General features: G+C 70.7%; 100 protein-coding genes, 2 tRNA genes and 1 other RNA gene (2 of these 103 only partly in view). 52 read left to right on the top strand and 51 right to left on the bottom strand.

Going from position 1 to position 112,695, the window contains the following annotated elements:
* A protein-coding gene (gene rnr, locus BUE30_RS08290) for a ribonuclease R (RefSeq protein WP_073328366.1) crosses the window boundary here: on the top strand, positions 1–1,586 show its 3' portion. 670 nt of this gene lie to the left of the window's left edge; the window shows 1,586 of its 2,256 coding nt (coding positions 671–2,256); its start codon lies beyond the left edge, outside the window; its stop codon occupies positions 1,584–1,586.
* Positions 1,587–1,701: 115 nt separating this feature from the next.
* The gene (locus tag BUE30_RS08285) at positions 1,702–2,856 is read left to right on the top strand and encodes a lytic murein transglycosylase (RefSeq protein WP_073330168.1); all 1,155 of its coding nucleotides are present in this window, start codon (positions 1,702–1,704) and stop codon (positions 2,854–2,856) included.
* An 18-nt stretch (positions 2,857–2,874) separates the two neighbouring features.
* Here BUE30_RS08285 and BUE30_RS08280 read toward each other — a convergent pair whose 3' ends face one another.
* From BUE30_RS08280 to BUE30_RS08250, 7 genes are all read right to left on the bottom strand, one after another.
* On the bottom strand, positions 2,875–3,381 hold the full coding sequence (locus BUE30_RS08280) for an RNA pyrophosphohydrolase (RefSeq protein WP_280157193.1): 507 nt from the start codon (positions 3,379–3,381) through the stop codon (positions 2,875–2,877).
* Positions 3,378–4,769, bottom strand: a complete 1,392-nt coding sequence (locus BUE30_RS08275) for a S41 family peptidase (RefSeq protein ID WP_073328362.1) — start codon at positions 4,767–4,769, stop codon at positions 3,378–3,380. Before BUE30_RS08275 ends, BUE30_RS08280 begins: the two co-directional genes overlap by 4 nt.
* A 67-nt stretch (positions 4,770–4,836) precedes the next feature.
* Complete coding sequence (locus BUE30_RS08270) at positions 4,837–5,973, bottom strand: murein hydrolase activator EnvC family protein (protein WP_073328358.1); 1,137 nt, start codon at positions 5,971–5,973, stop codon at positions 4,837–4,839.
* Entirely contained in the window at positions 5,970–7,490 is a 1,521-nt protein-coding gene (gpmI, locus tag BUE30_RS08265) for a 2,3-bisphosphoglycerate-independent phosphoglycerate mutase (RefSeq protein ID WP_073328354.1), read from the bottom strand. Before gpmI ends, BUE30_RS08270 begins: the two co-directional genes overlap by 4 nt.
* Positions 7,491–7,734: 244 nt before the next feature.
* Positions 7,735–8,079 carry a DUF2794 domain-containing protein gene (locus tag BUE30_RS08260; RefSeq protein ID WP_073328350.1) on the bottom strand — a complete coding sequence of 115 codons (345 nt, stop codon included), beginning with the start codon at positions 8,077–8,079 and terminating at the stop codon, positions 7,735–7,737.
* Between the two features lie 540 nt (positions 8,080–8,619).
* Positions 8,620–8,967 carry an I78 family peptidase inhibitor gene (locus tag BUE30_RS08255; RefSeq protein WP_244526310.1) on the bottom strand — a complete coding sequence of 116 codons (348 nt, stop codon included), beginning with the start codon at positions 8,965–8,967 and terminating at the stop codon, positions 8,620–8,622.
* On the bottom strand, positions 8,960–9,235 hold the full coding sequence (locus BUE30_RS08250; RefSeq protein WP_073328346.1) for an I78 family peptidase inhibitor: 276 nt from the start codon (positions 9,233–9,235) through the stop codon (positions 8,960–8,962). Before BUE30_RS08250 ends, BUE30_RS08255 begins: the two co-directional genes overlap by 8 nt.
* Before the next feature lie 128 nt (positions 9,236–9,363).
* On the opposite strand from BUE30_RS08250, the gene BUE30_RS08245 reads away from it, so the two are divergent.
* From BUE30_RS08245 to BUE30_RS08215, 7 genes are all read left to right on the top strand, one after another.
* A complete protein-coding gene (locus BUE30_RS08245; RefSeq protein WP_073328341.1) occupies positions 9,364–10,491 on the top strand; it encodes an S-(hydroxymethyl)glutathione dehydrogenase/class III alcohol dehydrogenase in 1,128 nt (375 codons plus the stop codon).
* Between the two features lie 146 nt (positions 10,492–10,637).
* Positions 10,638–11,372, top strand: a complete 735-nt coding sequence (locus BUE30_RS08240; protein ID WP_073328336.1) for an NYN domain-containing protein — start codon at positions 10,638–10,640, stop codon at positions 11,370–11,372.
* 369 nt (positions 11,373–11,741) lie between these two features.
* Entirely contained in the window at positions 11,742–12,719 is a 978-nt protein-coding gene (mbfA, locus tag BUE30_RS08235) for an iron exporter MbfA (protein WP_073328333.1), read from the top strand.
* Between the two features lie 6 nt (positions 12,720–12,725).
* Positions 12,726–13,418, top strand: a complete 693-nt coding sequence (locus BUE30_RS08230; protein WP_073328329.1) for a nitroreductase family protein — start codon at positions 12,726–12,728, stop codon at positions 13,416–13,418.
* A 153-nt stretch (positions 13,419–13,571) separates the two neighbouring features.
* Complete coding sequence (locus tag BUE30_RS08225) at positions 13,572–14,507, top strand: AEC family transporter (RefSeq protein WP_073328324.1); 936 nt, start codon at positions 13,572–13,574, stop codon at positions 14,505–14,507.
* 22 nt (positions 14,508–14,529) lie between these two features.
* Positions 14,530–15,357 carry an S-formylglutathione hydrolase gene (gene fghA / locus BUE30_RS08220; RefSeq protein ID WP_073328319.1) on the top strand — a complete coding sequence of 276 codons (828 nt, stop codon included), beginning with the start codon at positions 14,530–14,532 and terminating at the stop codon, positions 15,355–15,357.
* Between the two features lie 79 nt (positions 15,358–15,436).
* Positions 15,437–15,886 carry a YaiI/YqxD family protein gene (locus tag BUE30_RS08215; protein ID WP_073328315.1) on the top strand — a complete coding sequence of 150 codons (450 nt, stop codon included), beginning with the start codon at positions 15,437–15,439 and terminating at the stop codon, positions 15,884–15,886.
* A 252-nt stretch (positions 15,887–16,138) separates the two neighbouring features.
* Here BUE30_RS08215 and BUE30_RS08210 read toward each other — a convergent pair whose 3' ends face one another.
* Positions 16,139–17,800: an NAD+ synthase gene (locus BUE30_RS08210; RefSeq protein ID WP_073328310.1), complete on the bottom strand. Its 1,662-nt coding sequence runs from the start codon at positions 17,798–17,800 to the stop codon at positions 16,139–16,141.
* Between the two features lie 369 nt (positions 17,801–18,169).
* Here BUE30_RS08210 and BUE30_RS08205 point away from each other — a divergent pair, with 369 nt between their 5' ends.
* Together BUE30_RS08205 and BUE30_RS08200 are read left to right on the top strand one after the other, a co-directional pair.
* Positions 18,170–19,609 (top strand): MORN repeat-containing protein, encoded by a 1,440-nt coding sequence (locus tag BUE30_RS08205; protein WP_073328305.1) that lies wholly within the window; start codon positions 18,170–18,172, stop codon positions 19,607–19,609.
* Positions 19,606–20,280, top strand: a complete 675-nt coding sequence (locus tag BUE30_RS08200) for a DUF4336 domain-containing protein (RefSeq protein ID WP_073328287.1) — start codon at positions 19,606–19,608, stop codon at positions 20,278–20,280. The genes BUE30_RS08205 and BUE30_RS08200 overlap by 4 nt, the downstream gene beginning before the upstream one ends.
* Before the next feature lie 7 nt (positions 20,281–20,287).
* Here the strand turns inward: BUE30_RS08200 and BUE30_RS08195 are convergent, their stop codons facing one another.
* Positions 20,288–21,814, bottom strand: coding sequence for a cryptochrome/photolyase family protein (locus tag BUE30_RS08195; protein ID WP_073330159.1), 1,527 nt, complete (start codon positions 21,812–21,814; stop codon positions 20,288–20,290).
* Positions 21,808–22,455, bottom strand: a complete 648-nt coding sequence (locus tag BUE30_RS08190) for an SDR family NAD(P)-dependent oxidoreductase (RefSeq protein WP_073328283.1) — start codon at positions 22,453–22,455, stop codon at positions 21,808–21,810. The genes BUE30_RS08195 and BUE30_RS08190 overlap by 7 nt, the downstream gene beginning before the upstream one ends.
* 373 nt (positions 22,456–22,828) lie before the next feature.
* Here BUE30_RS08190 and BUE30_RS08185 point away from each other — a divergent pair, with 373 nt between their 5' ends.
* Positions 22,829–24,391 carry a 2-isopropylmalate synthase gene (locus tag BUE30_RS08185; RefSeq protein WP_073328278.1) on the top strand — a complete coding sequence of 521 codons (1,563 nt, stop codon included), beginning with the start codon at positions 22,829–22,831 and terminating at the stop codon, positions 24,389–24,391.
* Here BUE30_RS08185 and BUE30_RS08180 read toward each other — a convergent pair.
* Positions 24,373–25,398 carry an acyltransferase family protein gene (locus tag BUE30_RS08180; protein WP_073328273.1) on the bottom strand — a complete coding sequence of 342 codons (1,026 nt, stop codon included), beginning with the start codon at positions 25,396–25,398 and terminating at the stop codon, positions 24,373–24,375. The two genes, BUE30_RS08185 and BUE30_RS08180, sit on opposite strands and share 19 nt — an antisense overlap.
* A 197-nt stretch (positions 25,399–25,595) precedes the next feature.
* On the opposite strand from BUE30_RS08180, the gene BUE30_RS08175 reads away from it, so the two are divergent.
* The 8 genes from BUE30_RS08175 (at position 25,596) to BUE30_RS08140 (ending at position 34,109) form a co-directional block, all read left to right on the top strand.
* Positions 25,596–26,099 (top strand): methanogen output domain 1-containing protein, encoded by a 504-nt coding sequence (locus BUE30_RS08175; RefSeq protein ID WP_073328269.1) that lies wholly within the window; start codon positions 25,596–25,598, stop codon positions 26,097–26,099.
* The gene (locus tag BUE30_RS08170) at positions 26,083–27,216 is read left to right on the top strand and encodes a sensor histidine kinase (RefSeq protein ID WP_139300518.1); all 1,134 of its coding nucleotides are present in this window, start codon (positions 26,083–26,085) and stop codon (positions 27,214–27,216) included. Before BUE30_RS08175 ends, BUE30_RS08170 begins: the two co-directional genes overlap by 17 nt.
* A 270-nt stretch (positions 27,217–27,486) precedes the next feature.
* The gene (locus tag BUE30_RS08165; protein ID WP_073328260.1) at positions 27,487–28,527 is read left to right on the top strand and encodes a rod shape-determining protein; all 1,041 of its coding nucleotides are present in this window, start codon (positions 27,487–27,489) and stop codon (positions 28,525–28,527) included.
* Between the two features lie 55 nt (positions 28,528–28,582).
* Positions 28,583–29,542: a rod shape-determining protein MreC gene (gene mreC / locus BUE30_RS08160; protein WP_073328255.1), complete on the top strand. Its 960-nt coding sequence runs from the start codon at positions 28,583–28,585 to the stop codon at positions 29,540–29,542.
* Complete coding sequence (locus tag BUE30_RS08155; RefSeq protein WP_073328250.1) at positions 29,535–30,077, top strand: rod shape-determining protein MreD; 543 nt, start codon at positions 29,535–29,537, stop codon at positions 30,075–30,077. Before mreC ends, BUE30_RS08155 begins: the two co-directional genes overlap by 8 nt.
* Before the next feature lie 10 nt (positions 30,078–30,087).
* On the top strand, positions 30,088–32,028 hold the full coding sequence (gene mrdA / locus BUE30_RS08150; RefSeq protein ID WP_073328247.1) for a penicillin-binding protein 2: 1,941 nt from the start codon (positions 30,088–30,090) through the stop codon (positions 32,026–32,028).
* The gene (gene rodA, locus BUE30_RS08145; protein ID WP_073328242.1) at positions 32,025–33,164 is read left to right on the top strand and encodes a rod shape-determining protein RodA; all 1,140 of its coding nucleotides are present in this window, start codon (positions 32,025–32,027) and stop codon (positions 33,162–33,164) included. The genes mrdA and rodA overlap by 4 nt, the downstream gene beginning before the upstream one ends.
* A gap of 15 nt (positions 33,165–33,179) precedes the next feature.
* Positions 33,180–34,109, top strand: coding sequence for an NAD(P)-dependent oxidoreductase (locus BUE30_RS08140; protein ID WP_073328236.1), 930 nt, complete (start codon positions 33,180–33,182; stop codon positions 34,107–34,109).
* A 160-nt stretch (positions 34,110–34,269) separates the two neighbouring features.
* Here the strand turns inward: BUE30_RS08140 and BUE30_RS08135 are convergent, their stop codons facing one another.
* Positions 34,270–35,043: an SseB family protein gene (locus tag BUE30_RS08135; RefSeq protein ID WP_073328231.1), complete on the bottom strand. Its 774-nt coding sequence runs from the start codon at positions 35,041–35,043 to the stop codon at positions 34,270–34,272.
* Positions 35,040–35,624, bottom strand: coding sequence for a uracil-DNA glycosylase family protein (locus BUE30_RS08130; RefSeq protein ID WP_073328226.1), 585 nt, complete (start codon positions 35,622–35,624; stop codon positions 35,040–35,042). The genes BUE30_RS08135 and BUE30_RS08130 overlap by 4 nt, the downstream gene beginning before the upstream one ends.
* Positions 35,625–35,734: 110 nt before the next feature.
* Between BUE30_RS08130 and BUE30_RS08125 the strand changes: the two genes are divergently transcribed.
* The 5 genes from BUE30_RS08125 (at position 35,735) to BUE30_RS08105 (ending at position 41,146) form a co-directional block, all read left to right on the top strand.
* A complete protein-coding gene (locus BUE30_RS08125; RefSeq protein WP_073328221.1) occupies positions 35,735–37,015 on the top strand; it encodes a Na+/H+ antiporter NhaA in 1,281 nt (426 codons plus the stop codon).
* Positions 37,016–37,211: 196 nt separating this feature from the next.
* Complete coding sequence (locus BUE30_RS08120) at positions 37,212–37,865, top strand: ABC transporter ATP-binding protein (protein WP_073328218.1); 654 nt, start codon at positions 37,212–37,214, stop codon at positions 37,863–37,865.
* A complete protein-coding gene (locus tag BUE30_RS08115; protein WP_073328213.1) occupies positions 37,849–39,537 on the top strand; it encodes a KpsE/RkpR family capsule polysaccharide export protein in 1,689 nt (562 codons plus the stop codon). The genes BUE30_RS08120 and BUE30_RS08115 overlap by 17 nt, the downstream gene beginning before the upstream one ends.
* 79 nt (positions 39,538–39,616) lie before the next feature.
* On the top strand, positions 39,617–41,011 hold the full coding sequence (locus BUE30_RS08110) for a mechanosensitive ion channel family protein (protein WP_073328210.1): 1,395 nt from the start codon (positions 39,617–39,619) through the stop codon (positions 41,009–41,011).
* A 60-nt stretch (positions 41,012–41,071) separates the two neighbouring features.
* Positions 41,072–41,146: transfer RNA gene (locus BUE30_RS08105), tRNA-Gln, on the top strand.
* A 118-nt stretch (positions 41,147–41,264) separates the two neighbouring features.
* Here BUE30_RS08105 and BUE30_RS08100 read toward each other — a convergent pair.
* Entirely contained in the window at positions 41,265–41,486 is a 222-nt protein-coding gene (locus BUE30_RS08100) for a hypothetical protein (RefSeq protein ID WP_073328206.1), read from the bottom strand.
* 113 nt (positions 41,487–41,599) lie between these two features.
* Positions 41,600–43,147 carry a glycerol-3-phosphate dehydrogenase gene (gene glpD / locus BUE30_RS08095; protein WP_139300538.1) on the bottom strand — a complete coding sequence of 516 codons (1,548 nt, stop codon included), beginning with the start codon at positions 43,145–43,147 and terminating at the stop codon, positions 41,600–41,602.
* 123 nt (positions 43,148–43,270) lie between these two features.
* Here glpD and BUE30_RS08090 point away from each other — a divergent pair, with 123 nt between their 5' ends.
* Positions 43,271–44,914: a glycoside hydrolase family 3 protein gene (locus BUE30_RS08090; protein WP_073328196.1), complete on the top strand. Its 1,644-nt coding sequence runs from the start codon at positions 43,271–43,273 to the stop codon at positions 44,912–44,914.
* A gap of 103 nt (positions 44,915–45,017) precedes the next feature.
* On the opposite strand, the gene rhaI is transcribed toward BUE30_RS08090, so the two are convergent.
* Together rhaI and BUE30_RS08080 are read right to left on the bottom strand one after the other, a co-directional pair.
* On the bottom strand, positions 45,018–46,292 hold the full coding sequence (gene rhaI / locus BUE30_RS08085) for an L-rhamnose catabolism isomerase (RefSeq protein WP_073328191.1): 1,275 nt from the start codon (positions 46,290–46,292) through the stop codon (positions 45,018–45,020).
* 111 nt (positions 46,293–46,403) lie between these two features.
* Positions 46,404–48,500, bottom strand: coding sequence for a bifunctional rhamnulose-1-phosphate aldolase/short-chain dehydrogenase (locus tag BUE30_RS08080; RefSeq protein WP_073328185.1), 2,097 nt, complete (start codon positions 48,498–48,500; stop codon positions 46,404–46,406).
* A gap of 191 nt (positions 48,501–48,691) precedes the next feature.
* Here BUE30_RS08080 and BUE30_RS08075 point away from each other — a divergent pair, with 191 nt between their 5' ends.
* From BUE30_RS08075 to BUE30_RS08045, 7 genes are read left to right on the top strand one after another with little or no spacing between them, the layout of a single operon-like run.
* Positions 48,692–49,486 carry a DeoR/GlpR family DNA-binding transcription regulator gene (locus BUE30_RS08075; RefSeq protein WP_073328179.1) on the top strand — a complete coding sequence of 265 codons (795 nt, stop codon included), beginning with the start codon at positions 48,692–48,694 and terminating at the stop codon, positions 49,484–49,486.
* Positions 49,487–49,522: 36 nt separating this feature from the next.
* Positions 49,523–50,524, top strand: a complete 1,002-nt coding sequence (gene rhaS, locus BUE30_RS08070) for a rhamnose ABC transporter substrate-binding protein (protein WP_073328174.1) — start codon at positions 49,523–49,525, stop codon at positions 50,522–50,524.
* Between the two features lie 59 nt (positions 50,525–50,583).
* The gene (locus BUE30_RS08065) at positions 50,584–52,098 is read left to right on the top strand and encodes a sugar ABC transporter ATP-binding protein (protein ID WP_073328169.1); all 1,515 of its coding nucleotides are present in this window, start codon (positions 50,584–50,586) and stop codon (positions 52,096–52,098) included.
* Entirely contained in the window at positions 52,095–53,075 is a 981-nt protein-coding gene (locus BUE30_RS08060) for an ABC transporter permease (protein ID WP_073328165.1), read from the top strand. The genes BUE30_RS08065 and BUE30_RS08060 overlap by 4 nt, the downstream gene beginning before the upstream one ends.
* Positions 53,072–54,079 carry an ABC transporter permease gene (locus BUE30_RS08055; RefSeq protein WP_073328161.1) on the top strand — a complete coding sequence of 336 codons (1,008 nt, stop codon included), beginning with the start codon at positions 53,072–53,074 and terminating at the stop codon, positions 54,077–54,079. Before BUE30_RS08060 ends, BUE30_RS08055 begins: the two co-directional genes overlap by 4 nt.
* A complete protein-coding gene (locus tag BUE30_RS08050; RefSeq protein ID WP_073328157.1) occupies positions 54,076–54,393 on the top strand; it encodes an L-rhamnose mutarotase in 318 nt (105 codons plus the stop codon). The genes BUE30_RS08055 and BUE30_RS08050 overlap by 4 nt, the downstream gene beginning before the upstream one ends.
* Positions 54,390–55,754 (top strand): FGGY-family carbohydrate kinase, encoded by a 1,365-nt coding sequence (locus BUE30_RS08045; protein ID WP_073328152.1) that lies wholly within the window; start codon positions 54,390–54,392, stop codon positions 55,752–55,754. The genes BUE30_RS08050 and BUE30_RS08045 overlap by 4 nt, the downstream gene beginning before the upstream one ends.
* On the opposite strand, the gene BUE30_RS08040 is transcribed toward BUE30_RS08045, so the two are convergent.
* Positions 55,751–56,782, bottom strand: coding sequence for a LacI family DNA-binding transcriptional regulator (locus BUE30_RS08040; RefSeq protein WP_073328148.1), 1,032 nt, complete (start codon positions 56,780–56,782; stop codon positions 55,751–55,753). The two genes, BUE30_RS08045 and BUE30_RS08040, sit on opposite strands and share 4 nt — an antisense overlap.
* 146 nt (positions 56,783–56,928) lie before the next feature.
* On the opposite strand from BUE30_RS08040, the gene BUE30_RS08035 reads away from it, so the two are divergent.
* The 6 genes from BUE30_RS08035 to kce all read left to right on the top strand — a co-directional run bounded on the left by BUE30_RS08035 (position 56,929) and on the right by kce (position 64,352).
* Positions 56,929–59,229, top strand: coding sequence for an alpha-L-rhamnosidase (locus BUE30_RS08035; protein WP_083601270.1), 2,301 nt, complete (start codon positions 56,929–56,931; stop codon positions 59,227–59,229).
* Between the two features lie 53 nt (positions 59,230–59,282).
* Positions 59,283–60,563: an ABC transporter substrate-binding protein gene (locus BUE30_RS08030; protein ID WP_073328143.1), complete on the top strand. Its 1,281-nt coding sequence runs from the start codon at positions 59,283–59,285 to the stop codon at positions 60,561–60,563.
* An 88-nt stretch (positions 60,564–60,651) separates the two neighbouring features.
* A complete protein-coding gene (locus BUE30_RS08025) occupies positions 60,652–61,512 on the top strand; it encodes a carbohydrate ABC transporter permease (protein ID WP_073328136.1) in 861 nt (286 codons plus the stop codon).
* Positions 61,509–62,333: a carbohydrate ABC transporter permease gene (locus tag BUE30_RS08020; RefSeq protein WP_139300517.1), complete on the top strand. Its 825-nt coding sequence runs from the start codon at positions 61,509–61,511 to the stop codon at positions 62,331–62,333. The genes BUE30_RS08025 and BUE30_RS08020 overlap by 4 nt, the downstream gene beginning before the upstream one ends.
* Before the next feature lie 29 nt (positions 62,334–62,362).
* Positions 62,363–63,343, top strand: coding sequence for an ABC transporter ATP-binding protein (locus BUE30_RS08015; protein WP_073328132.1), 981 nt, complete (start codon positions 62,363–62,365; stop codon positions 63,341–63,343).
* Positions 63,344–63,419: 76 nt separating this feature from the next.
* Positions 63,420–64,352 carry a 3,5-dioxohexanoate:acetyl-CoA acetone transferase gene (gene kce / locus BUE30_RS08010; RefSeq protein ID WP_073328127.1) on the top strand — a complete coding sequence of 311 codons (933 nt, stop codon included), beginning with the start codon at positions 63,420–63,422 and terminating at the stop codon, positions 64,350–64,352.
* On the opposite strand, the gene BUE30_RS08005 is transcribed toward kce, so the two are convergent.
* From BUE30_RS08005 to arfA, 5 genes are all read right to left on the bottom strand, one after another.
* Positions 64,349–65,176 carry a carbohydrate ABC transporter permease gene (locus tag BUE30_RS08005; RefSeq protein WP_073328122.1) on the bottom strand — a complete coding sequence of 276 codons (828 nt, stop codon included), beginning with the start codon at positions 65,174–65,176 and terminating at the stop codon, positions 64,349–64,351. The two genes, kce and BUE30_RS08005, sit on opposite strands and share 4 nt — an antisense overlap.
* Complete coding sequence (locus tag BUE30_RS08000; protein WP_073328118.1) at positions 65,173–66,063, bottom strand: carbohydrate ABC transporter permease; 891 nt, start codon at positions 66,061–66,063, stop codon at positions 65,173–65,175. The genes BUE30_RS08005 and BUE30_RS08000 overlap by 4 nt, the downstream gene beginning before the upstream one ends.
* A 70-nt stretch (positions 66,064–66,133) precedes the next feature.
* Entirely contained in the window at positions 66,134–67,414 is a 1,281-nt protein-coding gene (locus BUE30_RS07995; RefSeq protein WP_073328113.1) for an extracellular solute-binding protein, read from the bottom strand.
* Positions 67,415–67,451: 37 nt separating this feature from the next.
* The gene (locus BUE30_RS07990; protein WP_073328109.1) at positions 67,452–68,534 is read right to left on the bottom strand and encodes an ABC transporter ATP-binding protein; all 1,083 of its coding nucleotides are present in this window, start codon (positions 68,532–68,534) and stop codon (positions 67,452–67,454) included.
* Positions 68,535–68,541: 7 nt separating this feature from the next.
* Positions 68,542–70,050, bottom strand: coding sequence for an arabinosylfuranosidase ArfA (gene arfA, locus BUE30_RS07985; protein ID WP_073328104.1), 1,509 nt, complete (start codon positions 70,048–70,050; stop codon positions 68,542–68,544).
* Positions 70,051–70,244: 194 nt separating this feature from the next.
* Here arfA and BUE30_RS07980 point away from each other — a divergent pair, with 194 nt between their 5' ends.
* Entirely contained in the window at positions 70,245–71,195 is a 951-nt protein-coding gene (locus BUE30_RS07980; protein ID WP_073328099.1) for a LysR substrate-binding domain-containing protein, read from the top strand.
* Between the two features lie 213 nt (positions 71,196–71,408).
* Here the strand turns inward: BUE30_RS07980 and BUE30_RS07975 are convergent, their stop codons facing one another.
* From BUE30_RS07975 to BUE30_RS07940, 8 genes are read right to left on the bottom strand one after another with little or no spacing between them, the layout of a single operon-like run.
* Complete coding sequence (locus BUE30_RS07975; protein WP_425303926.1) at positions 71,409–72,524, bottom strand: protein-glutamate methylesterase/protein-glutamine glutaminase; 1,116 nt, start codon at positions 72,522–72,524, stop codon at positions 71,409–71,411.
* Positions 72,521–73,369 (bottom strand): CheR family methyltransferase, encoded by an 849-nt coding sequence (locus BUE30_RS07970; protein WP_073328091.1) that lies wholly within the window; start codon positions 73,367–73,369, stop codon positions 72,521–72,523. Before BUE30_RS07970 ends, BUE30_RS07975 begins: the two co-directional genes overlap by 4 nt.
* Positions 73,357–73,842, bottom strand: coding sequence for a chemotaxis protein CheW (locus BUE30_RS07965; protein WP_073328087.1), 486 nt, complete (start codon positions 73,840–73,842; stop codon positions 73,357–73,359). Before BUE30_RS07965 ends, BUE30_RS07970 begins: the two co-directional genes overlap by 13 nt.
* A 10-nt stretch (positions 73,843–73,852) precedes the next feature.
* On the bottom strand, positions 73,853–75,514 hold the full coding sequence (locus BUE30_RS07960) for a methyl-accepting chemotaxis protein (protein ID WP_073328084.1): 1,662 nt from the start codon (positions 75,512–75,514) through the stop codon (positions 73,853–73,855).
* A 9-nt stretch (positions 75,515–75,523) separates the two neighbouring features.
* Positions 75,524–76,027 carry a chemotaxis protein CheW gene (locus tag BUE30_RS07955; RefSeq protein WP_073328082.1) on the bottom strand — a complete coding sequence of 168 codons (504 nt, stop codon included), beginning with the start codon at positions 76,025–76,027 and terminating at the stop codon, positions 75,524–75,526.
* Positions 76,027–77,913 carry a chemotaxis protein CheA gene (locus BUE30_RS07950; RefSeq protein WP_073328079.1) on the bottom strand — a complete coding sequence of 629 codons (1,887 nt, stop codon included), beginning with the start codon at positions 77,911–77,913 and terminating at the stop codon, positions 76,027–76,029. Before BUE30_RS07950 ends, BUE30_RS07955 begins: the two co-directional genes overlap by 1 nt.
* On the bottom strand, positions 77,913–78,278 hold the full coding sequence (locus tag BUE30_RS07945) for a response regulator (RefSeq protein WP_073328076.1): 366 nt from the start codon (positions 78,276–78,278) through the stop codon (positions 77,913–77,915). Before BUE30_RS07945 ends, BUE30_RS07950 begins: the two co-directional genes overlap by 1 nt.
* Complete coding sequence (locus BUE30_RS07940; RefSeq protein ID WP_073328073.1) at positions 78,275–78,607, bottom strand: hypothetical protein; 333 nt, start codon at positions 78,605–78,607, stop codon at positions 78,275–78,277. The genes BUE30_RS07945 and BUE30_RS07940 overlap by 4 nt, the downstream gene beginning before the upstream one ends.
* 156 nt (positions 78,608–78,763) lie before the next feature.
* On the opposite strand from BUE30_RS07940, the gene BUE30_RS07935 reads away from it, so the two are divergent.
* On the top strand, positions 78,764–80,512 hold the full coding sequence (locus BUE30_RS07935; RefSeq protein WP_073328069.1) for a hypothetical protein: 1,749 nt from the start codon (positions 78,764–78,766) through the stop codon (positions 80,510–80,512).
* 130 nt (positions 80,513–80,642) lie between these two features.
* Here the strand turns inward: BUE30_RS07935 and BUE30_RS07930 are convergent, their stop codons facing one another.
* The 3 genes from BUE30_RS07930 to BUE30_RS07920 all read right to left on the bottom strand — a co-directional run bounded on the left by BUE30_RS07930 (position 80,643) and on the right by BUE30_RS07920 (position 82,443).
* Positions 80,643–81,599, bottom strand: a complete 957-nt coding sequence (locus BUE30_RS07930; protein WP_244526306.1) for a DMT family transporter — start codon at positions 81,597–81,599, stop codon at positions 80,643–80,645.
* Between the two features lie 305 nt (positions 81,600–81,904).
* A tRNA-Met gene (locus BUE30_RS07925) sits at positions 81,905–81,981 on the bottom strand.
* A gap of 66 nt (positions 81,982–82,047) precedes the next feature.
* Positions 82,048–82,443, bottom strand: a complete 396-nt coding sequence (locus tag BUE30_RS07920) for a hypothetical protein (protein ID WP_073328066.1) — start codon at positions 82,441–82,443, stop codon at positions 82,048–82,050.
* Positions 82,444–82,544: 101 nt separating this feature from the next.
* Here BUE30_RS07920 and hemF point away from each other — a divergent pair, with 101 nt between their 5' ends.
* Positions 82,545–83,453: an oxygen-dependent coproporphyrinogen oxidase gene (gene hemF, locus BUE30_RS07915; RefSeq protein ID WP_073328063.1), complete on the top strand. Its 909-nt coding sequence runs from the start codon at positions 82,545–82,547 to the stop codon at positions 83,451–83,453.
* Positions 83,454–83,484: 31 nt separating this feature from the next.
* Here hemF and ggt read toward each other — a convergent pair whose 3' ends face one another.
* The 3 genes from ggt to BUE30_RS07900 are packed head-to-tail and all read right to left on the bottom strand — an operon-like array spanning position 83,485 to position 87,113.
* Positions 83,485–85,272 (bottom strand): gamma-glutamyltransferase, encoded by a 1,788-nt coding sequence (gene ggt, locus BUE30_RS07910; protein ID WP_073328061.1) that lies wholly within the window; start codon positions 85,270–85,272, stop codon positions 83,485–83,487.
* Between the two features lie 53 nt (positions 85,273–85,325).
* Positions 85,326–86,366, bottom strand: a complete 1,041-nt coding sequence (gene hemE / locus BUE30_RS07905) for a uroporphyrinogen decarboxylase (protein ID WP_073328058.1) — start codon at positions 86,364–86,366, stop codon at positions 85,326–85,328.
* Between the two features lie 54 nt (positions 86,367–86,420).
* Positions 86,421–87,113, bottom strand: a complete 693-nt coding sequence (locus BUE30_RS07900) for a helix-turn-helix transcriptional regulator (protein WP_073328055.1) — start codon at positions 87,111–87,113, stop codon at positions 86,421–86,423.
* 255 nt (positions 87,114–87,368) lie between these two features.
* On the opposite strand from BUE30_RS07900, the gene hemC reads away from it, so the two are divergent.
* Positions 87,369–88,310, top strand: coding sequence for a hydroxymethylbilane synthase (hemC, locus tag BUE30_RS07895; RefSeq protein WP_073328053.1), 942 nt, complete (start codon positions 87,369–87,371; stop codon positions 88,308–88,310).
* Positions 88,311–88,372: 62 nt separating this feature from the next.
* On the opposite strand, the gene BUE30_RS07890 is transcribed toward hemC, so the two are convergent.
* From BUE30_RS07890 to clpS, 3 genes are read right to left on the bottom strand one after another with little or no spacing between them, the layout of a single operon-like run.
* Positions 88,373–89,176, bottom strand: a complete 804-nt coding sequence (locus BUE30_RS07890; protein WP_073328050.1) for an SDR family NAD(P)-dependent oxidoreductase — start codon at positions 89,174–89,176, stop codon at positions 88,373–88,375.
* 21 nt (positions 89,177–89,197) lie between these two features.
* The gene (locus BUE30_RS07885; RefSeq protein ID WP_073328047.1) at positions 89,198–90,172 is read right to left on the bottom strand and encodes a class I SAM-dependent methyltransferase; all 975 of its coding nucleotides are present in this window, start codon (positions 90,170–90,172) and stop codon (positions 89,198–89,200) included.
* Positions 90,173–90,181: 9 nt separating this feature from the next.
* Positions 90,182–90,526: an ATP-dependent Clp protease adapter ClpS gene (clpS, locus tag BUE30_RS07880; RefSeq protein WP_073328043.1), complete on the bottom strand. Its 345-nt coding sequence runs from the start codon at positions 90,524–90,526 to the stop codon at positions 90,182–90,184.
* A gap of 110 nt (positions 90,527–90,636) precedes the next feature.
* Between clpS and BUE30_RS07875 the strand changes: the two genes are divergently transcribed.
* Positions 90,637–91,326, top strand: a complete 690-nt coding sequence (locus BUE30_RS07875; protein ID WP_073328040.1) for an HAD family hydrolase — start codon at positions 90,637–90,639, stop codon at positions 91,324–91,326.
* Between the two features lie 257 nt (positions 91,327–91,583).
* On the top strand, positions 91,584–93,137 hold the full coding sequence (locus tag BUE30_RS07870) for a D-alanyl-D-alanine carboxypeptidase family protein (protein ID WP_073330149.1): 1,554 nt from the start codon (positions 91,584–91,586) through the stop codon (positions 93,135–93,137).
* 55 nt (positions 93,138–93,192) lie between these two features.
* On the opposite strand, the gene BUE30_RS07865 is transcribed toward BUE30_RS07870, so the two are convergent.
* From BUE30_RS07865 to BUE30_RS07845, 5 genes are all read right to left on the bottom strand, one after another.
* Positions 93,193–94,788: an ABC transporter ATP-binding protein gene (locus BUE30_RS07865; RefSeq protein WP_073328037.1), complete on the bottom strand. Its 1,596-nt coding sequence runs from the start codon at positions 94,786–94,788 to the stop codon at positions 93,193–93,195.
* Positions 94,785–96,134: an ABC transporter permease gene (locus tag BUE30_RS07860; protein WP_083601268.1), complete on the bottom strand. Its 1,350-nt coding sequence runs from the start codon at positions 96,132–96,134 to the stop codon at positions 94,785–94,787. The genes BUE30_RS07865 and BUE30_RS07860 overlap by 4 nt, the downstream gene beginning before the upstream one ends.
* A 5-nt stretch (positions 96,135–96,139) precedes the next feature.
* Positions 96,140–97,216, bottom strand: coding sequence for a microcin C ABC transporter permease YejB (locus BUE30_RS07855; protein ID WP_073328035.1), 1,077 nt, complete (start codon positions 97,214–97,216; stop codon positions 96,140–96,142).
* A 24-nt stretch (positions 97,217–97,240) separates the two neighbouring features.
* Positions 97,241–99,184: an extracellular solute-binding protein gene (locus BUE30_RS07850; RefSeq protein ID WP_083601267.1), complete on the bottom strand. Its 1,944-nt coding sequence runs from the start codon at positions 99,182–99,184 to the stop codon at positions 97,241–97,243.
* Between the two features lie 201 nt (positions 99,185–99,385).
* Entirely contained in the window at positions 99,386–99,910 is a 525-nt protein-coding gene (locus BUE30_RS07845) for a c-type cytochrome (protein WP_073328032.1), read from the bottom strand.
* A gap of 209 nt (positions 99,911–100,119) precedes the next feature.
* On the opposite strand from BUE30_RS07845, the gene BUE30_RS07840 reads away from it, so the two are divergent.
* Complete coding sequence (locus BUE30_RS07840) at positions 100,120–100,968, top strand: prephenate dehydratase (protein ID WP_073328030.1); 849 nt, start codon at positions 100,120–100,122, stop codon at positions 100,966–100,968.
* A gap of 41 nt (positions 100,969–101,009) precedes the next feature.
* Here BUE30_RS07840 and BUE30_RS07835 read toward each other — a convergent pair whose 3' ends face one another.
* Together BUE30_RS07835 and nudC are read right to left on the bottom strand one after the other, a co-directional pair.
* Positions 101,010–101,480, bottom strand: a complete 471-nt coding sequence (locus BUE30_RS07835; RefSeq protein WP_073328028.1) for an SRPBCC family protein — start codon at positions 101,478–101,480, stop codon at positions 101,010–101,012.
* A gap of 73 nt (positions 101,481–101,553) precedes the next feature.
* Positions 101,554–102,522, bottom strand: a complete 969-nt coding sequence (gene nudC, locus BUE30_RS07830) for an NAD(+) diphosphatase (RefSeq protein WP_073328025.1) — start codon at positions 102,520–102,522, stop codon at positions 101,554–101,556.
* 111 nt (positions 102,523–102,633) lie between these two features.
* Here nudC and BUE30_RS07825 point away from each other — a divergent pair, with 111 nt between their 5' ends.
* Positions 102,634–104,538, top strand: coding sequence for a bifunctional metallophosphatase/5'-nucleotidase (locus BUE30_RS07825; RefSeq protein ID WP_073328022.1), 1,905 nt, complete (start codon positions 102,634–102,636; stop codon positions 104,536–104,538).
* On the opposite strand, the gene BUE30_RS07820 is transcribed toward BUE30_RS07825, so the two are convergent.
* Positions 104,507–105,616, bottom strand: a complete 1,110-nt coding sequence (locus tag BUE30_RS07820) for a THUMP domain-containing class I SAM-dependent RNA methyltransferase (protein WP_073328019.1) — start codon at positions 105,614–105,616, stop codon at positions 104,507–104,509. The genes BUE30_RS07825 and BUE30_RS07820 overlap by 32 nt on opposite strands.
* A gap of 79 nt (positions 105,617–105,695) precedes the next feature.
* A complete protein-coding gene (locus BUE30_RS07815; protein ID WP_073328016.1) occupies positions 105,696–106,478 on the bottom strand; it encodes an SDR family NAD(P)-dependent oxidoreductase in 783 nt (260 codons plus the stop codon).
* A gap of 106 nt (positions 106,479–106,584) precedes the next feature.
* Here BUE30_RS07815 and ffs point away from each other — a divergent pair.
* The 4 genes from ffs to BUE30_RS07795 all read left to right on the top strand — a co-directional run bounded on the left by ffs (position 106,585) and on the right by BUE30_RS07795 (position 110,136).
* Positions 106,585–106,681: signal recognition particle sRNA small type (gene ffs / locus BUE30_RS07810), an RNA gene on the top strand.
* A gap of 163 nt (positions 106,682–106,844) precedes the next feature.
* Complete coding sequence (gene rsgA / locus BUE30_RS07805) at positions 106,845–107,885, top strand: ribosome small subunit-dependent GTPase A (RefSeq protein WP_073328013.1); 1,041 nt, start codon at positions 106,845–106,847, stop codon at positions 107,883–107,885.
* Positions 107,886–107,929: 44 nt separating this feature from the next.
* Entirely contained in the window at positions 107,930–108,322 is a 393-nt protein-coding gene (locus BUE30_RS07800; RefSeq protein ID WP_073328010.1) for a YidH family protein, read from the top strand.
* A 74-nt stretch (positions 108,323–108,396) separates the two neighbouring features.
* A complete protein-coding gene (locus BUE30_RS07795; protein WP_073328007.1) occupies positions 108,397–110,136 on the top strand; it encodes a DNA polymerase III subunit gamma/tau in 1,740 nt (579 codons plus the stop codon).
* A 131-nt stretch (positions 110,137–110,267) separates the two neighbouring features.
* Here the strand turns inward: BUE30_RS07795 and BUE30_RS07790 are convergent, their stop codons facing one another.
* Together BUE30_RS07790 and BUE30_RS07785 are read right to left on the bottom strand one after the other, a co-directional pair.
* Positions 110,268–110,990 carry an SDR family oxidoreductase gene (locus BUE30_RS07790; protein WP_073328004.1) on the bottom strand — a complete coding sequence of 241 codons (723 nt, stop codon included), beginning with the start codon at positions 110,988–110,990 and terminating at the stop codon, positions 110,268–110,270.
* Positions 110,987–111,874 carry an NAD(P)-dependent oxidoreductase gene (locus BUE30_RS07785; RefSeq protein ID WP_073328001.1) on the bottom strand — a complete coding sequence of 296 codons (888 nt, stop codon included), beginning with the start codon at positions 111,872–111,874 and terminating at the stop codon, positions 110,987–110,989. The genes BUE30_RS07790 and BUE30_RS07785 overlap by 4 nt, the downstream gene beginning before the upstream one ends.
* A gap of 134 nt (positions 111,875–112,008) precedes the next feature.
* Here BUE30_RS07785 and BUE30_RS07780 point away from each other — a divergent pair, with 134 nt between their 5' ends.
* A protein-coding gene (locus tag BUE30_RS07780) for a GntR family transcriptional regulator (protein ID WP_073327999.1) crosses the window boundary here: on the top strand, positions 112,009–112,695 show its 5' portion. 72 nt of this gene lie beyond the right edge of the window; 687 of the gene's 759 nt are visible here — the first part of the coding sequence; the start codon lies at positions 112,009–112,011; the stop codon falls past the right edge of the window.

The following is a 112,695-nucleotide window of genomic DNA, read 5'->3' as shown; positions in this document are numbered from 1 at the left end:
ACGGCATCCCCGACCGCTTCCCCGCGGAGGTGATCGACGAGGCCGAGCGGATGAAGCCGGTGGGCCTGAAGGGACGAGAGGATCTGCGGCACCTGCCCCTCGTCACCATCGACCCCACCGATGCGCGCGACCGCGACGACGCGGTGCTGGCGATCCCCGACGACGACCCGGACAATCCGGGCGGCTTCGTGCTGTGGGTCGCGATCGCGGACGTGGCGGCCTATGTCAAACCGCAATCGGATCTGGACCGGGAGGCGCGCAAGCGCGGCAATTCGACATACTTTCCGGACCGCGTCGTGCCGATGCTGCCCGACGCGCTCTCGGGCGATCTCTGCTCGCTCCACGAGGCGGTGCCGCGCGCGGTGATCGCGGTGCGCATGGTGATCGAGGCCGAGGGGCGCAAGCGGACCCACGACTTCCACCGCGGCCTGATGGAGAGCCGGGCCTCGCTGCCCTACGAGGAGGTGCAGCGGGCGATGGACGGCGAAGTGTCGGACCGGCTCGGCCCCCTGATGGAGACGGTGATCCGGCCGCTCTACGCCGCCTACGGCGCCCTCACACGCGCCCGCGAGGCGCGGCAGCCGCTCGAGCTGGACCTGCCCGAGCGTCAGATCGTGCTGGACGAGGCGGGCGAGGTCACCTCGGTCGACTTCAAGGAGCGGCTCGACGCGCACCGGCTGATCGAGGAATTCATGGTTCTCGCCAATGTCTGCGCGGCCGAGACGCTGATCGCGAAAAAGACCCCCCTGCTCTTCCGCGTGCACGAGGAACCCGACCCCGAGAAGCTCGACGCCCTGCGCGAGACGGCGCAGGCCTCGGGGCTGACGCTGGCGAAGGGGCAGGTGCTGCAGACCTCGCACCTGAACCGGCTGCTGAAACAGGCCGAGGGCAAGGACGAGCAGGAGCTCATCAATCTCTCCACCCTCCGCGCCATGACGCAGGCCTATTACAATCCCGAGAATTTCGGGCATTTCGGTCTCGCCCTGCGGAATTACGCGCATTTCACCTCGCCGATCCGGCGCTATTCGGACCTGATCGTGCACCGCGCGCTGATCCGCGCCCACGGATGGGGCGAGGACGGGCTGTCGGAGGTGGATGTCGAGATGCTGGACGCCACGGCCAAGCAGATCTCGGATACCGAGCGGCGCAGCATGGTGGCCGAACGGGACACGACCGACCGCTACCTCGCCGCCTACCTGTCCTCCCATGTCGGGACCGAGATCGGCGGACGGGTCAGCGGGATCAGCCGGGCGGGCGCCTTCGTCAAGCTGGACGGGACGGGGGCGGACGCGCTGGTCCCGATGCGGGCGATCGGGGATGAGTATTTCCACTACGACCGCGACAGCCAGACGCTGATAGGCGGCGACAGCGGACGGGTGATCGGCCTCGGCGCGCGGGTGCTGGTGCGGCTGGACGAGGCGGCGCCGATCTCGGGCGGGCTGATCGCCACCCTGCTGGAGGTGGAGGGCGACGCGATGGCGGGCGCACGGACGCGGCGCCCCGGCAAGCCGCCGAAGCGGGCGAAGGGGCGCGCCGCCCATGCCGGCCGCGCGAAGGAGCGCAAGGTCCGCCGCCGCCGCCAGTGACCGGTCATGACGCGGACGTGATCGGCGGGGCGGCGCCGAGCGGCGCGCGCGTCATTGCGCCGCCCCGCCGGTCCTCTAGCCTGCGGGGCAACCAGATATTCGAGGCTTGCAGGCGATGACATCACCAAGGAAATTCGGCGCGATCGCGGCCCTGGCCGTGCTCGCCGCCTGCGGCGGCGGCTACGGCGCCGGCCAACCCGTCGAGAGGAGCCCTGTCGTGCAGCCCACCGCCGAACAGAGCGCACGCTTCGCCCAGTGGGTCGCCGGCTTCCGTCCCCGCGCCCTGTCCGAGGGGATCTCGCCGGCGGTCTACGATCGCGCCTTCGCCAGCGCGACCTACCGGCCCGACGTGATCGAGCGCGACCGCAACCAGGCCGAGTTCAGCCGGTCGCTGCGACAGTACCTGGGCAGCGCCGTGACGGATACCCGCGTGGCCGAGGGGCGGGCGATGCTGGCGCGCTACGGCTCGGTCCTGGACGAGATCGAGGCGCGCTACGGCGTCGACCGCGAGGTCGTGGTCGCGATCTGGGGCCTGGAGAGCAGCTACGGGTCGAACCGGGGCGACATTCCCACCATCTCGGCCCTCGCCACCCTGGCCGAGGACGGGCGGCGCGGCGAGTTCTTCGCCGGGCAGCTGATCGCGGCGCTGCGCATCCTGCAGAACGGCGACGTCTCGCCCGAGGGCATGGTCGGCAGCTGGGCCGGCGCGATGGGACACACGCAGTTCATTCCGACCAGCTACCAGTCGCTCGCGGTGGATTTCCGCGGCGACGGCCGGCGCGACATCTGGTCCGAGGATCCGACCGACGCGCTCGCCTCGACCGCGCGCTACCTGCAATCGTCGGGCTGGACGCGCGGCGTGCCCTGGGGGGCGGAAGTCGGCGGCACGACCAGCATCCCGGCGGGCGTGTCGACGAACACGGTCACGCCGGAGGCGGGCGGCCCGTCCTTCCGCTTCACCCGCAACGCCGAGGCGATACGCCGCTACAACAATGCGACGACCTACATCATCGCGGTCGGGCATCTCAGCGATCGGCTGCGCGGCGCGGGGCCGCTGGTCACGCTCTGGCCCGCGGGGGAACGGCCGCTGACCGAGGCCGAGCGCATCGAGATGCAGCGCCTGCTGACCGCCGCCGGCTACGACACGAACGGCACGGACGGGCGCGTCGGGACCGGCACGTTCCAGGCGATCCGGGACTGGCAGGCGGCGAACGGGCAGAGCGTCACCGGCGAGCCGTCGCTGGCGCTGCTCGCCGCCCTGCGGCGCTGAGGGGGCCGCAGGAAAGGGTCAGAGCAGGCTGCGGAATTCCCGCACGACCTCTTCGTAGACGGGGCGCTTGAAGGGGACGATGGCCTCGAGCGCCTCGTCCGGCATCGCCCAGCGCCAGGCCGAGAATTCGGGATGGTCGGTGGCGATGTCGATGTCCGCGTCGGCGCCGGTCAGGCGGACGAGCAACCAAGTCTGCTCCTGACCGCGAAAGCGCCCGCCCCAGCGGGCGTCGGCGACGCCCGGCGGGAAATCGTAGGCATGGGGACGCGCCGAGACGGCCTCGATCCGCACCTTGTCCGGGGCAAGCCCGGTCTCCTCTCGCAGCTCGCGAAGGGCAGCCTCCTCGGGCGATTCGCCCGCGTCGATCCCGCCCTGCGGCATCTGCCAGGCCGCCTCGGTCCGGTCCGCGCGCTGGCCGAGGAAGACCTCGCCCCGCGCATTCGCCAGCATCACCCCGACGCAGGGACGATAGGGCCGGGGATCCCCGTCAGCGTCGCCGGAGGGATCGGCCGCCCGGTCGGTCACTGGTCGACGACCGCGGCCTGGTCCTCCGCCTCGGAGCGGACGACGGCAGGCCGCTCGACCTGCGGGCCGAGGGCGGACAGGCCCTTGAGGATGTCGATCGCGTAGGCGAGCTGGTAATCCTCCTCGCGCAGCTGCGCGGCGGCCTCGGCCCGATCGCGCTCTTCCTCGAGGGTCTGCATCTCGTCGTCGGAGAGCGATTCGTTGGTCAGCGCGCCGCGCAGGTCGGCCTCGCTGCGGAACGGCAGCGTCTCTTCCTCCTCCGCATCGGGATCGACGGGATCGGGTCGCGGCTGGTGGACGACAATGTCGGGCGAGATGCCCAGCGCCTGGATCGACCGGCCGGACGGCGTGTAGTAGCGCGCCGTGGTCAGCCGCATCGCGGCATCGCCCTGCAGCGGCATGACGGTCTGGACCGATCCCTTGCCGAAGCTCTGCTCGCCCACGACGATGGCGCGGCGGTGATCCTGCAGCGCGCCGGCCACGATCTCGGAGGCCGAGGCAGAGCCGCCGTTGATCAGCACCACGATCGGCAGTCCGTCGATCAGGTCGCCGTCCTGCGCGTAGTAGCGGTCGCCGTCCGCCGGGTCGCGCCCCCGCGTCGAGACGATCTCGCCCTCGTCGAGGAAGGCGTCCGCGACATAGACCGCCTGGTTCAGCAGCCCGCCCGGATTGTTGCGCAGGTCGAGCACGACGCCGTTGACGTTGTCGATCCCGCCGGCGGCCTCGATCTGCTCGGCCAGGCCCTCCTGCAGGTTGGGGAAGGTCTGGTCGGAGAAGGTCGTGACCCGCAGGACCACCGTCTCGCCCTCGGTGCGCGAGCGGACGGCGGTGAGGCGGATCGTGTCGCGGATGATGGACACGTCGAAGGGCTCGTCCTGCCCCTCGCGCACGAGGGTGATGACGATCTCGGATCCGACGGGGCCGCGCATCAGCTCGACCGCCTCGTCCAGCGTCAGGCCGAGCACGCTCTCGCCGTCGACGGCGGTAATGAAGTCGCCCGCCTCGACGCCCGCCGCGTCGGCCGGGGTGCCGTCCATCGGAGAGACGACCTTCACCCAGCCCTCCTCCTGTGTCACCTCGATGCCGAGGCCGCCGAATTCGCCCCGGGTCTGCACCCGCATCGCGGTCGCATCCTCGGAGGAGAGGTAGCTGGAATGGGGGTCGAGCGAGGTCAGCATGCCGTTGATCGCCGCCTCGATGAGGTCGGTCGGCTCCACCTCCTCGACATATTGCGCGCGGATCCGCTCGAAGATGTCGCCGAAAAGGTCGAGCTGCTCGTAGACGGTGCTCTGCCCGGTCTCCTGCGCGAAGAGCGGGGCGGCAAGCTGGGTGGAGGTCACCAGCCCCAGGGCGATCCCGCCCCCGGCGGCCATCAGGACGTGTCGCATGTGTCTCTCCCCGTCTGTCGCGGCCCCTCGCCCTGGCGGGGGCCGTCGCGGTGCTGCTCGTGAAGGGTCAGGTGGCGCTGCGATCGAACCAGTCCAGCGGGTCAACGGTCTCCTGCCCCTCTCGGACCTCGAGATACAGGGTTTCGCTGCGATTGGCACCGCCCCCGTTCGCCGCCCCGCTCAATATCGCGTCAGCGCTCGGCGTGACACCGCCCATCAATCCGATCGGCGCGCCCTCGGGCACGACCTGCCCGGCCTGCCCGAACGCCTCCGCCAGGCCCGCGACGACGAAGAGCACGTCCGGCGCCGGCTCGAGGATGACGACGTTGCCGTAATCGAGGAGCGGTCCCTGGAAGCGGATCGTCGCGGCGGCGGGACTGGTGACGAGCGCGCGCGGCGCGGCCGCGATCACCAGCCCGGGGCGCTGGGTGCCGGCGGCATCGGCCTCGCCGTAGCCGCGCAGGACGCTGCCCTGCACCGGCAGGCGCAGCGTGCCCTTCCGCTCGGCCGCGTCGGGGATGATGTTCCGCAGCTCCTGGTCGACGACCGAGGCGAGGCCGCTGGCGAAGGCGTCGAGCGTCTCGGTCGAGGCGATCAGCAGCGCCGTCTTCACCGGGTCCTCGGCGAAGCGGCGGGGCAGGTCCTCGCGGTTGGACGCGGCCTCGGCCAGCTCGGCGCGGGCCTGCTGGGCGCCGACCAGCCCCTCCTCCAGCGTGCGGCGGGCGCTGTCCTGCAGGGCGCGCAGTTCTGCCGCCTCCTCGAGCGCGGTGGTCAGTTCGGCCACCTCGGCCTGCAGCGCGGGCGTCACGTCGGCGGCGAGAAGGCCACCCCGCGCAGTGCCGAGCGGCCCGATCGGGTGCAGCAGCAGCATCGGCGCGGGCGCGCGGCTCATCACCTGCAGCGTGCCCAGCAACTCGGCGATGTCCTCGCGCCGGCCGTCGAGCTCGTCCTGCAGGGTCTGCTGGCGGATCGCGACGCGGCGCAGTCCCTCGCGCAGCGCCTCCAGCCCCTCCTCGTAGGCGCGCACCGTCTCGCTCAGCGCGGCGATGCGCTCGGATGCGCCCTCGCCCGTATCGGCGAGGCGCTCGCCGGCCGTGGCGAGCTGCTCGGCCGCGTCGCGGGCGGCGGCGGCGGTATCGACCTGCGCGGGCACGCCGGCCGGCGCCGCGAGCAGCGCGGAGAGGAGAAGGGCCGCGCGCCTCATGCCCCGATCAGGCTCCGCCCGGTCATCTCCTCCGGCTGGTCGAGGCCCATCAGCTCCAGCACGGTCGGGGCCACGTCGGCCAGCTTTCCGTCGCGCAGATGCGCCCCCTCCGGCCCGCCCCAGACGGCGACGGGGACAAGATTGGTGGTGTGGGCGGTATGCGGCTTGCCCGTCTCGGGATCGACCATCGTCTCGCAATTGCCGTGATCGGCGATCATCACCATCGCCCCGCCGGTCCCCTCCAGCGCCTCCAGCGCGGCGGCGAGGCCCTTGTCCACGGCTTCGCAGGCGGCGATCGCCGCGTCCAGATCGCCGGTATGGCCGACCATGTCGGGATTGGCGAAGTTGACCACGATCAGGTCGTATCCGCCCCGGATCGCCCCGACGAGCTTCTCGGTCACCTCGGGCGCGCTCATCTCGGGCTGCAGGTCGTAGGTGGCGACGTCCGGGCTCTTCGGCATGGCGCGGTCCTCGCCGGCGAAGACCTCCTCGCGGCCGCCGTTGAGGAAGAAGGTGACGTGCGGGTATTTCTCGGTCTCGGCCAGCCGGAACTGGCGCAGCCCCCTGGCCGCGACCCATTCGCCCAGGGTGTTGACGATCTTCTGCTTGGGGAAGACCGTGGTCATGTAGCGGTCGTGCTCGGTCGAGTAGTCGACCATGCCGAGCCGGGCCGCCAGATCGGGCCGCGCGCCCCGGTCGAAGCCGTCGAAGTCCGGATCGCCCATCGCGGCGAGGATCTCGCGCGCCCGGTCGGCGCGGAAGTTCAGCATGAAGATCCCGTCACCGGCCTTCATCCCGGCATAATCGCCGATCACCGTCGGCTCGACGAACTCGTCGCTCTGGTCGCGCGCATAGGCGGCGGCGAGCGCGGCCTTCGCGTCCGGCGCGGCGTGGTCGCCCTGGCCCAGCGCCATTGCCCGGTAGGCGCGTTCCACCCGGTTCCAGCGATTGTCCCGGTCCATCGCGTAGTAGCGGCCCGAGACCGTCGCGACCGGCACGTCCGGCAGCCCTTCGGCGAGCGTGTCGAGATATTCCTCGGCCGAGCGGGGGGCCACGTCGCGTCCGTCGGTGATCGCGTGGATCGCGACCGGCACGCCGGCGGCGGCGATGGTCCTTGCCGCCGCGATCATGTGGTGCAGCTGCGAATGGACGCCCCCGTCCGAGACGAGGCCCATCAGATGCGCGGTGCCGCCGGTGCCCTTCAGCGTGTCGACGAACCCGGCCAGCGCCGCCTGGTCGCCGAGAGCGTCGTCACGGACGACCTTGTCGATCTGCAGCAGGTCCATCAGCACGACGCGGCCCGCGCCGATATTGGTGTGACCGACCTCGGAATTGCCCATCTGCCCCTCCGGCAGGCCGACATCGGGGCCGTAGGTCACCAGCGTGGCATGCGGGCAGCTCGCCATGATCCGGTCGTAGGCGGGCGTCTTCGCCAATGCCGGGGCATTGTTCGCCGTGTCATCGCGCAGGCCCCAACCGTCGAGGATGCAGAGGATGACGGGTCCGGATCGGCTCATGGCGGCTCTCCTGGGCTTCAAGCGCTCGGGCGGGTTCTAGCGCAGCCGGGCGGGCGATGGAACGCGGGGCGGACCGGAGGGTCCGCGCCGGGGCCGGCCATTCGGTCGGTCGCGGGCGAGGCCGCGACGGCCAGGCGCCGTGCGGGTCGGCTGCGCTCGGCAGGGCGAAGGCGGTCATGGCGGCGTGCGGCACAGGCGCCCCGGATCCTCGCGCGGCCTTCACCGGGGGCGGGTCGACAGCGCCTCACTCCACCGCGCGGATCAGCTTGCGTTCGAGCACCCGCAGGACGGCGGCGAGGTCGTTGCCGCGCTTGAGCACCTGCCCCTCCATCCCGAAGACCGCGTATTGTCCCTGCCGCAGGCGCAGGGCGGGGCGCTTCTCGATCCGGTAGAGCGGATTCTCGGCCGTGCGGCGGAAGATCGAGAAGACGGCCACGTCGCGCAGGCACGAGATCCCGTAATCCCGCCATTCCCCGGCCGCGACCATGCGACCGTAGAGGCCGAGGATCGGCCCCAGTTCGGTGCGATGGAAGGCGACCCGGTCGGGCGGGGCGGCGGGGCGGGGGGCGAGGGGTGTCGGCACCGTCATCCTGTGAAGAGTGGCGCTGCCCGGCCCTGCGATCAAGGGGGCGGTCGGATCCGGACGATCCTGTCCGGTCCGGCGGACGGATCGACCCCGTCGCGGCAACGGCGGAACCGTTCCATGCGCGGAAGGGGAGGCAGGGCGATGGCCCGCTCCGTGGAAGGGCGTTCGTCAACCACGTCCCGGAATGGCCCCGAAATGGCCGGAAGGCGGGCGCGCCCGCTCCGCATCCGTGCCGTGGGCGGCAGGTAGACCTCTCTCCATCGGACAGGCCCCGCGCCGCCCCCGCGATCATCAGCCCCCACCCAGCGGGGGCGGCGCGGGGTCTGATCCGAGCCCTTCCCCGGATCGCGCCCGCCGGGCCGGTCCCGGACCACCGGGTCGCGGACCCGGCACGCGCATTCCCGCGCGATTTCGGCCCAGGATGACCGGGTGGCTGCCCGCCGGGGAGACCCTGGCCCCCCTCACTCGTGCTTCGCGCCGATCCGGACGGGCCCGGTCTCGGCCGACGACGATCCTCCGCCCAGTACGGTCCCGCGACGCGGTTCAGCCGCAGGTGATCCGGGCGATGCGCTCGGCGCCGTCGATGTGGAAATTGATTCGGGTCGGCCGGAACTCCTCGGTCACCGCCTGGCCCGGGCGGATCAGCCGCACGGGGGCGAGGATCAGCTCGCGTTCCAGCGCCGTGGCGGGCTGGCCGACAAGGCGGGCCCGGGGGCCGGCGCCGCAGCTATCCTCGGCCGCGGCGGGCAGCGACGGCCCGAGGCTGGCGGCGGGCGGCACCGGGCCGACCCGCCCGCAGGCCGCCAGCACGGCCAGCGCGAGCACCGCGCCCCGTGCCGCGCCCCGTGCCGCGACCGGTGCCGACAGGCTCGCACGGGACGGCTCAGCCACAGGCGACGCGCTGGATGATCCCGCCCTCGGAGACGTAGAAATTGATCCGGTCCGGCCGGTAATCCATCGTCGCCATGCTGTCGGGATAGAGGATCCGGTCGTCCAGGTCCGCCGGCAGCGTCACCGCGGCGATGTTCGACCCGATGAGGGACTGGTAGCCGTCGGCCCCGCAGGTTCCCGGATCGGCGTCCGGGGCGGCGGGATCGGCGGGCATCTCGCAGGCGGCGAGGAGGGCGATGAGCGGGAGGGGGAACAATGTGCGTGTCATGCCCCTGATGATGCGCCGCGCGGCGGATTCGTCCAGCCCCGCCGCGCCGGCCCGGCGCGTGCCGCAGGTTGAAATCCGCCGATCTTTCGCAGACGGTCCGGCCGCAGAGATCTGCCAGGAGAAAGCCCATGCGCACCCGTGCCGCCGTCGCCCTCGAAGCGGGCAAACCGCTCGAGATCATGGAGGTCAACCTCGACGGGCCGAAGGCCGGCGAGGTGCTGGTCGAGATCAAGGCCACCGGCATCTGCCATACCGACGAGTTCACCCTGTCGGGCGCCGATCCCGAGGGGATCTTTCCGTCGATCCTGGGCCACGAGGGCGCGGGCGTGGTGGTCGAGGTCGGCGAGGGCGTGACGACGCTGAAGCCGGGCGACCACGTCATCCCGCTCTACACGCCCGAATGCCGGCAATGCCCGTCCTGCCTGTCGGGCAAGACCAACCTCTGCACCGCGATCCGCAACACGCAGGGCCAGGGCCTGATGCCGGACGGCACGACGCGGTTCTCGATGCTCGATGGCACGCCGATCCATCACTACATGGGCTGCTCGACCTTCGCGAACCACACGGTCCTGCCCGAGATCGCGCTGGCGAAGGTCCGCGAGGACGCGCCCTTCGACAAGATCTGCTACATCGGCTGCGGCGTGACCACGGGCATCGGCGCGGTGATCAACACCGCCGGGGTCGAGATCGGCTCGACCGCCGCGGTCTTCGGCCTCGGCGGGATCGGTCTGAACGTGATCCAGGGCCTGCGGATGGCGGGCGCCGACATGATCATCGGCGTCGACCTCAACGACGACAAGGCGGAGATGGCCCGCAAGTTCGGCATGACGCATTTCGTGAACCCGACGAAGGTCGAGAACACGGTGCAGGAGATCGTGAACCTGACCAAGCGGGGCGCCGACCAGATCGGCGGCGTGGACTATTCCTTCGACGCCACCGGCAACGTGAAGGTCATGCGCGACGCGCTGGAATGCTCGCATCGCGGCTGGGGCGTGTCGGTCATCATCGGCGTCGCGCCCGCGGGGGCCGAGATCTCCACCCGGCCGTTCCAGCTGGTCACGGGCCGCGTCTGGAAGGGCACGGCCTTCGGCGGGGCGAAGGGGCGCACCGACGTGCCGAAATTCGTCGACTGGTACATGGACGGCAAGGTCGAGATCGACCCGATGATCACGCACACGCTGTCGCTGGACGAGATCAACAAGGGCTTCGACCTAATGCATGCGGGCGAGAGCATCCGCAGCGTGGTGGTGTACTGACACGCCCGCCTCCGGGCCCGGCCCGGCCGGACCCGGAGGCCCCGGCCGCGGCCGGGTCCGCCGACGCGTACGTCGCAGTCGCCTGACGGGTTCCATTCGCCGCGCCGCCGCATTAGCGTCCCGCCACCTTTCAGCGGGAGCTACCCATGGCCGACGACCGCCCCCTCCTCGCCGTCCTGATCGACGCCGACAACACCTCGCCCAAGCACGCCGCCGCGATCTTCGAGGAGATCGCCTCGCTCGGCGAGGCTAGCGTGCGGCGCTGCTACGGCGACTTCTCCAGCCAGCAGATGGCCGGGTGGAACCGGGTGCAGGCCGAGCACGGGATCGTGCCGCACCATTCGCCGGCGAACACGGTCGGCAAGAACTCGTCCGACATCAGCCTCGTCATCGACGCGATGGACCTGCTGCATACCGGGCGGTTCTCGGGCTTCGTGCTCGTCTCGTCCGACAGCGACTTCACCCGTCTCGCCAGCCGGATCCGCGAGCAGGGGCTCGACGTCTACGGCATCGGCCAGAAGAAGACGCCCGACGCCTTCCGCAAGGCGTGCCGGCGGTTCATCTTCCTCGAGAACCTCGGCGGCGGCGCGGCGGGAGCCGCCTCTCCCGCGCCCGCCGCGAAGGGCGAGGAGCGGGTCGCGCCCGCCGAGACCCCCCTGCCCGAGGCGCGCGACCTGATCCTGCGGGCGCTCGACGCGCTCGACCAGGAGGAGGACTGGGTGGCGCTCGGGGCGATCGGCCAGCACATCGCCTCGGCCAATCCCGATTTCGACGTCCGCTCCTACGGCAAGAAGAAGCTGAGCGACCTCGTCGCGGAGGTGAAGGTGCTGGAGACGCGCAAGGGCCCGGGCAACCAGCTGCAGGTGCGGCGTCTGGACTAGACCGGCCCGCGCGGTGGACGAGCGGACCTCTGGATGAAAATGGAGCCGAGGTGGGGGAACGGCCACCTCGGCTCCTTGTGGCGCGTCCATCGGGTCGGGGAGGGACCGGACGCAGCCCGCGCAGCACGGGAAGTTGCTTGCACGGGCGTAACACTCCGGCCGCCGGGGGGTTCCCCGGCGACGACGATTTTTTCGGATCCGACAAATTTTTTTTCCCGAAGCCGGTCGAGGCGACCCGTCCGGCCCCGCCGCCACTCCCGGGCGACACGCCCCGGGACCGCGATCACGAACCGCGCCGGCGGCCCCCTTCCGGACCGGCGGGGGCCGCCCTAGGGTGCGGGCGCTACCCATCCGTACGGGAGGAACGCCATGATCCCGGGCCTCGCCCTGCGCCGCCGCTTCTCGGACCTGACCGACCGCGAGATCCTCGCCCTCGCCATCTCGTCCGAAGAGGACGACGCGCGGATCTATCGCGACTACGCCGCGCGCCTCCGGGCGGAATTCCCCGCCTCGGCCCGCATCTTCGACGGGATGGCGGAGGAGGAGGACGGCCACCGGCAGCGGCTGATCGACCTCTTCGTCGCGCGGTTCGGAGAGGCGATCCCGCTGATCCGGCGCGAGCATGTCTCGGGCTACTATGCCCGCCGCCCCGTCTGGTTGGTAGAGAACCTCGGGATCGAGCGGATCCGGGCCGAGGCCGCCCAGATGGAGCGGGACGCGCAGCGATTCTACACGGCGGCCGCGAAGCGGACGGGCGACGCCGCCACGCGCAGGCTTCTGGGCGATCTCGCCATGGCCGAGGCGGGCCACGAGGCGAGCGCGCAGGCCCTGGAGGAGGGGCACCTGACCGAGGATTCGCGGGGCAGCGAGGCGGACGCGGCGCATCGCCAGTTCGTCCTGACCTGGGTTCAGCCGGGCCTTGCCGGTCTGATGGACGGGTCGGTCTCGACCCTCGCGCCGATCTTCGCGACCGCCTTCGCGACGCAGGATCCACAGACGACCTTCCTCGTCGGCCTTGCCGCCAGCGTCGGGGCCGGCATCTCGATGGGGTTCACCGAGGCGGCCTCGGATGACGGGCAGATCTCGGGCCGCGGCGCGCCGTGGAAGCGGGGCGTGGCCTCGGGCGTGATGACGACCCTCGGCGGGCTGGGGCACGCCCTGCCCTACCTGATCCCGCATTTCTGGACCGCGACCGTGATCGCGATGATCGTCGTCTTCGTCGAGCTCTGGGCCATCGCCTGGATCCAGAACCGCTACATGGACACGCCCTTCCTGCGCGCGGCGTTCCAGGTGGTCGTGGGCGGGGCGCTGGTCTTCGCCGCCGGCGCGCTGATCGGGGCGGGGTAAACACGGATGACGGAGAGGCCCGAGGCACCGACCTACCGCCCGCTGCCGCTGCCCGACCGGGTGCAGCTGCCGCCCGACGAGAGCCGCGCCGCCGCCGAGGGATTCCGCGATTACATGGCGCGGCGCCACTCGGTGCGGCAGTTCAGCGCCGCGCCGGTGGACGAGGCGGTGATCGCCGCCTGCATCGCCGCCGCCGGAACCGCGCCGTCGGGCGCGAACCAGCAGCCCTGGCACTTCGTCGCCATCCGCTCGCCCGAGCTCAAGGCCCGGATCCGCGCCGCGGCGGAGGAGGAGGAGCGGCGATTCTACGGCGGGGGCGCGCCCGATGCCTGGATCCGGGCGCTCGAGCCGATCGGGACCGGGATCGAGAAGCCCCACCTGACCGACGCGCCCTGGCTGATCGTCGTCTTCGCCCAGCGCCACGGGCAGAACCCGGACGGCACGCCGCGCAAGCATTACTACGTGCCGGAAAGCGTCGGCATCGCCTGCGGGCTGCTGATCGCGGCGATCCACCATGCGGGGCTGGTCTGCCTGACCCACACGCCGAACCCGATGAAGGCGCTGCCCGGCCTCTGCGGACGGCCGGACAACGAGAAGGCGGCGATGATCCTGCCGGTGGGCTACCCGGCGCCGGACGCGACCGTGCCGGAGGTGGCCAAGCGCAAGAAGCCGCTGAGCGAGATCATGTCCGTCCTGTGATCCCCGGGGCGCGATGCCGGCGACCAGGCACCGGCCCGCCCGCGTTCCGGGCCTGGGGACGGTCCGCGTGCCGCCCCTGCGCCCCGGGATGCGTCACGTCTTCCGCGCGCGGCCCGTTCCCCTCGCCGGTCCCGGATGCTAGCCCTTCCGCCGATGCTGCCGATCCTGTTCCTGACGCTGCCGTTCTTCGCCATCATCGGTCTCGGCTACGGGGCCGGGAGGGCCGGGTTCTTCGGGGCGGAGGCGACGGCGGCGCTGACGCGCTTCGTCTTCTACTTCGCGCTCTCGGCGATGATCCTGCGCTTCTCGGCGACGCTGTCGCTGGGCGACGTGCTCGACTGGTCGTTCCTCGCCGCCTACGTCCTCGCCACGCTGGCCGTCTATCTGGTGGCGATGGGCGTCGCGGGCCTGCGCCGGCGCGGCCTCGCCGAGGCGGCGATGGAGGCGCAATGCGCGGGGATCGGCAATGTCGGCTTCCTCGGCCTGCCGCTGCTGGCGATGCTGCTGGGCGAGGCGGCGATCGGGTTCAACATGATGGTGCTGGCGGCGGACCTCATCGTCTTCTCCTCGCTGCTGGTGATCCTCGTCGCGATCGCGCGGGACGGGCGGATCCGTCCGCAGGTGCTGGGCGCGATCGCCCTCGGCCTCGTCAGGAACCCGATGATCGTCTCGCTCGCCGCGGGCCTCGCCTGGGCGGCGACCGGCTGGCCGGTGCCGGGACCGGTCGAGGGGTTCCTCGTCACGCTGGGCGCGGCGGCGACGCCCGGCGCGCTGTTCGCCATCGGCGCCTCGCTCGCCGGTCGCTCGGCCGAGCGGCCGGCCGTGGCGGGATGGCTGTCCTTCGCCAAGCTGGTCCTGCACCCGGCGGCCTGCGCCGTGACCGCGCTTCTCCTCTTCGACGTGCCACCCTATGCGGCGGCGGTGATGATCGCCTGCGCCGCGTTGCCGGTGGCGGGCAACGTCTACATGCTGGCCGCCCATTACGGCATCGCGCCGCAGCGGGTCTCGGCCTCGATCCTCGTCTCCACGGCGGCGAGCCTGGCCACGGTCACGGCCGTGATCGCGCTGCTCGCCCCCCTTCTTCCATGACCTTCCGAAAGGAGTCCCCCCGATGCGTACCCTCTCCGAGAACAAGTCCCATGGCGGTATCCAGGGCGTCCACGCCCATGCCTCCGAAGCCTGCAAGTGCGACATGACCTTCGGCCTCTTCCTGCCCGAGGAGGCCAAGGAGGGGCCGGTCCCTGTCCTGTGGGTGCTGTCGGGCCTGACCTGCACGCACGAGAACGCGATGACCAAGGCGGGCGCGCAGGCCTGGGCGGCCGAGCAGGGGATCGCGCTGGTCTTTCCCGACACCTCGCCGCGTGGCGAGGACGTGGCCGATGACGACGCCTTCGACATGGGACAGGGCGCGGGCTTCTACGTCGACGCCGATCAGGACCCCTGGGCACCGCATTTCCGGATGTGGACCTACATCACCGAGGAGCTGCCGGCCCTGCTGGCCGAGCACTTCCCGCTCGACATGGACCGGCAGGCGATCACCGGCCACTCGATGGGCGGGCACGGGGCGCTGACCCTGGCGATGAAGCTGCCGGGGCGATTCCGGTCGGTCAGCGCCTTTGCCCCGATCTGCAACCCGACCGAGAGCGCCTGGGGCCGCAGGCAGTTCGAGGGCTATCTCGGCAGCGTGGAGGCGGGGCGCGCGCATGACGCTACGCTGCTCATGCAGGAGCACGGCTTCGACGGGCCGGTCCTGATCGACACGGGCACCAAGGACCAGTTCACCGAGCATCTCGGCACCGCCGCCTTCGCCCGCGCGATGGTCGGCCGGGGCCAGCGCGGCGTGCTGCGGATGCAGCCGGGCTACGATCATTCCTACTTCTTCGTCGCCAGCTTCATGGAAGAGCATGTGAGCTTCCACGGAGAGGCGCTGTGGGGATGAGGCGCGCAGCCGTCCCGCGGCGGTCCGGCGCCCCGGCTTCGGGCCGCTGCCCCGCCGCCCGGCCTCGGAGGGGGGCGGCATGATCTACGTCGATGCCGATGCCTGCCCGGTGAAGGCCGAGGTGGAGGCGGTCGCCACACGGCTGAAGGTCCGTGTGGCGATGGTCTCGAACGGCGGGCTGCGCCCCTCGCCCAACCCGCTGGTCGAGATGGTCTACGTCCCCGAGGGGCCGGATGCCGCCGACATCTGGATCGCCGAGCGCGCCCGGCCGGGCGACGTGGTGATCACGGGCGACATCCCCCTCGCCGCCCGCGCGGTCGAGGCGGGGGCGAAGGTGTTGAAGCCCAATGGCGAGGCGCTGACCGGCGCGAACGTGCGCGAGGCGCTGGCGATGCGCGACCTGATGGCCGACCTGCGCGCCGCCGATCCGTTCCGTCAGGGCGGCGGGCGGCCCTTCGGCAAGGCGGACCGCGCCCGCTTCCGCGACGCGCTCGACCGGGCCCTGCGCGCGGCGGCGAAGGAGGGGTAGGGACCGGCGTCCCGGCCGCCCGCGCCGGCGACGATCGCCGCCGAGGCAGGATTCCGGATCGGTCGATCCGGACGATGGAGCCGTGGGCGCGGGAGACTGCGCCGTGACGCGCGGCCCCCGGGCGGTCCGTCTGCGGACCGGGCCCCGCCATGCATCGCGTCATGACGTGCGGGCGCCCCCCGCCCGGGAGGGGCGGCACCCGGTCCTGCCCTGACTGCGCCCGCCGGGGACGGCCCCGCGGGGCCGGCCGCCTCAGGTCGGGTCGCGGAAGCGGTTCACGATGGGATAGCGGCGGTCGAGCCAGAACGCCTTCTGCGTCAGCCGCGCGCCGGGCGCGGACTGGAAGCGCTTGTACTCGCTGACATAGAGCAGTCCCTCGACCTTCTTGACGGTCTCGCGGTCGTGGCCGCGCGCGACGATGTCGGCGACGCTCTCCTCGCGGTCGACCAGCCCCTCCAGGATGTCGTCGAGCACGTCGTAGGGCGGCAGGCTGTCCTCGTCCTTCTGGTCGGCGCGCAGCTCGGCCGAAGGGGGCTTGTCGATGATCCGCTGCGGGATCACCTCGCCGGCCGGCCCCATCATCCAGTCCCGGTGGTTGGCGTTGCGCCAGCGGCAGGTCTCGAAGACGCGGGTCTTGTAGAGATCCTTGATCGGATTGTAGCCGCCCGCCATGTCGCCGTAGATCGTGGCGTAGCCCACGGCGACCTCGGACTTGTTGCCGGTGGTCAGCAGCATCTCGCCGAACTTGTTCGACAGCGCCATCAGCATCACGCCCCGCAGGCGGGACTGGATGTTTTCTTCCGTCAGGCCGGGATCGGTGCCCGCGAAGAGGGGCGCGAGCGTCTCCTCCACCGCACTCTTTGCGGCGCCGATGGAAACCGTGTCCAGCCGCGTGCCCAGCGCCCGGGCGCAGGCGGCGGCGTCCTCCAGCGAGTGCGCGGAAGTGAATTCCGAGGGCAGCATCACGCAGCGCACGTTGTCGGGCCCCAGCGCGTCGGCGGCGATGGTCGCGACCAGCGCGCTGTCGATCCCGCCCGACAGCCCCAGCAGCACCTGCCGGAAGCCCGTCTTGCGGCAGTAGTCGCGCAGGGACAGGACCATCGCGTGGTAATCCTGCTCCCACGCATCCGGATGCGCCGCGATCGCGCCCGGCACCGCCCGCCAGCCCCCGTCCCCCTGCTCGAGGTCGAGATGGGCGATCGCCTCCTCCATCACCGGCAGCTTCAGCGCCATCTCGCCGCCCGGGTTCAGCACGAAGGACCCGCCGTCGAAGACCTGATCGTCCTGCGCGCCGACCATGTTGAGGTAGATCGCCGGCAGCCCCGTCTCGACCACCCGCGCGACCATGACGTTGAGCCGCACCTCGGACTTGTCCCGGAAATAGGGCGACCCGTTCGGCACCAGCAGCGCCTCGGCCCCGCTCTCGGCCATCGCCTCGGGCACGTCGGGATACCACGCATCCTCGCAGACCGGCATGCCGATCCGGATCGGGCCGAGCGCGACCGGCCCCTGCATCCGGTCCCGGCTGAACAGGCGCACCTCGTCGAAGACGTTGTAGTTGGGCAGGAAGAACTTGTGCGTCATCGCGTCGATCCGACCGTCCGACAGCACGAAGTAGGTGTTGTGCAGCTTGCCGTCCGGCGTGGCGAAGGGGCCCCCGATGGACAGGGCCGGCCCGTCCGCGCAGTCCCGCGCGAGCGCCTCGACCGTCCTCAGTGCCTCCGCCACGAAGACGGGTTTGTGGACGAGATCCTGCGTCTGGTACCCCGTCACGAACATCTCCGGCAGCGCGACGAGATCGGCGCCGGCGTCGCGTCCCTGCCGCCAGGCGTCCCGCGCCTTGCCGGCATTGCCGGACAGGTCCCCCAGTGTCGGGTTCAGCTGCGCCAGCGTGATGCGGAAGGTCTGCGGCATGGGACGGGTCCAGTCGGCGTGGGGAACGCATGGCGTCTTAGCAGAGAGAGGCGCGAGGGAAAGGCTGCGGAGGCCGGAGGCCGGGGCCCGGGCCGCCCGGCGGTGCGGTCCGTCCTCGTCCGTGGCGCGGGGGCCGTAGCGGATCGCCGTGCCGGCCGGCCGGGCGGCCGCGCCTTGCCGCCCGGCCTTCCTCGCGTCCGGCGACACCCCGCCCCGGGGGTCCGGGCCCGCGGATCCGGACCGGGACCGCGCCGCTCGCCGGGGCGTGAGGGGCGCGCAGGTTGCCCTGCGCCCCGGGCGCGGATACTCCTGTGGGACAAGGCCCGCGCGACAGGGGCGAAGAGGTTGGGAGGGCGAGGCGTGAGCGGCATGAGGACGACACTGGCGGTCGCGGCACTGGCGCTCGTGGCGGGCGCGGCCCAGGCGCAGACGCCCACGATCAAGCAGTACGACGACGGCGGCGTCTACGAGGGCACCTTCCTCAACGGCCGGCAGCACGGCCAGGGCACCTATACGCTGCCGAACGGCTACGAATATTCCGGCGAATGGTTCGAGGGCGAGATCCGGGGCACGGGCCGCGCGGTCTATCCCAACGGATCGGTCTACGAGGGCGAGTTCGCGCAGGGTCGCCCCGAGGGGATCGGCACGATCACCTTCGCCGATGGCGGCACCTACGAGGGCGAGTGGACCGAGGGCCGCATCACCGGCCAGGGCATCGCCACCTATGCCAACGGCTCGGTCTACGAGGGCGCGTTCCGCAACGCGATGCATCACGGCCAAGGGCGGCTGACGGCCGCGGACGGCTATGTCTACGATGGCCCCTGGGTGAACGGCGTCAAGGAGGGCGAGGGCACCATCACCTATGCCGACGGCTCGACCTACGAGGGCACGCTGGTCGACGGCACGCGCGAGGGCACCGGCACGCTGACCATGCCAGACGGCCTCGTCTATACCGGCGAATGGTCGGGCGGCGAGATCGAGGGGACGGGCCGCCTGATCCAGCCCAACGGCGACATCTACGAAGGCGACCTCGTCGCCGGCCGTCGCGAGGGGCAGGGCACCGTGACCTACGCCAACGGAGACGTCTATCGCGGCGGTTTCGTCGCCGACCTCCGCCAGGGGGAGGGCACCTTCGTCGGCGTCGACGGCTACCGCTATGTCGGCGAGTGGAACGAGGGCCAGATCGAGGGCACGGGCGAGGTCACCTATCCCGACGGGTCGGTCTATGTCGGCGAGTTCCAGGACGATCTCGCGCACGGGACCGGCACGATCACCTATGCCGACGGCTCGACCTACGAGGGCGAGTGGGCGAACGGCGTGATCGAGGGGACCGGCACCGCCACCTATCCGAGCGGGCTGACCTATGTCGGCGAGTTCCGCGCCGGCCAGAACCACGGCACCGGCCGGATGACCTATGCCGACGGCTACACCTATGACGGCGAATGGGCCGACGGTCAGCGCAACGGCCAGGGCACGGCCACCTATGCCGACGGCACGGTCTATACCGGCCAGTTCGTCGACGGTCAGCGCCACGGCGAGGGCACGATCACGATGCCCGACGGCTTCTCCTACGAGGGCGAATGGGTGAACGGCGAGATCTCGGGCCAGGGGATCGCGACCTATGCCAACGGCGACGTCTACGAGGGCGAGTTCGAGTCCGGCCGCCGCCAGGGCACCGGCACGATGACCTACGCCACCGGCGAGGTCGAGGACGGCGAGTGGCAGGACGGCGCGTTCGAGAGCGCGGCCGGCGTCGCGGCCGAGACCGGCGATACCCCCGAACCCGAGGCGCAGACGGCGACGGAATGACCGGGCTCCGCCCTGTCGGCCCCGGGATCTGGGCCGCCGACGGGCCCGTGGTCATCGGCGCGATGGGCTTCGTCTTTCCCACGCGGATGGCGTTGCTGCGCGGCCCCGGGGGCGGACTCTGGCTCTGGCCCCCGGTCCCGCCGGAGACCGGGCTCGTCGCCGCGATCCGCGCGCTCGGCCCCGTGGAGGCATTGCTGTCGCCCTCCTCCCTCCATCACATGGCATTGTCGGACTGGCGCGCCCTCTGCCCGGGGGCGAGGCTCGCCGCGCCGCCCGGCCTCGCCCCCCGCCGGCCCGATCTGCGGATCGACATCCCCCTGGCGGAAGGGAGCGACGCGGTTCCCGGATGCGACATAAGGCGGGTCCGGTCGCGCCTCGCCGACGAGATCGTCCTGCACCACCGCGCGAGCCGGACCGTCCTGGTCGCGGACCTGATCCAGCAGATCCCCCCGGACACCTACCGGGGCTGGCGCGCGCTGGTGGCGAGGGCCGACCGGATGACCGCGCCCGCGCCCCGCATGCCCCGCAAGTTCGCGCTGGCGGTCCCGCGCGAGGCGCGGCGCGCCCTCCGCGGGACCATTGTGGACTGGGCGCCGCGCCGTCTGCTGCTCGCTCATGGACCCGTTCACGAGACCGGCGCCGCCGCACTGCTGGACAGGGCCCTGCGCTGACCGCGGATCAGACCCGCTCCCCATTCTCCATCCGGCCGAGGAAATCCTCCGCCTCCGACAGGATCTGCGACCGCTTGTCCTCGTCCATCCGGTCCCAGGTCCGGTAGAGCTGCCCCATCCGGCCGTTCCCCTCGAAACGCCGGCGGTGCCGGTCGAGGAAGGACCAGAAGAGCAGGTTGTAGGGGCAGGCCCCCTCCCCGACCTTCGTCTTGGCCGAATAGGCGCAGCCGCTGCAGTAATCGCTCATCCTGTCGATGTAGTTGGCGCTGGCCACGTAGGGCTTGGACGCCACGATCCCGCCATCGGCGAACTGGCTCATCCCGATCACGTTCGCCGACATGACCCATTCGTAGGCATCCGCGTAGGAGCCCATGAACCAGTCCTGCACCTGCTGCGGCTCGATCCCCGCCATCAGGGTGAAATTGCCCAGCACCATCAGCCGCTGGATGTGGTGCGCATAGGCCTCGTCCCGGGTCTGCCCGATGCTGGCGGCGAGGCAGGCCATGTCGGTCTCGCCATCCCAGAAGAAGTCCGGCAGGTCCCGCCCGTGGCGCAGGATGTTGCGGGTCGCGTAGTCGGGCCCCTGCAGGAAGTAGATGCCCCGGATGTATTCGCGCCAGCCGATGACCTGCCGGATGAATCCCTCGGCGCAGTTCAGCGGCGCATCCCCCGCCTTCCACGCGTCCTCCACCGCCCGGCACACCTCCATCGGGGAAAGCAGCCCGGCATTCATGTAGAGCGCGACGAAGCCGTGCCAGAGATAGGGCTCGCCCTGTTTCATGGCGTCCTGGTAGTCGCCGAATTTCGGCAGCCCGTACTTCACCCAATGCGCCAGCGCCCGCCGCGCCTGGCCCGGATCGGTCGCGAACCAGAACGGGCGAAGGGTGCCGAAATGGTCCCCGAACCTGTCCTCGACGAGGGTCAGCACGGCCTCGACCGTCTCGTCCGGGGTGAACTGCATCGGGGCGGAGGGATCGGCGTTCGAAGGGGGCGGCTCGCGGTTGTCGTGGTCGTAGTTCCACGCGCCGCCAGCCGGGTCGTCCCCCTCCATCAGCAGGCCCGTCGCGCGCCGCATCTCGCGGTAGAAATACTCCATCCGAAGGGTCTTGCGGCCCTCGGCCCAGTCCTCGAACCGCTTGTGCGAGGCGAGGAAGCGGTCGTCGGGCAGGATCGTGACGTCGAGCGGTCCGTCCTCCAGCGCGCCGATCAGGCGGAACTCCCCCGGCTCGGTCGCGAGGACGCCCTCCGCGCCGCGCGCCTCGGTCCGGCGCAGCAGCTCGCCCATGATGGTGTTCGAATTGTCCGGATCGTCCAGCTCGGTATAGTCGACCTCCCAGCCGTCCGCCCGCAGGGCGGCCGCGAACTTGCGCATCGCGGCGAAGAGGAAGGCGATCTTCTTGGGGTGGTGCCGGACATAGGTGGCCTCTTCCGCCACCTCGGCCATCACGACGACATCCGTTCCCTTCTCGGCCTCGCGCAGCGCGCTCAGCCCCGGCGACAGCTGGTCACCCAGCACCAGGACCAGTCTCACCAGGGGATCTCCTTTCCGGCATAGTCGTAGAAGCCGCCCGACCGCTCGGGGCCGAGCCCCTTGAGGACGTCCAGGAGATTGCCCGCCGCCTCCGCCGCGCTGACCTTCCGGTGGCCCGGATACCCGGCGGTGAAGGGCGTCTCCACCGTGCCCGGATGCAGGGCGACGCAGGTCGCGCCCTTGTGGCTCCGCGCCAGCTCGATCGCCGCGCCCCGCACCAGCATGTTCGCCGCCGCCTTGGCCGCGCGGTAGGAATGCCAGCCGCCGATCCGGTTGTCGCCGATCGAGCCGACCCGCGCGGTCAGCACGCCGACCTTCCCCGCCCCGTCCCGGTCCAGCAGGTCCGGCACATGCGACAGGACCGTCCCGACCCCGACGGCGTCCACCGCCATCACCCGCGCCATCTCGCCCGCGTCGATCTGCGCCAGCGCCTTTTCCGGCGCCGCGCCGAGGATGCCGAAGGCCAGCAGGACGAGGTCGAATGTCCCTCTCCCCTCCAGCCCCCGCGCCGCCGCGTCCGGATCCGTCACGTCGAACCCGTCCCGCGACCGCGACAGCCCCGTCACCTCCGCCCCCCGCCCCTGAAGCGCCGCGACCAGCGCCGCCCCGATCCCGCCCGAGGCGCCGAGCACCAATGCCCTCATCCGCGGCCCTCCCGCTCTTATCTTGCCGCAAATACTCTTGGGGGGGCTCGCGCAGCGAGCGGGGGGCGGACAGCCCCCCTCCCCCGTCGGCACCGGCACCGACCTCGACCTTCGGCGCCGACCTAGCCTTCCGCCGGGCCAAATCGACTCTTCCCATTCACGATCGCGCCGCTATGATCCCGCCCCATGACGCAGCGGACCCATATCATCGTCCCGCACGCCTCCGGCGCCGGCTTCGGCCTGCGCGCCTCCGGCGAGACGCGTCCGCTCGGCCTGCTCCTTCTCCTTACCCGCCTCTGAGCGTGCCTTTCGGCGCGACCGCTCAGAGGAGGGACCCGCGCCGAGACACACCTCAAGGCCAGGGAGACAGCACATGACCGATACCAGCCGCGTCCTCATCTTCGACACCACCCTGCGCGACGGCGAACAATCGCCCGGCGCCACCATGACCCATGCCGAGAAGCTCGAGATCGCCGCGATGCTCGACGAGATGGGCGTCGACATCATCGAGGCGGGCTTTCCCATCGCCTCCGAGGGCGATTTCCGCGCCGTGTCCGAGATCGCCAGGGCTGCGCGGAATGCCTCGATCTGCGGCCTCTCCCGCGCCAATCCCAAGGACATCGACCGCTGCTGGGAGGCGGTGAAGCATGCCCGCCGCCCCCGCATCCACACCTTCATCGGCACGTCCCGATTCCACCGCGACATGCATTCGCTCGACATGGATGCGATGGCCGAACGGGTGCACGAGGCGGTGACGCGGGCGCGCAACCTGTGCGAGGACGTGCAATGGTCCTCGATGGACGCGACCCGGACCGAGTGGGACTTCCTCAAGCGCACGGTCGAGATCGCGATCAGGGCCGGCGCCACGACGATCAACATCCCCGACACGGTCGGCTACACCGCGCCCGTGGAATCCGCCGACCTGATCCGCCGGCTGATCGCCGAGGTGGAGGATGCGGAGACAATCGTCTTCTCGACCCATTGCCACAACGATCTCGGCATGGCGACCGCGAACTCCCTCGCCGCCGTCGAGGGCGGGGCGCGGCAGATCGAATGCACGATCAACGGCCTCGGCGAGCGGGCGGGCAACACCGCGCTCGAGGAGGTGGTCATGGCGATGAAGGTCCGTGGCGACATCATGCCCTTCGCCACCGGCATCGACACCACCAAGATCATGAACATCTCGCGCCGGGTCTCGGCCGTGTCGGGCTTCCCTGTCCAGTTCAACAAGGCGATCGTCGGCAAGAACGCCTTCGCGCATGAAAGCGGCATCCACCAGGACGGGATGCTCAAGAACCGCGAGACCTTCGAGGTGATGCGCCCCGAGGATGTCGGCCTCGCCGCCACCTCCCTGGTGATGGGCAAGCATTCCGGCCGCGCCGCCCTGCGCTCGAAGCTCAAGGAACTGGGCTTCGAGATGGCGGACAACCAGCTCAACGACGTGTTCGTGCGCTTCAAGGAGCTCGCCGACCGCAAGAAGGAGGTCTACGACGAGGATCTCGTCGCGCTGGTCCGCCAGAACGAGGGCGAGAGCGACCACCTCAAGCTGAAGTCGCTGCGCGTCGTCTGCGGCACGGGCGGCCCGGCCGAGGCGACGATGACGCTTGAGGTCGGCGGCGCCGATACCGAGGTGACCGAGACCGGCGACGGCCCCGTCGACAGCGCCTTCAACGCGGTCAAGGCGCTGTTCCCGCACGGCGCGACGCTGCAGCTCTACCAGGTCCATGCCGTGACCGAGGGGACGGACGCGCAGGCCACGGTCAGCGTCCGTCTCGAGGAGGAGGGGCGCATCGCCACCGGCCAGTCGGCCGATACCGACACGGTGGTGGCGAGCGTGCGGGCCTATCTCGGCGCGCTGAACCGGCTGATCGTCCGGCGCGAGAAGGTCGCGCCGGGCGCCGACACGCGCGAGATCAGCTACAAGGACGCGGGCTGAGAGCCGCCGTTCCCGGGCCGGCCCTCGCGCCGGCCCGGACGACGCACGAGCCCGACGATGCGGTTGGCCTGCACCAGCAGTAGCGCCGAGACCAGCGACAGCGCGACCGAGATCAGCGCCACCGCGGTTCCGCCCAGCGCGGTGACCTCCCACAGGCCGAAGACGAAGATCGGGTGGACGAAGTAGATCGCCGCGGCGATCCCGGGCAGGCGGCGCGGCGCGCGGGCCAGCGGCAGCTTCAGCACCGCGATGAAGACGAGCGGGGCGAGCGGCGCAACGCAGAGCCAGATGTCGGTGATGCCGGACAGGCCCAGCGCCCGCCAGTTGGCCCATTGCTCCAGCCCGAAGAGGGGCAGCAGCGCCAGGATCGCCGCCGCCACCCAGCGGCCGTCGGCCCGCCCGGCCCAGCCCTCGCGCGCGGCGACGTAGCCGGCCGCGAGGAAGGGGAATCCCATGAACAGGAAGTTGCGCGGCACCACCGTCCAGGCATTGCGATGCGGCAGGGATTCGGTGCCGACGATGTGGTTCAGGGCGAACTGCGCCGCGGCCCCCGCGAGGTAGAGGCCGAGGGCGAGGCGCAGGATCCGGCCGGGCGGCCAGGCGCGCACGAGCCACAGCACCAGGCCGCCCCCGGCCAGCGCCGGCAGGTACCACAGATGCGCGAAGCCGAAGATCAGGTAGAACCCGAGCTTGGGCACCGACATCTCCTCTATGAGGAAGACCAGCGGCAGGTAGATCGCGGACCAGAAGAGGTAGAGCTTCGCGACGTTGGCGAACCAGGCCCCGATCCCGTTCCGCGTCCCGGCGAGGAAGAAGTATCCCGAGACCATCAGGAAGAACGGGACGACGAGGCGTCCCAGGGTGGTGACGAGGCCGTAGAAGAGCGCCGGATCGATGTCCTCGAGGAAACGTCCGTGACCGAGCACGACGACCAGCGCGAGGCAGAGCCGGGCCACGTCGATCGGGGCGTGGCGCACGATGGGGGCCGATGCCTGCGTCACTGTCATACCGACTGCCCGACTGGGTACCCCTACCGGGCGTGAGCCTAGCATCCGCCCCCACGGCGCTCCACCCGGTGGATCGCGCGAGGGGGGCGGCGGCGTTGCAGTGAAGCCGCTCTCCCCCTCGGCGGCCGGACGCGTGTGTTTACCGGATCTCAACCGTTGGGGCCGATTCTGGGCCGGTCGCATCGAGGGAGTCGCACATGCTCGACCAGCCTGACCCGCGCGCCGCCACCGGCGACGACGACCGCACCGGCTTCCTACACGACCTGATCACCGACCTCGCCACGGTGCTGGAGGAGAACCTGGGCATCGAGGAGGCGGAGGGGCTGATCGCGCTGGTCGGCGCCCGGACCGGCCGCGCCTTCGATGCGGAGTATCGCGACGCGGCCGGCACGCCGCGCCTCGACCCGGACGCGGTCGCGGGGGCCCTCGTCGACCTCAAGCGGCGGATCGGGGCCGGGTTCCGCGTCGTCGACATCGACGAGACAGCGATCGTCCTGACCAACGATCGCTGTCCCTTCCATCGTGGCTCGGAAGCGCTGTGCATGATGACCTCCAACGTCTTCGGTCGGATCGCGGCCGACAATCTCGGCTATGCGCGGGTCGACCTGCAGGAGACGATCCTGCGCGGGGCCGGGGCCTGCCGGGTGGTGATCGACCTGGTCCCCGGACAGGCGGGACGGGGACGTGAATATTTCGGCTGACCTGCGCCCCGCGCAATCGAGGGACCGGCCCGAGGCAGGAGGCGGGAACGGACGGGACGAGATGCTGGACCTCGTTCCCGTCCCGCTCCTTCGGCTCGGGCGGGACCTGTGCCTGCGCCATCTCAACAGGGCGGCAGAACGGCTTCTCGTCCGGCAGACCGGGCGGTCGCCCCCTTCCGGCGCGGCGCTCGGCGACCTGCTCGCCGGGCCGCGCCCGGGCCTCGCGGTGGATATGGCCGCCGCCGCGACGGGCGGGCAGCTCGGCCTCCGCCTCGCGCCGGGCCGGCCGCCGGTCGGGGCACAGGTCGCCTACGATCCCGGCGCCGGCGAATACGTCGTCGCGCTGAGCGACAGCTCCGGCATGCAGACCACGTTGCGCAGGCTGCGTCTGGAGCAGGAGGCCCTGTCCCGGTCCGCGCATCTCGACCGCGAGGCGCGGCGCGCGGCCGAGGCCCGCAACCGCGCGCTCGAGGGTTTCTCGGCCATGGCGGCGCACGATCTGCGGCAGCCGCTGCGGAACATCCGCCATCTCCTCGATTTCCTGCAGGAGGATCACGGGCACGCCCTCGCCCCGGAAGCGACGGACCTGGTCGGCCAGGCCCGCGACTGCGCGATCGGACTGGCCGGCCTGGTCGACGACCTGCTGACCTATGCCCGGCTCGGCTGGCAGGAGATCGAGATGGAGCCGGTCGATCTCGACGCCCTTGCCGGGCAGCTCCACCTCGATTTCGGCGAGGAATTGCGGCAGCAGGGCGGCGCCCTGACGATTCCCTCGCCGCTCGGATACGTGACGGGGGCGGGCGGTCTGGTGCGGGTCCTGCTCTCGAACCTCGTCGGCAACGCCGTCAAGTACCGCCACCCGGACCGCGCGCCATGCGTGACCCTCGCCCGGACCGGCGGAATCCTGACGGTCGCGGATAACGGTCGCGGCTTCCCGCCCGAAGAGGCGGAGCACATCTTCGATCCCTTCGTCCGGCTTCACAGGGGCAGCGGCGCGGGCGGCACGGGATTCGGCCTCGCCGTCTGCCGCGCCGTCGCGGAGCGGCACGGCTGGACCCTGACCGCCCACGGCCTGCCGGGGGAGGGCGCGACCTTCACGCTGTCGGGCCTGTCCTGACCCCGGCGGAGGCGCCGGAGCGCGACCGGCCGGGGGAAAGGTCCCGCGCGGGGAACGGGCCCCGGCGATCCGCCCCCGGCCCCGGCCCCCGCACCGCCCGGCCAGGGGGCCGAAACCGGGGGCGGAAAGATGCCGCCGTCCGGTGCGGCCCTTTCCCCTGCGCCGCCCCGGGCCTATAAGCCCGCATTGCCGCGTCGGGAACGCATCCCGAGTCGCGGCCCGCGTCGTCGGGGCACGCGGAACCGGTTCAGGGACAAGGCGGGGCAACGGATGTCGATCTTTTCATGGCTGTTCTCGTCCGACATGGCAATTGACCTGGGGACGGCGAACACGCTCGTCTACGTCAAGGGCCGCGGCATCGTCCTCAGCGAGCCGAGCGTCGTCGCCTACCACGTCAAGGACGGCCAGAAGAAGGTGCTCGCCGTGGGCGAGGACGCCAAGCTGATGCTGGGCCGGACCCCCGGCAGCATCGAGGCGATCCGACCGATGCGCGAGGGGGTGATCGCCGATTTCGACGTCGCCGAGGAGATGATCAAGTACTTCATCCGCAAGGCGCATCGCCGCACGGCGTTCACCCCGCGGCCGAAGATCATCGTCTGCGTCCCGCACGGCGCCACCCCGGTGGAGAAGCGCGCGATCCGGCAATCGGTGCTCAGCGCCGGCGCCAAGCGCGCGGGCCTGATCGCCGAGCCGATCGCGGCGGCCATCGGCTCGGGCATGCCGATCACCGATCCCACCGGCAACATGGTCGTCGATATCGGCGGCGGCACGACCGAGGTGGCGGTGCTGTCCCTCGGCGACATCGTCTATGCCCGGTCCGTCCGCGTCGGCGGCGACCGCATGGACGAGGCGATCGTCAGCTACCTGCGCCGCCAGCACAACCTGCTGGTCGGCGAGGCCACGGCCGAGCGGGTCAAGACCTCGATCGGCACCGCCCGCATGCCCGATGACGGGCGCGGGCAGTCGATGCATATCCGCGGCCGCGACCTGCTGAACGGCGTCCCGAAGGAGACCGAAATCTCCCAGGCACAGGTGGCCGAGGCTCTGGCCGAGCCGGTGCAGCAGATCTGCGAGGCGGTGATGACCGCGCTCGAGGCGACTCCGCCGGACCTCGCCGCCGACATCGTCGACCGGGGCGTCATGCTGACGGGGGGCGGCGCGCTGCTGGGCCAGCTCGACCTCGCGCTGCGCGAGCAGACGGGGCTGGCCATTTCCGTGGCGGACGAGAGCCTGAACTGCGTGGCGATCGGCACCGGCAAGGCGCTCGAGTATGAAAAGCAGCTGCGGCACGTTATAGACTACGAAAGCTGAGGGCGTCCCGCCGCTCGGCGGGGACCGGGGTGTCGCGCAGGGGATTCGCGGACCGATGGCACAGGACAGGGGACAGGAAGACTATGTCCGCCCGATCCGGCGTCTGCTGGTCGGCGTCCTCGTCCTCGTGCTCGCCGCGATCTTCGTCGTCTGGCGGATCGACAGCCCGCGGGTGGAGCGGTTCCGCGCCGCAGCGATCGACCGGATCGTGCCGTCGATGGACTGGGCGATGACGCCGGTCACGGGACTGGTCCATCTGGTCGGGGATTTCCGGTCCTACCAGCGCATCCACGAACAGAACCAGCAGCTGCGGCGCGAGCTGCAGCAGATGCGCGCCTGGCGCGAGGCGGCGCTGCAGCTGGAGCAGGAGAACGCCCGCCTGCTCGACCTCAACAACGTGCGGCTGGACCCGCAGCTGACCTATATCACCGGCGTCGTGATGGCCGACAGCGGCTCGCCCTTCCGGCAATCGGTGCTGCTGAACGTCGGCGGGCGCGACGGCGTGACCGACGGCTGGCCGGCGATGGACGGGATCGGGCTCGTCGGACGGATCTCGGGCGTGGGCGAGACGACGAGCCGGGTGATCCTGCTGACCGACACGTCGAGCCGGATCCCGGTCATCATCCAGCCCTCGGGCCAGCACGCGATCCTCGCCGGCGACAACTCGATCTACCCGGTGCTCGACTTCGTCGAGGACCCGGCGCAGATCCGGCCCGGCGACCGGGTCGTCAGCACCGGCGACGGCGGCGTCTTCCCGGCCGACCTGCTGGTCGGGCAGGTCGCGCTCGGCACCGACGGGCGCCAGCGGGTGCGGCTCGCCGCCGATTACGGGCGGCTCGAATTCCTGCGGGTCCTGCGCAGCCAGCCGCGCGAGCGGATCGAGGATCCCGGCGCGCTGGTCCTGCCCGGCCCGATGCCGGCGGAGGAGGCGCCGGCCGCGGCGGAGGGCGACGAGGAGGAGGCGACGAGCGCGGGCGACCCACCGGACGAGATCGCGGGGCGCAGCGATGGCTGACGGTCCCGCCCATCCCCGCCGCTGGATCGGCCGCACGGCCTTTGCCGCGCTCGCCCTGGTGCTGATCTTCCTGCGGCTGCTGCCGCTGCAGCTGGTGCCGGTGGGCTGGGCCGGGCCGAACCTGCTGCTCGCGGTGACCCTGGTCTGGGCGGTGCGGCGGCCGGACTACCTGCCCGTGTCGATGGTGGCGGCCGTCTTCCTGCTGGCTGACCTGTTGTTCCAGCGGCCGCCGGGGCTGATGGCCGCCGCGGTCGTGATGGGGACCGAGTTCCTGCGCCGGCGGCACGGCCAGCTGCGGACCATGCCCTTCGCGCTGGAATGGGGCAGCGTCGCGCTGGTGGTGATCGGCATCGCCTTCGGTCAGCGGCTGGTCCTGGCGGCGGCGATGCTGCCGCAGGCGCCGATGGCGCCGACGATGGTCGAGATGGCGCTCACGATCCTGTGCTACCCGCTGGTCACCGGCCTCGCCTACATGCTCTTCGGGGTGGCACGGCGCGCCCCGGGAGAGGTCGACGCGCTGGGACACCGGTTGTGAGGGGGCGCCTGTGAGAAGACCCGAACGCCATACCGAGGCCGCGGGCCGCACGGTCACCCGCCGTGCGCTCGTCGTGGGGGCCAGCCAGCTCGCCATGATCGGCGCGCTGGGCTGGCGGATGCAGTCGATGCAGGTCGAGCAGGCCGAGGATTACCGCCTGCTGGCCGAGGAGAACCGGGTCAACATCCGCCTGTTGCCCCCTGCCCGCGGAAACATCTTCGACGTGAACGGCGTCCCGCTGGCGGTGAACGAGCAGAACTACCGCATCGTCATGGTGCGCGAGGATGCCGGCGACGTCGACGCCACGCTCGCCCGGCTGCAGCAGATCGTCGACATCGACGACGAGACGATCGCCAGCGCGCGCGAGGAGGTGATGCGCCTGTCGCCCTTCGTGCCGGTGACGATCGCCGACCGCGTCAGCTGGGAGGATATCTCCCGCGTCACCGTCAACGCGCCCGCCCTGCCCGGCATCACCGCCGAAGTCGGGCTGTCGCGCTTCTACCCCCGCGGGTCCGACACGGCGCATGTGGTGGGCTATGTCGGCCCGGTCTCGGATTACGATCTGGCGCAGATCGACGACCAGGATCCGCTGCTGCAGATCCCCAAGTTCCAGATCGGCAAGACCGGCGTCGAGAACAAGCTCGAGCAGCAGCTGCGCGGCAGCGCCGGCAACCGCCGGATCGAGGTCAACGCGCTCGGCCGCGTGATGCGCGAGCTCGACCGGCACGAAGGCGAGCCGGGCGCCGACATCCAGCTGACCATCGACAGCGCGCTGCAATCCTACACCGAGGCCCGGCTCGAGGGGGAAAGCGCGTCGGTCGTGGTGATCGACCTCGCGAACGGCGACCTGCGGGCCATCGCCTCGGCGCCGACCTTCGATCCCAACCTCTTCGTGCGGGGGATCAGCGTCGCCGACTGGACCGGCCTCAACGAGAACATCTACCGGCCCCTCTCGGCCAAGACCGTCCAGGGCGCCTATCCGCCCGGCTCGACCTTCAAGATGATGACCGCGCTCGCCGCGCTCGAGGCCGGGGTCATCGACGCCGAGGAGACGGTCTACTGCCCCGGCTATCACGACGTGGGCGGCACGCGGTTTCATTGCTGGCGGCGCGGCGGGCACGGCAACATCAACCTGCACGAGAGCCTCAAGCAGTCCTGCGACGTCTACTACTACGACGTCGCGCAGCGCGTCGGGATCGAGGCGATGGCCGCGATGGCCCGGAAGTTCGGCCTGGGCGAGCGGCACGACGTGCCGATGTCGGCCGTCAGCGCCGGCATCGTGCCCGACCGCGCCTGGAAGGCCGAGAGCCGGGGCGAGGACTGGCGGATCGGCGATACGGTCAACGCCTCGATCGGGCAGGGCTACGTGCTCACCTCGCCGATCCAGCTGGCGATCATGACCGCGCGGATCGCGACCGGCCGGATTGTCACGCCGCGGCTGATCCACACGATCGACGGGGTCGAGCAGCCCTCGGGACTGGGCGAGAGCCTCGGTCTGAACGAGAACCTCATGCGCCGCATCCGCGCCTCGATGTCCGACGTGGTGAACCACCAGCGCGGCACCGGCTACGGCGCCCGCATCGTGATGGACGGCTACCGGATGGCCGGCAAGTCCGGCACCAGCCAGGTCCGCCGGATCACCGCCGAGGAGCGGGCGCGCGGCGTCATCAGCAATGCCGACCTGCCGTGGGAGCGGCGGGACCACGCGCTGTGGGTGAACTTCGCCCCGGTCGAGGCGCCGCGCTACGCGGTGTCGGTCGTGGTCGAGCATGGCGGCGGTGGCTCTTCGGCCGCCGCGCCGATCGGGCGCGACGTGACCCTGCAGGCGATGTTCGGGGGCGAGCCGCCGCTCGAGGCCTATCCGTCGAACGTGCGCGGCACGATCGAGGCGCAGCAGGCGCGGATCCGCGACTTCGTCCCGCCCGGCATGCGGACGGGGGAGCGGGCGTGAGCTATCTCACCTACCACGCGAAATACGTCCCCACCGGCCCGCGCAAGATCCTCTATCTGAACTGGCCGGTGATCCTGCTGCTGATAGCGGTCGCCAGTTTCGGCTTCCTGATGCTCTACTCGGTGGCCGGCGGCTCGGCCGAGCCCTGGATGACGCCGCAGATCGAGCGCTTCGCGCTCGGCCTCGCGCTGATGTTCGTCGTGGCGATGGTGCCGATCTGGTTCTGGCGCAACCTCGCGCCGCTGGCCTACCTCGTCTCGCTCGCCCTGCTGGTCGGGGTGGAACTGGTGGGCGAGACGCGGATGGGGGCGCAGCGCTGGATCGACCTCGGCTTCATGCGGCTGCAGCCGTCCGAGCTGATGAAGGTCGCGCTCGTGATGTTCCTCGCCGCCTATTACGACTGGCTGCCGACGCGGCGGGTCAGCCATCCGGTCTGGGTCGCACTGCCGCTGCTGGTCATCGCCATGCCGGTCGTGCTGACGCTGATCCAGCCGGATCTCGGAACGGCGATCCTGCTCTTCGTCGGCGGCATGACGGTGATGTTCCTCGCCGGGGTCCACTGGGCCTATTGGGCGACCGCCATCGCCGGGGCCGGCGGCGCGATCTTCGCCGTGTTCGAGAGCCGCGGCACGCCCTGGCAGCTGCTGAAGGACTACCAGTACCGCCGGATCGACACGCTGCTCGATCCCTCGACCGATCCGCTCGGAGCGGGCTACCACATCACCCAGGCCAAGATCGCCCTCGGCTCGGGCGGCTGGACCGGCCGCGGCTTCATGCAAGGCACGCAGAGCCGGCTGAACTTCCTGCCCGAGAAGCATACCGACTTCATCTTCACGACGCTGGCCGAGGAATTCGGCTTCGTCGGGGGGTTCGCCCTGCTGATGCTCTATGTCGGGATCATCGTGTTCTGCGTGATCTCGGCCATGACCAACCGCGACCGGTTCTCGGCGCTGCTGACCTACGGGGTGGCGATGACGCTGTTCCTCTATTTCAGCGTCAACATGGCGATGGTCATGGGCCTCGCCCCCGTGGTCGGGGTGCCGCTGCCGCTCGTCTCCTACGGCGGGTCGGCGATGCTGGTTCTGCTGCTCGCCTTCGGGCTGGTGCAGAGCGCGCATGTCCACAAGCCCCGATAAGCCCGAGGTCGCCCCGTGCCCGAGATCCTCTTCTGGTCCGCCCCGCGCGTGTGGGACAGCTATGCCGAACTGCTGCCCCGCGCGCTGGACGAGGCGGGCGTGGCCGCCCGGGTCGCGCCGGACCTGCCGCCGGAGCGGGCGGATTACGTCGTCTACGCCCCCGCGAAGGCGCGGCTCGACCTGCAATCCGCGCCGAAGGTGAAGGCGGTCCTCAGCCTCTGGGCGGGGATCGAGAGCGTGATCGACGACGTGCCGCCGGACGTGCCGCTGACCCGGATGGTCGATGACGGGCTGACCGAGGGCATGATCGAATACGTGACCGGCCACGTGCTGCGCCACCACCTCGGCATGGACGCGCATATCGTCAACCCGGGGCGCGAGTGGCGCCCCGATGCCCCGCCGCTGGCCCGGCAGCGCAAGGTCGCGATCCTCGGCCTCGGCGCGCTGGGGGCGGCCTGCGGGCAGGCTCTGGCCGCGCTGAACTTCGACGTGGCGGGGTGGAGCCGCACGCCGAAACGGGTCGCGGGCGTGAGCTGCCACCACGGGACCGAGGGGTTCGCCGCGGCGCTGGACGGGGCCGGGATCGTGGTGCTGCTGCTGCCCGCCACGCCGGCGACCGAGCGGGTCCTCGACGCGGCCGCGCTGGCCCGGTTGGCGCCGGGCGCGGCCGTGATCAATCCCGGGCGCGGCGCGCTGGTCGACGACGCCGCGCTGCTGGCGGCGCTGGACAGCGGACAGGTCCGACATGCGACGCTCGACGCCTTCCGGACAGAGCCGCTGCCGCCGGGCGATCCCTACTGGGCCCATCCGAAGGTGACGGTCACGCCGCATATCGCCTCCGAGACACGGGCCGTGACCGCCGCCCGCGTCATCGCCGAGAACGTGCGCCGGGCCGAGGCGGGAGAGCCGCTCCTGCACGTGGTGGAGCGGGGGCGCGGCTACTAGCCGGGCGCCGGCCCATTCGCGCGCGGTGCCCCCGGGGGGCGGCACGATGGGGCCGGCCGCCGGACCAGGACACTGCGATCCAGGCGAGGGGGGGGCCGGCCGCCTCGACCCGACCGGCTCGCAGCCGTGGGCCGGCGATGACCCGCGACCGTCAAGCGCCTCAGCGCAGGCGGGGCGGAGTCCCGGGATCGCGGCCCGGCGGGCGGGGCCGCGGCGGATCGGGGATGTCGAAGCGCAGGCCGACCCGGTCCAGCCGCGCCAGCATGGGATCGCTCTCGGGCAGGAAGACGACGTCGAGCGCCCCCGCCTCCAGCCCCGAGAAGGTCAGCGCCTCGTTCACCGCCGCGGCGAGGGCGGGCTCCGCCCCCGGCCGCGCGCCGGTCACCGCGAGGAGATGGCCCCGCCCGCCGCCGTCCCATTCCACCCCGGCGAGCCAGGCGGCCCGCGCCAGCCCCGCCGCGCCGGCGAGGCGGCGTCCCAGCGCCTCGGTCAGCGCGTCCGGCACCTGCCCGGGCGGGTGCAGCGCGACGGGGCGCGCCTCGGCCTCTGCCGGCCCCTGTCCGAGCGTGGCGGCGAGCCATGTCAGCGCGTCAGGCGGCACGAGCATCTGCGACGGTGCCCCGGGATTGAGGGCGACCCCGACCCCCTGCCCGGCCAGCATCTCGGCCAGGCCGCGGCCGGAGAGGCCGGCGGTCGGGGCGGGGGCGCCTGCGAACTCGGCCAGCCGGTCCTCGCGGTCGAAGGCGAGGAGGTAGGGCACGCCCTCCTCCTCGATCAGGCGGGGGGCGATGTCGTCGCCCGTCGCCTCGGCCTCGAGCAGCAGGGACAGCGGCGTCTCGGCGAAGCGTTCCCAGTAGCGCAGGCGCAGCGCATCGTCCTCGGGCGCTGCCTGCATCGCGGCATGGGCCTCGTCGAGCGGGGTCGTCTCGGTCATTCCAGCACCTCGCGCACCCGGGCACGGAGCGGGGGCAGCACCTCCGCCTCGAACCAGGGGTTCTTCTTCAGCCAGCCGGTATTGCGCCAGGACGGGTGCGGCAAGGGGATCACGTCCGGCCAATGGTCCCGCCAGTTCCGGACCACCTGCGTCACCGGTGCCTTCGTGCCCAGATGCCACCGCAGGGCGGCGGCCCCGATCACCACCGTGAGGCGGATGTCCGGCAGGAAGCCGAGCGCCCGGTCGCGCCAGGTCTCGGCGCAGATCGCGGGCGGGGGCAGGTCGCCGCCGTTCCGGTCGTAGCCGGGGAAGCAGAAGCCCATCGGCACGATGGCGGTGCGGGACCGGTCGTAGAACTCGGCCTCCGTCACGCCGAGCCAGTCGCGCAGACGGGTGCCGGAGCGGTCCCAGAACGGCGTTCCCGCCTCGTGCACGCGCAGCCCCGGCGCCTGGCTCGCGATCAGCAGCCGCGCGCCGGGGGCGAACCACACGACCGGGCGGGGGGTGTGCGCGGTCGCGGTCGCGGCGAAGCGGTCGCGGCAGAGCCGGCAGGCGGCGATCTCGTCCCGGACATCACTCATGCGCGGACCAGCTAGCGGCCGGGCCGCCGGGGAAAAGGGGCGCGGCTTGCGGGCCCCCGGCCCATCCCCTATCCCCGCCGGACACGCGACGCGGCGAACGGGGGCACGCGATGTACCGGGTCTGGGACTTCCTTACCAGATATTCGCTGCTTCTGATCATCGGGGCGCTGATCGCCCTGGCCTGGGCGAATATCGACGCCGAAAGCTACCGCCGGTTCGTCGAGTTCGAGCTGCTGCGCGACGTTCCGATCGGCCACCCGCACCACGCCCCGGACGGCAGCGTCGAGACCCGGACGCTGACCCTGCACTACCTCGTCAACGACGTGCTCATGGCCTTCTTCTTCGCCATCGCGGCGAAGGAGGTCTGGGAGGCGGTGATCCTCGAGAACGGAAGCCTGCGCGGCAGGAAGGCGGCGACCCCGCTGATCGCGACGGCGGGCGGCATGCTGGGACCGATCTGCGTCTATCTCGGCCTTGCCCTGTTCCTCGGCTCGGACACGGTCGAGGCGGTGTCGAGCGGCTGGGCGATCCCCACCGCGACGGACATCGCCTTCTCCTACCTGGTCGGGCGCCTGGTCTTCGGCGCGGGGCACCCCGCGGTGCGGTTCCTGCTGCTGCTCGCCATCGCGGACGACGCGGCCGGGCTGCTCATCCTCGCCGTGTTCTATCCCTCGGGCGCGCTGGCGCCGGAATGGCTGCTGCTCTCGCTCGGCGCGGCGGTCGCGGTCTTCGTGCTGTTCAACTGGCTGCCGCGCCGGATGGACCGCCACAGGGAGCTGCGCCCCAACTCGACCTGGATGCGCGAGAAGCTGAGCTTCTGGCCCTACCTCGTCGCCGGCTGCCTGTCCTGGTACGGCTTCCAGCAGGCGGGAATCCACCCGGCCCTCGGCCTGCTGCCGATCGTGCCGGCGATCCCGCATGCCGACCGCGCCTTCGGCATCTTTTCGGAGGCGGAGCAGTACCTGACCGACCTGCTGAACGCGATCGAGCATGCGCTGAAGCGCCCGGTGGAGGTGATCCTGTTCTTCTTCGGCCTGCTCAATGCCGGGGTGGAGTTCGGCTCGATCGGCGCGCCGACATGGCTCGTCCTGGCGGGCCTGCTGGTCGGCAAGCCGCTCGGCATCTTCGTCATGGGCTGGATCGCGGCGCGTCCGCTGGGGCTGGGCCTGCCGAAGGGGATGCGCGTCGTCGACCTCGCCGTCGTCGGTCTGGTCGCCGCGATCGGCTTCACCGTCTCGCTCTTCATCGCGGCGGTGGCCTTCCCCCCGGGGCTGATGCTGGGCGACGTGCCGGTGCAGGACGCGGCCAAGATGGGGGCGGTGTTCTCGTTCGCGGCGGCGCTGCTGTCCTACGTCGCCGGCAAGCTGGCACGGGTGCAGAAGGTGGGATGATCGCGCCCGGGCCCCTGCGGACCGGGCATTGGTCCCGACCGCGCGACAATCCCGGGAGCGAAGCATTTCTGGCCACATCCGGTCACATTCCACGGTTACGCCTTCGTCAAGGCCCGGCGGGCCAGGATAGGCTAGACCGGGACCAACGGGCGGGCGCCGGATGCGGCGCGCCGGGAAACGAGGGGCGGAGCGCGGGATGCTCGAGTTCATCGGTGTCAGCAAGTCCTTCGCGACGGGCGCGGGCCGGAAGGTGATTCTCGAGGGCGCCACCTTCCAGGTGGAGCTCGGCCGCTCGCTCGGCATCCTCGCCCCCAACGGGACCGGCAAGACCACCCTCATCAACCTGATGGCGGGGCTGGAGAAGCCGGACGAGGGGCAGATCCTGCGGCGGGGGCGGATCAGCTTTCCGCTCGGCTTCATGGGCGGGGTGAACAAGCGACACACGGCGCGGGAGAACGCGCGCTACATCGCGCGGCTCTACGGGCTCGACCCCGACTACGTGGAAAGCTTCTGCCGCTGGCTCACCGACATCCGCGAATATTTCGACATGCCGCTGGGCACCTACAGCCAGGGGATGCGGGCGCGGTTCACCTTCTCGCTGATGCTGGCGCTCGACTTCGACATGTATCTCATCGACGAGGGGATGCCGCAGACGACGGATGCCGAGTTCAACCGCAAGGCGGGCGAGATCCTGCGCGAGCGGCTGGAGACGACCACGGTCGTGATCGTCTCGCACCAACCGAAGGTGCTCGAACGCTTCGCCAGCTCGGCCGCGGTGCTGCGGGACGGGCGGCTGCACATGTTCGAGACGCTGGAAGAGGCGAAAGAGCTCTATGACTACCAGGCCTAGGCTTCTGAAGTATCGCATCCGGCGCAGCACGCCGCTGCTGGAACCGGCGCGGGACTCCGCCGGGGTTCCCCGCCCGCCGCTTCAGGCGCCGGGCGCCGGGGCCGGCCCGGCCGACCGCCCGAGCGCGCCCGCGGGATCGGCCCCGCCGGCGGAATCGGTCGCCGCGCGGGAGGGGGAGCCCCGCGGCCTCACGGCCGGCCCGGGCGAAGCGGCCGCCCCCGCCACGCCCCCCGAGGAGATGGGCCCGACCGATCCGCTGGAGACGATCCGGCAGGAGGGACTGACCCCGCGCCAGCTGCGGATGGCGCGCCGCACCGCGCAGAAGCACGGGATCGAGGTCGCGTCGGATTTCGACGCGGTGCGCCAGCTGCGCCGGCGCGGGATCGACCCCTTTGCCCGGTCCACGCTGCTGCAGATCGTGCCGAACGACGCCGCCCCGGCCGGACCCGGGGCGAACCTGCCCCAGACCGTGCCGGCGGGAACGCCGAACCTGCCCTCGACCGAGCGGCTGTCCCCCGCGGAGCGGCGCGCGGGCGAGATCATGCGCATCCAGAAGGACCTCGCCCGCAGGCGGCGGCGGCGCAGCGCCCTCCTCGGCCTGCGGCTGTCGCTGTTCGTCGCGCTGCCCACGGCGCTGGCGGGCTTCTACTTCTACGAGGTCGCGACGCCGATGTACGCGACCGAGAGCGAATTCGTCATACAGCAGGCCGAGGCGACGGGCGCGGCCGGTCTCGGCGGGCTGTTCCAGGGCACGTCCATGGCGACCCAGCAGGATTCGATGACCGTCCAGTCCTACCTGACCTCGCGCGCCGCGCTGGGCCGGCTGGACGACGAGTTCGGCTTCCGCGACGCCTTCTCGGACGAGAGCGTCGATCCGATCCAGCGCCTGCCCGCCGACGCGTCGGCCGAAGAGACCTACGAGGTCTACCAGGACCATGTCCGGATCAGCTACGATCCGACCGAGGGCATCATCAAGATGGAGGTGGTCGCCCCCGACCCCGCGCAGAGCCAGCTCTGGTCCGAGGCGCTGATCGGCTATGCCGAGGAGCAGGTCGACCAGCTGACGCAGCGCCTGCGCGCCAGCCAGATGGAGGATGCGCTCGCCAGCTACGAGGCGGCCGAGGCGCGCCGGGCCGAGGCGCTGTCGGACTGGCTGGCGATCCAGCAGAGCGTGCAGCAGATCGACCCCGCGGGCGAGACCGCCGCCCGCACCCAGCAGATCAGCGCGCTCGAGACCGAGCGCCAGCAGCTCCAGCTGTCCCTGCAGGAGCGGCTGAGCGTGCCGCGCCCGAACGAGGCGCAGGTCGCCAACCTGCAGACCCAGATCGACAATATCGGCACCCTGATCGCCAACCTGCGCGACCAGATGACCGCCGGGACCGGGGCCGACACCTCGCTCGCCGCCAGCAATACCGAGCTGCGCCTCGCGGAGGAGGATTACACCTTCCAGACGCTGCTGGTGCAGCAGGCCCTGCAGCAGATGGAGACGGCCCGGATCGAGGCGAACCGGCAGGTCCGCTACCTCTCGCTCGGGGTCGAGCCCGTCGCCCCGGACGAGCCGACCTATCCCCGCGCCTTCGAGAACACGCTGCTCGCCTTCTGCGTCTTCGCCGGGCTCTACCTGATGCTGTCGCTCACCGCCTCGATCCTGCGCGAGCAGGTCTCGGCCTGAGCGTTCGCCGCGCCCCCCCTTGGCGGGGGGGGCGCGGCCGCCTAGGCTCGCCGCGATTTCGACGATCCCGGACCCATTGATGCAACCCGTTTTCCTACGCCGCTGGGCCGCGCTTGCGCTGCTGGTCCTGTCCGCCGCGCTCGCCACCCCTGTCCCCGCGCAGGAGAACGGCCCCACCGCCCCGATCGCGGCCGAGACGGACGCCGCGCAGGACGCCGCCATCGCCACCCGCATCCGCGAGATCCTGGACGAGCTGGGCGGCTACGAGGACGTGAGCGTCCGGGTCTCGGACGGGATCGTGCGGCTGCGCGGCACCGTCACCTCGGCCGAGGCGCAGGTCGAGCTGGCCCGGCTCGTCAGCCGGGTCGAGGGCGTCGTCGCGATCCGCGACGAGGTGACCGAGACGGCCGAGCTGTCGCGCCGGCTCAACCCCGCGATCGAACGGTTCCGGACCCGGGCCTGGCAGTTCGTCACCTTCCTGCCGCTGCTGCTGATCTCTCTCGCCGTCTTCGCCGCGATCGCGGCGCTCGGCTGGTGGGTCGCGCGGCGCACGCGTCTGTGGTCGCGCCTCGCCCCCAACGCCTTCGTCGCCTCCCTCTATTCCCAGCTCGTGATGATCGCCTTCGTCATCGCGGGAATCGTGGTCGCGCTCGACATCCTGAACGCGACCGCGCTGATCGGCACGATCCTCGGCGCGGCCGGGATCGTCGGCCTCGCCGTCGGCTTCGCGGTCAAGGACACGGTGGAGAACTACATCGCCTCGATCATGCTCTCGATCCGCCAGCCCTTCCGGCCGAACGACCTGGTCGAGATCGAGGGCGATCAGGGCAAGGTGATCCGCCTGACGAGCCGGGCGACGATCCTGCTCAGCCTCGACGGGAATCACATCCGCATTCCCAATGCCACGGTCTTCAAGTCGCGGATCGTGAACTACACGCTGAACGCCGAGCGGCGGTTCATGTTCGAGATCGGCGTCGCCTCGGATGCCGACCTCGCCGCGATCCGCGCGCTCGCCATCGAGGTGATGACCGGCCTGCCCTTCGTGCTGGACACGCCCGGGCCGAACGCCTGGATCGACCGGATCGGCGACGGCGCGATCTTCTTCACCGTGCTGGGCTGGGTGAGCCAGCGCGAGACCGACCTGATGGCCGCCCGGTCCGAGGCGCTGCGCCGCGTGAAGGAGGCGATCGAGGCGGCGGGGGTCGAGGTGCCCGACACCACCTACCGGATCCAGGTCCTGGGCGGCGGCGCCGCCACGGTCGAGGCCGATACCGACCGCCGCCCCGCCCCCCCGCGCGGGGCGGTCCCGCCCGCCCGAGACCCGGCGGCCCGAGACCCGGCGCCGCGTCCCCCGCCCGGGCCGGGCGATGTCAGCGCCGGCCCGGAACAGGATCTCGAGCGCCTGGTCGAGAGCGAACGCCGCCAGCCCGAGACGCGCGACCTCCTGAAGGAGGATGCCGACAGGATGGAGTGATTTTCTGGCCCGCCGCCTCTTGCCCCGCCCGCGGCCCCGGCGTAGAAGGCGCCCCGCTGCTGGGGTGTAGCCAAGCGGTAAGGCAGCGGTTTTTGGTACCGTGTACCGTAGGTTCGAATCCTACCACCCCAGCCAGCAGCAATCCGATCATCAGGACGTGTGGCCCATCCCCGAGGCGAGGCTGGGCCCCGGGCCCCGGCCTCCTGGGCGCGCGGCTCGGTGATCGTGCCGCCGGCGCCCGCCCGCGGCAGGGTCAGCCGTCGCGATCCGGCGATTCCCCGCGGGCGCGGCGACGCGCCGCGGGGGAGAGGAAGAACTCGTAGAGGCACCAGAGGCCGAGCGCCCCCGTCAGGATCGCCCAGCCGGTCGAGCCCGCCAGGATCTCCACGAGGGACCAGCCGAGGCACAGCGCGACGACCGCGACGCGGCGCCAGACGGGCGCGTAGAACGGGTGTTCGGGGTCGAGGATCTTCATGATGTGTCCGGTCCGTCCATCGGGATCGTGGCGTGCGGGGCGCGCGCCCCCGGTATGACCGGAACGGGCGCGCGGCGACAGCCCGGGAACGCGGGCCCCGCCCCCGGCGGGGACTAGCCCCGCCCCGCCATCCACTCGTCCAGCGCCGCGGCTTCCTCGGCACTCAGTCGAAGGCCCAGCTTGCTGCGGCGCCAGAGCACGTCCTCGGCCGTTCGGGCGAATTCCTTCTCGATCAGCCAGCGCAGCTCGGCCTCGGTCAGGTCGCCGCCGAAATCGCGGCCGAGATCGCCGGGGCCGGAGGCGCCGCGCAGGATCTCGGCCGCTTCGGTCCCGTAGGCCCGGACGAGGCGGCGGGCCTGCCTCTCCTCCAGCCAGGGGTGATCGGCGCGCAGCCCCGCGATCAGGCGCGGCACGCCGTCCACCGGGAAATCCCCGCCGGGAAGCGGGGCGCCCGCCGTCCAGGGGCCCTCGTCCACCTGCAGATGCGCCCCGATCCGCTCCAGCGCGCTCTCGGCCAGCCGGCGATAGGTCGTGATCTTGCCGCCGAAGACGTTGAGCAGCGGCGCGCCGCCGGCCGTCTCGACCTTCAGCGTGTAGTCGCGGGTCGCCGCCGTCGCCGAGCGCGACCCGTCGTCGTGGAGCGGGCGCACCCCCGAATAGGTCCAGACCACGTCCTCGGGGCCGAGCTGCCGCGCGAAATACCGGTTGGCGAAGGCGATCAGGTAGTCCCGCTCCTCCGGCGTGCAGACCGGCGGGACGGACGGGTCCGGGTGGTCGGCATCGGTTGTGCCGATCAGGGTGAAGTCGGTCTCGTAGGGGATCGCGAAGATGATCCGCCCGTCCTCTCCCTGGAAGAAGTAGCACTTGTCGTGCGCGTAGAGGCGCGGCGTCACGATATGGCTGCCCCGGACGAGCCGCACCCGGTCGGTGGAGTTCGACCGCACCTTGTGCGCGATCACGTCGCCGACCCAGGGTCCGGCGGCGTTCACCAGCATGCGGGCGCGAAAGGCGCCGTTCTCCGTCTCGACGCGCCAGTGCCCGTCCTCGCGCCGGGCCGCGGTCACCGCGCACCGCGTCATGATCCGGGCACCCCGCTCCGCCGCGTCGCGGGCATTGAGCGCGACGAGGCGCGAATCCTCGATCCAGCAATCGGAATACTCGTAGGCCGTCTCGAACCTGTCCTGCAGCGGGGCGCCTTCGGGGGCGGTGCGCAGGTCGAGCTTCGTCGTGCCCGGCAGCACCTGCCGCCCGCCGAGCCCGTCGTAGAGCGCGAGGCCCGCCCGGATCAGCCAGGCCGGCCGCCGCCCCCTGAGCCAAGGCATCACCGTCCCCAGCAGCCGCGAGACCGGCGTCTCCCCCTCGAAGCGCATGTCCGGGTGATAGGGCAGGACGAATCGCATGGGCCAGGAGATGTGGGGCATCGCGCGCAGCAGCACCTCGCGCTCCTGCAGCGCCTCGCGCACCAGCCGCACCTCGAAATATTCGAGGTAGCGCAGGCCGCCGTGGAACAGCTTGGTCGAGGCCGAGGAGGTCGCGGAGGCGAGGTCCCCCTTCTCGGCCAGCGCGACGCTCAGCCCCCGCCCGGCCGCGTCGCGCGCGATACCGCAGCCGTTGATGCCGCCCCCGATCACGAAGATGTCGTAGGTCCGATCCACGTCGATGCTCCCGCCGCCTGCCGTCACGCCCCCGAAGACATGGCAGATCGGGCCGGCGGGTCAAACCTCCGCTGGACGTCGTAGAACGGTCGACGCACTCTGCGCGGGCCAGCAGGAGAGGACCCGGCCATGACCTTCGATCCGGCGCGCGCGCCGTTCCACCTCGATCCCGAGGCGGCGGACTGGGTCCGCGCCACCCTGGCCGGCATGAACCGCCGGCAGAAGCTGGCGCAGCTGCTGAACGTGCTGGTCCGGACCGACGACGACGCCGAGCTGGCCCGGCTGCAGGAACTCGGACTGGGCTCGATCACCCGCAACCCGACCCGGGACCCCGAGGGAGAGGCGGAGATCCGCGCCGCGTTCGACGCCGCCGCGCCCGCCCCCCTGCTCGTCAGCGCCGATCTCGAGGGCAGCCGGATGACCCAGCCGGGCGGCACGACGCTGCCGAACCCTCTCGGCCTCGCCGCCATCGACGACCTCGCCGCGACCGAGGCGGCGACCGCGATCCTCGCCCGGGACGGGCGCGCGAACGGGGTGAACTGGTCCTTCACGCCGCTGCTCGACGTCAACGCCGCCTTCCGCAGCGCGATCGTCGGCACCCGCTCCTTCGGGTCCGATCCGGACCGGGTGCGCCGCCACGCGCTGCAGCAGATCGCGACCTTCCAGTCGAACGGCGTCGCGGCCACGGCGAAGCACTGGCCGAGCGAGGGCTACGACGACCGCGACCAGCACCTCGTCACCACGGTGAACCCGCTCTCGGTCGAGGCGTGGGAGGCGACGTTCGGGCGGCTCTACCGCGACGCGATCGCGGCGGGCGTGCTCGGCGTGATGGTCGGCCACATCGCCTTCCCCGCCTTCGTCCGCGCCGAGGGCGACGAGGCCGGGGCCTTCCTGCCCGCGACGATCAGTCGCCACCTGATCCAGACGCTCCTGCGCGAGCGGCTGGGATTCGAGGGGCTGATCGTGTCCGATGCGACCAGCATGGGCGGCCTCGGCCAGGTCATGCCCCGCCGGGACTTCCTGCACCGCCTGCTGACGGCCGGGAACGACGTCATCCTGTTCTCGCCGGACCCGGCGCAGGACATCGCCTGGCTGGAAGAGGCGGTGGAGGACGGCCGGCTCGGCATGGACAGGGTCGAGGACGCGGTCTCGCGGCAGCTGGCCCTGAAAGCGCGGCTCGGCCTCCATCGCGGCCCCCTGCCCCCCCTGCCCCGCGACAGCGAGGCCGATGCCGCCACCGCGCGGGAGCTGCATGCCCGCGTGCCGACCCTCGTGAAGGACCGGGACGGGCTCTTCCCGGTCTCTCCCGCCTCCCATCGCCGGGTGCTGATCGTCACCGGCGGCATCGTCTTTCCCTTCGTGCAGGACCCGATCCCCTTCGCCCTGCCCGAGATGATGCGCGCCCGCGGCTTCGAGGTGACACTGCACGAGAAGGGAACGCCTTTCCGCCCGGCCGATCACGACCTCGTCCTCTACCTGATGGGCGAGGAATCGCTGCTCACCCGCGGGCATATCCATGTCGACTGGTGGCGGATGCTGGGCGATTTCGGCGCGGCGATGGTCCGGCCCTGGCACGACGTGCCGACGGCGATGATCTCCTTCGGGCACCCCTACTACCTCTACGACGCCGCCCGGATGCCCGCCTACGTCAATGCCTACGCCACCAGCGAGGCGATGCAGCAGGCGGTCTTGGACGCGATCACCGGGGTGACCCCCTTCACCGGCACCTCGCCGGTCGATCCGTTCTGCGGCCGCGAGGATACCCGGCTCTAGGACGCGAAAGGGGCGCCGGTCCGGGCGCCCCCTCCCCTGTCTTCGCAGGGTTCCAAATACCTCGGCGGGCGCCCCCCCGGGACCGCGACGCCGGGGGAAGGGGTCAGACGATGCCGCCGCCCGCGCCGCTGACGGCCGGGCGCTCCTGCGCGACCTTCGCGCGGTAGCCGCTGGCCCGGAACGCCGCGATCGGGTCGATCGCCCCGCCCGCCTGCATCCGAGCCATGGCGAGGATCGGCTCGACATCGGTGCGGAAGGCGCGCTTGAGCTCGCCCGCCGCCATCAGGGCATCGTTCTCCTCCTGGTACCCGTGCAGCGCCTCGCGGTCGACCAGCAGCGCCTGGGCATAGGCCCGCCGCACCTCCATCGCCGAGGACAGCAGGCTCTCGATCGGGTCGGTCACGTTGTGGCTCTGGTCGAGCATGTGGGCGGGGTCGAAGCCCGGGGCCCCTTCCGCCGCGACGAGCTCGTTGAAGACGAGGAACAGCCGGAACGGGTCGATCGCCCCGGTGTCGAGGTCGTCGTCGCCGTACTTGCTGTCGTTGAAGTGGAAGCCGCCCAGCTTGCCGAAGCGGATGAGGCGGCTGACGATCATCTCGATGTTCACGTTCGGCGCGTGATGCCCCAGATCGACGAGGCAGAAGGCCTGCTCGCCCAGCTCCTGCGCGATGAGGTAGTTGGTCCCCCAGTCCTGCACGACGGTCGAATAGAAGGCCGGCTCGAACATCTTGTGCTCGGTGAAGAGCCGCCAGTCCCCGGGCAGGCCGGCATAGACCTGCTTCACCGCGTCGAGATAGCGGTCGAACTGCCGGCCCATATCCGTCTGGCCGGGAAAGTTGGACCCGTCGCCCACCCAGATCGTCAGCGCCTTCGACCCGATGGCCTGCCCGATCTCGATGCATTCGAGATTGTGCTCGACCGCCTGGGCGCGCGTGGCGGCGTCGGTATGCGACAGCGAGCCGAACTTGTAGCTGTGCGCCTGCCCCTCGCTGTCCTGGAACGTGTTCGAGTTCATCGCGTCGAAGGCCAGCCCCACCTCCTCGGCCTTGGCCTTGAGGTCGGCGGCGGGCGCCTTGTCCCAGGGGATGTGCAGCGACACGGTCGGCGTCGCCCGGCCGAGCTGCTGGATCACTCCGCAATCGTCGAGCTTGTCGAACACGCCGCGCGGCTCGCCCGCGCCGGGGAACCGGGCGAAGCGGGTGCCGCCGGTCCCGACGCCCCAGGACGGGACGGCGACGCCGTAGGCGGCGACCTTGTCGCGGATGGCGTCGATTGAGATGCCGCGCCGGTCCAGCTGCGCGCCGAGCGCGTCGTAATCGCTGCGCAGGTCGGCCTCCCGCGCCTCGTTCTGCTGCGCGATCAGGGTGTCTTCGATCATCTGTCGTCCTCCCGTCCGGGGAGGGCCGATCGCCGCTGCCCCTGTCTGTTCCGATGCGCGGTCCCGCTCGGGCCCCGTGGGGCGGCAATCACCGCCCCGCGGTCTGCCCCTTCAGCGCGGGAACGCTTCCTTGTTGCCGGCATCCACGTTGATGATGTTGCCGGTCGATTTCGCGCTGGCATCGGAGGCGAGGAAATACGCCGCCTCCGCGATGTCCTCGGGCAGCACCGACCGCTTGAGCATCGAACGGTTGCGGTACATCTCCTCCAGCCCCTCCTTGTCGGTGCCGTAGGTCGAGGCGCGCTGGTCCAGCCACTCGCCCTCCCAGATCTTGCTGCCCTTCAGCACCGCGTCGGGGTTCACCACGTTCACCCGGATCCCCGCCTCGGCCCCTTCGAGCGCAAGGCAGCGGGCCAGATGGATCTCGCTCGCCTTGGCCGTGCAATAGGCGCTGGCATTGGGCGAGGCAGCGAGGCCGTTCTTGGACGCGACGAAGACGATCGCCCCGCCGATCCCCTGCCCGCGCATCAGGCGGAACGCCTCGCGGCTGACGAGGAAGTAGCCGGTGGAGAGGATCTCCATGTTCCGGTTCCACAGCGCCAGCGTCGTCTCCTCGACCGGGGCGGACGAGGCGATGCCGGCATTGCTGACGAGGATGTCCATCCCGCCGAATTCCACGCAGGCCTCGGCGAACGACCGCGCCACCGCGCCCTCGTCCGTCACGTTCATCACCACGGTGCGCACCACGTCCTTGCCGAAGTCCTGCGCCAGCCGGTCCTTCGTCGCGGTGAGCGCGTCCTCGGCGATGTCGGCCAGCACCACGCAGGCACCTTCCTTGAGGTAGCGCGCGGCCGTGGCCGACCCGATGCCGCCCGCGCCGCCGGTGACCAGCGCCACGCGCCCGGCCAGCGATTTGGGCTTCGGCATCCGCTGGAGCTTCGCCTCCTCCAGCAGCCAGTACTCGATGTCGAAGGCCTCCTGCTCCGGCAGGCCGACATATTCGGACACCGAGGAGGCGCCGCGCATCACGTTGATCGCGTTGACGTAGAACTCGCCGCTGATCCGGGCCGTCGCCTTGTCCTTGGCGAAGGTGATCATCCCAACGCCGGGGACGAGGTAGACCACCGCGTTGGGGTCGCGCATGGCCGGTGAGTCGGGGCGCTTGCAGCGCGCGTAATAGGCCGCGTAGTCGTCGCGGTAGGCGGCGATCTGGGCCCCGAGGCCGGCGATCACCGCATCCGTGTCGGGATTCGCCGGGTCGAAATCGACGACGAGCGGCCGGATCTTCGTGCGCAGGAAGTGGTCCGGGCAGGACGTGCCCAGCGCGGCGAGCGCGGGCATGTCGGCGGCATTCACGAAGTCGAGCACCGCGTCCTGGTCGTCGAAATGGCCGACCATGTGCTGGTTGCCCGAGACGTAGCCGCGGATCGCGGGCATCAGCTTCGCCGCGACGGCGCGCCGCTCCTCGGCCTTCAGCGATTTGTGGACCGCGCCGCCGAAGGGCTTTTTTGCCTCGTTCTTCTCGAAATAGGCGATGCCTTCGTTGATGATCTCGAGCGTCAGCTCGTAGCACTCCCTGGCATCGTCGGCCCAGGTGAAGAGGCCGTGGCTTTCCAGCACGACGCCGTCCGCATCGGGGTTCTCGAGGCAGAACTTCTCGAGCCAGAGGCCCAGCTCGTAGCCCGGGCGCTTCCACGGCAGCCAGCCGATGCGGTCCCCGTAGATCTCCTGCGTCAGCTTCCGGCTGTCCTTCGACGCCGCGATGGCGATGATCGCGTCGGGATGCATGTGATCGACATGGGCCTTGGGCACGTAGGCGTGCAGCGGCGTGTCGATCGAGGCGGCGCGCGGATTGAGGTTGAAGGTGGCGTGCGGCAGGTAGCCGACCATCTCGTCCTCGTGGTCCGGCCCGCGATACTTGCCCTTCAGCGCCCGCAGCTTGTCCATGTAGAGCGTGGCGAAGCCGTCCATCGTGATCGAGCCGACATCGCCGCCCGATCCCTTGACCCAGAGCACCTCGGCCCGCTCGCCGGTGAGGGGGTCGACCTCCATCACCTTGGCGGAGGTGTTGCCGCCGCCGTAATTGGTGATCCGCTTGTCCGAGCCGAGCAGGTTCGAGCGGTAGAGCAGCTTCTCGGGCTCGCTCATGCCGGCGGCCTTGCCGTCGTCCCACAGGTTTTCCAGGCGGCTCTTGGCGCGCGTCAGCATCTGGCGATCTCCTCCCTCGGGGGCAGCGGCGCGGCCTGCGCCGCCCGGCCGCAGAGTGGGCCAGCGCCGCGCGCAAAGTCAATCACAAACGATCAAAGACGTCATCTCGCACCTGCAGCATGATCGGCTTTGACAGAAAATGATTGACCGGCTGCGGGAATCGCGTCCAGATGCGGCAGGGGAGGACGTCGATGCACGAAAAGGAACGCCACAGGATCATCCTTTCGGCCGTGCAGGACCGCCCTGTCGCGACCGTGGGTGAGCTCGTGTCGCTCACCGGTTCGTCCGAGGCCACGATCCGCCGCGACATCGCCACCCTGCATGTCCAGAAGAAGCTGCGCCGGGTCCGTGGCGGCGCCGAGGCGATCACGCCGCCCGCCTTTCCCGGCCTAGCCGGGCGGCCCTTCGAGGTCAGCCGCACGCTGAACGCGGCCGCCAAGCAGGCCATCGCCAAGGCGGCGGTCGACCTGTGCGAGGACGGCGAGCCGATCATCGTCAATGGCGGGTCCACGACCTTCCAGATGGTGCATCCGCTGGCGAACCGCCGGCTGCAGGTCTTCACCAACAGCTTTCCGATCGCCGAGCACCTGCTGAAGCATTCCAAGAACACGGTGCTGGTGCCGGGCGGCGCGCTCTACCGCGAGCAGCAGATCATCCTTTCCCCCTTCGAGGGGGACATCACCCGCAATTACTACGCGTCGAAGATGTTCATGGGGGCGCAGGGCCTCGGCCCGCTGGGGCTGATGGAGGCCGACCCCCTGCTGATCCAGGCCGAGCAGAAGCTTCTGGGACAGGCCGACGAGCTGATCGTCATGGTCGATTCCTCGAAATTCGCGAACCGCTCCTCGCTCATCCTCTGCCCGCTCGAGCAGATCGACATCGTCATCACCGACGATGGCGTGCCCGACGCGGCGGCGGCGATGCTGGAGGCGGCGGATATCCGGGTCATCACGGTGCCGAGACGCGCCGCGACGAAGGCGGGGTAGCCACCCCGCATCACGCTCATCTCAGGGAGGAGACACATGAGCATCACACGCAGATTGTTCGGGGGCGCCGCGCTGGCCGCGCTCGCGCTCACCGGCGGCGCCGCCACGGCGCAGGACGATCCGGTGCGCATCGCGCTGGTCGCGAAAGCGCTGGGCATCGGCTTCTTCGAAGCCGCCGCCGAGGGCGCGCAGGAAGCGGCGGACGAGCTCGGCAATGTCGAGCTGATCTACACGGGGCCGACCGACACCACCGCCGAGGGCCAGATCGAGGTGATCAACTCGCTCATCGCCCAGCAGGTCGACGCCATCGCCATCAGCGCGAACGACACCGACGCGCTGGTGCCGGCGCTGCAGCGCGCGATGGATCGCGGGATCACGGTCATCAGCTGGGATTCGGGCGTCGCGCCCGAGGGCCGCGAGATGCACCTCAACCCGTCCTCGAACCCGCTGATCGGCAACATGATCCTCAGGCTCGCCGCGGACGAGCTGCCCGAGGGCGGCCAGGTCGCCGTGCTGTCGGCCAGCGCCACCGCCACGAACCAGAACATCTGGATCGAGGAGATGATGAACGTCCTTCCCGATTATCCGGGGATCGAGGTGGTCGCGACGGTCTATGGCGACGACCTCGCCGACAAGTCCTACCGCGAGGCACAGGGCCTGATGCAGACCTATCCCGACCTCGACGCGATCATCGCGCCGACGAGCGTGGGCATCGTCGCCGCGGCGCAGGCCGTGGTCGATGCCGGCAAGGTGGGCGAGGTGAACGTGACCGGCCTCGGCCTGCCCTCCGAGATGGCGGGCGCGATCGAGAGCGGGGCCTCGCAGAGCTTCGCGATCTGGAACCCGATCGACCTCGGCTACTCGGCCACCTGGCTCGCCTATCAGCTCGCGACGGATGCCGCGACCGCGGAGCCGGGCGCCGAGATCGAGATGGGCCGGATGGGCACGCTCACCCTCGACGAGAACAACGAGGGCGCGATGGCCGACCCCTTCGTCTACGACGAGAGCAACATCGCCGACTTCGTCGACGTGTTCTGATCACCTGGCGCGCGGGACCGATGTCCCGCGCGCCACCCCGCCCCGACAGGATCCCGACCATGGCCGATGCCGGCACCCCCGTGCTGTCCCTGAAGGACGTGACCAAGACCTTTCCCGGCGTGACCGCGCTGGATGCGGTCTCGCTCGACCTGTACCCCGGTCAGGTCACCGCGCTGGTCGGCGAGAACGGCGCGGGCAAGTCCACCATCGTCAAGGTGCTGACCGGCATCTACCGCCCCGACGGGGGCGAGATCCTGCTGGACGGCGCGCCGGTGCGCTTCGCCTCCGCGCAGGACGCGACCGCCGCCGGGATCACCGCGATCCACCAGGAGACCGTGCTCTTCGACGAGCTGACGGTCGCCGAGAACATCTTCATCGGTCACGCGCCCCGGACCCGACTCGGCCTGATCGACTGGCCCGCGATCCGCGCCAGGGCCGCTGAGATCCTCGACCGCATCGACGCCCCGCTCGACCCGATGACCCCGCTGAGAGAGCTGGGCATCGCGTCCAAGCACCTCGTCGCCATCGCCCGCGCCCTGTCCGTCGACGCCCGCGTCGTCGTGATGGACGAGCCCACCGCCGCCCTCTCCCGCAAGGAAATCGAGGAGCTCTACGAGCTGGTGGAACGGCTGCGCGGCGAGGGGCGCGCGATCCTCTTCATCTCGCACAAGTTCGACGAGATCTTCCGCATCGCGGACCGTTACACCGTGTTCCGCGACGGGCAGTTCGTCGGCGCGGGTCGGATCGCTGACGTGACCGAGGACCAGCTGGTGACGATGATGGTCGGCCGGTCGGTCGACCAGATCTTTCCGGACCGCGACAAGGCGCCGGGCGCGGCCGTGCTGCGCGTCACGGGCTATTCCCACCCGACCGAGTTCGACGACATCTCGTTCACCCTGCGCCGGGGCGAGATCCTGAGCTTCTACGGCCTCGTCGGGGCCGGACGGTCCGAGGTGATGCAGGCGCTGTTCGGGATCACGAAACCCTCCGCCGGGACGGTCGAGATCGAGGGGCGCGCGCGCACCATCCGCTCCCCCTCCGACGCCATCTCGGCCGGGGTCGTCTACGTGCCCGAGGACCGGGGCAGGCAGGGCGCGATCATCGGCCTGCCGATCTTCCAGAACGTCTCGCTGCCCTCGCTGGGCCGGACGTCGCGGTCGGGCTTCCTGCGGCTGGCCGAGGAATTCGCGCTGGCCCGCGACTACACGAAGCGGCTCGACCTGCGGGCGGCCTCGCTCGACCAGGATGTCGGTACGCTGTCGGGCGGCAACCAGCAGAAGGTGGTGATCGCCAAGTGGCTGGCGACGAAACCCGCCGTCATCATCCTCGACGAGCCGACCAAGGGCATCGACATCGGGTCCAAGGCCGCGGTCCACGCCTTCATGGCCGACCTCGCAGCCGAAGGGCTGGCCGTGATCATGGTCAGCTCCGAGATCCCGGAGGTGCTGGGCATGTCCGACCGGGTGATCGTCATGCGCGAGGGACGGCAGGTGGCGGAGCTGGAGGGCGCGGCGCTGACGCCCGAGGCGCTGGTGCGGCACGCGGCCGGCATCGGGGCGGAGAAAGCGGCATGAGCGGATTCCTCAGATCGCGCGAGGCGCTGCTGACACTGGTCGTCCTCGCCCTGCTGGGCCTGATCGCCGGCCGGTTTCCGGCCTTCGTCGCGCCCGGCAACCTCGCGGGGGTGTTCAACGACACCGCGCCGCTGCTGATCCTCGCGCTCGGCCAGACGGTAGTGATCCTGACGCGCTGCATCGACCTGTCGGTCGCGGCGAACCTCGCCCTGACGGGGATGGTCTGCGCGATGCTGAACGCCGCCGCGCCGGACGTGCCGCTGGCCGCGATCCTGGCGCTGGCGGTGGCGATGGGTGCCGTGATGGGCGCGATCAACGGACTGCTCGTCTGGACACTGGCGATCCCGCCCATCGTCGTGACGCTGGGCACGATGACGATCTACCGCGGGCTCATCTTCGTCATCTCGGGCGGCGAATGGGTGAACTCGCACCAGATGGGCGCGTCCTTCACCGGGTTTCCCCGCGCCGTCCTGCTGGGCCTGCCGGTGATGAGCTGGATCGCGCTGGCGATCCTCGCGGGGTTCTTCCTGTTCGTGGCGCGCACCCCCCTCGGCCGGGCGTTCTACGCGGTGGGCGGCAATCCCCATGCGGCGGTCTATGCCGGGCTGAACGTGGGCCGCACGCAGTTCTGGGCCTTCGTCGTCTCGGGGGCGCTGGCGGGGCTGACCGGCTATCTCTGGGTCGCGCGCTACGCGGTCGCCTATGTCGACATCGCCGCGGGATTCGAGCTGGAGGTGGTGGCGGCCTGCGTGATCGGCGGCATCGCCATCGCGGGCGGGGCGGGCACGATCCTCGGCACGCTGCTGGGGGCGCTGTTCCTCGGCATCCTCAAGAACGCGCTGCCGGTGATCGGCGTCTCGCCCTTCTGGCAGATGGCGATCTCGGGCGCGGCCATCGTCGTCGCCATCGCGTTCAATTCGCGCAGCGCGCTCGGCCGGGGGCGGATCATCCTCAAGCGGGCGGAGGGCGCGGCATGAGCGAGACCGGATTGCGGGACAGCAGCCTCCACCGGCACCTGCCCGACCGGCTGGAAGGGCGCGGCGCGCGGCTGGTCAAAAGCTGGGAATCGCTGCTGCTGGCGGTGGCCATCGCGATCTTCGTCGCGAACAGCTTCGCCTCGCCCTACTTCCTGAACGCGTGGAGCCTCTCGGACGCGACCTTCAACTTCACCGAGAAGGCGATGATCGCCTTCGCCATGGCGATGCTGATCATCGCTGGCGAGATCGACCTCTCCGTCGCGGGGATCGTCGCGCTCGCCTCCACCGCGATGGGGGCGGCGGCGCAATTCGAGGTCGGCGTGCCGGTGCTGATCCTGGTGGGGCTGGGGACGGGCCTGCTCTGCGGGGCATTCAACGGGATCCTCGTCACCGGGATGGGCCTGCCGTCCATCGTCGTGACGATCGGCACGATGAGCCTGTTCCGGGGGATCAGCTACATCGTGCTCGGCGATCAGGCCTATCGCGGCTACCCCGCGGGCTTCAGCTGGTTCGGGCAGGGCTACGTCTTCTGGGTGATCTCGTTCGAGCTGGTGCTCTTCGCGATCCTCGCCCTGATCTACTACGTCGTCCTGCACCGCACCAGTTTCGGCCGCACGGTCTACGCCATCGGCAACAACCCGACGGGCGCGCTCTTCTCGGGGATCCGGGTGGCCCGGGTGAAGTTCGTGCTCTTCCTGCTGACCGGCCTGATGTCCGGGGTCGCGGCGATCTGCCTGACCTCGCGCCTCGGCTCCACCCGCCCCTCCATCGCCACGGCATGGGAGCTGGAGGTGGTGACCATGGTCGTGCTGGGCGGGATCAACATCCTCGGCGGATCGGGGACGATCCCCGGCGTGGTGATCGCCGCCTTCGTCATGGGCCTCGTCACCTTCGGGCTGGGCCTGCTGAACGTGCCGGGCATCGTTATGAGCATCTTCATCGGGGCGCTGCTGATCGGCGTGATCGCCCTGCCCCGGCTCTGGACCCTGTGGAGACAACGATGAGCGAGAGATACGCCTTCCGGATGCGGCTCAATCCCGGGATGGAGGCCGAGTACGAGCGGCGCCACGACGAGATCCTTCCCGAGCTGGTGGAGCTGCTGCGCGGCGCCGGGGTGTCGGACTACTCGATCTGGCTCGACCCGGAGACGCACCTGCTCTTCGGCGTCCTCACGCGAACCGAGGATCACGGGATGGACGAGCTGCCGTCGCATCCGGTCATGCAACGGTGGTGGGCCCACATGGCCGACCTGATGGAGGTGGCGCCGGACAACGAGCCCGTTTCCGTCCCGCTCCGCCGCATGTTCCACATGCCATGAGCGATGCGCCGCGCCAGCCGCTCCGGCATGTCGCCGTCATCGACATCGGCAAGACCAACGCCAAGCTGGCGCTGGTCGATACGGACCGGATGGAGGAGATCGCGGTCGCCACCCGGCCGAACACGTCCCTCACCGGCGGGGCCTGGCGCAGCTTCGACCTGGACGGGATCTGGGACTTCCTGCTGGGCGCGCTGGCGGACATGCAGGCGGCGCACGGAATCGACGCGATCAGCGTGACCACGCACGGCGCCTCGGCCGTCCTGCTGGACGACAGCGGCGCACTCGCCTGCCCGATGCTGGACTACGAGGAGACCGGGCCGGACGACGTCGCCGACGAATACGACGCGCTGCGTCCCGGTTTCGAGATCACGGGTTCGCCCCGGCTGCCGATGGGACTCAATCTCGGCGCGCAGCTGCACTGGCTGCTGGAGGGCCGCGTCGAGCGGGACCGGATCGCGCAGATCGTGACCTACCCGCAATTCTGGTCGGGTCGGCTGACCGGCCGCTACGGCTGCGAGCTGACCTCGCTCGGCTGCCATACCGATCTTTGGGATCCGCGCGCCGGCACCTTCAGCCCGTTGGTGGACCGGCTCGGCCTGTCGGGCCGCATGGCCCCGGTCGTCCGGGCCGGCGACCCGGCGGGCGCCGTCCTGCCGGACCTCGCGGCGCGCATCGGGCTGCCCGAGGGGATCCTGGTCTTCTCCGGCATCCACGATTCGAACGCCTCGCTGCTGCCGCATCTGCGCAATGCGGGGCCGTTCTCGGTCGTGTCCACGGGGACCTGGGTGATCGCGATGAGCATGGGGGCCGAGGTCCCCGCCCTCGACCCCGCGCGGGACACGCTGATCAACGTCAACGCTCTGGGCCAGCCGGTGCCGTCGGCGCGGTTCATGGGCGGGCGGGAATACGAACGGGAGAAGGGCGCGGCAGCCGCCCCCTCCGCGTCGGACCGGGACGCGGTGCTGGCGGGCGGCGCGCTGCTGCGCCCGTCGGTCGAGCCCGCCTCGGGGCCCTTCCCCGGCCGGTCCGGGGGCTGGACGGCAGAGCCCGCGACCGAGGGCGAGCGGAGCGTCGCGCTCGGCTACTACCTCGCGCTGATGACGGCGGAATGCCTGGCCCTGACCCACGGGGCGGGCCCGATCATCGTCGAGGGGCCCTTCGCGCGAAACGCCGACTACCTCGCCATGCTGGGTGCGGCGACGGGGCGCGAGGTGCGGATCTCGGCCTCGGCCACGGGCACCAGCATCGGCGCCGCGCTGCTGGCCCGGCCGGAGGCGGACCTGCCGGTCCCCGTTCCGGTGGGCGGGGCGGCCGATCCGCGCCTCGCCGCCTATGCCGCGCGGTGGAGGGAGACGCCCTAATGCGAACTGCGGGGCACGAAGGCCGGGGGGACGAAGTCGTGGCTCGGCGCGCGCCGCCCCTCGATCCGCTCGAGCAGGCGGTTCACCGCCATCTCGCCGATCCGGGCCGGATCCTGATCCACACTGCTCAGCCCGATCAGCGGCAGCGCGGCGACCGGCGTGTTGTCGTAGCCCGTGATCGCCAGCTCGCCCGGCACGTCGATGCCACGCATCCGCGCGCGGTTGAGCAGCGGCACCGCGTGCATGTCGGACCAGACGACCATGGCGCGCGGGCGGTCCGGCAGGTCGAGCAGGGCATCGAACCCCTCGTCCCGGGGCGCGATGTTGCCGCCCCCCTCGACGCGCAGCACCCGCGCCCGGTCGGACAGGCCCGCCTCGGCCATCGCGGCCAGGTAGCCCTCCTTGCGCTGGGTGGCGACGGCCGTCCGCTCGTCCCCGGAATGGGTGTAGAAGACGAAGGCGATGTCGCGGTGCCCGCGCTCGAGCATGCCGCGCACGGCGAGCCGCGCCCCGACCCGGTCGTCGGAATTGACCGTGTCGAACCGGGCCGCGTCCGGCTGGTGATGGGCGATCGTCACGACCGGGATCTGTTCGCCGATCGCCTCGAGCGTGGGGCCGTCGGAGCGCGGCGCCACCAGCAGGATCCCGTCCATCCGGTAGTCGATCATCGATTCGATGAGCCCCGTCTCGATCTCGCTGGCGGAATGTCCGACCCCGATCAGCGCCTTGTAGCGCGATGCCTGCAGCCGGCTGTTCGCCCCCTCGACCACGAGCGACAGGAAGGGGTTGGCGATGTCGATCAGCAGGACGCCCACGGTCCAGGTCCGGCCCCTCATGCCGCGCGCGGCGACCGAGGGGCGGTAGCCCAGCCGGCCGATGCTGGCCTCCACCTTCTCGCGCAGACCGTCGCTGACGCCATAGGCGCCGCGCAGGACCTTCGACACGGCCGCGACGGACACTCCGGCATCCTCGGCCACGGTGCGGATCGTCGCCCGCGCGGGCGGGCCGGAAACGGTGATCTTCGACATGCTGCCCCTTCGCGATCTGTGCCGGTGATAGCGCGGAAGGGTCTTGATCGGCAATCTCGAGTGTGTAACGGTCTCCGTAGAACGGTGCACATCGACGGTCCGGAGGAGGATCGACGGCAGACGACGCACCGCAAGGGAGGACGACCATGAGCCCCGACGCTTCCAGCGGCGGCCACGCCGATACGCGCGCGCAGGCCTTCACCACCGGCAGACTGATCGCCCCGGCGACCCCGCCCGAGCGGCGCGAGGATGCCGCCGCGCTGTCGAAGACCTTCACCCTCGACAGCGTGCCGCAGGGCGCCCTGCTGCGGATCTCGGCCCTCGGGCTCTACCGCGCGCATCTCAACGGGCAGCGGGTCGGCGACGATCACCTGACGCCCGGCTGGACCTGCTACGACGACCGGATCGCCTACCAGGAGTACGACGTTACCGACCTGCTGAAGGAGGGTGAGAACACCCTCGAGATCTGGCTGGGCGACGGCTGGTATCGCGGCCTGCTGATGTGGCCGCCCTCCCCCGCGACGGACACCTGGGGCGACCGCGTCGCCGCCATCGCCGAGCTCCGGGCCGGGGACGAGACGCTGCTGGCGACCGACGACAGCTGGTCCAGCGGCCTGTCCCCGGTCACCGCGCAGGGCATCTACCACGGCGAGGACGTCGATGGCGGCCGCGCCACGACGAAGGACGGCGGCGTCGAGACGCTGGATCTCGCCCCGACCTTCGTGCCGCACGAGACCGGCGCGGTGAAGGCGCTGGAGGCGATCGTGCCGGTCGAGAGCTGGGCGGACGGCGCCGCGACGGTGCACGATTTCGGCCAGAACTGCGGCGCCATCGTCCGGATCACCGCCCGGGGCGACAAGGGCGCGAAGGTCCGTGTCAGCTTCTCGGAGGTGCTGGGCCCCGACCGCGCCTGGGACAACCGCAACTACCGCGCGGCGCGCGCGCAGTTCCACTACACGCTCGGCGGCAACGGCGACGAAAGCTGGGAGCCGGTCTTCACCTTCTACGGCTTCCGCTACGCGAAGGTGGAGATCGAGGGGAATGCCGAGGTCGCGCGGATCGAGATGCTGCCGCTGACCTCCGTCCCCGAGATCGCGGGCGGCTTCGAATGCGGCGTGCCGGAGGTGAACCGGCTGGTGCTGAACACGATCTGGTCGCAGCGCTCGAACTTCATCGAGATCCCGACCGACTGCCCGCAGCGGGACGAGCGTCTCGGCTGGACCGGCGACGCGCAGGTCTTTGCCGGGACGGCCTGCTGGCTCGCCGATTGCGAGACCTTCCTCAAGAAGTACATGCGCGACGTGCGCCACGACCAGCGCGAGGACGGCGCGGTGCCGCATTTCTCGCCCGACCCGACCCGGCTCAAGCCGGTCCGGACCCGCAAGAACTGGAGCGGCGACAAGGAACAGGTCTGGGCCGGCTCCACCGGCTGGGGCGACGTGATCACGGTCATGCCGTGGCAGCTCTACCTGCATTACGGCGACAAGGGCGTGCTGGAGGAGAACTTCCCCGCCATGCTCAAGTGGCTGGATTACCTGTGGTCGATCTCGAACGGCCCGATCATCCATCCGCACTCGCACTGGGGGTCCAAGGGCTTCACCTTCGGCGACTGGCTCCAGCCCGTGGGCGACAACCGCAAGCCGCGGCCGACGATCGCGGACGATTGCGCGGCCACGCTCTACTTCTACATCTCGACCGACCTCGCCGCCCGCATCGCGGGGATCCTCGGGGAAAGCGAGCAGCAGGCCCGGCTCGAGAAGATGGCCGCCGAGATCAAGGCCGCCTTCGCGCACGAATTCTTCGCCCCCTCGGGCCGGATCGCGCATAACGACCAGACCTCGTGGGCGCTGGCGTTCCTCTACGACCTCGTCCCGGCCGAGCATGACGCGGCCGGCCGCGCCTATTTCCGCCGCGTGGTGGAGGAGGCCGATTATCTGATCGGCACCGGCTTCATCGGCACCCCCGCCCTGCTGCCCGCGCTGACCAAGCTCGGCATGATGGACGTGGCCGAGAAGGTGTTCCTCAACCGCAAGGTGCCTGGCTGGCTCTACCAGGTGGAGCGCGGGGCCACGACGATCTGGGAGCGGTGGGACGCGCTCGGCGAGGACGGCACGATCTACGACCCCGACATGAACAGCTACAACCACTACGCCTACGGCGCGGTCTGCCAGTGGCTGTTCGAGGAGGTGGCGGGCATTGCGCCCAGCGCCGACGGCCCCGGCTTCGACAAGGTGACGATCGCGCCGAAGGTCCTGCCGGAGCTCGGCCATGTCGAGATGTGGCACGCCTGCCGGCACGGCCGGATCGAGGCCGCCTGGCGCATCGAGGACGGCAAGGTCCGCTACACCGTCACGCTGCCCGAGGGATGCGAGGGCGTCGCCTCCGACGAGATCGGCGGCGGCACCTATGGCGCGGGCAGCCACGAGTTCACGTTCCCCGCGCCCTAAGCGCGGGGCGGATGGAAACCCCGAAGAGGACGGGGGCAACTGGGAGGAAGACCATGACACACCGACTGACCCGCACGACGGCTCTGGCCAGCGTGCTCGCATTTTCGGCCGGCGCCCTTTCGGCGCAGCAGTTGACGTTCCTCGTCGACAGCAGCGCCGACAGCGTCGCCGTGACCGAGGCGCTGACGGCCGCCTATACCGAGATGAATCCCGACGTGACCTTCTCGATCGAGACGCGTCCCGGCGGCGGCGAGGGCGACAACATCATCAAGACCCGCCTCGCCACCGGCGAGATGCCGGACCTCTTCATCTACAATTCCGGCTCGCTGCTGCAGGCCCTGCGGCCCGACCGGACGCTGCTGCCGGTCGACGAGATCGAGAATTTCGGCCTCATCAACGAGGCCTATGTCTCGACCGTGCAGGGCGAGAGCGGCGCGACCTACGGCGTGCCCTACGAGACGGCGCAGGGCGGCGGCATCTACTACCACAAGCCGACCTACGAGGAGCTCGGCCTCGAGATCCCGACGACCTGGGACGAGTTCATGGCGAACAACGCCCGCATCGCCGAGGAGACGGATGTCGCGCCGATCGCGCAGACCTATCGTGACACTTGGACCAGCCAGCTCTTCGTGCTGGCCGATTTCTACAACGTCCTCCAGGCGGAGCCCGATTTCCCCGCGCAGTACACCGCCAACGAGGCGCATTACTCGGACACGCCGGCGGCCGCGAACGGCTTTTCCCGGCTGCAGGAAGCCTACGAGGCGGGCTACTTCAACGAGGATTTCGGCGCCGCGACCTACAATGACGGCGTGGCCATGGTCGCCACCGGCGAGGCGGCGCATTACCCGATGCTCACCTTCGCGGTCGGCGTGTTCCAGCAGAACCATCCCGACCTGATGGAGGATGTCGGCTTCTTCGCGCAGCCCGGCGACGATCCGGAGGCGAACGGCCTGACGGTCTGGATGCCGACCTCGCTCTACGCGCCGGCCGACACGGAGTACCCCGAGATCGTCAACGACTTCCGGAACTTCGTCGCCTCGCCCGAGGCTTGCGACATCATCACCGACACGATCGGCGTGACCGGCCCCTACCTCATCTCCGGCTGCGACCTGCCGGACGAGGTGCCGGGCATGGTGGCCGACCTGCTGCCCTATTTCGAGGAAGAGGGCCGCACGGCCCCCGCGCTCGAATTCCTGTCGCCGGTCAAGGGCCCGGCGCTGGAGCAGCTGACGGTCGAGGTGGGCAGCGGCATCCGCGACGCGGCCTCGGCCGCCGAGCTCTACGATCAGGACGTGGCCAAGCAGGCCCGTCAGCTCGGTCTCGAAGGCTGGTGATCCTCCCCACCCGCTGACGACCGGGAGCCCGCCCGCCTTCGGTGGGCGGGCTCCACTTTCCCTGCTCCACCAGCCGCGGACCTGCGCCATGCAACGCCGATCCCCCTACCCGTACTGGTTCCTGCTGCCGGCCGGCACGATCTTCTTCGTGCTGTTCCTGGTGCCAACGATCGCGAGCTTCTACTTCTCGCTGACCTACTGGGATCCGTTCGAGGCCCGCTTCGCCGGCTTCGAGAACTACGTGCAGTTCTTCTCCGAGCCGTATCTGGCGCGGGGGGTGATGAACACGCTGATCTTCGCGCTGCTCACCTCGGGGCTGAAGACGGTGCTGGGACTGCTGCTGGCGGTGCTGCTCACCTCCGGGATGCTCGGCCAGGGGCTGATGCGCTCGGTGGTCTTCTTTCCGGTGCTGGTCTCGACCATCGGCGTCGGCCTGCTGTTCCAGGAGCTGATGCACCCGACCGAGGGCGCAATCAACGTCGCCCTGTCCTGGGTGGGGATCGACGGCCCCGGCTGGCTGACGAACCCGTCGCTCGCGCTGTTCTCGGTCGCCCTGGTGGACGTCTGGCGGGGCGTGGGCCTCGCCACGCTGATCTACATCGCCGGGCTCGCCACGATCAGCCCCGACTACTACGAGGCCGCCCGCATCGACGGCGCGACCCGGATCCAGCAGTTCTGGCGCGTGACCGTGCCGCTGGTGCGCCCGGCGACGACGACCGTCGTCATCCTGTCGCTGATCGGGGGACTGCGCCTCTTCGACCTGATCTGGGCGATGACCCGCGGCGGCCCCGGCTTCAGCTCGGACGTGCTCGCCAGCACGATCTACAAGCAGTACCAGGCGGGGTTCTGGGGCCTGTCCACCGCCGGCAACGTGATCCTCTTCCTCGTGATCGCGGTGGTGATCCTTCCGCTCTCGCTCTGGTTCAACCGCAAGGAGGTGGACCTGTGAAGACGCGCCAGATCGTCATCGGCCTCATATCGATGGCCGTGTTCTTCGTGATCTTCGTGATCCCGTTCATCCTCGTGCTGCTGACCGCGTCGAAGACGCCGGCGGAGGCGGCGAGCGTCGACTTCACCCTGCCCGAGCGCTGGGTCTTCTGGGAGAACCTGGTCGAGACCGTCCAGACCCGCGACTACCAGCTGCTGCTGGCCTACTGGAACTCGTCGGTCATCACCGTCGGGGCGATCGTCGGGCTCGTCATCTTCGGCGCGATGGTGGGCTACGTGCTGCAGCGGCGGGACACGAAACTGACCCGCGGCCTGTTCTTCATGGTGCTGGCCGGGCTGATGATCCCGCCCGCCGTCGTTCCGACGATCTGGCTGCTGCAGGGGATCAACCTGTTCAAGACGCTTCACGGGATGGTCCTGATCCAGATCGCCTACGGCCTCGGCTTCACCGTCCTGCTCTACCGGTCCTTCATCGCGACGATCCCGCGCGATCTGGACGAGGCGGCGATCATCGACGGCGGCACGCCGCTGCAGATCTTCTTCCGCGTGATCCTGCCCCTGCTGAAGCCGGTGACGGTCACGATCATCGTCGTGCAGGCCATCGGCATCTTCAACGACTTCACCCACCCCCTCTACTACCTGCCGGGGGCCGAGAACGTGACGGTGCAGCTGACGCTCTACAACTTCCAGAGCCAGTTCGTGAGCCAGATCAACCTGCTGTTCATGAACATCCTGCTGATCACGATCCCGCCGCTTCTCGTCTTCATCTTCTTCAATCGCCAGATCGTCGCCGGCATGACCTCCGGCGCGGTGAAGGGTTGAGCGCCCCCGGCGCCACGAAAGGAAAAGCCATGGCCGATGTCGTCCTCACCGACCTGCGCAAGAGCTTCGGCGGTCTCGAAGTCATCAAGGGCGTCGACCTGCACATCGAGAGCGGGGAGTTCTGCGTCTTCGTCGGCCCCTCGGGCTGCGGCAAGTCCACCCTGCTGCGGATGATCTCGGGGCTGGAGGACGTCTCCTCCGGCCGGATCGAGATCGGCGGCAAGGACGTCACGCGGGCGGAGCCCAAGGATCGCGGCATCGCGATGGTGTTCCAGTCCTACGCGCTCTACCCCCACCTGACCGTGCGCGAGAACATCGGCTTCGGCCTCTCGCTCGCCCGCCGCCCCAAGGCGGAGATCAAGGAGAAGGTCGACGCGGTGGCGCGCACGCTGCAGCTCGAGGACTATCTCGACCGCAAGCCCAAGGCCCTGTCGGGCGGCCAGCGCCAGCGGGTCGCGATCGGACGGTCGATCGTGCGCGATCCCAGCGTGTTCCTGTTCGACGAGCCGCTGTCGAACCTCGACGCCGCGCTGCGCGCCCAGATGCGGATCGAGCTGACCGACCTGCACGCCAAGCTCGGCACCACGATGATCTACGTCACCCACGACCAGGTCGAGGCGATGACGATGGCCGACAAGATCGTCGTGCTGAACGGCGGCCGGATCGAGCAGGTCGGCGCCCCGATGGAGCTCTACGACCGGCCGGCCACGCCCTTCGTGGCCGGGTTCATCGGCTCGCCCAAGATGAACCTGCTGGAGGGAGAGGCCGCGCGGAAGATGGGCGCGCGCGAGGTCTACGGCATCCGGCCCGAGCATCTCGTCCTGTCGGAGGGCGATGGCCGCTGGGCCGGCACCGTCCGCCATGTCGAACGGCTGGGCGCGGACACGATCGTCCATCTCGAATCCCGCGAGGTCGGCCCCCTGCTCGCCCGGGTCGAGGGGCACCGCGAGTTCCGCCTCGGCCAGGAGGTCACCGCCAGTCCGGCCGAGGGCCGCGCCGTCCTGTTCTGATCCCTCCGCCGGGGGGCGACGGCGGCGCGCCGCCGCGCTAGCCTGTCCGGATCGGGACCGACAGGGGGAGGGGCGGATGAAACGCACGGACAAGGTCATCGTGAGCTGCGCGGTGACGGGGTCGATCCATACCCCGTCGATGTCGCCGCACCTGCCCGTCACCGCGGCCGGGATCGCCGGGCAGGCCGTCGCGGCGGCCGAGGCGGGGGCCGCGATCCTGCACCTGCATGCCCGCGAGGAAGAGACGGGCCGACCGACGCAGGACGTCGCCGCCTATGCCCGGTTCCTGCCCCGCATCGCCGAGCGGACGGACGCGATCCTCAACATCACGACGGGGGCGGGCCTCGGCATGGGGATGGACGAGCGCCTCGCCGCCGCGCGGCACTTCCGGCCAGAGCTCGCCTCGATGAACATGGGCTCGTTCAACTTCAACATCTCGGGCGCAGCCGCGCGAGGGCAGTTCCGCCACGACTGGGAACGGCCCTATCTCGAGATGACGAAGGACTTCATCCTGTCGAACACCTTCGCCCAGATCGAGCGCGGCATGACCGAGCTCGGCGCGCTCGGGACACGGTTCGAGTTCGAGTGCTACGATGTCGGCCACCTGCACAACCTCGCCCATTTCGTCGACCGGGGCCTCGTCCAGCCGCCCTTCTTCGTGCAGGCGATCTTCGGCGTCCTGGGCGGGATCGGGCCCGATCCCGAGAACCTGATGCACATGAAGGCGACGGCCGACCGCCTCTTCGGGGGCGATTACGTGCTGTCGATCCTGGCGGCCGGGCGGCACCAGTTCCCGCTGACCACGATGGGCGCGGTCTGCGGGGCGAGCGTGCGGGTCGGGCTGGAGGACAACCTCTACCTCGCGCGCGGCACGCTCGCCCGGTCGAACGCCGAACTGGTCGCCAAGGCGGTCCGCATCCTCTCCGAGCTGTCGCTGGAGCCGGCCACCCCGGACGAGGCGCGCGCGATCCTCGCCACGAAGGGGGCGGCCGGGACGGCGATCGGCTAGCCCTTCACCCCCGACGAGATCATCACCGCCTCGGTCACGCGGCGCTGGAAGATGAGATAGGCCAGCGCCACCGGCATCGCGCCGAGCAGGGCCACCGACATCAGCCGGGCGTAGAACACGCCGAAGGCGTCGTTGACCTGCGTGATGCCGACCGGGATCGTCATCCGGCTTTCGGAGGTGACGATGAGGAACGGCCAGAAGAAGGCGTTCCACGCGCCGATGAAGGTGATGATCGCCAGCGCGGTCGTGATGCCCCAGTTCAGCGGCAGGTAGACCTTCCACAGCAGCGTGTATTCCCCGCCGCCATCCAGCAGCACGGCCTCGCGCAGCTCCTTCGGGACGGCGTCGAAGAACTGCTTGTAGACGATGATGACCACCGGCACGACGAGCTGCGGCAGGATGATCCCCGCCCAGGTGTTCACCAGCCCGAGGTCGTTCATCAGGATGAACTGCGACACGACCAGCGCCTGCGACGGGATCATGAAGCTGGCCAGCACGATCCCGTAGAGCAGCCGCCGCCCCGGAAAGCGCATCTGGCTGAGCGCGTAGGCGCACATCATGCCCGAGACGATGACGACCACCGTGATGATCAGCGACGTGCCGATCGAGTTCCAGTACCAGGTCGGGATCCGCGTGTTGAACAGCGCGTCGATGTAGCTGACCGGGTTGAACTCGTCCGGGATCACGCCCGCATCGGCGGAGACGACGTTGTTCTCGCTCCGCAGCGAGGTGACCCCCGCCCAGTAGAGAGGGAAGAACCAGATCGCCGCGGCGATCAGCGTGACGAGGGTCAGGGCCCAGTTCTCGATCCGGCGGCGGGTCATCGGCGGCCTCCGGCGAGGCGCAGGAGCTGGAACTGCAGCACCGACACCACCGCGATCAGGACGAAGAGAACCAGCGCCACGGCCGAGGCATAGCCCCCGTGGTTCAGCTGGAACGCCTCGCGGTAGACGAGCATCAGGAGGACGTAGGACTGGTTGAACGGCCCCCCGCCCGAAAGAAGGTAGATCTGGTCGAAGATCTTGAGCTGCAGGATCAGCTGCAGCGTCAGGACCAGCGCCGTGACCGGCCAGAGCAGCGGCCAGGTCACCCGGCGGAACTGCTGCCGCCGCTTCGCCCCGTCGAGGGCGGCCGCCTCGTAGAGCTCGGTCGGGATGTTCCGCAGCCCGGCGATGAAGAGCAGCACGTTGAAGCCGTTGGTCCACCAGATCGTCACCACGGCGATCATCGGCATCACCCAGTAGGGATTGCCGAAGACGGCGACGGGCTCGCCGGTCGTGAACTCGAGCACGGGTTGCAGGATGCCGAACTGAAGGTCGAGCATCCATTGCCAGATCAGCGTCACGACCGAGACCGGCAGGATGTAGGGCAGGAAGAAGATGGCGAGGACGAAGGCCTGCATCCGCCCCGACAGCCGGTTGACCATCAGCGCGATCCCCAGCGCGATCAGCGTCGTCGGAATGACGGTCAGCAGAAGGAAATAGCCGTTGTTCTTGAGCGAGAGGAAGAACATCCGGTCGCCGAACAGCCGTTCGAAATTGGCGAGGCCGACGAATTCCCCGTCGCCGATCAGCGGCGCGTTGGTGAAGGAGAGACGGATCACCTCCCAGGTCGGATACCCGAAGGCGAGCAGGAAGATCGCCAGGAACGGCGCGATCAGGCTGTAGGCGATCAGCCAGTGTTTGCGCCTGTTCGTGCTGACCATCGCCATCGGCAGACCCAGTCCCTTGTCGTTGTCTCGGAGGGCGCCGGCCCCGGATGGGGGGCCGGCACCGGGATCGTTACTGCATCATGCCGGAGAGATCGGCCTGCATCTGGGCCACCGCATCCTCGGGCGTGAGGAAACCGGCCAGCGTCGGCACCATGATGTTCAGCGCCGCGTCGTAGACCGGCGAGGCGACGCCCGCGATCGGGTTGCGCGGGTCGAAGCTGGCCGTGTCGGCGAGCGAGGCGTAGGTCGAGTTCGGCTCCATCGAGGCGTATTCCTCGCTCTCGACGGTGGCGACATAGGCGGGGATGTGGCCCGCGCTCGCCCAGCCGATGGAGTTGCGCTCCATCCAGCCGATCACTTCCATGACCGCGGCGCGCTTCTCGGGGGTCATCTCCTCGTCGCCCTGGACGGGGATGGCGAAGGCGTGGCTGTCGGCCCAGGTCGCCGCCTCGTCCAGCAGCACCGGCACCTGCACCGCGCCCCATTCGAAGCCGAGCGTTCCGTCGGCGGCCATGTCGGTCATCGTGGGCACTTCCCAGACGCCGTTCATGTGGAAGGCCGAAGTGCCCGAGGTGAAGAGCGCGACCGACGCCTCGTACTCGGCCTGCGCCGGGGTGATGCCCTCGTTGCTCCAGTCGGTCATGATCTGCAGCGCGCGGACCGCCTTGTCTGCGTTGTCGCCGGGCAGCACCTCGCCGTCGACGATGAACTCGCCGCCCTGCTGGCTGAGCAGGGTGTAGAACACACGCCACACGCCGCCGTCGCCGCCGGTCTGGTAGGAAAGCGGCGTCTCGGAGCCGTTCTCGCGGGCCGCGGCGAGGGCCGCGTTGAAGTCCTCGAGGCTCTCGATGCCGGTCAGGTTGCCATCGGCGTCGAGATAGTCGGTGCCCTCGAGGAAGCTCTTGTTGTAGTAGAGCACGATCGAGTGGATGTCGAAGGGCAGCGCGTAGAGCGTGCCGTCATCGCCGCTCGCCGCCTCGACCGAGGCCTCGAAGAAATCGTCGCGGCTGAGGCCGGCCATCTCGAGGTCTTCGTCGGTGATCGGGGTGAGGATGCCCTCCTCCAGCGCCAGCGGCAGCCGCGACAGGTGGTAGGTCATCACGTCCGGGCCCTCGCCCACGGCGGCGGAGGTGCGGACCTTGGTGTAGTAGGGCACGCCCCATTCGAGCGTCGTCGCGTCGATGACGATCTCGCCCTCGTGCTCGGCGTTGAAGCCGTCGATCAGCGCCTTCATCCGGACGCCGTCGCCGCCGGCGAGGAAGTCCCACCAGACCACGGTTTCCTGCGCGACGGCAGGCAGCGCGATCAGCGACACCGCGGTCGCGCCCATCAGGTTTCTCAGGGTTCTCATCTTCTCGGTTCCTCCCGTTGATGAAGTCGTTCGATGCTCAGCGCAGCCGCGCGCCGTCCGTGTCGAAGACGAGGACGTCGCCCGGATCGGCGGAGAGATGGACGGGCCGGCCCTCCAGCGCCTCGCGCAGCTGGTGGCGCTCGACCACGATCTGACGGTCGTCGGCGGTGCGCGTGTGCAGGTAGGTGACCCCGCCCAGCGCCTCGCTCATCTCGACCGTCGCCGGCAGGCCACCCTCCGGGACGAGGCGGACATGCTCGGGCCGGATGCCCAGCTCGACCGGGGTGCCCTCGGCCGGGGCGGCGTCGGCGAGGGCCACCTCCATCGGCGGGGCGCCCTCGACGTCGAGCGCGACGCGGATCGTCCCGGCGCCGTGGCCGGTCACCTTGCCGGGCAGGAAGTTCATCGCGGGCGAGCCGATGAAACCGCCGACGAAGCGGTTGTCGGGATCGTCGTAGAGATGCAGCGGCTTGCCCGATTGCTGCACGTGCCCGCCCTTCAGGACGAAGATCTCGTCGGCCAGCGTCATCGCCTCGACCTGGTCGTGCGTGACGTAGATCATCGTCGCGCCGATCTGCCGGTGCAGCCGGGCCAGTTCGAGCCGCATCTGCACGCGCAGCTCGGCATCGAGGTTCGAGAGCGGCTCGTCGAAGAGGAAGACCTTCGGCTGGCGCACGATGGCGCGGCCGATGGCGACCCGCTGGCGCTGCCCGCCCGACAGCTCGGAGGGGCGCTTCTTCAGCTGGTCGGTCAGCTGCAGGATGCGCGCGGCCTCCTGGACCTTCTCCTCGACCTCGGCCTTCTTCGCCTTGGCCAGACGCAGCGAGAAGGCCATGTTCTCGTAGACCGTCAGGTGGGGATAGAGCGCGTAGTTCTGGAACACCATCGCCACGCCGCGATCCGCGGGCTCGACCTGGGTGACGTCCCGGCCCTCGATCTCGATCCGGCCGCCCGACGTTTCCTCCAGCCCCGCGATCATCCGCAGCAAGGTGGACTTGCCGCAGCCCGACGGGCCGACGAAGACCGCGAAGGCGCCCTTCGTGATCTCCATCGAGACGTCGTGGATGACCTCGGCGTCGCCGAACTTCTTCTTGACGTTCGTCAGTCGGACCCCGCTCATCCCGCCGTCACACCTTCAGCCGGACGACGTGGTAGGACAGCGGGGCCAGTTTCCCCTTCAGCCGCCCGTCCTCGACGCCCACGCCGCTGCCGTCCTGCGGGGCGATCGCGTCGGGCTGGTCGGGACTGTTCGTGGCCCGAAGGTCGTGCCCCTCCATCACCTTGTGCATCGCGAGGCTCGCTCCGTCGAAGCCGGTCAGCCGCATGTCGAGCTCGGCCGTCTCGGTCAGGTGGCGGTTGACGATGAACAGCGTCACCATCCCCTCGCCCGTGTTGTGCACGGCCGAGATGTCCATGTAGCGCACATCGGAGGAGACCTCGCAATCGTAGGTCGGACCGTCCACCGCGACGTTCAGCGCATCGCCGCGCCCGTAGAGCGAAGCCATCTGGTAGGGCCAGTAGATCGTCGTGCGCCAGGCCGGCCCGCCGTTCAGCGTGCGGATCGGCGCGATCACGTTGACCAGCTGCGCGATGGCCGCGATGCGGACCCGGTCGGAGCGCCGGATGAACTCGTTCAGCAGCCCCGCGACGAAGAGGGCGTCCTCGAAGTTGTAATCCTCCTCCAGCAGGGCCGGCGCCTCGGGCCAGTCCCAGCTCTTCCAGTTCTTCTCGTCCTGGCCGCGGATGTGGTACCAGACGTTCCACTCGTCGAAGCAGATGCCGACCTGCCGCTTCGACCGCTTCTTGGCCTGCACGTAGTCGATCACCCCGGCGATCGCCTGGATGTAGCGGCCCGTCTCCTCGATCTTGCCGAAGAAGTTCAGCGTGTCGTGCGAGGAATTGCCGAAATACTTGTGGAGCGAGATGTAGTCGACGTTGTCGTAGCACTCCTCAAGCACCTCGCGCTCCCATTCGGGATAGGTCGGCATCTGGTCGTTGGAGCTGCCGCAGACGATCAGTTCGGCGTTCCGGTCGAGGCCGCGCAGCGCCTTGGCCGTCTCGTCGGCGAGGCGGCCGTACTCCTTGGCCTCCTTGTGGCCGACCTGCCAGGGGCCGTCCATCTCGTTGCCGAGGCACCACATGTTCACGTCCCAGGGCTTCTCCTGGCCGTGCGACTTGCGCAGGTCGGACCAGTAGGTGCCGCCGGGATAGGTGACGTATTCGACGTATTCGCGCGCCTTCTGCAGCGTGCCGGTGCCGAGGTTCACGGCCAGCATCATGTCGATGCCCGCCTTCTCGGCCCAGCGGCCGAATTCGTTGATGCCGACCTGGTTCGTCTCCTTGCTCCGCCAGGCGAGGTCGAGCCGGACCGGACGCTTGTCCTTCGGGCCGACGCCGTCCTCCCAGTCGTAGGCCGAGACGAAGTTGCCGCCCGGGTAGCGGATGGCCGGAATCCTCAGGTCCTTGACGAACTGCATGACGTCGCCGCGGAACCCGTCCTCGTCCGCCGTCGCGTGGCCGGGTTCGTAGATGCCGCCGTAGATCGCGCGCCCCATATGCTCGATGAAGGCCGAGTAGAGCCGGTCGTCGATCGTGCTGATCTTGAATTCGCGGTGCAGATCGGCGGCGATTTTCATGGATGGTCTTCCCTCGTTCGCACCCTTGCGGCGGGCGGACGACATCGGCGACAAGCCGCAATATTGCGGTGCCGGGTCACGCGCCGTTCGAAATGTGCCTGTTGTTCCGCCACGAGCGTAGCAAGCGGCGCAAAGAACGGGCAAGCGTTGAAATCGCAGCGTGATATAGCAGTTTCGTCATATCCCGGGATGCCATGGCCCTGACCCCTTCCAACACCGAGGACCGGCTCGTCCGACGCGGGCTCAAGACCGCGCATCTGCGCATCCTCGCCGCCCTGGGCGAGACCGGGCAGATCAGCGCCGCCGCCGCGCGGCTGCCGATCACCCAGTCCGCCGCCTCGCGCCTGCTGCGCGAGGTCGAGGCGCTGGCGGGCAGCAAGCTCTACGAGCGGACCGCGCGGGGCGTGACGCTGACCCAGGCGGGCGAGATCCTGACCCAGAGCGCGGCACGCACGCTGCGTGAGCTGGACCGGGCCGACCGCGAGATCGGCCGGATCGAGAACGGCCTTCCGGGACTGGTCCGCGTCGGCGCGATCTCGGGCCCCGCGATGGAAAGCGTGCTGCCCGCGGTCGGTCGGTTCCGCGCCATCGCCCCCCGGACCGAGGTCCAGGTCATCGTCGAGACCAGCGACACCATGGTCGAGAGCCTGCTCGCCGACCGGCTGGACTTCTATGTCGGGCGGGTCCCGAACACCGCGCAGATGCACCTGCTGCAGTTCCAGCCGCTGAAGGCCGAGGCCTTCTGCCTGGTCGTGCGCGAGGGCCACCCGCTCTGCGCGCGGGAGGCCCCGAGCCTCGCCGACTGCCTCGACTACGACTGGGTGCTGCAGCCCACCGGCGGGCTCGTCCGGCGCGCGATCGAACACCTCTTCATGCGGGCGGGCCTGCCGCTGCCCGAGCGGATCGTCAGCACGCCCTCCCTCCTCCTCAGCCTCGGCCTCGTGCGCGGATCGGACGCCATCGCACCCTTCGCCCGGTCGGTGCTGCAGTTCGACCAGGCCGGGCGTCCCGAACCCACGCTACGGATCCTGTCCCTCGCCCCGGACCTGGAACTCAGCCAGTTCGGTCTCGTCCGCCGCAACGAGCGTCCCCTGACGGGCGCCGCGAAGATGTTCTACGACATGGTCTTCGACGAGAACCGCTGAGCGATCCGCTTCCGCCGCCCCGGCCTGCGGACGGGACCCGGTCCCCCGGCGCCCCGGGATCGTGGCGGCGCGGCGGGACCGGCGAGCCGGACCTTCGCCGGCCTGCCCTGCCGCCCATCCGCCCTCCCCAGGACGGGTGGATCGGCATCCGCGATCTTCCCGAAGCGCGCGACGACCCGGGCGGAGGGGGGTGACGGTCCGTGCCCACCGTCCTCATGCGCCGGCACGGGTCTGGATCTCGGCGCTCCACTGGAGAACGAGATCCGGCAGGCGCGTCAGGGGATAGGCCGTGGTCGCGCCGCCCATGGCGAGTGCCTCTCGCGGCATGCCGAAGACGACCGAGGAGGCCTCGTCCTGGACGGCCGTGGCGGCGCCCGCATTGCGCATCTCCAGCAAGCCCCGCGCCCCGTCATCGCCCATTCCGGTCAGGACCAGCCCCAGGGCCTGCCGTCCGGCGGCCTGCGCCACCGAGCGGAACAGCACGTCGACAGAGGGACGATGGCGGGCGACCGGCTGGCCGTCCACGATATCGACGATGTAGCCGGCCCCGTTGCGCCGCAGCATCATGTGCTTTCCGCCCGGCGCCAGGTGCACCGTCCCGCGGATCGGCCTGTCCCCCGACGCCGCCTCGGTCACGGCCGGCTTGCAGAGGCGGTCCAGACGCTGGGCGAAGGTCCGGGTGAAATGTTCCGGCATGTGCTGCACGATCAGGATCGGCGGCAGGCCGGCCGGCAGCGCCGAGAGAAGCCTGACCAGCGCCTCGGTCCCGCCGGTCGAGGCGCCGATGGCGATGACCTGCCCGTTCGGCGGACCGGCCCCGGGACGGGGCGGAAGCTCGGGCAGGATCGCGTCCGCGGTCAGCTTCGGCCCCGGCCGAAGGGCCTTCGGCGCAACGTCCGCCTTGCGCTGGGGATGGGTCGAGGCGGCGGCACGGACCGCGTCGCAAAGCGTCACTTCCGCCTCCGCCACCTCTGCCGGGCTGCCGAGGCGGGGTTTGGCGACGACCTCCGCCGCCCCGGATTCCAGCGCCTTCATCGCGTTCTCCGACCCCCTTGCCGTGAAGCTGGAGCAGACGATGACGGGCATGGGGCGTTGCGCCATGATCCGCCGCAAGAAGGTCAGCCCGTCCATCCTCGGCAGGGCGAGATCGAGGATCAGCACGTCCGGCAACGCGCTGCGCATCTGTTCCGCCGCGTCGAACGGATCGCAGGCCGTCGCGGTGACGGCGATCCCCGGATCGGCGGAGAGAAGCCGCGTCAGTCCGGCCCGGGCCGCGGCGGAATCGTCGACGATCATCACGCGGATCGGGGCCTGCGACCGCGGCATCAGCGCCCCTCCCCCTTGCGGAACACGGCCGGCGCGACCTGCGACAGGCGGCCATCCTGCACGACCATCGATTCGGAGTGACCGACGAGCAGCCAGCCCCCGTCCCGAAGGTGACCGGCGACATTCGCGATCACCTCGGCCTGTTGCCGATCGTCGAAATAGATCAGGACGTTGCGCAGCAGGATCACGTCGAGTCCCTGGGCGACCTGGTAGGGTGGCGCGATCAGGTTCAGCTCGGCGAACCGGGTGCGGCGGCGCAGTTCGGGAACGATCCGGCCCTGCCCGGCCCCCTGCACGCCACGCCCCCGCATGATGTAGCGAGACGCGATGTCGGCCGGAACCGGGCCAAGCTGTTCGACGGTGTAGATGGCCCGGTCGGCCTGGTCGAGCACCGCGCTCGAGATGTCCGTCCCCAGGATCGCCCAATCGAGTTGGGGCGCCTCCTGCGCCGCATCGGCGAGTATCATGGCCGCGGTATAGGCCTCTGCCCCGGTCGAGGCCGCGGCGCTCCACAGCCGGAACCGCACCCGGGCGCCCGGCCGCGCGCGGGCAAGCGCCTCGGGCACGATCCGGTTCGCGAGCAGGTCGAAATGCCTGGGTTCCCGAAAGAAATCCGTCTTGTTGGTGGTCACGAGATCCACGATCCGCGGCCATTCGTCCGACAGTCCCCCGCCCTCGAAGAGATGGACGAGGTAGCCGTCGAGGTCCCGGAATCCGCCGTCGATCAGGCGTCGCCGCAGCCGCGAGGCGAGGAGATGGTCCTTGTCGGGCGGCATCCGGATGCCGGTCTCGCGGAAGATGTGGCTCCGCAGCCGCCCGCGAAGGTCGGGTGCCGTCAGCTGGGACATGGCACCGGCGTCCGACCGGGGGCGAGGATCGAGGGATCGAAGATCCGCCGCACGTCGAGGAGTGTGGCGATCGTCCCGTTGCGCCGCCCGATTCCCAGCACCATCCGTGGATCCCATTGCAGCATCTGCGCTTCGCCCAGCGGGGCGATCGCACCGTCATCGTCCAGCTTCGCGACCTCGATCACCCTGTCGACGCGAAGGGCGACCCGATGGACCGTCTCGCCGTTCGCGAGACTGAGAAGGAGAACCCGTGTCTCGTCGTCCTCTTCCCGGCCCGGCTCGCCCAGGATCCGGCGCAGGTCGACCAGCGGGACGGAAGTACCCCGCACGTCGATCAGGCCGAGAAGATGCGCCGGTGCGTTCGGCAGGCGGGCCGGCTTCTGCGGCGACAGGATTTCCTGGACCGTCCCCACCTCGACCCCGAAGAGCGACTCCGCGACCGAGAAGGTGACGACCGTGTCGGAGCTGATCATGCCGGCCGCCCTACGCCGCCTTGCCGCTGCCGGCCTGGCGCATGAAGTCGGCATCGAGGTCGTCCTCCGCCCCGCTCATGTCGAAGTCGAACCCCCCGCCCTGGAGCTTGCGCACGACCTTCGACTTGCCGTTGCCGGTCGCGGCCCTGGGGCGACTCGCGGGGACCGCGGGCTGGCCCCGGTCATCGGTGCGGAAGTAGGAGATCGAGGCGCGCAGGGTCTCCGACTGGGCCGACAGCTGCTCGGCGGTCGCGGACATCTCCTCCGAGGCGGAGGTGTTCTCCTGCGTGACCTTGTCGAGCTGCTGGATCGCCAGGTTCACCTGGGTCGCGCCGGAGGCCAGCTCGCGGCTCGCCGAGCTGATCTGGCTGACCAGTTCCGACGTGCGTTCGATGTCGGGGACCAGACCCTCCAGCATCTTGCCGGCCTCTTCCGCCGCCCGGACCGTGTTCCCGGAGAGCGCGGAGATCTCGCCCGCCGCGGTCTGGCTGCGCTCCGCCAACTTGCGGACCTCGGAGGCGACGACGGCGAAGCCGCGTCCGTGCTCGCCGGCCCGGGCGGCCTCCACGGCGGCGTTCAGTGCCAGAAGGTCGGTCTGGCGCGCGATCTCCTGCACGACCAGGATCCGCTCGGCGATGGTCTTCATCGCCTGCACCGCCTCGGCCACGGCGCGACCCGACTCGCGGGCATCGGAGGCGGATTTCCGGGCCATCTCCTCGGTCTGGGTGGCGTTGTCGGCCGTCTGCTTGATATTGGCGGTCATCTGCTCGACCGAGCTCGACGCCTCCTCGGTGGAGGAGGCCTGTTCCGTCGCGCCCTGACTGAGCTGCTCGGCCGTGGAGGCCATCTCCGACGATCCGGCGGCGACCTGTCCGGCGCCGCTGGTCACCTCGCCCACCACGCGGCGCAGGTTCCCGGTCATCTCGTTCATCGAGCCGAGCAGGTCCGAGATCTCGTCGTTGCTGGTGATCGCCACCGTCTCCGTCAGATCGCCGGTCGCCACCTTGCGGCTGAGGGCGATCGCCCGGGCGAGCCCCCGGGAAATGGTGACGACGATCCAGAAGCCGGCGATCACGCTGCCGATGGCGATGGCCGCCATGATCGTGAGCGTCAGGGTGCGCGCGGCGGCGTAATTGGAGGCCGCCGTCGCGGCCGCGTCGGCCAGCCCCTCCCGGTTGCGCTCGATGATGGACCCGATCTCGGCCTCCATGTCGCGCCAGGCCGCCTTTCCCTCGCCGTCCAGGAGGCGGAACGCCGCGAGCGTCTCGCCGGAATCGTCGAGTTCCATGGCCTGCGTATTGGCGTCCCGGATGCGGGCGAGGATCGCCTCGTAATTGTCCAGCGAACGCCGCCCCTCCTCCGAGGCGATCTCGCGCATCTGGCGCAGGGTCTCGTCATGGAGGAGCCGGGCCTCGTCCATGGCCGCGCCGACCTGCCGCTTCGCGGCCGGCGTCTCTGCCAGGAGGTAGTCGCGGACGTCGCGCTGGATGCGCAGCTGCTTGATGCTCAGTTCCTCGGCGAGGCGCACGCGTTCCACCTGGACGTTCACCACCTCGTCCATGCGGGATTGCATGCCCGACAGCCTGTCCAGCGCCAGCAGGCTGGCCCCGATCGAGGCCGCGACCAGCAGGATCAGGGTCAGGGAGAGCTTCAGTTTCAGGGTCAGTCGCATGTCGGCACCTCAGAGGTTTGGCCTGGACGGGTCGGCGCCGACGAGATGTTCGGCAAAGATCGCGTCGAGATCGGGAATGATGAAGAACCGGGGCCCCTTGCGTCCCACGGCCTGGACGAAACGACGCGGCCAGCGGGCGCCGACGCTCGGCACCTCGTCCAGCGCGGCACCCGCCACCTCGGTCACCTCGTGCACCTGTTCGGCCATGATGCCGACGATCGCGGGGATCCCCTCGAGCGGGAGGTCGAGGACGAGGATCCGCGTATCCGCGTCGGGCGGACGGATCGGCATCCTCAGGGGGATGCGCAGGTCGGTCAGCGGCACCACCATGCCGCGGACATTGATGAGGCCGGTGGCGAAGCCGGGCGCGTTCGGGACCCGGGTGATCGGCCCGGGCTCGATCACCTCCCGCAGGATGGCGGTGGGCACCGCGACCAGTTCGTCGCCGAGGCTGAGCGTGACCATGGTCGCGTCGGCCCGGCCCCGCGCGGCGGGATGGGTCGGCACCGACATCACGCGGCCTCCATGCTGTCGCGGGCCTGGCCGAAGGCGACGAGCTGCGGCACGTCGAGGATCAGCGCCACGGACCCGTCGCCGAGGACGGTCGCCCCGGAGAAGGTCTTGAGCGCGCTGTGGAGCGGCGAGAGCTGCTTGATGACGGTCTGGCTGGAGCCGATGATCCGGTCCACGGTCAGGCCGACCCGCAATTCCCCCGCGGTCACCACGACGACCTTCTGGAACGGACCCGGATCGCCGGTGCTGGCCAGCAGGTCCCGCATCCGAAGGAAGGGCACGAGCTGGCCGCGGACGTTCAGGAACCGCATGCCGTTCGAATTCCGGGCCTGTTCCCGGGGCAGCTCGATGATGTGCTCGACCGCGGCGAGGGGGATCGAGTAGCGCTCTCCCCCGATCTCCACCAGCAGGCCGTCGATGATCGCCAGCGTGAGGGGCAGTCGCATCCGGATGCGGGTCCCGTGGCCCGGCTCGCTGTCGACCTCGACGCTGCCGCGCAGCTGATCCACGGTCCGCCGCACCACGTCCATCCCGACGCCGCGGCCCGACAGTTCGGTCACCGATTCCGCGGTGGAGAAGCCCGGTTGCAGGATCAGCGCCCGGATGGCGGCCTCGTCGAGATCGGCGTCGACGGGGATCAGGCCGCGGGCGACCGCCTTCGCGCGGATCCGCGCGAGATCCAGTCCCCGTCCGTCATCGGCCAGCGTGATCGCGACCTCGGCCCCCGAATACCGGGCCGAGAGGCGGATCGTGCCGGTCGCGGGCTTGCCCATGGCCAGGCGGGAGGCGGCATCCTCCAGCCCGTGATCGGCGGAATTGCGGATCATGTGCAGCAGCGGATCCGCGAGGAGTTCGATCACCGTCTTGTCGAGTTCGGTCTCCTCGCCCTCCACCACCAGGGCGATGGTCTTGCCGAGCTGATCGTTCAGGTCGTGGACGAGGCGCCGGAAGCGACCGGTGATCGTCTCGATCGGCGTCATGCGGATCGACATCGTGGTCTCACGCATCCCGCTGGCGAGACGCTTGATCTCCTCCGAGACGGCGACGAGGTTCGGGTTGCCGTCCGCGGCCACGAGTTCCGCGAGCCGGGCCTCGGCGATGACGAGTTCCCCGACCCTGTCCATCAGCTCGTCCAGCCGTTCGGCGGGGACGCGCATCATCGCCCGGTCGCGTGCGCCGCCGCCCGCCGGCGCCACGGGCCCGGCCTCCTCTCCCGGCGGCCTCGTGTCCGGCGAGGCCCCCTCGCGCGCGAGGTCCAGGGCCAGGCCCTCGTCGTTGAAGACGAAGACCTCCCGGATGGCCTCCTCCGTCAGGTCCGGGGGCAGGGTCATGCGCCATCCGATGTACAGCCGGTCCGCGATCAGGTCCGCCAGCTCCGGCAGGTCGTCCAGGATCGGTTCGATCTCGTCCGCACCGAGCTGGCGCAACTCGTCCAGCAGGGCCTGCGGCCGGGCGCCGAGGACGAGGCAATCGGGGGCGAGACGGAAGCTCAGCCGCCAGGGCCGCCCGGCCCCCTGCGGCAGCTCGCCGCTGACGAGGGCGCGAAGCTCGTCGAGCAGGGCGGCGCCCGGCCCGGGCGGGCCGCCGTCCAGCAGCGACACGGCGTGGTCGCAGGCCCGCAGACCCAGCTTCACCAGGGGCGGACTCACCGACAGCTTCCCTTCCCGGACGGTCTCGAACGCCGTTTCGAAGTCGTGGAGGAAATGGGCGAGCTCGGCATGACCGAACATCGCGCCGGAGCCCTTCAGCGTGTGCAGGTCGCGGAAAACGCTGTCGATCAGTCCCTTGTCCCCGGGGCGCTCCTGCATGTCCAGCAGCCCGGCCTCGAGGCTCTCGGTCAGCAACCGCGCCTCGATCAGGAACATCTCGTCGGCACTCGCCGCCATCAGCCCACCACCTTTCTCACGACGCCCAGCAGCTTCTGGTCGTCGAAGGGTTTGGTCATCCAGCCGATCGCCCCCGCGGCGCGCGCCTTCTGCTTCAGGGCGTCGGCATTCTCGGTCGACAGGAAGATGACCGGCACGCCCGCGCTGCCCGGCATCCGGCGGAAGGCCTGGATGAAGCCGATGCTGTCGAGCCGGGGCATGTTCTGGTCGGTGATGACGGCGGCGGGCATGGCCGAGCGGACCCTGTCCAGCGCCTCCTGGCCGTCCGTCGCCTCCACCGGGGCATAGCCCGCCATGCGGAGGGTCGAGGAGATCAGCCGGCGGACCGAGTCGGAATCGTCCACGACGAGGATCTGCCGGCTCATTCCGCGCCCCCCGCCCGGCCGGCGGCCGCATCGTCCGCGACCGGAGCCGCGCCCGCCGGCCGCCCGGGGCCCGGCAGCGGAACGGGCTGGTACAGCCTGTCGAGGGCGAGGGCCGACCACGTCCTGCCCGCCGGACTGCCTTCCGCCATGCGCAGCATCAGCGGCCGACCCTCCGTCTCGGCCCGGCGCAGCGCGGCGACGATGAGCTGGGCCCCGGCAGCGTCGAGCTCGTCCTCGGCGGACAGGTCCATCCTCCGGTCGGGCCCGTCGAGCACGGCCAGGAGATGCGCCCTGGCCGTCGCGACCGCCGGGATCGTGTACTGTGTCATGGATGGTCCTGTTCCGGTCCGGTCGCCGTCGGCATAGACGGCAAAGTCCTAAGACAAGCTGAAGCCGCGACCTTCCCGGTCCGCCGCCCCCCTAACCCGTCGTTAAGGTCGTGTCCCTACGGTCCGCCCCGGCGAGACAGGCGGGCGAACGCGCAGATGGGAACGATCACGAGCATTCGGGGGGGCGACCCGGGGCCTTCGGGCTGCGCCGGATCCGACCTGCCGGACGGGGTGATCGGCACGGTCGAGGAGGCGATCGGCGGCGTGGAGGGGGCCTTCACCGACGCGGCCGAGGCGCTGGTATCCGGGGCGGACCGGCTCCGGGCCGTCACCTCGGTGCTGGAGACCTATCGCACGGGCCTTCTGGCGCTCGACGCCGCGGGACTGGAGGCGGGGATCCAGCAGATCGTCGCCGACCTTGCCGCCGCGCGCCTTGGTTTCGCGGAGGAGAGCGCCGCGACGGGGCGGATCCATGCCGCGCTCCGTTCGGCCGGACCGGCCCTCGCCGACCTGTCCTCCGGGGTCCGCACCCTCGAATGCTTCACCAGCACCGCCCGGGTGGTGGAGACCGAGCTGGGCGGCGACGGGTCGCAGACCTTCTCGGAACAGATCCGCCTGTTGTCCGAGCGGAGCCGGGCCGGCTACCGGCAGCTCGGGTCGAGCCATGCCGAGCTGGCCGGACAATGCGACGCGATCCGCGCGCGGCAGATGGCCTTCCGCGACGAGGCGATGCGAGAACTGGAGGGGCTCGGCGCCGAACTGGATCGCCTGGCCGAGCGCATCCGCCCCTGCCTCGAGGCCGCCGCGGCGGAGACGGAGGGGCTGAACGGCGCGCTAGCCCGGCTGACGCGCGCCATGACCACGTCCATGGCCGCGCTGCAGGTGGGCGACAGCTTCCGGCAGAGGCTGGAGCATGTCCGCGATGCCCTGCGGGACCATGCCGGCCCCGGGGACGCCGCCCGCCGCGTGGTGGCCCGCATCGCCGCCGCCCAGATCGTCGCGGCGGCCGAGGCGCTGGACCGCGACCTCGATCGGCTCGGCGCCTCGATCCGGGCGATCGCCGCGGATACGGCCGCCCTTCTCGACTGGTCCGGAACGCTGTTGCGGGAGTCGCAGATCACCCACCTGCTGGAGCCGCTGGAACGGGCGGGCGGTTCGGGCCTTGCCCGGCTCTATTCGCTGCAGGAGGATCGCCGCCAGCTCGACCTGCAGCTGTCGGGGATGAGGGCATCGCTGAAGGTGATGGACGGCGTGATGGCGGACCAGTCCGTCGTCGACGAGGAGATGCGCCTCGGCAGCTACAACGTCGCCCTCAGGAGCCTTCGGTCGAAGGACAAGGGCGCGGTGATGAGCTGCGTCGCCCGACAGACGGGCGAGCTCATCGACGCCTGCCTGTCGGCCCGGCGCCGGATCGTTTCGCAGATCGGAGAGGTTCGACGGACCATCACCGAGGCGATCGGGCGGGGCGATGCCAGGGTCGCGGCCCGACTCGACGACATCGCGGGCGGCCTGTCCGACCTCGGGCGGCTCCTGCAACTCTGGCGGGATCTGGGGGACAGCCTCGCGGCTCTGGCCGAGGCGGGACCGGCGGCCATCGCGTCCTTCCGGCGCTGCGCGGACGCCATGGGAGGACAGGCCCAGAGGCTGGAGGCGCTGCGCCGGGCCGCGGCCGAGTTGCAGGACCTGTCCGCCGGCGCGCTCGATCCGGAGGCGCCGGAGGCACGGCAGGCGGCCGCGGCCCTGCGCGCCCTCTACTCGGTCCCCCAGGAGCGCGAGATCCACGATCTGATCTGTCCGCCCGAGGGGCAGATCCCGGCGACGGCGGACGGAGCCCCGGCTTTCACCCCACGGGACGCGTCAGGGCCCGGGGCGCCTGCCGAAGCGGAGGAGTTCGACTGGTTCTGACCGCGCGCCCTCGATCCCGGCGCCCAGATTCGCCGGGGGTGCCGCCGCGCGATGGCACGGAATCAGCTGGGCGCGCCCCCATATTGGCGTTCCGGCGCCGGCTCGCCTCCGTCCTTGCGGGGTCGCGGGGTCAACGCGGCTTGATCCGGCGGCTCGGGTGGCCGGCAGGCTCGATCGAGGCGGGGCGGACCCGCTCGCGGTGGACGATGTAGAGGCCGGAAGCCAGGATGATCGCGATGCCGGTCCAGGTCGCCCCGTCGGGGAAGTGCCCGAAGACGAGGTAGCCGGCGGCGGTGGCGCCGATGATCTCCAGATACTGGAACGGCGCGAGGAACCCCGCCTCGGCATGGCGGAACGCCTCGGCGATCAGGACATAGCTCGCCGCCGCCAGCGCGCCGCTGCCGAGGAGGAAGGCCCAGCCCTCGCCGGAGAGCGTAGCCACGCGGGGCTCCAGAAGACCGGCCCAGTGCAGCAGCGCCGACAGGACGGCCATCCCGAGGCAGGCATAGACCGTGGCGCCGACCTGGATCGTCAGCGCCGACCGGCGGCGCGAGGCGATCCGCAGCACGATCATGTTCACCGCGTAGGCGAGTGCCGCGAGGAGCGGCAGCAGCATCGCCGCGTCGAAACCAGCCCCCGGCCGCATCACGATCACCGCCCCCAGGAGGCCCACGCCGACGGCCGCCAGCCGCCGCCATCCCACGGCCTCGCCGAGAAGCGGGCCCGCCAGCACCGTGAGCAGAAGCGGCTCGACGAAGAAGATGGCGATGGCGGTGGCGATCGGCATGACCGCGAAGGCGGCGATCAGGCTGGTGAGGGTCGTCATCACCAGGAGCCCCGACAGCGCGACGATCGGCGAGAACATCGGCCCGCGCAGCCGCGCGCGCAGCAGCAGCGCCGCCGGCATGAGGAACCCCGCCTGCGCGATCACCCGTCCCGTCGCGATCTCGACCGGGTGCAGCGCCTCGGTGAGAAGCTTGGCGAGCGTGTCGCCGAGCGGCAGCAGCATCATCGCCGCCACCATGCAGGCCATCCCGGTGAAGGGGCTGGTCCCCGCCGGTGTCGGAATCATCGTCGTCTGGGCCATCGTGGCACCTCGTCACTCCGGACCCCGCCCCCCGGAGGGGAGGGGTGGACGTCCGGGCGTGCAGGACCGTCGATTCGAGAGAGACCGCAGCGGGAGTCGCGACGCCATCGCGCGCTGCGGAACCGAGAGCAGGAAACACGATCCGGCGCCGCGTGTCCAACAGCTGCGGATCCTGCCCCCCCTTCCGGCGGGTGCGGATCGCGGGGGGCAGGCTGTCGGGCACCCGGCCATCCCGGCGCCGTGCCGGACGACCCTCCGCACGGCGTGCCGCGCAGGGTCGAAACCACAACGGATATCGGGGATGATGGTAGCGGAGGAGGGACTTGAACCCCCGACACGCGGATTATGATTCCGCTGCTCTAACCAACTGAGCTACTCCGCCGAGCCGCCGGTCAGATAGGCCCGGCGCGAGAATGCGTCAACCGCTAAATCGCGGGGGCGCGCGGCGTCACTCGGGGTAGCGCAGCGTGCAGGAGCGGACCGCCTCCTCGACCGCGCGGCGCTGCGCTGCCTGCCGCTCGAGCAGGGAATCGAGCTTGGCGCGCTCGGCGTTGAGGTCGATCGCCACGGGTTCGTCGCGGGTGCGGGTGACCGTCCGGTCGCAGCTGCTGTAGCCGCTGAGCTGGCCGTTCAGGTCGTAGACCGGGCAGCGATCGTCGACGACCCGCACCTCCTCGACCTCGCGCAGCGCGTAGCCCCGCCCGATGTTCGCCCGCGTCTCGGCCACGAGACGATCGATCACGCGCAGCTCGCGGTTGGCGCTGGAGATGCAGGCCTCGCGCGGGGTGGCGCAGGCGGCGAGCGCGAGAAGCGCGGCGAGGAGGGGCAGGACGGGACGGAACATGGGACGGGACCCTCTTTGGGCGGCGGGCCGCGCCCCTGCCGCGTTGGCGATGGGCCGCATCCGATGCTAGGAGGCGGCTGTTAGGCAATAGCAGGCCCCCGATGACCGAGACCACCCCCCGCCCCGACCCGCGGCACGACGAACGGACCCGCGCCGCCGCCTGGTTCCGCACCCTGCGCGACGAGATCGTCGCCGCCTTCGAGCGGGTCGAGGCGACGCATGATGCCGGCCCGGGATCGGACCTGCCCGCCGGCCGGTTCGAGGTGACCGAGACGCGCCGCGCCTCGGAGGACGGATCGGATGCCGGCGGCGGGCTGATGAGCGTGATGCGGGGCGGCCGGGTGTTCGAGAAGGTGGGGGTCAACGTCTCGACCGTCTACGGCCGGCTGGGCGCGGCCGCGCAGCGGTCGATGGCGGCGCGCGGCGTGCCGGGCATGGAGGAGGATCCCAGCTTCTGGGCCTCAGGCATCAGCCTCGTCGCCCATATGCGCAACCCGCACGTCCCGGCTGTCCACATGAACACGCGGATGTTCTGGACGCCGCATGCCTGGTGGTTCGGCGGCGGGGCGGACCTGAACCCGGCGCTCGAATACGACGAGGACACGGCCGATTTCCACGCCGTGCTGAAGGCGCATCTCGATCCGCACGGGGCCGGGGAATATCCGCGGCTGAAGGCCTGGGCCGACGAGTACTTCTTCATCCCGCACCGGAACCGCGCCCGGGGCGTCGGCGGCATCTTCATGGACGACCGCAATACCGGCGACTGGGAGGCGGATTTCGCGCTGACGCAGGATATCGGCCGCGCCTTCCTTCCCGCCTTCCTGCCGCTGGTCGACCGGCGGCGCGGCATGGACTGGGGCGAGGCCGAGAAGGAGGCCCAGCTGATCCATCGCGGTCTCTACGCCGAATACAACCTCGTCTACGACCGGGGCACCAAGTTCGGCCTCGCCACCGGGCACGACGCGAACGCCGTGCTGATGTCCCTGCCGCCGATGGCGAAGTGGGTCTGAGGGCCGGCCCGGATGTCCGGCCCCCCGGGCGTCACTCGCCCAGCGCGATGCCCTCGCGCCGGGGATCGGCGCCGCCTTCCAGCCGCTCGCCGATCTCGATCGCGTGCAGACCGGAATTGAGCCCGGTCACGCCGACCTCGAATCCCATCGCCTCGAGCTCGGCCTGAAGGCCGGCCAGCTCGGTCCCCTCCTCGAGGTCGAACGTGCCGAACCGGTTGACGCCGTGCGCCATCGCGACGGCCTCCTGCACGTTCATGTCCCAGTCGACGACGCCGATGATCGCCTGCGCGACATAGCCGATGATCCGGCTGCCGCCCGGAGAGCCGATGACCAGCATCGGCGCGCCATCCTGCATCACGATGGTCGGCGCCATCGAGGAGCGGGGCCGCTTGCCCGGCTCCACCCGGTTGGCAATGGGAACGCCGTTCTCGTGGCTGGCGAAGGAGAAATCCGTCAGCTCGTTGTTGAGCAGGAAGCCGCCCGGCGCCATCAGCCGCGAGCCGAAGCCGTTCTCGATCGTCGTCGTCATCGACAGGGCGTTGCCGTAGCTGTCGACGATCGAGATGTGCGAGGTGGAGGGCAGTTCGATCGACCGGTCGTCCGCCCAGAGCAGCGCGTGATCGAAGGCGGGCATCCCGGGCTCGACGCTCTGCAGCGCCGTCTCGCCCGCCAGCAGCGCGGCGCGGGTCGAGAGGTAGTCCGGGTCGACCAGCCCCTCGGTCGGGACGGGTACGAAGTCGCTGTCGGCCATGTAGCGGCCGCGATCAGCGAAGGCGAGGCGCGAGGCGTCGCCGATCAGGCGCCAGACCCCGGCATCCCCGGGCCCCGCGCTCAGGTCGTGGCTGTCCAGCATGCCGAGGATCTGGCCCACGGTCAGCGCGCCCGAGGAGGGCGGGCCCATGCCGCAGACATCGAGCCCGCGATACGCCGCGCAGACCGCCGGACGTTCCACCACCTCGTAGGCGTCGAGGTCGATCTGTGCCAGGACGCCCGGATTGCCGGCCGCGTCCTGCACGGTGGAGAGGATGCCCTCGGCGATGGCGCCCTCGTAGAACACGTCCGACCCGTTCTCGGCGATGGCGCGCAGCGTCTCGGCATAGGCCGGGTTGGTCAGCGTGTCGCCCGCTTCGATGGCGGAGCCGCCGGGCAGGAAATAGGCCGCCGTCGCCTCGAACCTGCCGAGCCGCTCGGCATCCTCGGCCACCAGCTCGGCGAGGCGGGGCGAGACGGTGAACCCGTCCTCGGCCAGCGCGATCGCCTCGTCGAAGAGGCCGGCCCATTCCGCCTCGCCCCAGGCCTCGTGCGCGGCCTCCATCAGGGCGGGGGTGCCCGGCGTGCCGACGGAAAGGCCACCGACCACCGCGTCGAAGAAGCCCATCGGCTCCCCGTCCGGGGTCTGGAACAGCAGCGGCGTCGCGGCGAGGGGCGCCGTCTCGCGCCCGTCGAGCGTGGTCAGCTCGCCGGTTTCCGCGTCGTACCAGACGAGGAACGCGCCACCGCCCAGGCCGGAGGATTGCGGCTCGACCAGCCCCAGCACCGCCTGGACCGCGACCATCGCGTCGGCGGCCGTGCCCCCCTCGCCGAGGATGCGGGCCCCGGCCTCGACGGCGAGCGGGTTGGCGGCAGCGACCATCCAGTCCTCCGCGATGACCGGCTCGCCGGACTCCTTCGTCGCCAGCGCCGCCGCCGCGGCGTCGGACAGGCCCTCGAAGGCCCCCGTCGCCGCGTCCGCCTCGGGTTCGACCGCGTCGGCCGCCTGCTGCGCGATGGCGCCACCGGCCAACAGGCAGAATGCGGTTGTCGTCAGGAAACGTGTCATCGGGGGCCCTCCCACGGCCGGTTCGGATCGCGGCCGGCTCGGGACGGGCGGGCCTAGGAGGTCAGCCTGTCCCGAATCGTGTCGATCATCAACCTCACGTTGTCCGGGTCCGCATCGGGGGTGATCCCGTGCCCGAGGTTGAAGATGTGCGGCCCGCCCGAGAAGGCCTCGACGATCGCCCGCGTCTCCGCCACGAGCGCGTCGCCCCCCGTCACCATGTGCGAGGAGGCGAGATTGCCCTGCACGCAGCCGCCGGGCTGGACCTCGCGCGCGGCCCAGTCCGGGGCGACGCCGTCGTCGAGCGCGATGCAGTCGGCGCCGATGGCCGCGTGCAGACCGGCATAGCGCTCTCCCGCGCCGCGGGGGAAGGCGATGACCGGCAGCCCGGGATGGCGCGCCTTAAGCGCGGCCGTGATCTCGGCCATCGGGGCGACCGAGAACCGGGCGAAATCCTCGCCCTGCAGCGAGCCGGCCCAGCTGTCGAACAGCTTGACCACCTCGGCACCCGCCTCGACCTGGGCGGAGAGGTACTCGATCGTGCCCTCGACGAGGCGGTCGATGATGGCGCGGAAGAGGGCCGGGTTCGCCTCCTTCATCGCGTGGGCGGGCCCCTGGTCCGGGGTGCCGCGCCCGGCGATCATGTAGGTGGCGACGGTCCAGGGCGCCCCGGCGAAGCCGATCAGCGTCGTCTCGGCGGGCAGGCCCTTCGAGAGGATCCGCACCGTCTCGTAGATCGGGGAGAGCGTGTCGTGCACCGCGCTCGCCGGTCTCAGCGCGGCAAAATCGGCCTCGGACGCGATCGGCGTCAGCTTCGGCCCCTCCCCCGTCTCGAACCACAGCTCCATCCCCAGCGCCTGCGGCAGCAGAAGGATGTCGGCGAACAGGATCGCGGCATCGAAGCCGTAGCGGCGGATCGGCTGGAACGTGACCTCCGCCGCCAGCTCGGGCGTGTAGCACAGCGACAGGAAGTCCCCCGCCTCGGCCCGCGTCGCCTTGTATTCCGGCAGGTAGCGCCCCGCCTGCCGCATCATCCAGACGGGCGGCACCGGCAGCGTCTCGCCCCGCAGGGCCCGCAGGATCGTCTTGTCGGTCATCGCGGTGCCTTCCTTGCTCTCCGGGGAGGGAGGTCGTCGCCCGCCCCCCGGAAGTCAAGCGGCGCCGCCCGCGACCTTCTCCGCGCCCTCCCGCTCGGCCCAGAGGGACCGCAGCAGGTCCCCCTGTCCGGCGAAGCTCTCCTCCAGCGTCTCGCAGCCCCAGATGCGGTCGATGCGGAAGTGCCGGAAGTCGGCCCGCAGGTCGCACCAGGCGGCGAGCATCTTCACCTCGACATGGTAGATCAGGACGAGGGGGCGGATCACCCGCTCGGTCTCGCCCTCCGGGGCGCGATAGTCGATCCGCAGCTTGCGCTCCTCCCGGATCGCCTGACGCAGCTGCGCGACGGGCACGCAGCCGAGGCCGGGATCGTCCATCGGCGCGCCGAACGGGGCGACATGCAGCCAGGTCGCGGGGCCGTGCAGCGCGTCGATCTTGTCGCGCACCCGCCGGCCCGCCCGGACCAGCGCGCCGTCGCCGGTGCGCATCAGCATGGCCAGGCCGACGCGCAGCGCCTCCGCCTCCTCGGTATCGAAGTTGAGCGGGGGGAGGTCGTAGCCCCGCCGCAGCACGTAGCCGATCCCCGCCGCCCCCTCGACCGGCACCCGCATCGCCTGCAGCGCGGAGATGTCGCGGTAGATGGTCCGCGGGCTCACCTCGAGCGCCGTCGCCAGATCCTGCGCCGTGCGCGGACCCGGGGCGGCGCGCAGGGTCTGGATCAGCTCGAACAGGCGGTCGGGGCGGGACATGGGGGCAGGATAGCCGTCTTGCCCCTGACAGCACAGGGCGGGCTGCTGACACCAGCATGGCAGGAGCGATGTGATCTGCGATGCGGCGCCGCTCCCATGCCGGACCCCGCCCAATGACCTTCTACGACCATGCCGTTCTCCAGCACCTCAAGCTCGGACCGTGGGCCGAAAGCCCGCCCCGGGCGCCCCGCCGCAGACGGCGCGGGTGGCGCCGCCGCTTGAAAGCCCTCTTCGGGGTGCCGTAAGCCCCTCCCCATGACAGACGACGCCCCCACCCCCGACGCCCCCCTCCGCATCGGCACCCGCGGCTCGCCGCTGGCGCTGGCCCAGGCGCACGAGACGCGGGACCGCCTGATGGCCGCGCACGGCCTGCCGGAGGCCGCGTTCGAGATCGTGGTGATCAAGGTCACCGGCGACCGGGTGCAGGACCGCGCCCTGCGCGAGATCGGCGGCAAGGGCCTGTTCACCCGCGAGATCGAGGAGGCGCTGATCGCCGGCGAGATCGACCTCGCCGTCCATTCGATGAAGGACATGCCGACGCTCCAGCCCGAGGGGCTGATCCTGGACACCTACCTGCCGCGCGAGGATCCGCGCGACGCCTTCGTCACGCTGGGGCACGGCGGCCTCGCCGATCTGCCGCGGGGGGCCGTGGTCGGCACCTCATCGCTGCGGCGGCGGGCGCAGGTGATGGCGCGGCGCCCGGACCTGTACGTGGTCGAGTTCCGGGGCAACGTGCAGACGCGCCTGCAGAAGCTGCGGGACGGCGTGGCGCAGGCGACCTTCCTCGCCATGGCGGGGCTGAACCGGCTCGGCTATGCCGATGTCGCGCAGAGCCCGGTCGCGCCCGAGGACATGCTGCCCGCCATCGCGCAGGGCGCCATCGGGATCGAGCGCCGGACGAGCGACGACCGGGTCGCGGCGCTGCTGGCCCGGATCCACCACCGCGCGACCGGCCTGCGGCTCGCCGCGGAACGGGCGCTGCTGGAGGGGCTGGACGGGTCGTGCGAGACGCCGATCGCCGGCCTCGCCGAGCTGACGGGCGACAGCCTGCGCCTGCGGGGCGAGATCCTGTCCGAGGACGGGGCGCGCGTGCTGTCCGACGACGTCACCGGCCCGGCGACCGACGGGCCGGAGATCGGCCGGGCCATGGCCGCCCAGCTACTGGAGCGCGCCGGCCCGGATTTCTGGACCGACTGACTCTTTCTTCGCAGGGAAGACAGATATCTCGGCCGTCCATCGGCCGCGGGCGGAACGCGGCCCTAATGCGCCGCCACCCCGGCCGCGTCGAGCAGCGTGCGCCCGCCATCGACCGTGATCACCTGCCCGGTCACGAAATCCGCCGAATCGCTGGCGAGGAACTGCACCGCCTCGGACACCTCGCCCGGACCCGCGATCCGCGCCAGCGGCGTGTGCGAGACGATCTCGCCCCGCATCCCGTTGTCCTCCTTGAGAGAGCCCTTGAGCGAAGCGCTCATCACGGAGCCGAAGGCGACCGCGTTCACCCGGATCCGGTGCGGCGCCAGCGCCACGGCGAGCGAGCGTGTCAGCTGGTCGAGCGCGGCGGTCGAGACGGAATAGGCCAGCAGGTCCGGATGCGCCCGGCGGGCGGCGATGGAGGACAGGTTGATGATCGATCCCAGCGTCCCCTCCTCCTGGTCGGCGCCGATCTTGATCATCTTCTTCGCCGTCGCCTGGCAGAGCCGCATCGCGATCATCAGGTTCTGCTCGAGCATCTCGTGCATCGAGCTGTCGTCGGGGTCGAGCGGGTCGGTCGGCACGACCTGGCGCGCCGCGTTCACCAGGATGTCGACCCGGTCATAGGCGTCGATGGCGAGGCTGAGCAGGTTGGCGATGGTCAGCTTCTCGCGCAGGTCGCCGGTGAAGCAGCGGGCCGCGCCCTCGTCCTTCACCATGTCGCCGATCTCGCGCATCAGCGTCTCCTCGTCGCGGTCGACGAAGACGACGTTCGCCCCGGCCTCGACGAAGCGGCGTCCGATGGCGAGGCCGACACCGTTGGCGGCACCGGTCACGATGGCGGTCTTGCCCGCGATGGAAAACGACATGTCGGGGGGCTCCGCTGAGGATCAGGCCCCGCTGCGGGGCCGCGACGCGTGAAGGACCTTGAACCCCGCCGTCTCGCGCAGGGTTTGCGTTCGCGCAAAGGCGCCGTCCAGGGCCTCTTCATACGGAAGCTGCCGATTCGCGACAAGCCAGAGCTGACCGTCCCGCGTCAGCCCCCGGGCCGCCGCGGCGATGAAGGCACGGCCGAGGCCGGGATCGGCGGCGCGCCCGGCATGGAAGGGCGGGTTGGTCACGACACCGTCCCAGGGCCCGCCCGGATGGGTCGTCGCATCCGCCCGGACGAAGCGGGCACGGGGATCGGTCACGTTCAGCCGCGCACAATCGAGGGCCAGCCCCTCCCCTTCCACGAGGTCGAGGGCGGTCACCCCCTCCCGCGTCAGGATCGCCCGCGAGAGGTAACCCCAGCCGGCGCCGAGATCGGCCATCCGGGGGGGCAGCTGCGGCGGCAGCGTCTCGGCCAGCAGGATCGAGGCCGGGTCCGGCCCGTCCTGGCTGAACACGCCGGGCCTGGTGACGAACCCGTCGGCCACCTCGCGGGGGCCGGGATCGTCCCAGGCGGCGAGGTCGGCGCCCGGCGGCACGACGAAGAGCCGGCCATGCGCGGCGCTCAGCGAGGGCACGTCGCCGCCAGTCAGCTTCCGCAGGTCGCGCCAGTGGCTGTCGATGCCGTCGGTCTTCTGCCCGTCCACCGCCACGACATCGGCCCGCCGGGTCGCCGCCGCGATCAGGGCCCGGGCATGGGCCTTGCCGCGGGGCACATGGACCAGCGCCAGCGCCGCGGCCCCGCCCTCGTCGAGGGCGAAGCCCCGGCCCGCCCAGTGATCGGCTTTGGGCGCGAAGGTGGTGAGGACGCGCACCCGCTCGCGCGGCAGGGCCGAGAGGTCGGCCCCCGCGGGCGGCTCGACCGCCAGCACCTCGCCGTCCGGCAGGTCGAGCAGCCGCGCCTCCAGCGCGGCGGAAAGCCGGTCACGCGCCAAGGCCGGGACCTATTCCTTTTCCATCGTGCATTGCAGCGGGTGCTGGTGCCGCTGCGCGAAGTCCATCACGAGGGCGACCTTCGTCTCGGCGATCTCGTGGGTGAACACGCCGACCACGGCGACGCCCTTCTTGTGCACCGTCAGCATCAGGTCGAAGGCCTGCGCATGGGTCATCCCGAAGAACCGCTCCAGCACGTGGACCACGAATTCCATCGGGGTGTAATCGTCGTTCAGGATCAGCACCTTGTAGAGCGGAGGCTTGCGCGTCTTCGTCCGCGTCTCGAGCTTGACGCCGGCCCCGCCGTCGCGGTCGTCGTCATCGTCGTCCTGCATCGTCCAGATGTCCGTCGTCATCGGCGCCCCATCCCGGGTCGGGCCCGGTTCGTCTGTCTCGGCTGGTAGGCCCGTGTATATATGCGCCCGGACCGCGCTGAAAAGGCCGCGGCCGGGCAGAGGAGGGGCCGATGACCGATCTCGCGGAATGGACCGTCGGCTTCGATGCCGACGACACGCTCTGGCACAACGAGCGGTACTTCCAGATGACCCAGGCCAGCTTCGCGCGGCTGCTGGCGGACCATGCCGATCCCGCCGATCTCGGCCCCCGGCTCGACGCGGTGGAGCGGCGCAATCTCGGCCGCTACGGCTTCGGCATCAAGGGCTTCACCCTCTCGATGATCGAGACGGCGGTCGAGGTGACGGAGGGGCGGGTGCCGGGCGCCGTGATCGGCGAGATCCTCGCCGCCGGACGCGACATGCTGGCGCATCCGGTCGAGCTGCTGCCCGGCGCGCGGGACGCGGTCGAGAGCCTCGCGGGAGAGGCGCGGCTGCTGCTGGTGACCAAGGGCGATCTGCTGGACCAGGAACGCAAGCTCGCGGCCTCGGGCCTCGGCGAGCTCTTCGACGGGGTCGAGATCGTCAGCGACAAGACGGCGCGAACCTATGCCCGTCTCTTCGACCGGCCCGACCGCTCCGCGATGGTCGGCAATTCGCTGCGGTCCGACATCCTGCCGGCGATCGAGGCCGGGGCCTGGGGCATCCATGTCCCGTACGAGACAACCTGGTCCTACGAGCGCGCGGAAACGCCGCGGGGGGCCGAACGGTTCCGCCGGATCGAGTCGCTGCGGGACCTGCGCGCCGTTCTGGGCACGCTCTGATCCTCAGGCCGCCTGACGAATCCCGCATGTAGCGGCAATCCGCCCCCCGCTCGGCAGGTTTAGGTTGCAGATGAGCTTCGCCGCACAATCCTTGGAAAGTCGGGCCTTCCGGGACTCACGGGGTCGTGCTAGCGTCCTTCTCAATCAAGGGATCCGCCACGATGCGGACCCGCCCGAGGCAGACAGTTTCAAAGGTGACCATCGTGTCCATCCGACAGCTCCGTCTGGCGGCCCGTATGGGCCTGCTGTTCCTGTTCATGCTCGCCGCAGCGGCGCTGGCGCCGCAGACCGGCCGCGCCGCGCCTTACGCGGCGATGGTGATGGATGCCCGGACGGGCGAGATCATCCATTCGCGCAACGCCGAGACCCGGCTGCACCCGGCCTCGCTGACGAAGATGATGACGCTCTACATCGCGTTCCAGGCGATCGAGCGGGGCGAACTCGGGCTCGATACCGAGGTACGGATCACCTCGCTCGCCGCGAACGAGCCGCCCTCGCGGCTCGGCCTTCAGACCGGGCAGACGATCCGGATGCGCTACCTGATCCGCGCCGCCGCGATCCGCTCGGCCAACGATGCGGCCACGGCGATCGGCATCGCGATCTCGGGCTCGGAGGACGCCTTCGCCCGCCGGATGAACGCGACCGCCCAGGCGATGGGCATGACGAGCACGACGTTCCGCAACGCCAACGGCCTGACGCAGGAGGGGCACATGTCGACGGCGCACGACATGACCATCCTCGGCCGCCACATGATCTACGACTTCCCGCAATACTATAACCTGTTCTCGCGCCGCACGGCCGATGCCGGCATCGCGCAGGTGACGAACACCAACCGCCGCTTCCTCGACGCCTACGAGGGCGCCGACGGGATCAAGACCGGGTTCACCAATGCCGCCGGCTTCAACCTCGTCGCCAGCGCGCAGCGGGGCGACCGGCGCATCATCGCCACCGTCTTCGGCGGCACCTCCACCGCCGACCGCAACGCACGCGTGGCCGAGCTGCTGGACATGGGCTTCGCCCATGCCCCGTCGCTCGCGCCGCTCTCGACCCCCGAGGCGGTCGCGGCGCAGGACCCGGGCGGGGCGACGGACCCGATGCTCCTCTCGTCGTCGACCATCAACGCCCCGCCGGCCGCACGGACGATCCGCACGAGCGGCCTCGTCACCCGGGCGGTCCGTCCCGAATCCCGGCCCGGTTCGGCCCCGAGCAGCGCCGACCGCGTCACCGACGAGCTGATCGCCGAAACGCTGGACGACATCCTGGGCGAGACCGCCGAAGCGCCCCCGCCGACAGCGGAGAGCCCGTTCGACGCGGTGACCGAGGACGGGACCGTCCTGACCTTCGTCGAGGGCGCGCCGCCCGCCGGCGAGGCGACGACCGGCTCGACCGCCGCGATCCTCGAAGGGGCGGAGCTGTCGCTGAACGACGCCGTCTCGGTCTCGTCCGACGGCATGGCCCTGCCGGCGGGCGAGACCCCGCGCGAGATCATCATGAGCGCGGCGGACATCGCCCTGCCCGAAGGCGTCGAGGAAGAGGCCGAGCCGGTCATGGTGTCGCGCCTGTCGACCAGCGGCGGCCATCACTGGGGCATCAATGTCGGCCGCTTCAACTCGCAATACGACGCCGAGCGTCACCTCGTGCAGGTCACCCTCAACGAGGCCGCGGTCCTGTCCGAGGGGCTGCGCCGGGTGATCCGTCAGCCGACCGGCTTCGACGCGAACGTTCTGGGCCTGACGCGCGAGGATGCCGACCTCGCCTGCCGGCGCCTCCAGGCGCGCGGCACCACCTGCTTCATGCTCGGCACCGACTGATCGAGGTCCCGGCCGCACGGGTCAAGGGATCGCCCGCTGGCGACCCGACCCCGGCTCAGGCGGCCCGCCCCTCGAAGGCGGCGGCCATGAGCTGGCGGGTATAGTCGGTCCGCGGCGCGTCGAAGATCTCCTCGGCGCTGCCCGCCTCGACCACGTCGCCGTTCTTCATCACGATGACCTTGTGGCTGAGGGCGCGCACGACCTTCAGGTCGTGCGAGATGAAGAGGTAGGCGAGCCCGTATTTCGCCTGCAAGTCGCGCAGCAGCTCGACGATCTGCACCTGCACCGTCATGTCGAGCGCGCTGGTCGGCTCGTCCAGGACGATCAGCTTCGGCCGCAGGATCAGGGCGCGGGCGATGGCGATCCGCTGGCGCTGCCCGCCCGAGAATTCGTGCGGGTAGCGGTCCATCGCGGCGGGATCGAGCCCGACCTCGGCCATGATCTCGGCCACCATCTGCCGCCTGTCGCGCCCCTTCTCGACCCCGTGCACGCCGAGCCCCTCGGCGATGATCTGCTCCACCGTCATGCGCGGCGAGAGCGAGCCGTAGGGATCCTGGAAGACGATCTGCATCTCGGACCGCAGCGGCCGCATGGCGCGCGGCGACAGCCCGTCGATGGCCCGCCCCCGGAACGAGATGCCCCCCTCCGACCGGATCAGCCGCATCAGGGCGAGGGCCAGCGTCGTCTTGCCCGACCCGCTCTCGCCCACCACGCCCACGGTCTCCCCGGCGCGGACGGTCAGCGTCGCGTCGTTGACCGCCTTCACGTAGCCCGCGGTCCGTTTCAGCAGGCCGCGATGGATGGGGAACCAGATCTTCAGATGCTCGGTCCCCGCGACGACGGGCGCGTCCTGCGGCACCGGGTTCGGGCGGCCCGCGCTCTCGGCGCCCAGCAGCATCCGCGTATAGGGATGGCGCGGCGCGTCGAATATCTCGGCCGTGGGCCCGTGTTCCACGATCTCGCCGTCCTTCATCACGCAGACCCGGTCGGCGATCCGGCGCACGATGGTCAGGTCGTGGGTGATGAAGAGCATCGACAGCTTCTCGCGCGATTTCAGGTCCGCGAGCAGGTCGAGGATCTGCGCCTGGATCGTCACGTCGAGCGCGGTCGTCGGCTCGTCCGCGATCAGCAGCTGCGGCCGGTTCGCCAGCGCCATGGCGATCATGACCCGCTGGCGCTGTCCGCCCGAGAGCTGGTGGGGATAGGCGTTGAGCCGCGTCTCGGCATCGCGGATGCCGACCTCGGTCAGCAACTCCACGATCCGGGTCCGCACCGCGTCGCCGCGCAGGCCCTGATGCAGCTCGATCGATTCGCTCAACTGCTTCTGGATCGTGTGGAGCGGATTGAGCGAGGTCATCGGCTCCTGGAAGATGAAGCTGATGTCGTTGCCGCGCACGTCCCGCAGCCGCTGGTCGGACGCGCCGATCATCTCGGTCCCCCGGTAGCGGACATGGCCCGACACCTCGGCCGTCTCGCCCAGCAGCTGCACGGTCGACAGCGCGGTGACGGACTTGCCGGACCCCGATTCGCCGACCAGCGCGACCGTCTCCCCCTCCGCCACGGTGAAGCTGACGCCCCGCACCGCGCGGATCAGCGCGCCGTCCTGGCGGAAGCGGACGTTCAGGTTCTCGACTTCCAGCAGCGCGCTCATGCCGTCCTTCCTTCCGCCTCGATCTCGCGCTCCCCGGCCTCTGCCTCCGCCGCCGAGGGGCCGCCGCTGAACGTCTTGCGCGGATCGAAGGCGTCGCGGATCCCCTCGAAGACGAAGACGAGCAGCGACAGCATGATCGCGAAGGTGAAGAAGGCGGTGAAGCCGAGCCAGGGCGCCTGCAGGTTCTGCTTCGCCTGCAACGTCATCTCGCCCAGCGACGGCGCCGAGGAGGGCAGCCCGAAACCGAGGAAGTCGAGCGAGGCGAGCGTCCCGATCGCGCCGGTCACGAGGAAGGGCAGCATCGTCACCGTCGCCACCATCGCGTTCGGCAGCATGTGCCGGAACATGATGGTCCGGTCGCTGACCCCCAGCGCCTTGGCCGCGCGGACATATTCGAAGTTGCGGGCGCGCAGGAACTCCGCCCGCACCACGCCGACCAGCGCGGGCCAGCCGAAGAGCACGGTCAGGAAGACCAGCAGCCAGAAACTTCGCCCCAGGATCGCGAAGAGGATGATGATGACGTAGAGGCTGGGCGTGCCGGTCCAGATCTCGATGAAGCGCTGGAAGATCAGGTCGGTCCAGCCGCCGAAATAGCCCTGCACCGCGCCCGCCACGACGCCGATCACCGACGAGGCGACGGTGACCATCAGCGCGAAGAGGATCGACAGGCGGAAGCCGTAGATCACCCGCGCCAGCACGTCCCGCTTGGTGTCGTCGGTACCCAGAAGGTTCGACCCCCGCTGCCCGGGCGGCAGCAGGCCGAACGACGTCTCTCCGTCCTCGCCCTCGTAATAGCCGATGACGTTGGGCGGGGCGGGGGCGACGCCGGGCCGGTCGACGATCGTGTCGTAGGAATAGGGGATCGGCGGCCAGAGCATCCAGCCCCTCTCGAACCCCTCCATCTGCAGATCGAAGCCGTTGTTGACCCGGGCCAGGATCTCGCCCGGCGTGTCGAAGCAATCCTCCACCCCGCCGGTCACGATCAGGCATTGCACCTCGGGGTCGCCATAGGCCGCCTCGGTCGGGAAGTCGCCGCCGAAGTCGCGCTCGGAATAGAAGCTGAAGATCGGCATCCGCAGCTCGCCCCGGTAGCTGACGAGGATCGGCTTGTCGTTGGCGAGGAATTCCGAGAACAGCGACAGCCCGAAGAGCAGGCCGAAGATCACGGCGGACCACAGGGCGCGGCGGTTGCGCTTGAAGTTGCGCCAGCGGCGCTGATTGAGCGGCGAGAGCCGCGCCTTGCGGCCGGCGGGGGCGCCGACCGGCGTCAACGTGGTCGAGGGATCGGCCGCGGCGCCCGGATGCGGGGCCGAGGAGGCGCCCTCGTTGATGCGGGGATCGGACATCGGCGCTATCCCCTGCTCTCGAAGTCGATCCGCGGATCGATGAAGACGTAGGTCAGATCAGTGATGATCCCGATGACCAACCCGATCAGCGAGAAGGCGAAGAGCGTGCCGAACACTACCGGGTAGTCCCGCGCCAGCGCGGCCTCGTAGCCGAGCCGTCCCAGGCCGTCGAGGCTGAACAGCGTCTCGATGATGAGGGAGCCGCCGAAGAACACGCCGATGAACAGCGCCGGAAAGCCCGAGATCACGATCAGCATCGCGTTGCGGAAGACGTGCCCGTAGAGGACCCGCCGCTCGGCCAGCCCCTTGGCGCGCGCGGTCATCACGTACTGCTTCTTGATCTCGTCGAGGAACGAGTTCTTCGTCAGCAGCGTCAACGTCGCGAAGGACGAGATGAGAGAGGCGGTCACCGGCAGCGTGATGTGCCAGAAATAGTCCAGGACCTTGCCGATCAGGCTCAGATCCTCCCAGTTGTCGGAGGTGAGGCCCCGCAGCGGGAAGATGCGGAAGTAGCTGCCGCCGGCGAAGAGCACGATCAGCAGGATCGCGAAGAGGAAGCCCGGGATCGCGTAGCCGACGATGATCGCGCCAGACGTCCAGGTATCGAAGGCCGAGCCGTCCCGGACCGCCTTGCGGATGCCGAGCGGGATCGAGATCAGGTAGGCGATCAGGGTCGACCACAGACCCAGCGTGATCGAGACCGGCAGCTTCTCGAGCACCAGGTCCACGACCGAGATCGAGCGGAACCAGCTCTCGCCGAAATCGAACCGCATGTAGTCCCACATCATCAGCATGAACCGCTCGAGCGGCGGCTTGTCGAAGCCGAATTCCCGCTCGAGCTGGGCGATGAAGTCGGGCGGCAGGCCCCGGGCGCCGACATAGTCGGAGCCGGTGTCGCCCATGGTCACCTCGGACCCGCCGCCCGAGATGCTCTCGAACACGTCGCCGCCGCCTTCCATCCGAGCGATGATCTGCTCGATGGGCCCGCCGGGCACGAACTGGGTCAGGGCGAAGTTGATGATCATGATCCCGAGCAGCGTGGGGATCACGAGCAGCAGCCGCCGCAGGATGTAGGCGCCCAAGGGCTCCTCCTCCTCGTTATCGGATCAGTTCAGGGCCCCGGCGTCGCGCAGCGCCTGCGCCGCCTCGGCATCGTACCACCACCAGTCGAGCTCGCCCGTCGCATAGGGGGGCAGCGTCTCGGGGTGACGGAACATGTCGTAATAGGCGACCCAGGTTTCGCCCTTGTTCCACTGCGGCACCCAGAACCGCGTCGCCCTGAGCACCCGGTCGAGCGCGTGGACGGCCGGCACCATCTCCTCCAGCGTCTGCGCCTCGATCACGATCGGCAGCAGCCGGTCGATCGCCGGATCCCGCAGGTTCATTAGGTTGCGCGAGCTGTCGCCCGCGGTCGAGCTGTCGAACCACTGCTTGAGACCCGAGCCCGGCTCGAAACTCTGGCCCGGCGACGAGTTGACCAGGTCGTAATCGCCGGTCCGCGTCCGCTCCACGTATTGCGCGTAGTCGACCCGGTCGAGCCTTGCGTCGATGCCGAGCTGGCGCAGGTTCTCGATGAAGGGGTTCACGATGCGGTCGAACAGGGGCGACACCTGCAGGATGGTCATCTGCAACGGCTGGCCGTCCTTCTGCAGCATTCCGGCCGGCCCGACCTCCCAACCGGCCTCGGCCAGCAGCGCACCCGCGGCGCGGAACACCGCGCGGTCGGGCTGGTTCTGGCCGGCGCCGTTGACCGTCGGCATCACCACCTCGTCGGTGAGAATGCTCTCGGGCAGCAGGCCCTCGTCGACGAGCGGCTGCAGGATCGCGACCTCCTCGGGCGAGGGCGTGCCGCTCGCGGCGAGGTCGGAGTTCTGCCAGAAGCCGGTGGTGCGGTCGTAGAGTCCGTAGAACAGCGTCTCGTTCGACCATTCGAAGTTGAACATCATCTCGACGGCCTGCCGCACGCGGATGTCCTGCCATTGCGGATGGTCGAGATTGAAGACGAAGGCCTGGCCCGATCCGATCGCGCCCGACGGGATCGTCTCCTGCACGACCCAGCCGTTCTCGACCGCAGGGAAGGTGTAGGACGTGGCCCAGTCCTTGGACGAGTTCTCGGCCCGGAAGGTGTATTCTCCCGCGGCGAAGCCCTCGAACGCGGCCGAGCCGTCGGCGAAATACTCGACCCGGATCGTGTCGAAGTTGTACCGCCCCCGGTTGATCGGCAGGTCCGCCCCCCACCAGTCGGGGTCGCGCTCGATCACCACTTGCCGGTTGTAGTCGAAGCTGCCGAGGACATAGGGCCCGGTGCCGAGGAATGGCGCATCCTGGGACTCGTCGAGGCGGATCCCGTTGGTCTCGAACCAGGTCTTCGAGAAGACCGGCGTGCCGCCCGCGAAACCGACGCGATCGCGCACCGGGGCCTCGTCGGCGAAATCGAAGCGGATCGTGTGATCGTCGATCACCTCGACGCTCTCGATGTAGCTCTCGACCACCGCCCGGTATTCGGCGATGCCCTGCTCGAGAAAGAGGTTGAAGCTGAACTCCACGTCCGCCGCCGTCATCGGCGTCCCGTCCGAGAAGGTCACGTCGTCCCGCAGGTTGAAGATCACCCAGTCCCGGCTCTCGGGATATTCGAGCGTCGTGCAGAGGTAGCAGTAGCTGCCGTAGACGTCGTCGGCGGTGCCGGTGAGGATGCTCTCGTAGTAGATGTCGTTCAGCGCCACCGGGACGCCCTCGCGGGCATAGTTGTTGAAGCTGTCGAAGGTGCCTTGCGCCCAGGTCGCGATCTCGCCGCCCTTGGGGGCGTCGGGATTGACGTAGTCGAGATGCTCGAAATCGGCGGGATATCTCAGCTCGCCGAAATTGGTGTAGCCGTGGCTCTCGGTCACCGCCTCGTCCGCATCCTGCCCGTGGACGGCCCCGGCCGCGAGCAAGCCGGCCCCCAGCAGCAGCGCCCCGCCGATCCACGGAACGGGGGCGCCGGTGGCGCGGGCGACGGCGAGGGCGCGAGGGGCGGTCTTGCGGGAATGGGGCACCGGGCGATCCTCCATCGGGGACGGGTGTGTCAGGCTTGCCGGCAACGCTAGCGGCCCGGCGCCGCGATGTTCAAGGCGAGATTGCGTGAGGATCCGTCAGGCCCCCGTGATCCGCTCGCGGCGGACCGGTCCCGCGCAACGAACGATCCCGCCGGACATGAAAACGCCGCCGGCGGTGGCCCGCGGCGGCGCGTTTCCCGGTCCGTCGCCGGAACCTCAGCCGTCCTGCGTGGCGAGCCAGGCGATCAGGTCGGCGCGGTCCTGAGGGTCGCGCATGCCGGCATAGGTCATCTTGGTGCCGGGCGCGGTGCCGCGCGGATCCTCGAGGAAGGCGAAGAGCACCTCGGGCGACCACACGTCCCCCAGCTGCTCGAGCGCGCCGGAATAGGCGTAGTCGGGCACCGTGTCGATGCCGCGGCCGACGACGCCGTGCAGCGTCGGGCCGGTCATGTTCTCGCCCGGGGCGACCGCGTGGCAGGACCGGCAGTTGCGGAACAGGCCCTCGCCCGAGGCGGCGTCGCCGCTGGCGAGCACGGCCGCCACGTCTATCTCCTCCTCCGGCTCGGCGGAGGCGGTGCTGTCCTCGACCGGGATCACGTAGCCCTGCGCATGCTCCTCGCCCTCGCCGTGGCTCTCGGCCGGCTCGTAGATGAGCTCCGCGCCCCAGCCGCCCAGCAGGAACACCAGGAAGGTGCCGCAGACGCCGCCGACGATCTTGGTGAGGGTCATTGTGTCGAACATGCCGCGCTTCCGTCCCCGCATCGTTTGCGCGCCCATGTATCCCCTTGGGATGCCCCTGTGCAAGCCGTAGAACCGCGACGAATTGCCCGACTGCCGCCCCGCCGCACCGGCGCGCGCGGCCGGCCCGGCCTCCCCCCGGCTGCCACCCGAACGGGGACCCCGGCCGTCTTGACAGGGCCGCAGGCCGCGACCTGCGGGGGAGGACCGACATGACCAACCGCATCGCCTTCCAGGGCGAGCTCGGCGCCTACGGGCACCAGGCCTGCGCCGAGGCCCGGCCCAACATGGAGCCGTGGCCCTGCCCCACCTTCGAGGACGCGATCGAGAGCGTCCGCAAGGGCGACGCCGATCTCGGCATGATCGCGGTGGAGAACTCCACCTACGGCCGGGTCGCCGACGTCCACCAGCTGCTGCCCGAGAGCGGGCTGCACATCGTCGACGAGGCCTTCGTCAGGGTGCATGTCAACCTGCTCGGCCGGCCCGGTGCGCGGCTCGAGCAGATCCGCACCGCGCTCGGCCATGCGGTGATCCTGCCGCAGGCCCGCGGCTTCCTGCGCGAGAACGGCATCGCGAGCGAGGTCTGCTCGGACAATGCGCGCGCCGCCCGCGAGGTGTCCGAGGGCGGCGACGACAGCCGCGCCGCACTCGCCTCCGAGCTCGCGGCCGAGATCTACGGGCTGCGCGTCCTCGCCCGGCACATCGAGGATCACGACCGCAACACGACGCGCTTCATCGTCATGGCCCGCGAGCCCGACCTCAAGCGGCGCGGCAAGGGCGGCATGATCACCGCCTTCGTCTTCCGCGTGCGCAACATCCCCGCCGCGCTCTACAAGGCGATGGGCGGATTCGCGACGAACGGCGTCAACATGACCAAGCTGGAAAGCTACATGGTCGGCGGTCATTTCACCGCGACCCAGTTCTATGCCGAGATCGAGGGCCATCCCGACGACCGTTCGGTCCAGCTGGCGCTGGAGGAGCTGGACTACTTCACCGACATGGTGCGCCTGCTGGGCGTCTTTCCGGCCGCCGCCCGCCGCTACGAGAGCGAGCGGCGCTGATCCCCGGCGAGCGGGCCCCTGCCCCGTCAAGCCCCGCCCGGTCAGGCCCCGCGGCGCTGCCAGCGCGCCTCGACCTCGCGCGCGAAATGGGCGGTGCGCGCCGTGAGCCGCTTCGTCAGCTTGCCGCGGGCCAGCTTCAGCGATTGCAGCAGCAGCCGCGCCGGCAGCGTCCTGGCCGAGAACTCGGTGACCATGGTGATCCGGGTGCGCGACCGGGCCAGCGCGACGCATTCCACGTAGGTCAGCCCCTCCAGCCCGCCGGTGGAGGAGGTGACGGCATAGGCCTGCGGCGGTTCGAACTGCACGATGTCGGCGCGCACCTCGCGCTCGCGGCCGCGGAACTGGAACCGGATCTCCCAGGCCGTGCCCTCGCCGATCTCCCCCTCGCCGTCGACCCGGCGCACGTCGGCGCCGCGGCGCAGGGCCTGACGCTCGAAGGCGGGAAAGTCGCTCGCCTCGGCGAAGACCGCCTCGATCGGGGCCTCGATGTCCTCGCGCGCGGTGATCTGCATCTCGACGTCGTCCTGCTGCCTGTCGCCCCTCGGCCCTCCGCACGCGGCGGTCCGGCCCCGGGCGATCTAGCGGTCAGTCGAGCCGCCCCGCAACCCAGGCGGCCAGCAGGAAGCCGGCGATGGCGCCCTTTCTGGGCGCGCGTATCCCCGAATCCACGCCCCGCAGGATCCGGGCCATGCGCTCGCGGTCGACCCATTCCGCGGCCTCGATCTCCACCGGGTCGACGGTGATCGCCTCGCTCGTCGCCTCGGCCGCGCAGCCGAACATCAGCGAGGCGGGGAACGGCCAGGGCTGGCTGGCAAGGTAACGCACCGCGCCGACCGCGACCCCGGTCTCCTCGCGCACCTCGCGGCGCACGGCGGCCTCGATCGTCTCTCCGGGTTCGACGAAGCCGGCGAGGAGCGAGAACATTCCCTCCGGCCAGGCGGGATTGCGGCCGAGGAGGACACGGTCCCCCCGCAGGACCAGCATGATGACGACGGGATCGGTGCGGGGGAAATGCGCCGTGCCGCAGGCGGGGCAGACGCGGCGCCAGCCGGCATCCGCCATCTCGCTCGGCCGGCCGCAGGCGCTGCAGAAGGCGTGGCTCGCATGCCAGCCGGTCACCGCCCGCGCGGTGGCGGCCAGCTCGGCGTCGCGCGGGGTCAGATCCGACAGCCGGCCCCGCAGCTCGACGAAGCGGGCGCCCGGCACCTCCGGATGCGCCTGTTCCGACGGATCGACGAAGGCGCCGATCGTCGCCGACTCGCCCTCCGGCGGAGTCCAGTCGCCCAGATCGTGGGTCCAGATCCCCTCGCCGTCCTCGCGCCCCAGCAGGATCCGCGGCGCGATGTCGCGCAGCGCGGGATGGTCCAGGGGCAGCCGGACCAGCGCCTCGGTCCCGTCCGGACCGGGGCGCATCAGCAGCTTGCCCCGCCAGCTCAGGACGCTGCATGCGCCCGGGCGGGCGGCCAGCCGGGCCAGGGCCGCCGCGTCGATCCGTGTCTCCGACGCCCGGTCAAGACCGGATCCACCGAAGGTCACCTGTTCACCAATCCTCATGGCTGCTACCGAACACCAGCGGCCCATCGGCCGCAATCGGCACCGAACGTTCCCGCTGGGCTTCCCCTCCGTCCGATTCTCGCGCAGGTTGTTTTCAGGGAGAGGTCATACTTGCTGGAAGACGTGCCGCCCGGGTCCCTTGACGATCGCCTTCGCCTGACGGTCCTGGCCACCAGCGACCTGCATTGCCGGGTGCGGCCACGCGTCGTCTCGGCGGATGCGGCCGGGCGCGAGGGCGGATTCTCGGCCCTGGCCGACATGCTGCAGGACCTGCGACGGCAGAATCCCGATCTGCTGCTCTTCGACAACGGCGACCTGCTGCAGGGCAGCGCCCTGGCCGACCGTCTGGCGCATGAATGGCGCGCGGACCGGCACGGCGTGCACCCGGTGATCGGGCTGATGAACGCGCTCGGCTTCGACGCCGCGACCCCGGGCAACCACGATCTCGATTACGGGCTGGACTACGCGCTGCGCGCCTATGGCGGGGCGGAGTTCGCCGTGGTCAGCGCCAGCGTCCAGCGGCAGACCGATACCGGCGACTGGCGCTACGTCTTTCCGCCCTGGACCGTGCTCGAGAGGCGGATCGCCGGCCCCGACGGCCGGCCCCGCGACGTGCGGGTCGGCGTGATCGGCGTGATGCCGGGCGAGACGGCGCACTGGAACCGCGCCGCGCTGGGTCCGTCGATCCGCACCCTGCCGATCCGGCAGGCGATGGCCCAGGCCCTGCCGGATCTCCTGCGGCAGGAGCCGGACGTGGTCGTCGCGCTCTGCCATGCCGGGATCGACGGCTTCGACGAACGCATGCCCGACGATGACGGGGCCGAGGCGATGGCGCGGATGCCGGGAATCGACGTGGTCATCGGCGGCCATACCCATGAATGCTTTCCCAGCGACTGCCCGGCCGAGGACCGGGGCGAGGCCGGGGCGCCGACCCCCGGGACCGGGTCCGACCCGCGGGGCCTGCTGCACGGCACGCCGGTCGTGGTCCCGGGCGCCTACGGCGAACGCCTGGGCATGATCGAGCTCGACCTCTTCGCGGGCGAGGGGCGGACGCTGGTCCGCGAGCAGCCGACCAGCCGCCTCCGCCGCGTCGTCGCGCCAGCGCCCGGCACCCGGCCGCGCGGCCCCGCCCTCCGCCGGCTGGAGCGGATGCAGAGCGTGGTCGAGCGGGCGGGGGACAGGCGGCTCACCCGGCTCGCCGCGCCGCTGTCCTCGACCCTCGCGCTGATCGGCATCGATCCGGGCGGGCGCATCCTGGGCGAGGCGCTCGCCGCCTACGCCGCCCGCTCGGTCGAGGGCACGCCGCTGCGGCACCTGCCGATCCTGGCGGCCACCGCGCCGATCCGCAGCGGCGGCCGCGCCGGGCCGGGCAATTTCGTCGATCTGGCCGCCGGGGACCTGCCGCAGCACACGATCCACGAATTCTACCCGTTCTCGGACCAGGCGGCACTGATCACCGTCTCGGGAAAGGGGGCCGCGGCCTGGCTGGAATGCGCGGCGCAGGTCTTCTCCCATGTCGCGCCGGGGCGCGAGCCCGGCCCGCTCATCAAGGCGTCGGTCCCCGGCTACTTCCTCGACACGCTGTGGGGGCTGGACTACCGCATCGACCCGACCCGCCCGCCGGGCGAACGCGTGTCGGACATCCGCTGGCAGGGCCAGCCGCTCGACCCGGGGGCGCAGTTCCTGATCGCCACCAACGCGCACCGCGCCTCGGGCGCGGGGGGATTCATCGCCGCTTCGGGGGCGCACCTGTCCGGGATCCTCGATGCGCCCGTGCAGGACGTGCTGAGGGATCACCTCACCGGACTGGGAGAGGTCGTGCCCGACACGAGACCGGCCTGGTGGCTCACGGGGTCGGACTGGCGCGCCGGGCTCCACACCGCCACCTCGGCCGCCGCCGCCCTGCCCGACCTGCCCCACCTGACCCTGTCGGATGGCGGGCCGCTGCCGGACGGGATGCGGCTGGTGATCGTGGCACCGCGGATCAGGGAAGAGGATCCGTCCGCCACAGCGTGACGCGCAGGCCCCCGTGGGGCACCGGCGGATCCGCGGGCAGGAAGGGCAGGCCGGTGGCCCGGGCCAGTCCGCCATCCGAGGTGACGATCCCGACCCGCCATCCCCGGAACCGCTCCGCCAGCGTCCGGCCGAGCGCGCCGTAGAGCCCGAAGAGCAGTTTGCGGTTGCCGATCCGCGCCCCGTAGGGGGGATTGACCATGACCAGGCCGGGCGGACCCGGAGGCGGCGCCGCATCGCTGACCGCCCGCCGCTCGAAGCTGCACAGATCCGCCACCCCCGCCCGCGCCGCATTCGCGGCGGCCGAGCGCACGGCGCCGTCGTCGCGGTCCGACCCGTGGAACCCCGCCGATACCGGCCGACCGCCGCCCTGCCGCAGCGCCGCCCATTCGCCGGGATCGAAGGAGGCCAGCTCCTCGAAGGCGAAGGCCCGGTCCCGGCCGGGATGCAGTCCGGCCGCGATCTCGGCCGCCTCGATGACGAAGGTGCCCGAGCCGCACATCGGATCGAGAACGGGCCCGGTCCCGTCATAGCCGCAGCGCCGGAGGAAGAGAGCGGCAAGGGTCTCGCGCATCGGCGCCTTGCCCACCGCCTCCTTGTGGCCGCGCCGATGCAGCGGCGCGCCGGAGCTGTCGAGGCTGATCGTGACGAGGTTTCGGTCGATCCGCACCTTCAGCGCGACGACCGCATCCTCGGCGGCGGCGACGATCGGCGCGCCGGTCGCGTCCGCGATCGCCCGCTCGATCCGCTCGGCGGCGGCCCCGGCATGGTAGATCCTCGACGCCTTCGTCGCGACCTCGACCCGGACCGGCCGGTCCGGACGCAGAAGGCCCGTCCAGTCGACCTTGCGCGCCCTCTTGTCGAGCTGGGCGAGGTGGACGGCCGGGAATTCGGCCACGCGGACGAGGATGCGTCCCGCCCCGCGCAGCACCAAGTTCGCGCGCCAGACATCCGGCCAACCACCCCGGAAGGTCACGCCCCCCGGACCGGCCTCGGCGCCCGTCCAGCCGGCGGCGTGCACCTCTTCCAGCAGGAGCGGCTCGAGCGAGGGCGGGACGGCGGCGAAGATCTCGAGGTCCATCCGCCGCCTCTATCCTGCCGCGCGGGCCCGCGCGAGTCCCCCTTCTGGCCCGGCCGGGCCAGAGGGGGGCCGGGCGGGCTCAGACGTTGATCGAGCCGACCGCGCCGCCGTCCACGCGCCAGTTCGCGCCGGTGACGAAGGAGGACAGCTCCGAGCAGAGCAGCGCGATGACCGGCGCGACCTCCTCCGCCTTGCCGCGGCGCTTGAGCACCAGGTAGGGGCGGTCCTCCTCGAGGAAGCTCTCGATCGCCTCGTCGAAGCTGACGCCCAGCTCGTCGCTGCGCTTCTCCATCATGCCGTCGGTCATCGGCGTCTCGATGAAGGCGGGCGCGACGCAGTTCACCAGCAGGCCCTTGTCCGAATGCGCCATCGCGACGGACTTGGCGAAGGAGAGCAGCGCCGACTTGGCGGAATTGTAGACGGTCTCCTCCGGATAGGGCTGGGCCACGTTCTCGGAGGTGACGAAGACGACGCGGCCCCAGCCGCGGTCGACCATCGCGGGGCCGAAATGGCGCATCATCCGCACAGCGGAGAGGAAATCGATGTTCAGCGCCTCCTCCCAGTCCTTCTCCTCCATCTGGAGCGGATCGCCCTTGGCGCCCGTCACGCCGGCGGCATGTACGAGGATGTCGAAATCGGTACCGGCCTCGTCCACGAACTTCCGGACGCCCTCGACCGAAGACAGATCGCCCGCGATGGCGCGCGCCCCGAATTCCCTGGCGGCCGCCTCGGTCTTCTCCTGGTCGATGTCGGTCAGGGTCAGCTCGACCCCCGCCTCGTGCAGCAGCCGGGCCACCTCGATGCCCATGCCGCCCGATCCGCCGGTGATGAGGGCCTTCCTGCCCTTGATCTTCAGATCCATTGTCCGTCGCCCTTCGCGATTGCCGTTACAGCCTTCGCAACGCCCCGGCCCGCGGCCGGTTGCCCGTGGCTTGCGAACTCACGCCGTTGTGCCTATGTGGGGCGTCGAGAGGTTGGCGCGGGCAAGCGCCTCGCCAACCCGGTCAGGTCCGGAAGGAAGCAGCCGCAACGAGCCCCGCTTGGGTCGTGGTCCAGCCTCTCACCAACGCCGAAGCCGCAAGGAGGACCGTCATGGAGAATGTCGCCCCCCTCCGGGCCGCCGCCTGAGTCGCTTGCCGACCACGCCGCCGCCCGATGCAGGTCGCCCCGTGGCCCGATGTCGTCGGACCGGCTCACGGGCCATCGCACTCGCGCTTCGGACATATCATTGACTGACACATCGCTCTCCGACCTCGGCTGGTCGGACCATTTCGCCCGTCAGGTCACCCCTGACGACACCGGAACCCCTGCCCGCGTCACGGGCATCCACCGCGACCGGCTGGACGCGCTCGGCCCGGGCGGGCCCCTCTCGCTGAAGACCTCGCAGCATCTCGCCGGCTTCGCCGTGGGCGACTGGCTGCTGCACGACGGCACCGTGGTCACCCGCCTGCTGGAGCGGCGCGGCGCGATCCTGCGCAAGGCGGCGGGCGCGGAGGTGAAGGAGCAGCTGATCGCCGCCAATGTCGACACGCTCGCCATCGTCACCAGCTGCAACGCCGATTTCAACATCGGCCGGCTGGAGCGCTACCTCGCCCTCGCGGCGCAGGGTGACGCGTTGCCGCTGATCGTGCTGACAAAGGCGGACCTTTCGGACGATCCCCGCGACTACGAGGCGCAGGCGGCGCGCCTGTCCCCGCTGGTCACGGTCGTCACGCTCGACGCGCGGGAGGAGGCGGACCGGCTGGAGCCGTGGTGCCGCGACGGTCGGACGCTCGCCCTCGTCGGATCCTCGGGCGTCGGCAAGACCACGCTGCAGAACGCGCTGACCGGCATCGCGGACGCGGTTCAGGGCATCCGCGAGGACGATGCGCGGGGCCGGCACACGACCACGTCGCGGGCGCTGCGGCCGACCCTGTCGGGCGGCTGGCTGATCGACACGCCCGGCATGCGGGAGATCCAGCTGGCCGATGTGGGCGAGGCGATCGACACGATCTTTCCCGAGATCGAGGAGCTGGCGACGCTCTGCCGCTTCCGCGACTGCGCCCATGTGGGCGAGCCGGGCTGCGCGGTGCAGGCCGCCATCGCGGCGGGCGACCTCGATCCGGGCCGCCTGGAACGCTGGCGCAAGCTGCGGCGCGAGGATCGCCACAACAGCGAGACGGTCGCGCAATCCCGCGCCCGGTTCCGCGCGCTGAACAAGCAGTATCGCGGCGGCAAGGCCCGGGCCGAGGCCAAGCGCAGCGGCCGCGCCTACGACAAGGACGATTGAACGGGGCTGGGCAGGGGGGCCGCGTCGCGGCTAACCTGCCCGCCATGCCCCAGGACCACGCCCCCGCCGATCCCGACACCAAGACCGAATGGGCCGAGAACCGCACCGACTGGGCCGAGGACAGGACCGTCCTCGCCAACGAGCGGACCTTTGCGGGATGGATGCGGACCGGCATGGCCTGCATCGCGCTGGCCGTGGGTCTCAAGGCGATCTTCGGCGAGGTGGAGAGCGCCTTCTACCCGGCGCGGGTCGTCGCCACGCTGTTCTGCGTGATCGCGGCAGGCGTGTTCTGGATAGCGCGGCGGAAATCCTGCGACACGGTGGCGCGGCTGAAGACGCACGGCACGCGATCCGTCTCGAGCCGGGCGATGACCGCGATCTCGGCGGCGCTCATCGCCGGGGCGGCGGGGACGACCGTCCTGCTCTGGCTGATCTGACGGCAGGGCCGCTGCGCGCTGTGGACCCCGCCCCCGCCGGTCCCTAGGTTGGCGCCGTCCCACGGAGACCCGCGATGACCGACGCCCCCGCCTACCAGGTGCTCGCCCGGAAGTACCGGCCCGAGACCTTCGCCGATCTCGTCGGACAGGACGCGATGGTGAAGACGCTGAAGAATGCCTTCGCCGCGGGCCGGATCGCGCAGGCCTTCATCATGACGGGCATCCGCGGCACCGGGAAGACGACGACGGCACGGATCATCGCCAAGGGTCTGAACTGCGTCGGCCCGGACGGCACCGGCGGGCCGACGACCGAGCCCTGCGGCCAGTGCGAGCCCTGCCGCAAGATCATGGCGGGCCGTTTCCTCGACGTGCTCGAGATGGACGCGGCCAGCAATACCGGCGTCGACTACATTCGCGACCTCAACCAGATGGCGAACACGCGGCCCGCCGAGGGGCGCTACAAGATCTTCATCATCGACGAGGTCCACATGCTGTCGACGCAGGCGTTCAACGCCCTGCTCAAGACGCTGGAGGAGCCGCCCCCGCATACGAAGTTCATCCTCGCCACGACCGAGATCCGGCGTGTGCCCGTGACGGTCCTGTCGCGCTGCCAGCGCTTCGACCTGCGCCGGATCGAGCCCGAGACGATGATCGCCCTGCTGCGCCGGATCTCGGACGCGGAAGGGGCGGAGATCAGCGACGACGCGCTCGCCCTGATCACCCGCGCGGCGGAAGGGTCGGCCCGCGACGCCGAATCGCTGCTCGACCAGGCGATCAGCCACGGCGCGGGCGAGACCACGGCCGAGCAGGTCCGTGCGATGCTGGGCCTTGCCGACCGGGGGCGGGTGCTCGACCTCTTCGACGCGATCCTGCGGGGCGATGCCGCGGGCGCGCTGACCGAGCTCAGCGCGCAATATGCCGACGGAGCGGACCCGATCGCCGTGCTGCGCGACCTCGCCGAGATCGCCCACTGGACCAGCGTCATCAAGATCACGCCCGAGGCGGCGGACGACCCGACGGTGGGCCCCGACGAGCGGCGCCGCGGCCGCGAGATGGCCGAGGCGCTGCCGATGCGGGTGCTGGCGCGGATGTGGCAGATGCTGCTCAAGGCGCTGGAGGAGGTGGCGGGCGCCCCGAACGCGATGATGGCGGCCGAGATGGCGGTGATCCGGCTGACCCATGTCGCCGACCTGCCCTCGCCCGAGGAGATCGTCCGCAAGCTGAAGGATGCTCCGCCCCCCGGCCCCGCCCCCGCCGGGCCCGGCGGGGCGGGGGCCCCGTCCGGCGGCGGCGTCACCGCCCGCGGCACCCCCGCGCCGACCCATCGCGGCCCCTCCGGCCCCGTCGCCAGCGCCCTGCCGGCGGCGGCGGAGGAGGCCAGCCCGCTGGCCCGCTACGCCCGCTTCGAGCAGGTGGTGGAACTGGTCCGCGCCAACCGCGACGTGCGCCTGCTGGTCGAGATCGAGACCGGTCTGCGACTGGTGCGCTATTCGCCCGGCCGGATCGAGTTCACCCCGACCGAGGATTGCGCCCCCGACTTCGCCCAGCGCCTCGGCCAGCGGCTCCAGGCCTTCACCGGCGCCCGCTGGGCGGTCACGATCGTCTCGGGCGGCGAGGCCCCGACGATCGCCGAGACGCGCGACGCGGCCGAGACGGCCGAGAAGGACGCGGCGGCGGCGCATCCGCTGGTGCAGGCCGTGCTCGCCGCCTTTCCCAAGGCGCGGATCACCGCGATCCGCCATCCCGAGGCGCAGGCCGAGACCGAGGCCCTGCCCGAGGTCGAGGGCGAGTGGGACCCGTTCGAGGAGGAGTGATTGGCGCGGCGCCATACGCCCGGCCGGGGCGCGGGGCGGCGGGTACGGACGGTATTCGCGGACCCTGCGAAGGAGGGGGCGGGGCGCCGCGCCCCGGCGGGGGCGCGGGCGGTGAGACGGGCGGGCGGGGGTCAGCCGGCCGCCCAGCCGCCGTCGATGATGTGGGCCTGCCCGGTGGTGAAGGCGCTCTCGTCCGAGGCGAGGTAGACGGCGAGCGCGGCGACCTCGCCGGGCTGGCCGATCCGGCCCATCGGCTGGCGGGCGACGAAGGCGCGGCGTGCGGCCTCGTAATCGCCGGTGGCGCGCAGCCTGTCCTGCAGCGAGGGGCTCTCGACCGTGCCGGGACAGATGCAGTTCGCCCGCACGCCGGTCGTCACGTAATCGATGGCGACCGATTTCGTCAGGCCGATCACCGCCGCCTTGGACATGCCGTAGATGCAGCGCCCGGGCGCCGCGATGATCGACGAGGCGACCGAGGCGATGTTGACGATCGAGCCGCCCCCGCGCGCCACCATGCCCGGCAGGGCCGCCTGGATGGCGTGGAACTGCGCCCTCACATTGAGCGACATCGCGACGTCGAACTCGTCGTCCGTCGCCTGCTCGACCGTTCCGGCATGGACGAACCCCGCGCAATTGGCGAGCACGTCCGGCGCGGCGTCGCGGATCGCCTGCTGCAGGGCGGCCCTGTCCGTCACGTCGAGCGCGAAGGTCCGCCCCTCCAGCCCCGCCAGGAGGTCGCCCTTCAGGTCCGTCGCCGTGACCTCGGCCCCCTCTCGGACGAAGGCCTCGGCGATGGCGCGGCCGATCCCCTGCCCGGCCGCGGTGACGAAGGCGCGCTTGCCGGCGAGCCTCACGGTTTCGATCCCAGATGCGCGGCGAACCAGTCGACCATCTGCGGCACCATCAGATCGCCGTCGCCGGTCGATCCCGCCTCGTCCAGCGTCGCGGCCGCGGCCCCGCCCATGCGCGTGGCGAGGCCGAGATCCCCGGTCATCCGCGCGTAGTAGCCCACGTCCTTCGCCGCGTTCGCGACCGAGAAGGCGAGGTCGACCTGCCCGTCCACGGCGTAGTTGCGGATGAAGTCCATCATCCCCGAATGGTTCGGGCCGGCGGCCATCACCTCGTAGAGCGTCTGCCGCCCGATCCCGGCCGCATCGGCGACGGCGAAGGCCTCGGCCATGGCGTTCGCCGTGGTCATGGCGAAGAAGTTGTTGATCAGCTTGATCGTGTGGCCGCTGCCCAGCGCCCCGAGGTGGAAGACGTTCTCGCCCAGCGTCTCGAGCACGGGCCTGACGCGGTCGAAGGCGGCGCGGTCCCCGGCGCACATGATGTTGAGCCTGCCATCCCGGGCATGGGCGGGGGTCCGGCCGAGCGGGGCGTCGAGATAGACCGCCCCCCGCTCTGCCAGCCGCGCGCCGATCTCCTTCGTCGAGGCGGGGAGCGAGGTGCCGAAATCGATCACCACCTGCCCGGGCCGCGTGCCCTCGATCACGCCGCCGGCGCCCAGCACCCGCGCCTCCACCTGCTCGGAGGTGCCCATGCAGAGCATCACGATCCCGGCCTCCCGGGCCAGGTCGGCGGCGCTCGCGGCCTCGCGCCCCCCGCGCGAGAGCGCCTCGTCGATCCCGGTTCGGTCGCGGTTGCCGAGCACGATCACCTCGTGCCCGGCTGCCTGGAGGCACTCCACCATGGCGCGGCCCATGAGGCCGAGGCCGATGAATCCGATGGTCTGCGGCATGATGCCTGTCCTTTCGTCGCCCTGCTCGGCCGCCGCGAGGGCGGGCCCGCCTGACGATAACCGCCTTGTTTTTGGTATACCAGATGGGGAAGACTGCCCCCGACCCTGACCCGACCCCGAACCGCCGCGTGCCGATGAGCCTGCCCCCCCTGCCCGATCACATCGCAGCCGAGCTGCGCCGCAAGATCCTGCGCGGCGACCTGCGCCCCGGCCAGTCGGTGAAGGAGCGCGACCACGCGGCCGAGATGGGCGTCAGCCGGACCCCGATGCGCGAGGCGATCCGCATCCTCGCCAAGGAGGGGCTGATCGAGCTGCGGCCCGCCCGGTCCCCCGTCGTCGCCCGCCCCGATCTGCGCGAGCTGTGCGATTCCGCCGAGGTGCTGATCGCGCTGGAGCGCCTGTCGGGGGAGCTGGCCTGCCGCAATGCCAGCGATGCAGGCCTCGCCCGGATCGCCTCGGCCGCGCAGCGGATGGAGGACGGGTTCGCCACCGCCGAGCGGATCGACAGCTTCGAGATGGACATGGCGTTCCACATGGCGATCGCGGTGGAATCCGGGAATGCCGCCCTCGCCCGGACGCACCGTGCTTATCTCGCGCGGCTCTGGCGGGCGCGGTTCCTGGCCTCGCGGCTGAAGGAGCGGCGGCAGCTCGCGCTGGAGCAGCACGGGCAGATGGTCGCGGCCCTCGTCGCGCGCGATGTCGGGGCCTTCACCGCCGTGCTGGGCGACCACCTCGCCGGGCTGCCGGACTACTTCCGCCTTGTGCTCGCGGGGGAAGCGGCCGAAGCCGGCGCCGAGACATCGAAGGACGGGGGCCGACGC

Source organism: Wenxinia saemankumensis (genome assembly GCF_900141735.1).
In the GTDB taxonomy this organism is placed as follows: Bacteria; Pseudomonadota; Alphaproteobacteria; order Rhodobacterales; family Rhodobacteraceae; genus Wenxinia; species Wenxinia saemankumensis.
Note: the sequence above shows the minus strand (reverse complement) of the source record. Positions and strands in the feature narration are given on the sequence as shown.

What these genes read in the sequence shown, in the direction of transcription:
- BUE30_RS08040 (WP_073328148.1), bottom strand. Translation starts at nt 56,782, where the DNA reads ATGTCGAAGATCACCGTTTCCGGCCCGCCCGCGCGGGCGACGATCCGC.
- ggt (WP_073328061.1), bottom strand. Translation starts at nt 85,272, where the DNA reads ATGACACGTTTCCTGACGACAACCGCATTCTGCCTGTTGGCCGGTGGC.
- BUE30_RS07815 (WP_073328016.1), bottom strand. Translation starts at nt 106,478, where the DNA reads ATGGATCTGAAGATCAAGGGCAGGAAGGCCCTCATCACCGGCGGATCG.
- hemF (WP_073328063.1), top strand. Translation starts at nt 82,545, where the DNA reads ATGACCGAGACCACCCCCCGCCCCGACCCGCGGCACGACGAACGGACC.
- BUE30_RS08120 (WP_073328218.1), top strand. Translation starts at nt 37,212, where the DNA reads ATGCTCGAGTTCATCGGTGTCAGCAAGTCCTTCGCGACGGGCGCGGGC.
- BUE30_RS07845 (WP_073328032.1), bottom strand. Translation starts at nt 99,910, where the DNA reads ATGTTCGACACAATGACCCTCACCAAGATCGTCGGCGGCGTCTGCGGC.
- rhaS (WP_073328174.1), top strand. Translation starts at nt 49,523, where the DNA reads ATGAGCATCACACGCAGATTGTTCGGGGGCGCCGCGCTGGCCGCGCTC.
- BUE30_RS08030 (WP_073328143.1), top strand. Translation starts at nt 59,283, where the DNA reads ATGACACACCGACTGACCCGCACGACGGCTCTGGCCAGCGTGCTCGCA.
- BUE30_RS08245 (WP_073328341.1), top strand. Translation starts at nt 9,364, where the DNA reads ATGCGCACCCGTGCCGCCGTCGCCCTCGAAGCGGGCAAACCGCTCGAG.
- rhaI (WP_073328191.1), bottom strand. Translation starts at nt 46,292, where the DNA reads ATGATCGAAGACACCCTGATCGCGCAGCAGAACGAGGCGCGGGAGGCC.
- hemC (WP_073328053.1), top strand. Translation starts at nt 87,369, where the DNA reads ATGACAGACGACGCCCCCACCCCCGACGCCCCCCTCCGCATCGGCACC.
- BUE30_RS07960 (WP_073328084.1), bottom strand. Translation starts at nt 75,514, where the DNA reads ATGCGACTGACCCTGAAACTGAAGCTCTCCCTGACCCTGATCCTGCTG.
- BUE30_RS07950 (WP_073328079.1), bottom strand. Translation starts at nt 77,913, where the DNA reads ATGGCGGCGAGTGCCGACGAGATGTTCCTGATCGAGGCGCGGTTGCTG.
- BUE30_RS07795 (WP_073328007.1), top strand. Translation starts at nt 108,397, where the DNA reads ATGACCGACGCCCCCGCCTACCAGGTGCTCGCCCGGAAGTACCGGCCC.
- BUE30_RS08060 (WP_073328165.1), top strand. Translation starts at nt 52,095, where the DNA reads ATGAGCGGATTCCTCAGATCGCGCGAGGCGCTGCTGACACTGGTCGTC.
- gpmI (WP_073328354.1), bottom strand. Translation starts at nt 7,490, where the DNA reads ATGAGCCGATCCGGACCCGTCATCCTCTGCATCCTCGACGGTTGGGGC.
- BUE30_RS08215 (WP_073328315.1), top strand. Translation starts at nt 15,437, where the DNA reads ATGATCTACGTCGATGCCGATGCCTGCCCGGTGAAGGCCGAGGTGGAG.
- BUE30_RS08200 (WP_073328287.1), top strand. Translation starts at nt 19,606, where the DNA reads ATGACCGGGCTCCGCCCTGTCGGCCCCGGGATCTGGGCCGCCGACGGG.
- BUE30_RS08190 (WP_073328283.1), bottom strand. Translation starts at nt 22,455, where the DNA reads ATGAGGGCATTGGTGCTCGGCGCCTCGGGCGGGATCGGGGCGGCGCTG.
- BUE30_RS08285 (WP_073330168.1), top strand. Translation starts at nt 1,702, where the DNA reads ATGACATCACCAAGGAAATTCGGCGCGATCGCGGCCCTGGCCGTGCTC.
- BUE30_RS08225 (WP_073328324.1), top strand. Translation starts at nt 13,572, where the DNA reads ATGCTGCCGATCCTGTTCCTGACGCTGCCGTTCTTCGCCATCATCGGT.
- BUE30_RS08000 (WP_073328118.1), bottom strand. Translation starts at nt 66,063, where the DNA reads ATGGCGATGGTCAGCACGAACAGGCGCAAACACTGGCTGATCGCCTAC.
- BUE30_RS07940 (WP_073328073.1), bottom strand. Translation starts at nt 78,607, where the DNA reads ATGACACAGTACACGATCCCGGCGGTCGCGACGGCCAGGGCGCATCTC.
- BUE30_RS08165 (WP_073328260.1), top strand. Translation starts at nt 27,487, where the DNA reads ATGTCGATCTTTTCATGGCTGTTCTCGTCCGACATGGCAATTGACCTG.
- BUE30_RS08125 (WP_073328221.1), top strand. Translation starts at nt 35,735, where the DNA reads ATGTACCGGGTCTGGGACTTCCTTACCAGATATTCGCTGCTTCTGATC.
- BUE30_RS07935 (WP_073328069.1), top strand. Translation starts at nt 78,764, where the DNA reads ATGGGAACGATCACGAGCATTCGGGGGGGCGACCCGGGGCCTTCGGGC.
- BUE30_RS08205 (WP_073328305.1), top strand. Translation starts at nt 18,170, where the DNA reads ATGAGGACGACACTGGCGGTCGCGGCACTGGCGCTCGTGGCGGGCGCG.
- mreC (WP_073328255.1), top strand. Translation starts at nt 28,583, where the DNA reads ATGGCACAGGACAGGGGACAGGAAGACTATGTCCGCCCGATCCGGCGT.
- BUE30_RS07970 (WP_073328091.1), bottom strand. Translation starts at nt 73,369, where the DNA reads ATGTCCCAGCTGACGGCACCCGACCTTCGCGGGCGGCTGCGGAGCCAC.
- BUE30_RS08005 (WP_073328122.1), bottom strand. Translation starts at nt 65,176, where the DNA reads ATGACCCGCCGCCGGATCGAGAACTGGGCCCTGACCCTCGTCACGCTG.
- BUE30_RS08175 (WP_073328269.1), top strand. Translation starts at nt 25,596, where the DNA reads ATGCTCGACCAGCCTGACCCGCGCGCCGCCACCGGCGACGACGACCGC.
- BUE30_RS08110 (WP_073328210.1), top strand. Translation starts at nt 39,617, where the DNA reads ATGCAACCCGTTTTCCTACGCCGCTGGGCCGCGCTTGCGCTGCTGGTC.
- fghA (WP_073328319.1), top strand. Translation starts at nt 14,530, where the DNA reads ATGCGTACCCTCTCCGAGAACAAGTCCCATGGCGGTATCCAGGGCGTC.
- BUE30_RS08275 (WP_073328362.1), bottom strand. Translation starts at nt 4,769, where the DNA reads ATGCGACACGTCCTGATGGCCGCCGGGGGCGGGATCGCCCTGGGGCTG.
- BUE30_RS08240 (WP_073328336.1), top strand. Translation starts at nt 10,638, where the DNA reads ATGGCCGACGACCGCCCCCTCCTCGCCGTCCTGATCGACGCCGACAAC.
- BUE30_RS08260 (WP_073328350.1), bottom strand. Translation starts at nt 8,079, where the DNA reads ATGACGGTGCCGACACCCCTCGCCCCCCGCCCCGCCGCCCCGCCCGAC.
- BUE30_RS07920 (WP_073328066.1), bottom strand. Translation starts at nt 82,443, where the DNA reads ATGTTCCGTCCCGTCCTGCCCCTCCTCGCCGCGCTTCTCGCGCTCGCC.
- BUE30_RS08075 (WP_073328179.1), top strand. Translation starts at nt 48,692, where the DNA reads ATGCACGAAAAGGAACGCCACAGGATCATCCTTTCGGCCGTGCAGGAC.
- BUE30_RS08210 (WP_073328310.1), bottom strand. Translation starts at nt 17,800, where the DNA reads ATGCCGCAGACCTTCCGCATCACGCTGGCGCAGCTGAACCCGACACTG.
- BUE30_RS08045 (WP_073328152.1), top strand. Translation starts at nt 54,390, where the DNA reads ATGAGCGATGCGCCGCGCCAGCCGCTCCGGCATGTCGCCGTCATCGAC.
- BUE30_RS07865 (WP_073328037.1), bottom strand. Translation starts at nt 94,788, where the DNA reads ATGAGCGCGCTGCTGGAAGTCGAGAACCTGAACGTCCGCTTCCGCCAG.
- BUE30_RS07785 (WP_073328001.1), bottom strand. Translation starts at nt 111,874, where the DNA reads ATGCCGCAGACCATCGGATTCATCGGCCTCGGCCTCATGGGCCGCGCC.
- BUE30_RS07890 (WP_073328050.1), bottom strand. Translation starts at nt 89,176, where the DNA reads ATGTCGTTTTCCATCGCGGGCAAGACCGCCATCGTGACCGGTGCCGCC.
- BUE30_RS07870 (WP_073330149.1), top strand. Translation starts at nt 91,584, where the DNA reads ATGCTCGCCGCAGCGGCGCTGGCGCCGCAGACCGGCCGCGCCGCGCCT.
- BUE30_RS08135 (WP_073328231.1), bottom strand. Translation starts at nt 35,043, where the DNA reads ATGACCGAGACGACCCCGCTCGACGAGGCCCATGCCGCGATGCAGGCA.
- mbfA (WP_073328333.1), top strand. Translation starts at nt 11,742, where the DNA reads ATGATCCCGGGCCTCGCCCTGCGCCGCCGCTTCTCGGACCTGACCGAC.
- BUE30_RS08100 (WP_073328206.1), bottom strand. Translation starts at nt 41,486, where the DNA reads ATGAAGATCCTCGACCCCGAACACCCGTTCTACGCGCCCGTCTGGCGC.
- BUE30_RS08080 (WP_073328185.1), bottom strand. Translation starts at nt 48,500, where the DNA reads ATGCTGACGCGCGCCAAGAGCCGCCTGGAAAACCTGTGGGACGACGGC.
- BUE30_RS07875 (WP_073328040.1), top strand. Translation starts at nt 90,637, where the DNA reads ATGACCGATCTCGCGGAATGGACCGTCGGCTTCGATGCCGACGACACG.
- BUE30_RS08130 (WP_073328226.1), bottom strand. Translation starts at nt 35,624, where the DNA reads ATGAGTGATGTCCGGGACGAGATCGCCGCCTGCCGGCTCTGCCGCGAC.
- clpS (WP_073328043.1), bottom strand. Translation starts at nt 90,526, where the DNA reads ATGACGACGGACATCTGGACGATGCAGGACGACGATGACGACGACCGC.
- BUE30_RS07980 (WP_073328099.1), top strand. Translation starts at nt 70,245, where the DNA reads ATGGCCCTGACCCCTTCCAACACCGAGGACCGGCTCGTCCGACGCGGG.
- BUE30_RS08035 (WP_083601270.1), top strand. Translation starts at nt 56,929, where the DNA reads ATGAGCCCCGACGCTTCCAGCGGCGGCCACGCCGATACGCGCGCGCAG.
- BUE30_RS07850 (WP_083601267.1), bottom strand. Translation starts at nt 99,184, where the DNA reads ATGGAGGATCGCCCGGTGCCCCATTCCCGCAAGACCGCCCCTCGCGCC.
- BUE30_RS07840 (WP_073328030.1), top strand. Translation starts at nt 100,120, where the DNA reads ATGACCAACCGCATCGCCTTCCAGGGCGAGCTCGGCGCCTACGGGCAC.
- BUE30_RS08180 (WP_073328273.1), bottom strand. Translation starts at nt 25,398, where the DNA reads ATGACAGTGACGCAGGCATCGGCCCCCATCGTGCGCCACGCCCCGATC.
- BUE30_RS08185 (WP_073328278.1), top strand. Translation starts at nt 22,829, where the DNA reads ATGACCGATACCAGCCGCGTCCTCATCTTCGACACCACCCTGCGCGAC.
- BUE30_RS08230 (WP_073328329.1), top strand. Translation starts at nt 12,726, where the DNA reads ATGACGGAGAGGCCCGAGGCACCGACCTACCGCCCGCTGCCGCTGCCC.
- BUE30_RS08250 (WP_073328346.1), bottom strand. Translation starts at nt 9,235, where the DNA reads ATGACACGCACATTGTTCCCCCTCCCGCTCATCGCCCTCCTCGCCGCC.
- BUE30_RS08065 (WP_073328169.1), top strand. Translation starts at nt 50,584, where the DNA reads ATGGCCGATGCCGGCACCCCCGTGCTGTCCCTGAAGGACGTGACCAAG.
- hemE (WP_073328058.1), bottom strand. Translation starts at nt 86,366, where the DNA reads ATGACCGACAAGACGATCCTGCGGGCCCTGCGGGGCGAGACGCTGCCG.
- BUE30_RS08025 (WP_073328136.1), top strand. Translation starts at nt 60,652, where the DNA reads ATGCAACGCCGATCCCCCTACCCGTACTGGTTCCTGCTGCCGGCCGGC.
- BUE30_RS08155 (WP_073328250.1), top strand. Translation starts at nt 29,535, where the DNA reads ATGGCTGACGGTCCCGCCCATCCCCGCCGCTGGATCGGCCGCACGGCC.
- BUE30_RS07930 (WP_244526306.1), bottom strand. Translation starts at nt 81,599, where the DNA reads ATGGCCCAGACGACGATGATTCCGACACCGGCGGGGACCAGCCCCTTC.
- BUE30_RS08055 (WP_073328161.1), top strand. Translation starts at nt 53,072, where the DNA reads ATGAGCGAGACCGGATTGCGGGACAGCAGCCTCCACCGGCACCTGCCC.
- BUE30_RS07945 (WP_073328076.1), bottom strand. Translation starts at nt 78,278, where the DNA reads ATGAGCCGGCAGATCCTCGTCGTGGACGATTCCGACTCGGTCCGCCGG.
- nudC (WP_073328025.1), bottom strand. Translation starts at nt 102,522, where the DNA reads ATGAGGATTGGTGAACAGGTGACCTTCGGTGGATCCGGTCTTGACCGG.
- BUE30_RS07800 (WP_073328010.1), top strand. Translation starts at nt 107,930, where the DNA reads ATGCCCCAGGACCACGCCCCCGCCGATCCCGACACCAAGACCGAATGG.
- BUE30_RS07995 (WP_073328113.1), bottom strand. Translation starts at nt 67,414, where the DNA reads ATGAGAACCCTGAGAAACCTGATGGGCGCGACCGCGGTGTCGCTGATC.
- BUE30_RS07965 (WP_073328087.1), bottom strand. Translation starts at nt 73,842, where the DNA reads ATGATCAGCTCCGACACGGTCGTCACCTTCTCGGTCGCGGAGTCGCTC.
- BUE30_RS08090 (WP_073328196.1), top strand. Translation starts at nt 43,271, where the DNA reads ATGACCTTCGATCCGGCGCGCGCGCCGTTCCACCTCGATCCCGAGGCG.
- BUE30_RS07955 (WP_073328082.1), bottom strand. Translation starts at nt 76,027, where the DNA reads ATGTCGGTGCCGACCCATCCCGCCGCGCGGGGCCGGGCCGACGCGACC.
- BUE30_RS07990 (WP_073328109.1), bottom strand. Translation starts at nt 68,534, where the DNA reads ATGAGCGGGGTCCGACTGACGAACGTCAAGAAGAAGTTCGGCGACGCC.
- BUE30_RS07820 (WP_073328019.1), bottom strand. Translation starts at nt 105,616, where the DNA reads ATGGACCTCGAGATCTTCGCCGCCGTCCCGCCCTCGCTCGAGCCGCTC.
- BUE30_RS08050 (WP_073328157.1), top strand. Translation starts at nt 54,076, where the DNA reads ATGAGCGAGAGATACGCCTTCCGGATGCGGCTCAATCCCGGGATGGAG.
- BUE30_RS07900 (WP_073328055.1), bottom strand. Translation starts at nt 87,113, where the DNA reads ATGTCCCGCCCCGACCGCCTGTTCGAGCTGATCCAGACCCTGCGCGCC.
- BUE30_RS07860 (WP_083601268.1), bottom strand. Translation starts at nt 96,134, where the DNA reads ATGTCCGATCCCCGCATCAACGAGGGCGCCTCCTCGGCCCCGCATCCG.
- BUE30_RS08115 (WP_073328213.1), top strand. Translation starts at nt 37,849, where the DNA reads ATGACTACCAGGCCTAGGCTTCTGAAGTATCGCATCCGGCGCAGCACG.
- kce (WP_073328127.1), top strand. Translation starts at nt 63,420, where the DNA reads ATGAAACGCACGGACAAGGTCATCGTGAGCTGCGCGGTGACGGGGTCG.
- BUE30_RS08015 (WP_073328132.1), top strand. Translation starts at nt 62,363, where the DNA reads ATGGCCGATGTCGTCCTCACCGACCTGCGCAAGAGCTTCGGCGGTCTC.
- BUE30_RS07835 (WP_073328028.1), bottom strand. Translation starts at nt 101,480, where the DNA reads ATGCAGATCACCGCGCGCGAGGACATCGAGGCCCCGATCGAGGCGGTC.
- arfA (WP_073328104.1), bottom strand. Translation starts at nt 70,050, where the DNA reads ATGAAAATCGCCGCCGATCTGCACCGCGAATTCAAGATCAGCACGATC.
- BUE30_RS08270 (WP_073328358.1), bottom strand. Translation starts at nt 5,973, where the DNA reads ATGAGGCGCGCGGCCCTTCTCCTCTCCGCGCTGCTCGCGGCGCCGGCC.